The following is a 115,343-nucleotide window of genomic DNA, read 5'->3' on the forward strand; positions in this document are numbered from 1 at the left end:
GCGCAAACCGGTCGGCGCGGATCTGTTCCTGACGACAATCGAACGGCTTTGCGAGGCCCGCCATTGATTCCGGGAGTTTGGGCAATTCACCCGATCTTCCGCGCTTCTTCCAGCTCCCAGATGCTGGACGAATTAATTCTTTCGAGCTAAAGCGCATTAAAGCGGTACGGCTGAAATTTGGCTGTAAGTCGTTATTGCTAAAGTCTTCCGGACGCCTGTTTTTCAAACGTATCCGCACGATTGCCGCTGCATTCCGGAATATGTCCTCGGACATCGAATAAGGGAGAGCGATCCACCATGAATCTAGCGCGTGCGTTCTGGCTCACGCTGGCGCTCTTCGTTGCGTCGCCGGCATGGGCGTATCAAACGAGTGTCGTGACCATTCCGAGCGAAGCAATGCACCGCTCGCTCGACGCAACCGTGGTCGTGCCCGATCAATACGCGCGGGACGCGTCGACCGCGCGTTTTCCGGTGGTGTATCTGCTGCACGGTTCGGGCGGTGACTACACCGACTGGACCGCTAACTCCTCAATCGGCAAACTCGCCGACCGCTACCACGTGATACTCGTAATGCCCGACGGCGGTCATGAGAGCTGGTACATCGACAGCCCGTTCGATCCGCGCAGCCGTTACGAAACCTATGTGGGCAGCGAAGTCGTGTCGTATATCGACGCGCATTTCCGCACCGTGGCGACGCGCGACGCCCGTGCGATTACCGGTTTGAGCATGGGCGGCTTCGGCGCGTTGCATATCGCCCTGGACCGGCCGGACGAATTCGGCGCCGCGGGCAGCATCAGCGGCGCAGTGGACCCGCGCGGCAGCGAGGACGAGCCGGGTATCGCCGATGTATTCGGCGACCCCGCGCGTCATGCCGACTTCTGGAACAACGAGACGATCGTCGCGAATGCACGCACCTTCGGCAGCGCGCATATAGCGCTGACGATCGATTGCGGCGTGAACGACTCGCTCGTCGAGTCGAACCGCACCTTGCACGAGAAACTCGTCGAACTGGGCGTGCCGCACGACTACGCGGAGCGGCCGGGCGGCCACACCTGGACTTACTGGGCTAACGCGGTCCAGTACCAGGTTCTGTTTTTTGCCGGCGCATTCAGGCGCAATGCAGCGGGCTCGGGCAATACGGCGGTGGCTTCGCTGGGATAGCCGGGTTTGACCGCCGCGCCTTCTGTCAGTCAGTCAGTCGGTTAGTCGATCCCGTGAAACACCGCGTCGTCCGGGCCGAGATACACCGGCGGTCGCCATGCTGCATCGCGCATGGAATGCTGAACCAGCTTTTCGACCCCCAGCAGCACCGCGAAAATTGCCATCCGGACGGGAATGCCGTTGTCGGTCTGCCGGAAAATCGCCAGCCGTGAATCGTGATTCAGGTCCACGCTCAGATCGTTCGCGCCCGGCCGGCTGTCGCGCGGCAACGGATGCATGATCAGCGTCTCGGGCCCGCACGCGCTGTCCACCAGCGCCTGATTGATCTGAAAGTCGGGCGTATAGCCCTCGAACGACTCGTCGGTGAAGCGCTCTTTCTGGATGCGCGTGGCGTACACCACGTCGGCGCCGGCAAGACCCGCGGCGAGGTCGTGCGTCTGCTCGATCACGTGAGCGTTGCGCGAAATCTGCTCGATGATGTACGCCGGCATTTCCAGCATGGGCGGCGAGATGAGCGTGAATTTGATGCCGCGGTAAAGCGCCAGCAGTTTGACCAGCGAATGCACGGTGCGCCCGTATTTCAGGTCGCCCACCAGCGCGATATGCGCACCGTCGACAATTTTGCCCAGCCGCGAGAACTCGCGCTGGATCGTATAGAGATCGAGCAATGCCTGACTCGGATGTTCGCCCGGCCCGTCGCCGCCGTTGATCACCGGCACGTTTGTCGCGCGCGCGAACTCGGCCACCGACCCCTGCTCCGGATGACGGATGACCAGCGCATCCACGTAACCGCTCATCACGCGGCTCGTGTCGTAAATCGACTCGCCCTTGGCCATCGACGAAAACGTGAAACCCGTGGTGTCGCACACCGAACCGCCCAGCCGGCAGAACGCCGCCCCAAAGCTCACGCGGGTACGCGTGCTGGCTTCGAAAAACAGATTGCCGAGCACGGCGCCTTCCAGCACGCGGGAGATTTTCCGGCGCCGCGCGATGGGCTGCATGATGTCGGCCACGCGGAACAACGCCTCGACCGAGTCGCGCGAAAACTGATCGACCGATAACAACTGCGGGCGGCCTTCGAACAGCATCTGGCTCGCCAGCGACTGCGAATCTACGCTTTGCGTATATTTCTCGCTCGGCTCGCCATGGACGACGATTTCCGACACGAAGCGCTCGACGATCTCCGGCATGGCGCGCGATTCCTGCGAATCGTCGGGCAGGAGCCACGTGTCCAACGCGCGGCGGGATACGCCGATACGGCTGGCGAAGGTGTCACGGGTCATGTTCAGGCGACGCATCGCATCGCGTAGGAAGGCTTGTTGCGGGACGCTCATGCAGGCACCTGTCGGGAAAGGGTTAGCGCGGTCGAGTACGGTGAATGTACGCGGTGCGTATATTAGTTTCCCGTGGGGAGAAGTCAAGCGATTTTGCAGATGGAGGGGTACGAGACGCGTCAGAGGCAAGCAGAGACGTCGAGCCGGAGCGTAGGAAGCATCAGCGGATTTAGCCCATGCAGGCAAGCGTCTCTCTATTTGAGATGATGCTTCGCGATGCCAGGTGATAATCGGCGCCCTTCGTTATTTCTCACGACCGGCTGCCGCCGGTCGACGCCGTATGCAGTCATTCCTGTTTGCCGATCACACGTCTGTCTTACAGACGCCCCTTGCGCGCCGTGTCCCGTTCGTCGCGCTTCTTCCGAACGCCGGTGCGAAACCCAGTCGGCCCGCGCACGCCGACGCGCGCATCGACCACATGGAGTGTCGCTGATGTCGGCCGGCATTCACCTCGGTACCCGGCTATCTAGCGGTTCGATCGGCTTCGTCGAGCGCCGCACCGCATTGACCGTCGCGTTCGGTGCGGCGAGCGCGGCAGCGTTGCTGGCGCTCGCTGCGGGCGTGTCGATCGGCATGCACTGGAGCTCGAAACACGACGCGACGCCCGCCACCGGTCAGTCCGCCACGGATCGCGTCGAACACGACTATCAGATCGATCAACTCGGCAAGCTGAACGCGTCGGTTGCGCAAATCGAGCCGCGCCTCGCGCGTCTTGCGTCGCAACTCGGCGCGTTGACCGATTTCGACGCGCGTCTGAACGGACCGCGCCCGGCGTCGCGCGCGACTCAGCGGGCTGCTCGTCCTGCTGGAGCGTTGGCGGCATCGTCGGCATTGACTCCGTCCGGCGAACCGTTCGCCGCCGATAGCGAAGGCGAGGGCGGTCCCGCGTTGCCGCCGCGTCGTTGCAACGAACTCATCCCGCCAGCCGAAGGCGCCGGTCGCACCTACGCCGGCCGCACCGATGCCGGCCGCGCCGATGCCGGCCGCACCTACGCCGGTCGCACCGATGCCGGTCGCACCGATGCCGGCCGCGCCGATGCCGGCCGCGCCGAAGCCGGTCGCACCGATCCCCAGCGCACGCAGCGCGAACTGGCGTGCATCGCCGCGACGCTGTCCGCGCTGGAGCACGGGACGGCCGCCCATGCGCTCGCTTACGCCGCGTTTCCCGGTCGTATGCCGGCCGACGGCGCGCGCTTCGGCTCGCCGTTCGGCAACCGTACCGATCCGTTTACACAGCGTCTGAGTTTTCATCCGGGTATCGATCTGGTCGCCCGAACCGGTACCCCGATTCTGGCGGCGGCGGGCGGCCGAGTGATTTTCGCGGGCGAGAAGTCCGGCTATGGGACGGCGGTGGAGATCGATCATGGCAACGGCCTCGTGACCCGTTACGGGCACGCGTCGCGCCTCGAGGTGCATGCAGGCGAAGTCGTGCTGCCGCGGCAACATATCGCCGATGTCGGGTCGACGGGTCGGTCCACGGGACCGCATCTGCATTTCGAAGTGCTGGTGAACGGCTCGCCCGCCGATCCGGCCGCTTACCTGGCGCTATTCGCGCCCGCTTCTCATGGATAGGCGCGCTGTGTCCCGCGAGGGTATCGATCTGACGCGGCGCAGCTACACGTTGCGCGCCGAGCGTCCATTGGCGTTGAAGGTCGCAGGATGGTTCGCCGCGTGTGCGCTGAGCGCCGCGGTGGGCGGATTGGCGGTGTCGGCTGTGATAGCGAAGCACACGCCGCGCGATGGCGCGCAGGCGACTCCCTGTCGGCCCGAACCGGTCGACACCGCCCCTATCGAGCAGGAACTGGCGCGCGCACGACTCGCGTTGGCGCAGGAATCGGCGGCGCGTGCGGCCGTGCAGAAAAGCGCCGACGATGCCAGCGCCGAAGCCGCCCGCCTCAACGCCGAATTGCAATTCCTGCGCGGCCAGAGCCGCACGGCGCCGGCGCGGCGCTGAGGCCCGAGCCACAGCCAGAGCCAGAGCCAGAGCCACAGCCAGAGCCAGAGCCAGAGCCAGAGCCGGAACGATCCACGCGCGGCTCGAACGCGCGTCCAGCTCGCTCTCTTTAATCAAACCTCCGGCGCGTCGCCCGGACAGCATCACGCGACGCTCATGTTCATCACCAGGAAATCACCATGTTCAGCAAGAAAAAATCCACGGGCGTCCGCCAAACCAAACTCGCGACGTTGATCGCTCACGACGTGCGGGTCACCGGCGACCTCCAGTTCAGCGACGGCCTGCGGCTCGATGGCCACGTCGAGGGCAACGTCAGCGGCCGGCCGGGCGGCCAGACCTTACTGGTCCTGAGCGAGCGCGGCTCGATCGAGGGCAACGTGCACGGCTACGACGTGGTCGTCAACGGCACGATCGTCGGCGACGTGACCGCCGAGCATTTCGTCGAACTGCAGAGCAACGCGCACGTGACCGGCAATATCTTTTATCAGCAGTTGCGGATGGATTGCGGCGCGTCGGTGGATGGCAAGCTCACGCGCCGGGAAAGCGCGCAGGCAGCGCCGGTGCTGGTAGCGGTGCCCGACGCCGCCCGCGCGGAGCGGGAAGCACGTGAAGCACGTGAAGCACGCGAAGAGCGCAAAGCAGGCTGAGCAGGATTGCGAAGGCCTGGACGGCGGCCCGCCCTCAGACGGTTTGCTGCAGCGATTCCCGTCGCGGCGTGGGCTCGTCGGCGGCAGGTGCCGCGCTGCCCGCATGCGGATGCGGATGCGGATGCAGATCGCGCAACGCCCGCAGCCGGCGCGACTCGGCTCGGCGCGCAATGGTGCCGCGCTCGATGATGGCGAGCATGTCGCGCTCCACCAGCATCAGTTTGGCGGCGAGCACGATCAAACCGCTCGCCAGGATCAGATCGCCCGCGAACAGCACGGCGAATAGCAGCGAGGTCTTGCGCGGATCGCCGATCAGCAGGGTCGTATTGTCGTGATTCAGCAGCACCAGCACGAGCGGCACGAACGTGTTGAGCGTGGCGATCGCGCTGCCGACCAGCACCATCGTGCGCCCCGCGCCCATCTGCGGACGGCGTCGGCGGAACACTTCGACCAGCGTAGCGACCCGGAACGGCAGGAAGAACGCGACGAACAGCAACGCGCGCACGATGAGCGGCGCTTTCAGCGTCAGCGCGCCGGAGTAGAGCACGCAGAATCCGGCGGTCACGGCGAGACCGCGACCCCATGGCGCGTCGAGCCCGAACAGCTCACGCGTGCCGACCCAGATCAGAATGCGGCTCTGGAGCGCCAGCGTTGCCGTGGCGACCAGCAGCAGCGGGTTGGGCCAGCTCAGATGCAGCGCGAAACATGCCGCCGACGCGGCGAGCAGGTAAAAGCCGATCGCCCAGAAGCGGAACGCCGCGACCTGCGCGAACATCCGCGACAGGGCGGTCGTCACGAGGGCGCAGCACAGGAACGTCATCAGCCAGAACGAGGTGAACGTCGCTACGTCGAATTTCATGGATTCTCCAACCCCTAACTGCCTGTCATTGTCGATTTGTAAAACGGCTGCGTCCTGCCGGACGCTACGCCGGGCACACGTAAACCCTACGCAAACGTTGTCGCGCCAGCACGTCGTCTGTCATGAAAATACCGGCTCAGGCCGCCACCGTCCGATGCTTGAGCAAGTCGCCGAAGTCGTTCGCGCTGAGCGGCTTGCCGAGCAGGAAGCCCTGCATCTCGTCGCACTGCATGCTCTTGAGAATGTCGAGTTGCGACTCGGTTTCCACGCCCTCGGCCACCACGTCCATTTCCAGCGAATGGGCGAGCGCGATGATTGCCGAGACGATCGCGCTGCCTTCTGCGCCGTGCTCGTCCAGACCGTTGGTAAAGAAGCGGTCGATCTTCAGCTGCTTGACGCGAAAACGCTGCAGATACGCGAGGCTCGAATAGCCGGTACCGAAATCGTCGATCGCAATCTCGAATCCGTTGGCCTGGAATTCGCGAATCATCTCGATCGTTTTCGGCGCGTCCTGCATGGCCACCGTCTCCGTAATCTCGAACATGATCTGCTGGCAGGGCACACCTTCGGCCTGCACGATCGCGAGCATCTCGGCGACCAGGTTCGGTTGCAGCAACTGGCGCGGCGACAGATTCACGGCAACCTTCATCGCGGGCAGTCCTTCTGCTATCCAGCGGCGAATCTGCCGGCAGGTTTCGCGCACGACCCAATAACCGATCTGCACGATCTGACCGGAGCGCTCGGCAATCGGAATGAATTCGAGCGGCGGCAGCGTGCCCAGTTTCGAATCGATGAGACGGATCAGCGCCTCGGCGCCGACCAGCGAATCCGTTCCGCCATGAAATTTCGGCTGGAAATGCAGCGTGAAACTGCCCGCGCTCAACGCTTCGTGCAACGCGCTCTGAATTAGCAGCGTGCGCGTGGCGGCTTCGTTCATGCTGCGCTCGAAGAACCGGTACGTGCTGCGACCGGCGCGCTTCGCTTCGTACATGGCGGCGTCGGCATGTTTGAGCAGCGTGTCGACGGTGTCGCCGTCTTGCGGATAGAGCGCAATGCCGATGCTCGGCATGACCTGCAACGGTTGCGAGTCGGACCAGATACCGTGGCGCATCCGTTCGAGCACGCTTTCGGCGAGCACGCCCGCGTCTTCGCGCGAAGCCAGGTGTTCGGCGAGCACCACGAACTCGTCGCCGCCGAGGCGCGCGACGGTGTCGCTCGAGCGCACGCACTGCAACAGGCGCTGCGAAAACGCGGCCAGGACGTCGTCGCCCACCGAGTGGCCGAGCGAGTCGTTGATGGTCTTGAAGCCGTCCAGATCCATGAAGAGGATCGCGAACAGCGAACGCTCGCGGCGCGAGCTTTGAATGGCGCGTTCGACGCGCTCCGTCAGCGTGGCGCGGTTGGGCAGGCCGGTGAGCGAATCGAGCGTGGCAAGCCGGATGATCTGCCCGTTCAGTTTCGACACCGCGCCGACGAGGAAGGTGGTGCGTGCATCGAAACGCGACAGCATCAGCGTGACGATCAGGATGGCCAGCGTGAAGAGCGACACCATTGCGGCGAGCCAGATGGTGTTGACGCCGTTCGCCGCGCCGCACACCGCGCCGAGCGGAAAGTCGGCGGCGGCCATGCCCGCGTAATGCATGCCGCTGATCGCGATGCCCATGACCAGCGCCGCGCCGCTGCGTTTCTGGAAGACGTTGCGCGCGTCGTCGTTGCTGAGTGCGCGCGCCATCCACAAGGCAGCGCTCGACGCGCCAATGGCGATGGCCAGCGAGATCGCGAACCAGCCTGGCTGATAGTGGATGCCGGGCGTCATGTCCATTGCCGCCATGCCGGTGTAATGCATGCCGGCGATGCCGAAGCCCATCAGGATGCCGCCGCTCAGCAGACGCAGCGCCGTGAGCCGCGCGCGAGTGGTCATGACCAGCGCCAGATACGAAGCGCCGATCGCGAGTCCGAGCGAGCAGGCCGTGGTCGCGAAATCGTAGCCGAGCGGAATCGGCAGCGAGAACGCCAGCATCGCAATGAAGTGCATCGACCAGATGCCGACGCCGAGCGCCACGGCGCCGCCCAGGCGCCATGCGTGTCGCAAACGCGCCGACGCCAGCAGGAAGATGCGGCCGGTCAGGTCGAGCGCCGTGTACGACGCAAGCGTCGCCACGGCAAACGAAATCGCCACCAGCCAAAAATTGTATGTGCTCTGCATGTTAAGTCCGACCGCCGGGTAGGGACGCGGTTGAACATGTTATCGGCAGATGACGCGTTTACTTAACGAATTTTCAGTGCTTTAGCGATTGTCCGCAGGGCTCGTAGGGGCATTCGCGGCGGCGTTTGTTTCGGCGCTTGCGGCGGCGGTTATGTCGGCGTTCACGTCGGTCGTGGTGCTCGCGCCGGTCGCGAGTTTAAGACCTTCGTCCAGCCAACCGGTGACACCGCCGATCATCAGTTTGACCGGACGCCCGAGTTGCGCGAGACGGATCGCGCCGCGCGTGGCGCCATTGCAATGCGGGCCCGCGCAATAGGTGACGAAAAGCGTCTGCGGTGGGTAATCGGCGAGCTTCGACGCAACGATCTTGCCGTGCGGCAGATTGATCGCGCCCGGCACATGGCCTTGCGCGTAGAGCGCGGGACTGCGCACATCGAGCAGCACGAAACCGGGCGTGCCGCTCGCGAGCGCGACGGACACGTCCGAGCAATCGGTTTCGAAGCCCAGCGAAGCCTGGAAGTGAGCGAGTGCCGCGGTGCTGTCGGCGGCGGGAGTGGCGGTCACGGCATTGGAAGTCGACATCGGGGGCTCTCTCTTGGGTCGGGTCAGTCAGGATCGGAAGGCGATGCTTGCGCGGGAGTGGCTTGGCATATCGAATCGGACGGACTCATTGTGACGAAGCGACCATCCTGGGTTAAGTGGCGTAATCGTCAAACTCCGGTAACATCGCGCCATGCATGATCATCTCGTCGTCGCGCTGGCTTACGACCGGCTTTGCACTTTCGAATTCGGCTGCGTGACCGAGTTGTTCGCGCTCGAGCGGCCGGAACTCGGTATCGACTGGTATCGCTTCGCGGTCTGCGCCGCCGAACCCGGACCGATTCGCGCGGCAGGCGGTATCACGCTCGCCGTGCCCTACACCCTCAAGCTGCTGGATCGCGCGGATACCGTGGTCGTGCCGGGTTGGCGCGATGCGGCCGAAGTGCCGCCCGAGCCTCTACTGAAAAAGATTCGCGCGGCCTACGAGCGTGGCGCGCGACTGTGTTCGATCTGCTCGGGTGTGTTCGTGCTGGCGGCGGCGGGCGTGCTCGACGGCAAATCGGTCACCACGCACTGGCGCTATGCGGATGCCCTGCAGCAGCGCTATCCGAAACTGCGCGTGCAGGCGGATGCGCTCTATGTCGACGAAGGCCGGATCATCACGTCGGCGGGGTCGGCGGCGGGGCTCGACATGCTGCTGCATCTGGTGCGCCGCGACCATGGCAGCGCGGTGGCGAACCGGGTCGCGCAGCGGCTAGTGGTGCCGCCGCATCGGGAAGGCGGTCAGGCGCAATTCGTACCGCGGCCGATGCCGAAAGACGAAGGCGGGCGTCTCGCCAAACTCATGGAGTGGATGCGCCGTCATCCCGCTTTGCCGCACAGCCTGCAGTCGCTGGCCGAGCGTGCCGCGATGAGTCCGCGTACCTTGCAGCGGCAGTTTCACGACGCGACCGGCATGGCGCCCTACGAATGGCTCGTACGGGAACGCGTGGCGATCGCGCGCGAGTTGCTGGAAGCGCCGGGTCCGGTGTCGATGGCGCGCGTCGCGGCGCTGGCGGGGTTCGGTTCGGAGGAATCGTTGCGGCGGCACTTCCGCCGCATCGCGTTGACAAGTCCCGGCGCGTATCGCCGCGAATTCGGCATGCGCGAAGGACGGCAGACCGAGTAAAGCGGCTACGTTCTTGTTTTTACGAGTCGCTGCGTAGCGACTGTTCGTGCCGCTGTCGAGCTTCCTCGTCGAGTCGGGTGTCTTCGAGTTCCTGGAGCACGGCTTCGAGGTCGATCGGCGTGGTGTCCTGTTCGACTTCGCCCGTGAGTTTGGCGTCCACGTGCAGCGCGCCGGCTTCGTACAGCGCCCAGATTTCCTTGCCGTAGCTCGTTTTCAGCAGGCCCGGCGCGAACTGGCCGAAGTAGGTGGCCAGATTGTCGACGTCGCGCTCCAGCATGGCGGGCGCTTCGAGATTGCCGGCGGCATCCACGGCTTGCGGCAGGTCGATGATCACCGGGCCGTCGGCGGCGAGAAGAATGTTGTATTCCGAAAGATCGCCGTGGATCATGCCGGCGCACAGCATGCGCACCACTTCGCCGACGAGTTGCGCGTGCAGTTCGAGCGCGCGAGCCTCGGTCATGTCCACGTCGTTCAGACGCGGCGCGACGTTGCCGTCCGCGTCGGTGACCAGTTCCATCAGCAGCACGCCGTCGGTGCAGATAAACGGCTGCGGAACCCGCACGCCGGCATTGGCGAGCTGGAACAGCGCGTCGACTTCGGCATTCTGCCAGGCCTGTTCCTGCACTTCGCGCCCGTAGCGGCTGCCTTTTTCCATCGCGCGTTGCTGCCGGCTGTTCTTGACCTTGCGGCCTTCGCGATACGACGCGGCCTGGCGGAAACTGCGCTGTTTGGCGTCCTTGTAAACCTTGGCGCAGCGAATCGAGTCGCCGCTGCGCACCACGTAGACGGTGGCTTCCTTGCCGCTCATCAACTGCGAGATGACTTCGTCGATCAGGCCTTCTTCGACGAGCGGGAGCAGACGTTTTGGTGTTTTCATGCGACCGCCGCGCGATGGATGACGACACGGCGGCGACCGGCGGCCGGTTGCGGGAGTGCGCGGGGCTCGGCAAGCGGGCGTGGCTTGAGCGGCGGGAGCGCCTGAATGGCCTGATGCGGCGGCTGGGGGAGCGAGTTTCGGATCATGCGCGATTATACGGGCTGGCGGCGCGGGATCAGGCGCGCAGGTCAGGCGTGTGGGGATTGACGGGGCTTCATGCCTGAAAGACGGTCTCCATCCGCTGTATTTCCGGCCGCGACAGATCCAGCGCGGCTGCTTCCGCACGCCAGCTTCCCACGGCGTCACGCACTTCGCCGACGATCCGCCGCGCGTCGGCGTGTTCCAGACGATAGAAGCCGGCAGTGTCCAGCACGGTGTCGAGCTCGGGCAGCGCACTCGTGCCGTCGAAGTTCAGCGCATGCTCGCGTTTGGCCGGGTTGGGATTCATGTCGAATGCCGGCGACAGCCGCCAGCCCGACACTTCGCGAATGAAACCGTGATTACGCAGATGATCGTCGCGATTGCCCACGACGACATTGAAGACCACCCGCCGGAAAAGCTGGGCGAGATCCGCGTCGATATGGCCTTGCGCGCCGTTGCTGGCGAGGTATTCGGCAATGTCCAGATAGCTGGCGTCAGGGTCGCCGTCCTGCCGTTCGAGCAGCGTCATCGCGGATGCGTACAGGCGGCGGCTGCTGGCCCGCCGGTCGAAGCGCTCGACGCAGAACGTGCCGTAGCGCGGGCCGACCTGCCTGAGTTCGGAGTGAGGCACGTCGATGCCCGCGTTTTTGGCCAGCCGATGCACCACGAACTCCCACGCGCCGATATCGTAGCGGTCGTCTTTGGCGGGGAATTTCGCGATCCACAATTCCTGACCCAGGCTGGTGAAGTTGGCCTTGGGACGCGCGCCGCCCAGCGAGGTGCCGGGCGCGATCAGCATGGCGAGCCACTGCTCGTACTCCGGCAGCTTCTCGATACCCGCTTCTTCGATACGCAAGCTGACGTGTGCGAGCGTAGCGAGGTCGGTGACGGGCGGCGCGGCATTGGCGCTGTCGTCGAGAAAATGCCCTCGTGCGTGCTGGAAACGCAATGCGCCGACGCGCGTGGTGTCGTGTACGCCGAGCAGGAAATCGATTTCCTGCAAATGGCGCATGGGCCGGTCTTCGCGATCCGCGGCAGCGGCTTCGCGGCGTTCCATTAGCACGCGGCCCCAGCGGTCGGGGGCCGAGTCCATGAAGATGCCGAAGGCCGCGGACCGCGCCGGCGGGTATTGCTCCTCGGTCCAGAGTTCGAGGCGCGGGTCGAGCATGAAAGCGCGGCTGCTCCCCACCCAGTCAGGCGCGTAGGCGAACGACGCGGGCAGGTCGGTGCGCGTGGTCTGGCGGAACAGGGTGCCGACCTGCTGCATGACGCCCAGTTCGGTTGCGTCGAGGTGGACGGGGAAAGCGTCGCGGGTTTTATTGCTGACCATCGGTTGACTTCACGGTTTGTCGAGTGGTTTGCCTCGGGGTTTGTCGGGTTGGCTTCGGGGTTGGCTTCGGGGTTGGCTTCGGGGTTGGCTTTGCGGCTTGCTTCGGGCCTGATCGGCTGGCGGTGCCGCTTCTGCCTCTGCGGTGCCGGGCGCAGCGGATGCCGCCGCGCGAGGCCGGCGCCGGCCGGGCAGTTTTGCGTCCTGCAGCTTGCGGCCGAGTTCGTCGTCGCGCGCGACGGCGTCCATGTCTTTATCGAGCCCCAGCACACGCAGCGCCCGCATGTAGGTGCCGAGTGCGATGCCCGGATCGCCTTTTTCGAGGCGATTGAGCGTGTCGCGCGAAATGCCGAGCCGTTCGGCGAACAGGGCGGTCGACAGTTCACGCCGTAGCCGGGCGAGTTTCAGTCGTTCGCCGAGCGCGCGCATCTGCTTGTCGACCGAAGGAAACGAGCGTTGGAATGTGCGTGGCATGTCCGATAGATTAGGCAAAACCCATCAATTTGTCAAAAGTATCGGACAAAAATGCGGAGGACAAGAATCGCTGCCGGCCGGAGTCAGCCAATTTCAACTGAAGCGACGTGTCCGATATATCAGTCGGAAATAAAGCTTTTGTCCAAAGTATCGGACATATCGTATGAGCGCCCGATGCCTGGCGATGCTGGCGAAGGGGGCTGCCGAGGTAGCCACGCAGAGGCGGCGGAAGAACTGGCGCTGCGGTTTTACGGTATTTATTACTGTTTTTGAGAAGATGTTTCGTAACAATCGGCAATAAAGTTTGCGTTTTCCCTCATTTCATTCTTTCGGCAATCCCTTAAACTCGCCAGTAACAAATTGTTACGGGGTTAGAGATGTTGGCCGTCTTCCTTATTGCATGCCCGATTGGGATCGTCGCGCTGTTCGGTTTCGCAAGACGAGTCGATCCGCTGACCGGACAGTTCAAGCGTTAAACCGGATAGTTACGCATCACCCGCGCCTGGCTCTAGCGGGGCGCTTCTTCATCCGCCAGAAAAAAGCCGACGAAAAAACAGCCGCCTGCCAGCGCGGCGCCGAGCACTGCGACGGTGTAGGCGAGCGCCCTGCCATGCCACAGCGAGTCGAACCATTGGTGAAGTTGCGCCATCAGCACCGCCGCATTGCCGCCGATCCGCTGCAGTTCGATCTGGTAACGCGGATCCGCGACGCTATACGGAGAGGCAGCAGGCGTTGCGGGCGCGGCGGCATACAGAATCGCCGCCGCAATCAAACCGGCCAGCAGTACCCCGACGCCGATCGAATTCCAGCGCTTGCGCACGGAAGTGGCCGGGTTTGAGTCGCCATTCAATTCGTTGTCACCACTCATCGTGTCGATGTCCGCGCTCGATAGGTCAGGCCGGCAGTATCTCAGGCCGCCACCCCCAGCAACGTTCTACTGCTTCGACGTCAGCAACTTGAGTCCCGCAATCCCGAACATGATGGCAAGCGAGCCGTCGAGCCAGCGCCGTATCGCCGTATAGATCCGGCGTGCCGACGCGGTGGAAAACAGGACCGCGTAACTGCTGAACACCGTCACGCCGATCGCCATGCAGCCGAGTACGACCGGCGCGGTATGCGATGCGCCGCTGGTTGGCGACATCGAGAGAGAAACGATGGACAGCCAGACCAGAATGGCTTTCGGATTGGTCAGATGCAGGAGCAGTCCACGCATATAGAGCCGTTTGAGCGACCCGTCCTGGCGGTTGTCCAGCGTCGGCAACGCGCCGCCCCTGAACGCCGAGCGCGCCGACTTGTAGCCGAGCCACAGCAGGTACAGTCCGCCGGCAATCCTGATCGCCACCAGACATTGCGAGTAAGTCGCAAGCACCGCCGACAAACCCAGCGAAGCCAGCAACGCCCAGAAGAACGAACCCGATACGACGCCGGCCGCGAAGGTCAGCGCGGCGCGCCGCCCCGAGCCCATGGCCAGCGACATGATGGCGAGATTGCTGGGCCCGGGACTCGCCGTGCCGACGAAATAGGCGCTGTACGCAATCAGGACATCGGCGGTGATCAGGGAACTGACGCTCATGAGAAGAACCTCGGCGGAGAACTGGCCCGGCGCGATGTCCGCGCGGGCGGCAACGGGGTCGTTGCGCGAGGGACGATTGTGCGGGTCGCCACGTCGACCTCACAGAGACAGTTGTATCTCATGGTGTCGGACAATCGCCAGCACCGGATGCCGCCTTGAATTTTTTCCCGCTTTGCTTTGCACAAATCGATATGAGTGCGGGTTTCTCCCGAGCGCAAAGACACCCGCACTCAACGTAACTTCAACGTGATCTATCTGCACACGAGCCAACGTTTGCGAAGGCCGCAAAAACAGGGAGTTCGATCCGCCTGAACATTACATTTGCCTTCCTGACAATCCTGCCATTTTCACGCCATGCAGGCGTTGGGGCTACCGATCTAGCATAGGCGCCTGATTCACCTATCCCATCCCTCACCTGTATTTTCCCGGGCGCGTTACATGTGGATCGTCAACGTTGCGTTAAAGCGGCCTTACACGTTTATCGTGATGGCCATCCTGATCCTGCTGGCGACGCCGTTCGTGCTGTTCACCACGCCGGTCGACGTGCTGCCGGAGATCAATATTCCGGTGGTCAGCATCATCTGGTCGTACACGGGTCTGTCGGCCGAGGACATGGCCAACCGGATCACGTCCGTCAACGAGCGCAGTCTGACCACGACGGTCAACAACATCGAGCACATCGAATCGCAATCCCTCGCGGGCATCGCGATTCTCAAGGTGTTCCTGCAACCGGACGCGAACATCCAGACCGCGATTGCCCAGACGGTGGCCGTCGAACAGGCTCAGGTCAAGCAGATGCCGCCCGGCGCCACGCCGCCGCTGGTCATCAGCTATTCGGCCTCCAGTATTCCGGTCATCCAGCTCGGTCTGTCGAGCCCGAAGCTCTCCGAGCAGGACCTGAACGATACGGCGCTGAACTTCCTGCGCCCGCAACTGGTGACGATTCCCGGCGCGTCGGTGCCCTATCCGTATGGCGGCAAATCGCGGCTGATCTCGGTCGACCTCGACACCCGCGCGTTGCTCGCCAAGGGCCTGACGCCTAACGACGTGGTCAGCGCGTTCAACGCGCAGAATCTGATCTTGCCGACCGGCACCGCCAAGATCGGCCCGAAGGAATACACGATCAACATGAACGGTTCGCCCACCACCGTGGACGGACTCAACGACATTCCGGTGCGCACGCTGAACGGCGCCACCACCTACCTGCGTGAAGTCGCGCATGTGCGGGTCGGCAATTCGCCGCAGACCAACATCGTGCGGCAGAACGGCCGGCGCGGCGTGCTGCTGTCGGTGCTGAAGAACGGCAACGCGTCCACGCTGTCGATCGTCGACAAGCTGCGCAGTCTGTTGCCCAGCGCCCGCGCGACCTTGCCGCCCGATCTGAATATCACCGCGCTGTTCGACCAGTCGGTGTTCGTGAAGGCGGCGGTGCAGGGCGTGATCCACGAGGCGCTGGTCGCCGCCGTGCTGACCGCCGCGATGATCCTGCTGTTCCTCGGCAACTGGCGCAGCACCTGCATCATCGCCATCTCGATTCCGCTGTCGATCCTGTCTTCGTTGATCGCGCTGCATGCGCTCGGGCAGACCATCAACATCATGACGCTCGGCGGTCTCGCGCTGGCGGTCGGGATTCTGGTCGACGATGCGACGGTGACGATCGAGAACATCGAGCGGCATCTGCACATGGGCACCGACCTGCACGAGGCGATTCTCGAAGGCGCGGGCGAAATCGCGGTGCCGGCGCTCGTCTCGACGCTGTGTATCTGTATCGTGTTCGTGCCGATGTTCTTCCTGACCGGCGTGGCGAAATTCCTGTTCGTGCCGCTCGCCGAAGCGGTGGTGTTCGCAATGCTCGCGTCTTACGTGCTGTCCCGCACGCTCGTGCCGACGCTCGCGATGATGCTGATGGGCCACGCGCACAAGCCGAAGGGCGACGCGAAGCCGAACCTGTTCATGCGTCTTTATCATCGCTTCGATCGCGGATTCGAGCGCATGCGGGCCGCCTACATCATGATTCTCAGCCGCCTGCTGGTGCGCCGCGCGCTGTTCGGCAGCGTGTTCCTCGGGTTCTGCGTGCTGTCGATGGGACTCGCGTTCGTGCTCGGCGAAGATTTTTTCCCGACCGTCGACGCCGGCGATATCCGTCTGCACATGCGTGCGCCCACCGGCACGCGGATCGAGGAAACCGCGCGTCTCGCCGATCAGGTCGAGAAGGTGATCCGCGAAGTCGTGCCGGAAAAAGAACTCGGCACGATTCTCGACAACCTCGGTTTGCCGTACAGCGGTATCAATCTGTCGTATAGCAACTCGGGCACCATCGGCACGCTCGACGGCGAGATCCAGGTCGCGCTGAACGCCGACCACAAGCCCACGCAAGGCTACATGGACAAGCTGCGCGCGATCCTGCCGCAGCGTTTCCCGGGCACGGAGTTCTTCTTCCAGCCCGCCGACATCGTCACGCAGATTCTCAACTTCGGTCTGCCCGCTGCAATGGACGTGCAGATTTCGGGCGCGGATCAGCAAGGCAACTTCGACATCGCCCGCAAGCTGCTGAAGCAGATCCGGCTGATACCGGGCACGGTCGACACGCACATCCAGCAGAAACTGGATGAACCGGTCCTCAACCTGCAGATGGACCGCACGCGTTTGCAACAGCTCAACCTGAGCGCGAGCAACGTGTCGCAGAACGTGCTGATCTCGTTGTCGGGCAGTTCGCAGACTTCGCCGGGTTTCTGGTTCAACCCGAAGAACGGCGTCGAGTACAGCGTCGCGGTGCAAACCCCGCAATACGACATCTCGTCGGTCGACGAGCTTCTGCGCACGCCGGTTTCCGCCTCCGGAAACGGGCCCACGCAACTGCTCGGCAATCTGGTGCGCGTGTCGCCGCAAACGCAATTCGCGCTGGTCACGCACTACAACATCAAGCCGGTGATCGACCTGTATGTCAGCGTCGAGAACCGCGACCTCGGCAGCGTCTCGAGTCAGGTCGACAAGCTGGTCAAACAGGCGCGCGCGTCGCTGCCGCGCGGTAGCCAGATCAACGTGCAGGGCCAGGTGACGACCATGCGCAGCTCGTACTTCGGTCTCGGGCTCGGCGTGGCGATGGCGATCGTGCTGGTGTATCTGCTGATCGTCGTGAACTTCCAGTCGTGGGTCGATCCGCTGATCATCATCAGCGCGTTGCCCGCGGCGCTGGCCGGCATCGTGTGGATGCTGTTTCTCACCGGTACTCACCTGAGCGTGCCGGCGTTGACCGGCGCGATCATGACGATGGGCGTGGCGACCGCCAACAGTATTCTGATGGTCGCGTTCGCGCGCCAGCGGCTCTCGGCCGGCGCGCCGCCGCTCACGGCCGCGCTCGAAGCGGGCGCGAGCCGTATCCGGCCGGTGTTGATGACGGCTTTCGCGATGATCATCGGCATGATTCCGATGGCGCTCGGTCTCGGCGAAGGCGCCGAGCAGAATGCGCCGCTGGGTCGCGCGGTGATCGGCGGCCTGCTGTTCGCGACGGTGTCGACGTTGTTCTTCGTGCCGATGGTGTTCGCGGGCATTCACACGCGACTGGCGCGGCGTCATCGCGACGATCCTGAGGATGGCGAGGACGGTGGTAACAACAGCGGTGGTAACAACAGCGGCAACAAGGACGACGACGGTGACAAACACGCGGGTCACGAAGGTCCGCCGGCGCCGCCCGATCGTGGCGGCGATGGTGAAGCCGGGCCCGATCCCAAACCCGCATGAGCGTCCGCAAGCACAGCGCAAACGAAGCGCAAAACGCAACGCAAGAACGCAACGCAGAAAAAACGACTCGACGACGGCCGGATGCTCTGGCCGAGTGCATTGGCTGACTGAGATGGCTGACTGATATGACCGAAAAAACCCATGCATCGTTAGCGATCCCCACGCGGGAGACCGAAGACGGCCACGCGTTGCCGCCGCGCAGCCGCGAATGGCGGCGCGCAAAAATCGCCGTTCTGATCGTGCTGGTGCTGCTCGCGCTCGGCGCGATTCGCACGGTGGTCTCGCGCATTCTGCTGAACCGCGCGGTGGCGGCCACCACGCAGCAGAACGCCACGCAATACGTGAACGTGGTGCATCCCACCCAGGCCGAAGGCGGCGGCAACACCCTACTGCCGGGCACCTTGCGCGGCTATGTCGAATCGCCGATCTATGCGCGCTCGACCGGTTATCTGCTGCACTGGTACGCCGATATCGGCGCGCGCGTGAAGCAGGGCCAACTGCTTGCCGAACTCGACACGCCGGAAATCGATCAGGAACTCGCGCAAGCGCTGGCCCAGCGTCAGCAAACCAGCGCGAGTCTCGGGCTCGCCAAAACGTCGCTCGCGCGCTGGCAGCAGTTGCGACAACGCGATGCCGTGTCGCAACAGGAACTCGACGAGCGGCAAAGCACCTACACGCAGGACGTCGCCAACCTCGCGGCCGCCGACGCCAACGTGCAGCGCCTGAAACAACTGGAATCGTTCAAGCGCATCGTTGCGCCGTTCGCGGGCGTGGTCACGCAACGCAATGTCGACGTCGGCGACCTGATCGATGCAGGCAGCGGCACGAGCCGCGCGCTGTTTGCACTGGCGCAGTCCGATCCGTTGCGCGTGTTCGTGCAACTGCCGCAGGCCTATGCGCAGAACGTGCATCCCGGCCAGTACGTGGTGGTGACCCAGGCCGAACTGCCGGGCCAGCAATTCCACGGCGTCATCGCCCACGTCTCCGGCGCGATCGACGTGCCGACGCGTTCGTTGCAGGTCGAAGTGTCGCTGCCCAATCCCGACAACAAACTGCGGCCGGGCGCTTACGTGCAGGTTGCGGTGCCCGCCGCCGTGCATGCCCGCATGCTGGTGCCGGGTAACGCGCTGCTGTTCCGCGCGCAGGGTCCGCAACTTGCGGTGGTCAACGCGCAGGGCAATGTCTCGCTGCGCAAGATCGTGATTGCAGAAGACCTCGGGCAGACGCTCGAAATCGAAAGCGGCATCGAGGCGAACGACAACGTCATCATTAACCCGAGCGATTCGATCGCGGACGGCGACCACGTGCAGATTACCCAGCCGAAGCCGGACGGAAAGAACGGACAAGACGGAAAGAACAGCAAGAGCGCAGCAGACCCGCAGAACGAGAAGGAGGCGTCGTGATCGCGAAAGCCGGACACGCCGTCGCACGAACCAGCACGACGCCACCGAGGCGTGCCGCTACGCCGGTGGCCAAGTTGGCCGCAGCGTTGACCGCCGCGTTGCTGAGCGCGTGCACGGTCGGCCCGAACTACGAGCGGCCGCAGACGGACGTGCCCCCGAGCTGGCAGATCGACTCGAACTGGCGCGTCGCCACGCCCTCGCACGCGCCGGTCGCGCCCGACTGGTGGAGTTCGTTCGGCGATCCGCTGCTCGGTACGCTGGAGAATCAGGCGCTCGCGCAGAACCAGACGCTCGCCGTGGCCAGCGCGCACTACGCGCAGGCGCGCGCGACCCTCGCGAATACCAGCGCGCAACGCCTGCCGGAAGTCGATCTGGCGGCGGCGGGCTCGCGCTTCAGGGTGTCGCAGAGCCGTCCGCAGACCAACTACGGCACGCCGACCGTCTCGACCGTGCAGAACAACCTGCAGCTCGGCCCGCAGATCGACTACGACACCGATCTGTTCGGCCGGATACGACGCGAAGTGGAAGGCGCGACGGCGTCTGCGCAACAGTCGGCGGACGACCTCGCGAATGCGCGGCTGGTGCTCACCACCGACCTCGCCAGCAGCTATTTTTCGTTGCGTGAACTCGACGCCGAAATCGACGTGCTGAACCAGTCGGTCAAGCTGCAGCAGAAAGCGCTCGACTACGTGAACAACGAGCACGAGCTAGGCTCGGTGTCCGGCCTCGAAGTGTCGCAGCAGAAGTCGCAACTCGATACGACCCGCGTGCAGGCGCAACTGCTGCTCAATCAGCGCGCGCAATACGAACATGCGATCGCCGCGCTGGTCGGCGTGCCCGCGCCGCAGTTCGCGATTGCGCCGCAGGTGGTGACGATGTCGCCTCCGTCGATTCCGCTCGGCGTGCCGAGCGACGTGTTGCAGCGCCGGCCCGACGTCGCCTCCGCCGAGCGCGCGATGGCGGCGGCCAACGCGCAGATCGGCGTGGCCAAAGCGGCGTTCTTCCCGAGCCTGACGCTTACACCGAGCATCGGTTGGGAAAGCGTGCAGTTCGCGAGCTTGCTGAGCGCGCCGACGCTGATGTGGACGCTCGGCGCGGCCGTCGGCCAGGTGCTGTTCGACGGCGGCCGCCGCGCGGCCAACGTTCAGTACGCGAGCGAAGGCTACAAGGCCACCGAGGCGAATTACCGGCAGACCGTGCTCACCGCGTTCCAGCAGGTGCAGGACGGCATCACCGGTCTCGCGGTGCTCGACGGCGCGGCGCAGCAGTCGCACGAAGCGGTGACGGACGCACAGCATCTGCTGTCGCTTGCAAACGACCGCTATTCGGGCGGCCTCGTCGCCTTCCTCGATGTGATCACCGCGCAGCAGTCGCTGTTGACCAGCGAGCGCCAGGACGTGCAGATTCACGGCCAGCAGATGACGCTGTCGGTGTCGCTGGTGAAGGCCTTGGGCGGCGGTTGGGACGCGAGCGAAACGATGTCCGCGGTGTCTGGGAAGGGCACGAACAGCGCTACGAACAGCGCTACGAATAGCGGCTCCGATCAGGCATCGACACCCACCCCAGCGCAATGACTCGCGTCGAAATCGAAGTAACCAGCGTGCAGGACAAGTGAAGGCGTTTCGTATAATGCTGGCTCTAGGAGACGCTCATGAAGTTGCTGATCGTTGAAGACGAACACAAGGTGGTCGACTACCTGCGTGCCGGTTTAACCGAGCAGGGCTGGGTGGTCGACGTCGCGCTCGACGGCGAGGAGGGCATGCATCTGGCCACCGAGTTCGACTACGACGTGATCGTCCTCGACGTGATGCTGCCCAAACGCGACGGCTTCAGCGTGCTCAAGGCGCTGCGTCTGCGCAAATCCACGCCGGTCATCATGCTGACCGCGCGCGACCAGGTGAACGACCGCGTGCGCGGTCTGCGCGAAGGCGCCGACGACTACCTCACCAAACCGTTTTCGTTTCTCGAACTGGTCGAACGCCTGCATGCGCTCGCGCGCCGCACGCGCGCACAGGAATCGACGCTCATCTCGGTGGGCGACCTGTTCGTCGATCTGATCGGCCGGCGCGCGACCCGCGACGGCGTGCGCCTCGATCTGACCGCCAAGGAGTTCCAGTTGCTGAGCGTACTGGCGCGCCGCCAGGGCGACATTCTGTCGAAAACGGCCATTACCGAAATGGTCTGGGACGTGAATTTCGACAGCCATACCAACGTCGTCGAGACCGCCATCAAGCGTCTGCGTGCGAAGCTCGACGGCCCGTTTGCGTCGAAGCTGCTGCACACGGTGCGCGGCATGGGCTACGTCCTCGAAGTCCGCGACGAGGCGGAGCCGTCATGAGCCGCTCGATTGCCCGCCGCCTCGCGCTGATGTTCGCGCTCGTCGCCTTCTTCGTGTTCACGCTGATCGGCACCGGGCTTTTCATCGTGCTGCGCTCGCAACTCGAGCACCATTTGCGCGAGTCGCTCGACGATCGTACCGAGATTGCCCGCATCATCGTCTATCACGCGGTCACGCAGGAGAAGTGGCGCATCGCCCGCGAAAAGCTCGCCGACATGACACCGCACGACCGCAGCACGGTCTTCGCGGTCAGCAGCGACGTGCCGGCGCTGCAATACGGCACGCTCGTCTCGGGTGCGACCGTGAAGCGCTGGCCGGGCGGCTATGCGCGCATCCGGCCGGCAGCCGGCGGTCAGGACATGCTGACCTACACGGTGACGATTCCCGCCTATGCCGCGCGGCCGCCGGTGCAACTGCAGGTGGCCGTCAGCTATCTGCCGAACGTGCGCACCATGCGCGTATTCGCATCGGCGCTCGCCGCCTTGTCGGCGCTCGGCAGTCTCGCGGTGCTGCTGCTCAGCTATTCGGTCACGCGACTCGGGCTTGCACCGCTCACACGCCTCACGCGCGATGCCTCCGCGGTGAGTCCGAACAATCGCTCGCAACGTCTGAATACCGCGTCGCTGCCGCTCGAACTGAACGACCTCGCGCATTCCTTCAACGGTGCGCTGGAGCGGCTCGACGGCGCGTATGGCCGGCTCGAATCGTTCAATGCGGACGTCGCTCACGAACTGCGCACGCCGGTGACCATCCTGATCGGCCAGACCGAAGTCGCGCTCACGCGTAACCGCTCGGTGGACGATCTGCGTCATACGCTGCAATCGAACCTCGAAGAGTTCGAACGCATGCGCGCGATCATCAACGACATGCTGTTTCTGGCGCGCGCCGATCAGGGCGAACGTGCGACCGGTCTGGTCGAGGTGTCGCTGGCCGCGGAAGTGGCGCATACGCTGGAGTTTCTCGAGATTCCCCTGGAAGAGGCGGGCGTCGCAGCGACGCTGCACGGCGACGCCCACGCGCGCGTGAACCGTTCGCTGTTCGGCCGCGCCTGCACGAATCTGCTGATGAACGCCATCCAGCACTGCGAGCCGGGCGCCACGATCAACGTGACGATTGCGTGCGACGACGACCAGGTGCGCGTCGCGGTAGCCAACCCCGGCGCGCCGATCCAGGCGGACGTGATGGAACATCTGTTCGACCGGTTCTATCGCGCGGAGGCCTCGCGCACCAATAGCCGGGAAAACCACGGACTCGGCCTCGCGATCGTGAAGGCGATTGCCGAGATGCATCGCGGCAGCGTGTCCGCGCAGAGCGAGCACGGCATCAACACCTTCGTGTTTTCGATCGCGCTGTCGCGCCAGGACGCCGAAGTGCCGGCGCCGCGCATGAGCACCGGCGTGATTAGCGAAAGCGGCGCTTACTAGCTCATCAGCTCATTAGCTCTTTAGCTTATTGGCCGCGGGTTTTATTCGTCGCTGTCGAACGGCAGGTCGGCCTGAATCTGGCGGCGCGATAGCCCGGCTTGCGCATTGGCCGGCGTCAACGCGCTCACCCGCACGCCGAGCAAACGCAGCTTGCGATTCAATTCCACGCGCCGCAGACATTCGGTGGCGGCGCGACGGATTTCGATGGCGTCGGCGGTCGGCTCGTCGAGCGTCAGATCGCGCGTGACCGTACGAAAGTCGTCGTAACGCAGCTTGATGCCGACCGTGCGGCCCACGTAGCCTTTGCGCACCAGGTCTTCCGCGACCCGCACGCACAAACCCGTGAACGAACTCGACAGCGCGGGCCGGTCGTGACGCGGATGCAGATCGCGCTCGAAGGTGGTCTCGCGGCTCATCGACTTGGGTTCCGATTCGACCACCACCGGCCGCTCGTCGTGCCCCTGGGCGATCTGCATCAGCCAGGCGGAATAGCTGCGCCCGAAGTGATCCTGCAGCAGGCCGGCGTCCGCCGCGGCCAGATCGCCGACCGTGGCGAGCCCGAGCCCGGTCAACTTTTCCGCCGCCTTCGGGCCGATCCCATTGACCTTGCGCACCGGCAGCGGCCAGACCCGCAGCGGCACGTCGGCGGGCGTGAGAATCGTGAGGCCGTCGGGTTTGTCGAGTTCGGAGCCGATCTTCGCCAGCAGCTTGTTGGGCGCAACGCAGATCGAGCAGGTCAGCCCGGTGGCCCGATGCACCGCCTGCTTGATGCTCGCGGCAATGTCGCGGACCTCGCCGGGCACGTCGGTCAGATCGATATAGATTTCGTCGATGCCGCGGTCTTCGATGCGCCCGGTGAATTCCGCGACCGCGCTCTTGAAGAGCCGCGAGTAATGGCGGTACGAATCGAAGTCGGTGGGCAGCAGGATCGCGTCGGGCGCGAGCATCGCGGCTTTCATCATGCCCATCGCCGAGAACACGCCGAGCGCGCGGGCCTCGTAAGTGGACGTGGTCACGACGCCGCGGCCCGCGTAATCGCGCAGCTTCGCGAAGCGGCGACTGCCGTCTTCGAGAATTTCCGGCACGCCGCTGCGGCCGCCGCCGATCACGACGGCCTGGCCGCGCAGTTCCGGATAACGCAATAGTTCGACGGACGCGTAGAACGCGTCCATGTCCAGATGCGCGATGCGACGGAGGGCAGAACTCATGAGCGATGGGAACGGCGCAAGGCAGTGACGTGAGGGTAGCTGGGCAGGGGTGGGGCGAGAACCGGCAACGCGCACCCAAACCGTAATCTTACCTTGCGCGCTACCCACCCGGATCGGGTGGGTAGCGCGGAAAACGGCCGCAACGCGGCGCGTCGAACCTATACTCGCCGACAAGCGTTTCATCGCGACGAGAGGTGCTGCTGCTGGGGTGACGGGGCGGGTGCCGTTCATCCGCCCGTGCTGTCAGTCGAGCCGCGCATCCGCTTTCGAGTTCTCCTGCTTTGGCCGCCCGTCTGTATGTTCGATTCCGATATTTCCGAGTCTGGGTCTGGGTCTGCGTCTGCTCCTGCTCCTGCGTCTGCCCTTGGGCCTGCCCTCGAGCCCGCGCCGTCGTGTTCTACGCCCGCCGTCCCCGGACCCGTGAGCAGTGCGCGTATCTCGCCGCCCCGTACCGCCCGTCAGTTGATGCCACGGCCTGCGCTGATCGCGCGCCTCGTCGACGCGCGGCATCGGCGCTGTGTGGTCATTCAGGGCCCGGCCGGCAGTGCCAAGACGAGCACGCTGCTCGCCTACCGGCAAGCCTTGCTGACGCTGGACTTCGACGTGGCGTGGCTGTCGCTCGCACCCGAAGACGACGACCTGACGGCGTTCTTCAATGCGCTGCTGGCCTGTCTCGCCAGCGTCGACCCGGCCATCACGCGCGAAGCCGAACTGCTGGTGGGGCGCGACGGCGGCGAGTCCGCGCCGGAGCATTGGGTCATCACGCTGGTGCGCGGCATCGCGCGCCGCAAGCGCGAACTGGTGCTGATGCTCGACGACGTGCACCATCTGCGCAACCCGTGCATTCTCGAGGCGCTGCGCTGGTTGCTCGACTACGCGCCGGCCCGCCTGCACCTGGTGCTGGCGTCGCGGCGACCTTTGCCGCTGTCGCTCGCCAGGCTGCGCGCGCAAGGTCTTGCCGTCGAACTGGAGCGCCATGACCTGGTGTTCTCGGCGGCCGAGTCGGAGCAGTTTCTGCAGTCGCAACTCGGCCATATCGCGCGGCGCGACGCGCAGACCGTTCATGCGTTGACCCATGGCTGGGCGGCCGGCCTGCAACTCTTCGCCATCGACCTGAAGGCGCGCAAAGGCGCGGCGCTGGCCCCGCACTCGGTGCGCGACGCCGAATCGTTCGCCCGGTATTTCGAGCGCGAGGTGCTGGTGCGGCTCGACGGCGACGACCTGCGTCTGTTGATGCTGGCCGCGCTATGCGACCGGTTTTGCGCGTCGCTGTGCGCGAGTCTCGTGGCTCATGCCGAGACCGTCGGCGAGATCGCGGCGCGGCTCGCGCGTCTCGACGCGGACAACCTGTTCATCACTCAGGTCAGCGAGGCAGGCGCCGGCGAGTCGCGCGACATCTGGTACCGGCTGCATCCGCTGTTGCGCGAAGTTCTGCAGGGGCGGCATGCGCAATTGCCTGATGCGCAATCGCGCGCGTCGCATGCGGCGGCGTGGGCGTGGTTCGGCGCGCAGCACTGTATCGACGAAGCGGTGCATCACGCGGTGCTGGCGGGCAATCCCGAGGCGGCCGCAAACCTCGTGGAGCAGCATGCGCACGACATGCTCTCGCGTGGCGAGTTGCGCCAGCTAGCCGGTCTGCTGCGGCGTCTGCCGCCGCAGCAGATATCGGCGCGTTTCGAACTGCATCTGGTGCAGGCCTTTCTGCAGATGTACGCGGGCGACACGGACGCGCTGGTGCAGAGCATCCAGCGCATCGCCGCGCGCAGCGAACGGCCGGGTTCACGGGAACGCTACGGGCTGGCGCTGCTGCGAGGCGGGCTGGCCCTGCAGCGCGACGATACCGACTCGGTGGTGGCGCTGCTGCCGGAACTGCAACGCGCGCCGGCGAACGCCGACGACTTCACGCTGGCCGGGCGCGGCAATATTCTCGGCTGGATGTTCATCCATCGCGGCGAGTACGAGCAGGCGCGCCGGGTGCTCGAAGAGAGCGCGCATTGGCATGGCGCGCCGCGCGGCATGCTGCTGGGCCGGTGCATGAGCGGCATGACGCATGTCGCGCAGGGGCACGTGCTGAAAGCCGAGAGCGTGTTCGGCGACGTGCTGGCCGCAGCGGAGAACGGCGGCCCCGCGTATGTCGGCATCGGCAGCATGGCGGCGGCGCTGCTCGGCGAGGCGCTCTACGAACTCGACGACGTGCCCGCTGCGCTCGCGCTGCTGGAGCCGCGCATCGAAGTGATCGAACGGGTTTCGATTCCGGACACAGTGCTGCGCGCGCTGACCGTGCTCACCTGCGGTCACCGGCTTGTGGGCCGGCGCTCCGAGGCACGCGACGCCCTCGAACGGTTGCAGGCGTATGCGCAACGCCGGCGGCTGGACCGGCTGCTGGCGCACGCGCTCGGCCTGCGTTCGCGCTGGCTGCTGGAGGAGGGCCGGGTCGACGAGGCCGAAGCCGTGCTGCTGCGCTGCGAAGCGCTGGCCTCGCGTTACGGCGGTGCGGTGCGCAGCACCGCTTGGGAAATCAGCGTTTGCGCCGACCTTGCGCGCATTGCGATGTGCCTGCATCTGCACGATTTCGACGGTGCGATGAGCCGGCTTGCTCCGTTGAACGCGCTGTCGGTGGCGGGCGGGCGATGGTGCCGCGTCGCCAGCCTGCGCATGCAGATGTCGCTCGCCGAACATGGCCGGCGCAACGAGCACGCGGCGCGCGAACATCTGCTCGAAGGGCTGCGGCTCGGCCACCGGCTCGGCCTGATGCGCAGCCTGCTGGACGCGCCGGTCGCCCTGCGTGAGCCGCTCGCTGCGCTGTGTGCGGAGCCCGGCTTCGATCCGGTCCTGGCGTTCTACGCACAGCGGCTGATCGACGCATCGCATTCCATTCACGCCGGCGGGGACCTGGTTGGCGCGGGCGCGCCGCCGGCCTCGGGTCCCTGTTCGCTCAGCGAGCGCGAAAGCGAGGTCATGCATCTGCTCGCGCTCGCGCTGCCCAACAAAAAAATCGCACGCGTGATGGACGTGTCGCTCGACACCGTAAAGTGGCATCTGAAGAACATCTACCGGAAACTCGATGTGTCCGGCCGCGACGGAGCGGTTGCGAAAATGCGCGACCTCGAGGCAGGGTAGCGCGACGCTTCCCGCATCCCATCTGTTATCGCCACTCGCCACTCCTTTCGGGTGGGCCTTTTCTCTTCCCCTCCCGACACAATGATTGCATCGAAGCAACGCGCCGCCTCCGGCCTGCGTTGCCTGGGCAACCTACGTGAAGGAGCGAGCTGTGGAAGTCAAACGCAACGTCTATCGCGACGACCATGAAATGCTGCGCGACACCGCCCGGCGTTTTTTCGAGCGTGAATGCCTGCCGCGGCAGGCGCAGTGGGACGCGGCAGGCTGTGTCGACCGCGAAACCTGGCTCAAGGCCGGCCGCGAAGGTTTGCTGTGCGTCACGGTGCCGGAAGCATACGGCGGCGGTGGCGGCGATTTCGGCCATTCGGCCATCGTCGCGGAAGAACTGCATCGCGCGGGCGTGTCCGGGTTCAGCTACTCCGTGCATTCGGACATCACCGCGCCGTACATCGTGCGGCTGGGTACGGAAGAGCAAAAGCGCAACTGGTTACCTTCCATCTGCCGCGGCGAAAAAATTCTCGCCATCGCCATGACGGAGCCCGGCACCGGTTCCGATCTCAAATCCATTCGCACCAGCGCGGTACGCGACGGCGACCATTACGTCATCAACGGCAGCAAGACGTTTATCTCCAACGGTCTGAACTGCGACATGGTGCTGGTCGTGTGCAAGACCGACCCGGCGGCCGGAGCGAAAGGCGTCAGTCTCATCATGGTCGAAACCGATCGCGCCGGTTTCCGTCGTGGCCGCAAGCTGGAAAAAGTCGGCCAGGCCGCAGCGGATACCGCCGAACTGTTCTTCGACAACGTGCGGGTACCCGTCGGCAATCTGGTCGGTCAGGAGAACGGCGGCTTTATCCATTTGATGGAAGAACTCCCACAGGAGCGGCTGATCATCGCCGTGTATTGCGCGGCAAAACTGGAGCGGCAACTCGAACTCACGCTGCAATACGTGAAAGATCGCCGCGCGTTCAACCAGACCGTGTGGGACTTCCAGAACACCAAATTCAAACTCGCCGACGTAAAGGCCCAGGCGGTCGCGGTGCGTACGCTGGTCGACTACTACATCCGGGAGCACATGACGCGCCGCATCAGTCTGCAGGAAGCGGCCATCGCCAAACTGTTCGCCACCGAGGCCATGTGGAAGTGCATCGACGAGATGGTGCAATTGCACGGCGGCTACGGCTACATGCTCGAGTATCCAATCGCGCGCGCTTTCGCCGACATGCGGGTCACGCGCATTTTTGGCGGTACCAGCGAGGTGCTGCGGGACCTGATTTCCCGCCGGCTCTAAGCGTTCGTCCACAGGTTTATCACCCTTCGGGAACACATCATGAGTGAACGAGTACTGGTGGCGGGCGTCGGCATGATCCAGTTCGCCAAGCCCGGCGCAAGCGGCACCTATATCGAAATGGGTGCCGAGGCCACGCGCCGCGCGCTAGCCGACGCGGGAATCGGCTACGACCTCGTGCAGCAGGCTTTCACGGGCTATGTCTACGGCGACTCCACCTGCGGCCAGACAGCGCTTTACGAAGTCGGCATGACGGGTATTCCCATCGTCAACGTCAACAACAATTGCTCGACAGGGTCGACCGCGCTCTATCTCGCCCGCCAGGCCATCGCCAGTGGCACCGCCGATTGCGTGCTTGCGCTCGGTTTCGAGCAGATGCAGGCCGGCCCGTTGAAATCGCATTGGGACGACCGGCCGGTCACACGCGCGCGTTTCGTACCGATCATGCACGGTCTGACCGCCGACCTCGCCCATCTGCCGCAGGCGCTGCGTACGTTCGGCGGTGCCGGGCGTGAACACATGCAACGCTACGGCACCCGCATGGAGACATTTGCGGCGGTGCGCGCCAAGGCAAGCCGCCACGCTGCAAACAATCCGCTGGCACTGTTTCGCAAAACCCTGAGTACCGAAGACGTGATGAACGACACCGCGCTGATTCCGGGTGTCATGACGCGGCTCATGGCGTGTCCGCCCACTTGCGGCGGGGCTGCTGCAATTCTCGTGTCCGAGCGGTTCGCCAAACGTCACGGCTTGCGCGCGGACGTTCAAATTGTCGCCCAGGCGCTGACTACCGATCCGCCCGCCTCGTTCGACCCGCCGTCCATGCTCAATTACGTCGGCACGCACATGACGCGCGCGGCGGCCAACCAGGTGTATGAACAGGCCGGCATCGGACCCGACGACATCGACGTGTGCGAATTGCACGACTGCTTCGCGCACAACGAGGTGATCTGCTACGAGTCGCTCGGTTTCTGTCCGGAGGGTGGCGCCGAGAAGTTTGTTCACGATGCCGACAATACCTATGGCGGGAAGGTGGTGGTCAATCCGTCGGGCGGATTGCTCTCGAAGGGACATCCGCTGGGCGCGACGGGCCTGGCGCAATGCTTCGAACTGACGAACCAGTTACGCGGTACCGCGGGACAGCGCCAGGTGGAGGGCGCAAGACACGCGCTTCAACACAATCTGGGGCTCGGCGGGGCATGCGTGGTGACGCTCTACGGCAAGCATTGAGCGGGCCTTAAGCGGGGACGACGCGGGCACTAAGCAGGCCTTAAGCGGGCATTAAGCGCACATCGGACTGGCGATAACGCAAGAACTCTGGAGCGAGACGTGAACAATCTGCTGGACGCTTTTCGGCTGACGCCGTTGCCTGCTGAAGCCGAATCCTTTCGCGCACAAGTGAAGCAGTTTCTCGGCGAACATCTGCCGGACGCGCCGGCGAATGTGCGCGCGCGTTCGTGGATGGGCTTCGACGCCGGGTTCAGCCGGCGTCTTGCCGCGCGCGGCTGGGTGGGACTCACTTTGCCGACGGAGTATGGCGGAGCGGGCTTCGACGCGTTCCGTCGCTTCGTGCTGGTGGAAGAACTGCTGGCGGCGGGCGCGCCGGTGGCCGCGCACTGGATCGCCGACCGGCAGAGCGGGCCGCTCATACTGCGCTATGGCAGCGCAGCGCAGAAGGACTTTTATCTGCCGCGCATCTGCAACGCCAGCGCGTTTTTCTGTATCGGCATGAGCGAGCCGGACGCGGGCTCCGACCTCGCTAGCGTACGAACCCGTGCGCAGCGCTGCGAGGGCGGCTGGCGTCTGAGCGGCCGGAAAATCTGGACGACCAATGCGCAGCATTGCCAGTACATGATCGCGCTGGTGCGCTCGTCGGGCGGCGTTGAAGATCGCCAGAAAGGCTTGTCGCAGTTCATCGTCGATCTGTCGTTACCGGGCGTGAGTATTCAACCTATCGTCGACCTCGCCGGCGACACCCATTTTTCCGAAGTGACGTTCGACGACGTCCTGCTTGCGGACACGGCGCTGATTGGCGAAGAGGGTGCGGGCTGGCAGCAGGTCACGGCCGAGCTTGCCTTCGAGCGCAGCGGCCCGGAGCGCATTTATTCGAGCGTTGTACTGCTCGACTGTTGGCGTGCCCATCTGGCCCGGCATGGCGCAAGCGCTTCGGAACTGGGCTTGCTCGGAGGTTTCATCACGCAACTGGCGACCCTGCGCAATCTGTCGATTGCCGTTACCGCGCGGCTTGCGCGCGGAGAAAGTCCGGTAGTCGAAGCGGCGCTCGTCAAGGACCTTGGCACGGAGTTCGAGCAGGCCATCCCCGCGTTGCTCGAAGCTGCCATCGCGTCCGATCCGACTGCGGTGCTCACGCAGGAAGCCATGTCGAGTGCGGCCGAATTGCGTCGTACGGTGGCGTATCTCAGCCAGATTTCGCCGACCTTCTCGTTGCGTGGCGGTACGCGCGAAGTGTTGCGTGGCGTGATTGCGCGCGGCCTGGGTCTGCGGTGATTCATGGGCATTCTTCATTCCCCCTCATGTCGATCAGGAAGAGCCTCGCATGTTCATTGAAGCGATCGAAGCCATCTTGCGCGAATGCGCGACGCCGGAAGCGGTGCGGGCTATAGAACAGGGCGGTGCGCCCCCGGCAATCTGGGATGCAGTGGAAGAAGCCGGTTTTCTCGAGTTGCTGAGTCCCGAGAATGCGGGCGGCGCGGGACTGTCGCTCCCGGAAATCGCACCGGTGTTCACGCTGTTGGGTCGCTACGCGGTACCGCTGCCGCTCGCGCAAAGCATCGCGGCGCGGGCGCTGCTGCGCGATACCGGTCTGGCCGCGCCGCCGGGCATGACGACACTCGCGGGCGACTGCCACCGCGATGCGCAGGGCACGGTGTGTGCGCCCAACGTAGCGTTCGGCATGATCTGCCGGCACGTGGTGGCTAATCTCGACGGCGCGCTGCTATTGCTCGATGCGGCGAGCGCGCAACGCCAGTGGTGCGGCGTGCATGGCAGTGCCGGAGCGACGCTCCGTTGGCCGGTCGACGTGTCGACGGTTCCGCTCGGTTCGAACGGTAGCGACGTGTGCCTTTTCAGCGCGGCGCTGCATGCAGCGGCAATGGCGGGCGCAATGAATCGCGTCTTCGACATGACGCTGCAGTATTGCAACGACCGCTCCCAGTTCGGTAAATCGATCGGCAAGTTTCAGGCGGTGCAGCATCAGCTGAGCGTCATGGCCGAACAGGTCGCCGCCGCGGGCATTGCTGCGGAGCTCGCATTCAATGGAGGCGGCATGGCTCCCGCACCCCTTGCGACCGCGATTGCCAAGGCTCGCACCAGCATGGCGGTGCCGTGGGTCGCGGCCACTGCGCACGCCCTGCACGGCGCAATCGGTGTCACGGACGAATACGATCTTCAGCTCTATACGCGCCGGCTTCACGAGTGGCGCATGGCAGACGGCTCGGAGGCTTACTGGAATCGGCTGGTGGGCCGTGCGTCGCTCGATGAATCGCAAGCGGCCGTCTCCACGGTCGTGGATTTCGCGCGGGCCGCAACACAGCACGCATCGGTGTGATCGATCTTCCGGCTTGCACTGTGTGCTGAGTTCAGTTTCCGCCATTTATACGCACGCTCACTCGCACACTTACACGAAAGGCTTCCCCTCCTATGCCAGCATTTCTGAATTACGAACAGAGCGGCCATATCGTCACGCTCACGCTGAACGAGCCAGAGCGACGTAATCCGCTGACCGGCAATACGATGGTGCCGGAACTCCTTGCGGCAATCGCGCGGATCGAAGACGACCGTTCCGTGCGTGCCGTGATCGTGACGGGTGCGGGTACCGCATTTTCGTCGGGCGGCAATATCCGCGACATGGAACCACTGGCGTCGGGCAACGTCGGCGGCATGCAGATTCGTCAGGAATATCGGCGGGGCATCCAGCAACTGCCGCTCGCGCTATTCAATCTGGAAGTCCCGCTGATTGGCGCAGTAAATGGCCCGGCTATCGGCGCCGGCCTGGATTTGACGTGCTTGTGCGATATCCGCATCGCGTCGGAGCGCGCAAGCTTCGCCGAGAGTTTTGTGAAGCTCGGCATTATTCCCGGCGATGGTGGCGCGTGGTTGCTGCCGCGGGTCATCGGCCTGTCGCGTGCGGCCGAACTGACCTTTACCGGCCGCACGATCGATGCCCAGCAGGCGCTCGACTGGCAACTGGTCTCGCGCGTGGTGCCGCACGATACGTTGATCGAGAGCGCCCAGGAGATCGCTCGAGCTATAGCCGCCAATCCGCCGCATGCCGTGCGACTCGCCAAGCGTTTGCTGCGCGAGGGGCTGCATTGCCGGCTCGATACCGTGCTGGAGATGTCGGCCGCGTATCAGGCGCTCGCGCATCAAACGGCACATCACCGCGAGGCGGTGTCCGCGTTTATCGAAAAACGCGCGCCGTCGTTCGAGGCTTAGCGCTGTACAGCGTGTGCGTCATGCCGGTGTCCGCGCGGGCCTTCTGCTGCCGAGCCGTCTGATTCAAGACCGGTCCACCCGAACAGGGTGGCTGAAAACACGCGGCGTTCTGGCTTACTAACAGTCACGCTGAGGGCGATCCGCGATCCGCGATCCGCGATCCGCGATCCGTCGCTGGCGCTGCGCGGCGTGCTCGCACGCTGCCATCAATCTACGAGTCACTCAAAACGAAAAACGGAGGCGCCATGGGCGTGTTGAGCGGTGTACGTGTGCTGGAATTCGAGGCGATCGGGCCGGGGCCGTTTGGCACCATGTTGCTCGCCGACATGGGTGCCGATGTCGTGCGAATAGACCGCCCGCTGCCACCCGAGGACTTGGGCCCTAAAACGAATGGCAGGCGCGCGGACGTCACGGGTCGCGGGCGTCGCTCGGTTACGCTCGATCTCAAACAGCCGCGGTCTGCCGAAGCCGCACTCCATCTGATCGAGCGCGCCGACGTGGTGATAGAAGGCTTCCGGCCCGGCACGATGGAACGTCTGGGCCTGGGTCCGCAGGCTGCGCTGGAACGTAACCCCAAACTCGTCTACGGCCGCATGACCGGCTGGGGGCAGACGGGTCCGCTGGCGCAGTGCGCCGGTCACGATCTCAACTACATCGCGCTGTCCGGCGTGCTGTCGGGCATCGGTCGCGCGGGCGAAGCGCCGGTGCCTCCGCTCAATCTGGTCGGCGATTATGGCGGCGGCGGAATGTTGCTCGCTCTGGGCGTGGTTGCCGCGCTCTTCAATGTGCAGCGCGGCGGCAAGGGGCAGGTCGTGGACGCCGCCATGGTCGAGGGCACGGCGCAACTCGGCTCGGTGATCTGGGGACTGCTCGCGTCGGGTAACTGGCAGGAGGCGCGCGGCAGCAATCTGCTCGATGGTGGAACGCCCTGGTATGACAGCTACCGCACGCGTGACGGCGGCTACATGTCGGTGGGCGCGGTGGAGTCGCGCTTCTACGCCGAACTGCTCGTCAAGCTCGGACTCGCAAATGCGGGTTTGCCCGCGCAGCACGATCGTAGCGGTTGGCCGGTATTGCGCGAGCGCTTTGCAGCGGCATTTCTCACCCGTACGCGGGACGAGTGGTGTGCGCTGTTCGACGGCAGCGATGCGTGCGTGGCGCCGGTACTGAGCTTCTCCGAGGCGCCGGCGCATCCGCAACACCGCGCCCGCGGGAGTTTTGTCGAAGTCGCCGGCGTCGTGCAACCCGCGCCCGCGCCGCGCTTTTCGGCGACGCCGTCCACGATTGCGAGCGCGGCTCCGCAACGCGGCGAGCATGGGCTCGCGGCGCTACAAGACTGGGGTTTCGATGAGTTGGCGCTTGCCGGCCTGCGGGAGCAGGGCTTGGGGTATCGGGGATAAGTCGCGGGGATAAGTCGCGGGGATAGGTCGCGGGGATAACTCGCGCAGGCGTTGCCTCAGTGGCAACGTGGTGTATTTCAGTTACTCCACGGCACACCCAACGGCACACCCAACGGCACACCCAACGGCACACCCAACGGCACACCCAACGGCACACCCAACGGCACACCCAACGGCACACCCAACGGCACACCCAACGGCACACCCAACGGCACACCCAACGGCACACCCAACGGCACACCCAACGGCACACCCAACGGCACACCCAACGGAAAACCCGGCCGCGCGGCCGGGTCCTTTTTGCACTTGCCGATTAACCCCAGCCGATTAACCCCGGCCGATTACCGGAGCCGATTACTGCAGATTGCCCGCTACCGCGATCGTCTGACCGGTGATGTAGTTCGACTCCGGCGAGCAGAACAGATACACGCCGCCCGCCGCCTCTTGCGGCGTGCCGCCGCGGCCAAGCGGGTTGCGCTGCGAGTGCATTCTGAGCGCCTCGGCATTGACGCCCACGCGAATGTCGCGGCCATCGATTTTCACGGTCGAGCCGGCGTCGGCATCGGTCATGGTCATGCGCGTATGAATCAGCCCGAACGCCACGCAATTCACGTTGACGTTGAAACGCCCCCATTCGCGGCTGAGCGCGCGCGTCATACCGATCACGCCCGCTTTGGCCGACGAGTAATTCATCTGCCCGGCATTGCCGTTGAGCGCCGAGGTCGACGAGATATTGACGATCTTGCGATACACCTCGCGGCCGGCCTCCTTATCGGCGGCATGCAACGCTTTTATATGCGGATAGGCGGCGCGCAGAATGCGGAACGGCGCGGTCATATGGCAGTCGATGATGGCGTACCACTGTTCGTCCGTCATTTTCTGAACGACGTCGTCCCACGTGTAGCCCGCGTTGTTGACGATGATGTCGATGCCGCCAAACGTGCCCATCGCCGCGCCGATGAAGCGCTCCGCAAAGTCGGGCGCGCTCACGTTGCCGACGCAGGCAACCGCGTCGCTACCCATCTTTTTCACGGCTTCGACGGTTTCGTATGCCGGTTCTGCGTCGAGGTCGTTGATGACCAGTCGCGCACCCTCGCTCGCCAGTTTTTCCGCGATTGCGCGGCCGATACCGCGGCCCGAACCGGTAACCAGTGCTACCTTGCCTTCAAGTTTTCCCACGTTACTGTCTCCTTCATTGAACCTGATTTAGATGATTGCAATGACTGCATCGCCGACGACACGTGTGTCGCCATACTGATTCCGGGTTTGAATCTCGACTTTCACGCGTGATTCGCCGTGGGTTTCGAACTTGTCGACGACCTGACCGCAGCAGGTAATCTGGTGGCCCAGATGCGTGATACCGACGAAGCGCACGGCGAATTGCCGTAGTTGCCGCGGATCGACCCACTCGGTGAGTAACCTGCCGAGATACGCCATGGAAAGCATGCCGTGTGCAAAGACATCGGGCATGCCGGTGCGGCGCGCGAAGTCGAGATCGATATGCACGGCGTTGTGATCGCCCGATGCCCCGGCGAACAGCGCGAGGGTGGTGCGGTCGATCGGCGGAAGTGCCAGCGGCGGCAGCGTGTCGCCAATCTGGATGGTGTCGAAGCGCAATACGTTCATTCGCAGTCTCCGGTTAGCCGTTGCGCTGCACGAGCACGCTGCGCAAATCGGCGACATGCTCCCCATGCTGGTTGGTCACACGCGTCTCGCGCACCACGAAGTCGAGCGCACCGCCTTTTTTGTCGTAGATGTCGGCGATACGGCACTCGAATCGCAAAACATCGCCTGCATAAGCGAGCCGGTGATAGGTGAACGACTGCTCGCCATGCAGAATGCGGGCAACCTGTATGCCGATTTCGTCACGCCAGCGTTTGTCGGGCTGCTCCAGCTCCAAAGAGAACAGGAAGGTGGGCGGCAAGGGCAGATTCGGGTGCCCGGCGTCGCGTGCGGCTGCTTCGTCGAAGTAGATCGGGTTGGTTTCGCCAATGGCCTTGGCGAAAAAACGCAGGCGCCCCGCCTCGGCTACGGTAGAGAAGCCCGGCAAGATCTTGCCGATATGTTGTTTGTCGATCATCTCAGGCACTCCGTCGAGAAGCGCGCCATCACGCGGCCTTGTAGATGGTCGTTACGCATGCGCCGCCCAGCCCGAGGTTGTGCGCGAGTGCGACCTTTGCGCCCGGGACCTGGCGCTGGTCGGCGCTGCCGCGTAACTGATGGGTCAATTCGTAGCATTGCGCGAGGCCGGTGGCGCCCAGCGGATGGCCTTTGGAAAGCAGGCCGCCCGACGGATTCACGACCCATTTGCCGCCGTACGTGTTGTCGCCGTCGTTCACGAGTTTTTCGGCCTCGCCTTCGCGACACAGACCGAGTCCTTCATAGGTCAGCAACTCGTTCTGCGCGAAACAGTCGTGCAACTCGATCACGTCGATATCTTCGGGGCCGACTCCGGCTTGCTCGTAGGCGAGCTTCGCGCCCGAGCGGGTCATGTCGAAACCGACCACGCGAATCATGTCGCGGCTGTCATACGTGCTGGGCTTGTCGGTCGTGAGCGACTGGCCGGCAATCGACACGTTGGTGCGAAGCCCGCGGCGCCGTGCAAACGACTCGGACACCACGATGGCCGCGGCCGCGCCGCAAGTCGGCGGGCAGGCCATCAAACGGGTGAGCACGCCTTCCCAGATCATCGGCGAAGCCAGCACGTCTTCCGGTGTCACGACATTGCGGAACAGCGCTAGCGGATTGCGCGCCGCGTGTTGACTGGCCTTTGCACGAATCTTCGCGAAGGTCTCGAGTTTGGTGCCGTATTTCTTCATGTGCGCGAGACCCGCGCCGCTGAACTGCCGGATCGCGCTCGGCAGATCCGTCCGGTCCACCAGTTCGTCGACCAGTTTCAGCGCTCGCTCGAGCGCCGGCGCGCGATCGCTCCATTTCGACGACAGCGCGCCTGGCTGCATGAATTCGAAGCCCACCGCCAGCGCGCAATCCACTACGCCGCTCTGCACCGCCTGACGCGCGAGGAACAGCGCGGACGAACCGGTTGCACAGTTGTTGTTGACGTTGATGACCGGCACCCCGGTCATCCCTACGCGGTAGAGCGCTTTCTGTCCGCAGGTGGAGTCGCCGTAGACATAGCCGGCATAGGCCTGCTGGACATCTTCATAGGCGACGCCCGCGTCGGCGAGCGCCTGACGTACGGCACCGGCGCCCATGATGTCGTAGGTATCGCTAGTACCCGGCTTGCTGAACGGAATCATGCCGACACCGGCGACGAAGACTGGACGTGTCATCTATATGCTCCTGCTGGGTTGGAATGGTCGGGTTACAACTTGCGGGCGATCAGCTCGCGCATGACTTCGCTGGTGCCGCCGTAGATGCGCGTGACGCGCGCGTCCGCGAAAGCGCGCGCCACCGGATATTCGAGCATGTAGCCGTACCCGCCGTGCAATTGCACCATGTCGTCGAGCGCGCGCCCGAGCGATTCGGTGGCGAACAGTTTGGCGATGGCGGCTTCTTCGAGCGTGAGGCGCCGGCTCATGTGTTCGGCGAGGTAGTGGTCGACCAGCACGCGCACCGCGGTTGCCTGGGCCTTGATGTCGGCCAGCTTGAATTTGGTGTTCTGGAAGTCCCACACGGTCTGATTGAAGGCGCGCCGGTCCTTCACGTAGTTCAACGTGTGTTCGAGGCAGGCTTCGAGCTTGGCCGCCGCGCCGATCGCGATCGACAGGCGTTCCTGCGGTAACTCGCTCATCAGATAAGCGAAACCCTGACCTTCTTCGCCTAGACGGTTGGCGACGGGCACGCGGACGTTGTCGAAGAAAAGTTCGGCGGTGTCCTGGCCGTGCATGCCGACTTTCTCCAGCTTGCGACCGCGCCGGAAGCCTTCGCGCGTGGCTTCCACCACGATCAGGCTGACACCTTTGGCGCCCGCGGCGGGGTCGGTCTTGCACACGACGATGATCAGGTCGGCGTTCAGGCCGTTGCTGATAAACGTCTTGCTCCCGTTGATCACGTAGTCGTCGCCGTCCCGTACCGCGGTGGTGCGCACCGATTTCAGGTCGCTGCCGGTGCCGGGTTCGGTCATCCCGATAGCGAGGATGGTTTCGCCGGTGCAGATGCGTGGCAGCCAGCGCTGTTTCTGTTCCTCGCTGCCGGTGCGCGCGATGTACGGCGCGATGATGTCCGAATGCAGGCTGAAGCCCGGGCCGCTCAGGTTAGCGCGGTTCATCTCCTCGTTGATTACCGCGGCGTGGCCGAAGTCGCCACCCCCGCCGCCGTATTCGGTGGGCAGCGTGACGCACAGCAGGCCCTCGCGGCCGGCCTTGAGCCAGGTTTCCCGATCGACGCGGCCGGCGCGGTCCCACTCGGCCTGCTTCGGCAGACATTCACGGTCGAGAAAGCGGCGCACCGTGGTGCGCAACATTTCGTGGTCGTCGCGAAAAACGGTTCGATTGATTTGCATGACTGAATTCCAAAGATGGATGGACCCGGCCGATGGCCGAGGCAGGTCCCGACGCAGCACTTCGCGCGGGACTTCGCATACGCGTTAGCGCAGACGGGCGATATGCGCGGCCGGTTCGGCGTGATAGAGCAGGTCGATGAGCGGTGCGCGGCGTGCGCGGCTCACTGCCTGGTTTACGTAACCCTTTTCGGCGATTTCGTTGGCGTCGATGGATGGCGGTTCGGCCATCAACAGCACACGCTCGATGGTCATGCTCGCGCCGCCGCCGACCTGCGTGGCAAGCCGGTCGCGCAACGCTGCGACGACGAGCGGATGCTCGACCAGCGCCGCGGCATCCAGTTGCTCCAGTTCGGGCGCGAGCCGCCGGCACGCAGCCACGTTCGGCCACGCGAGCGCGGCGAGGTAATCGTGGTCGTGGCCGCAGATGACGGCGTCCGCAATAAGCGGCGCGCAAGTGTCGAGCAAGCCGATGCGCACCGCGCCGGTCCGGACCCACGTGCCGTTGCCGAGCTTGAAGTCTTCGACCAGCCGCCCGGCGAACAGCAGGCCCTGGCCGGGGTCCGTCGGGTCGACGAGGCGCACGGCGTCGCCGAGCCGGAAAAAACCTTCCTCGTCGAAGGCGGCGGCGTTCAGACTAGGGTTGCCCAGATAACCGCCGAAGACGTTCGCGCCGCGCATACGGATTTCGTAGCGGCCGTCGTCCCCCGCGAGCGGCAGCAGTTTGATTTCCGAGCCAGGCACCGGACCGCCGAGGTTGCCGAGTTCGCTCGAAGGACGGCCGCAGTACGTGCCCATACCACTGGTCTCGGTGCACGCAAGGCCGGTGGAGAAAACGATGCGTTGGCCGATGGTTTGCACGGCAACCCGCTGGATGCGATGCCATACCGCCGCGGGCAGGCTCGCGCCGCCGTAGCCGAAATACTGCACGTCGGCGAACAGACTGCGGGCGAGCGCCGGATCGCGTTCCAGTTCACCCGCCAGCACGGCCCATGCGGACGGCACGCTGGTGAACACGGTAGGCGACACATCGCGCAGATTGCGCACGGTCCGCTCGATCAGGCCCGGCAGCGGCCGGCCGTCGTCGATATGATGCGCGGCGCCGAACTGGATGGAGCGCCCGAGGTTCAGCACACCGCCGAGGCCGTGGTGCCACGGCAGCCAGTCGAGAAAGACCGGTTGCGAATCGAGCAGCCACGCCAGGTTGTCGGCGTAATAGCAGGCGACCGCCTTGAAGTTGCTGTACGTAAGCGGCACCCCTTTGGGCACACCGGTCGAGCCCGACGTGAACAGCACGCGTACGGTGTCGCGCTGGCCGATGGCGGCGTGTGCGTTGGCGACGGCGGCGCTTCGCGCGGCCGTCAGTTCCGTGTCTCGCAACGTGGCCCACGCGTGCAGCGGGTGACCTGCAATCGTGGCGCCGGTGGCGTGCTGTACGGTGATGACCGGCGCGCTCGCGTGGCCGCTGGCCGCGATGGCCGACAGCGCACGTTCGAACTGGCCCGCGTCCTGAACGAACAGCGCCGCCGGCGGCACCAGGTCGAGCACGCCTTTGAGCCGCGCGAAATCCTTGCTGAGGAGCGCATACGCAGGCGACACGGGTGCAGTGGGAATCCCCACGTATTCGGCTGCCAGCAGCAGCACCGCCTGTTCGATCGAGTTGCCGGACAGCAGCATGAGCGGACGGCTCTGGCCGAGTCCCATTTCCAGCAGCGCCGCCGCGACGCTTTGCACTTGCCGCCACAGCTCGCACCAGGTGATAGAGCGCCATTCGCCGTTCACGTCGCGTTCGCGAAACGCCGTTCTCGCGCCGCGCGCTTCCGCCCAGCCGGGGATGAAGTCGGCGAAGCTTTGCTCGGCCACGTTGGGCGGCGAACTGGCCGAACGCAGAATTAACGTGCCGTCTGGACGGCGCTCCACGACAGGGCGACGCTCGGGAAAGCGGGCCGGACGGTACGGCGCTTCCGGGCGCTTTGGGCTGCCGTTCTCCTTGCATTGATCACTACACTCGCCAGTGTTAAGCGGGGTCATTGACGCGTGTCTCCTTTGCTTCGCTGCACGCCGACGCGCGCAGCAGCATTCTGGTTGTGCGGAATGTGCCGCCCGAAAGCGGGGGCGGCGACTTCTCGATTCGTAGGATAGGGTGGTACGCGCTCGGAGAAACCACCCGAGTCGGGTAGCGAATGCGGGAAAGCGCTGAAATGGCGCGGCCATAAAGGGCCATTGATGCTCAGGCGATAAGCGCCGCCATGCCGACACCGGGTTCGGTGCCGAGCTCGAGATCGCGAACCCGCGCGACGGCTTCGTCGCGGGTCGCCACGCCGAGCTTGCCGTAGATATTTTTCAGATGCCACTTGACGGTCTCGGGCGAGATGCCGAGCGTGCGGGCGATTTTCTTGTTCGGCAGCGCCTGGGCCAGCAGGCGGATGACGCGCGCTTCGCGCTCGCTGAGCGGCTCCGCGCCGAGCGTCGCCAGATGACGCAAGCCGCCCGCGCTCGAGTAAGGTGGCAGCAGCTCGCTACCCACGCTTGCGCCCGCGCTCGCACGGCGCGCCGGTTGCGTCGCCTCGGCGGCTCGCGCGGCGTGTAATCGTTCGACATGAAATGCCAGCACCGGATCGTGCGGCGCGTGCTGAACCGCCTCGACGATTAGCGGCAGCGTGTCGCTGTCGGCGTCGAGCAGGCTACGCACCAGGCCCAACCGCTGTGCGCGACGCAGCGCCGCGAGCACGATGCGGTGCGCCGCGTCGGTGTGACCGTGGCAGGCCTCGATACGCGCGGCGACCAGTTGCAGGCGCACGACCTCTCGCTGCCAGCCGTGGGCCTCGCAAAATGGGATCAGCGCATGCAAGCGTTGCAGCGCGCCGGCGAAATCGTTGCGCGCCATGCTCGCGTCGAGCAGCGCGCGCCCGGCGACAGCGTGAATCTCGGCACCGTTGCCCGGTGCCGCACTCGCAAACCGCGCCGCCAGATCGCGCAGACGCGCGAGGCCGGTCTCGGCCAGCTCGAATTGACCGGTCTGAAGACGGTAGCGAATCTGCTCCGCGAGGCTGTGCGCGGCCAGACGCGGCAAGCCGTGCCGCGCCGCGTGCCCGTCGAGCCGATCGAGACAGGCGAAGGCCTGCGACGGGTCGCCGGCTAACCAATGCGCACCGGCGAGCACGACGAACACCCGCAGGACCGAATCGGGAATCGAGACTCTTTCGAGCAGATCGACCTGCTCCTCCAGCAGCACACGCGCACCTTCCGGGTCGCCGGTTTCGTACAACACTTCGCCGAGCAACGCGGTCGCGAAACACATGGCCTCCGACGCGGCCCGGCCGAAGCGCGTGGCGTCGAACAGGACGTCGCGGCCAATCCGTTCGGCGGCGATGAAGTTGCCTTCCAGCGCATGGCCGAAGCCGGTCATGCAGCGGCCATTGAGCAAGCCCGACGAAGTGCCCATGAGCGGCGCGCCGTCGGCGAGACGCTGCGGCGCGTCGCTCTGAACCTGCCGTGCTGTTTCGTACTCCCCGATACGCATGTGGATCCACGACATCAGGTTGTTGCGGCCGCCCACCACGAGCGGATCGGCGTGCGTGGGAATTCGTTGCAATAACGGCAGCAGCGCGACCGCTGCTTCGCAATCGTCGCGCTGCACGGCAAGGGCGGCTCGCAACAGGATCAGACGGTGGTGCGCGTGCGAGTCGGCACTCGGCAGGTCGGTGTCGAGGCGCGCGAGTTCCGCGGCGCAGGCGTCGAAATCGCGTGCATACAGTTGCAGATGGATACGCCACAGCCGCAGGTCGATTCGCGCATCGACTTCGGCGACAGGCAGCAGACGAATTAGCGCAATCAACTTGCGCACGTCGCCGCCGAGTTGCAAGGTGCGCGCGACGCGTTGCACGAGTTCGGCGGCGGCTCCCGGCTCACCGGCGAGCAGCGCGTGACGGACTGCTTCGTCGGCCTGATCGTGATCGCGCCACCAGCGCCATGCGGCGAGATGCACGGCGCGCTGCTGCCACTCGCCGCGCGCGCGAAAGCGTACCAGCAGCGTCTCGCGGAGCAGCGGATTGAGCCGGTACCAGCGCGGCTCGGCGGACTTGTCGAGCGGCATCAGAAACAGGTTGTCGCGCTCCAGTCGTGTTAACAGCGCGTGAACGTCGGCCGATGTGTGGCTCGCGGATTTCAGGGCTATGCACAAGGAGGCGCAGAGCCGCGTGCAACTGGCCATGCGGATCAGCAGTTCGAGTTCGGCCGGGGTGAGACGCGACAACACCGCGTGCTCGAAGAAGTCAGCGAAGTCGCAGGCGTCTTGCGCGCCGTATAGAAGGGCCGAGGCGAGCGCCTGAGCGGAAGCGGGCCGGTCGTGCGTGACTTTGCGTTTTTTGAGCTGTGCGGCAAGCCTTTGCAGGCCGGTCACCCAGCCGTCGGCTCGTTCATGAAGTCGGCGCGCGTCGCGCCGGTCGACGTCGCCAAGTTGCGCGCGGAGCAGGGACTCCGACTCGGCGGCGCTAAAACGCAGGTCGCGCGCGCCGAGTTCGAGCAGCAACCCCTGGTCGCGCGGGCGGCCCAGCGAGAGCGGCAAGGTGGAGCGCGACACCAGCACCAGGTGCAGATTGGGCGGCGCGAAATCGAGCAGCCATTGCAGGCTCGCGTGCTGACCCGGGTGGCCTACATGGTGAAGGTCGTCGAGCACGAGCACGACGTCGTTCGGATGCCTGCCTATTCCTCTTGTCAGCGCGATGAGGTTGCGTTGGATGGCTGCTTCATCGGCGTCGTCCTGATGGGCCAGGCGGGCTTGCTGGCACACCGCCGGTCCGAGCGGCGCAAGGCTCGCCGTCAGGTCGGCGAGAAACCGTGTGGGGTCGTCGTCTTCTGCGGCGAGGCTGAGCCACGCCACGTCGAAGCCGAGCGCAAGCAGCGCTTCGCGCCAGGCGATGGCGAGGTTGGTTTTGCCGCAACCGGCGGGCCCCTGAATGACGATGCAACGTTTGCGCCGCGCGTCGAGCAGTTGTGCAAGCAGACGTTCGCGCGGCACGGCCCGCGTATTGCCGCGCGGGGCGACACAACGCGGGTTAGGCCCGGCTTCCGGGGCGGCGGGAGTCTGGCTTTGATGGGGCCTGGCGAGGCAAACGTTCTGCGACATGGTGACTGCGCTTTGCGTCCCGCGACACACTGCGCCGATGGCAGAAGCACCGCTGACAGAAGCTTCGGGACGAAATGATAACCGGCCAATTGTAGCCTGGCGGCTGTCGCGGATTTCCATCCAGATGGGTGCGACACCTGTTTATCGATGTCCGATTTGTTTCGTCATCCCGATAAAAAGCGATCCATGTAGATCATCGACTCGGGGTATTCCCGGTCCCACCCGGTTCGGGTAGGTCATCGTGCCCGAGCGGGTTGCAATATGGCTCGCGAAGCACAACACAAAGAGAGGAGACATGCATGCGTTTGATGAGTCAGAGTATGTGCGGCGCGACGTTGATGTTCGCCGCGGGCGCCGCGCTAGCGCAATCGAGTGTGACGTTGTACGGGGTGGCGGACGTGTTCGTCCAGTATCTCGACAACGGCGGCAAACATTCCTGGTCGGAGCGCAGCGGCGGTTCGACCGGGTCGCTGTTCGGCCTCAAAGGCAATGAGGACCTGGGCGGCGGACTGAAAGCGGTGTTCGACGTCGAGACCGGCTTCAACATCAACAACGGTGCGTATTTCGCCGATACGTCAAGTCTGTTCTACCGGCAATCCTGGGTCGGGCTCAAGCACGACACGTATGGCTCGCTCACGTTCGGGCGGCAGTATCAGCCGAGTTTCTGGGCGGTGTATTTCACCGACCCGTTTCGCGGCAACGAAGTCATGTCGCCGCTCGCCGCCGCCGACCTCGCCGGCGCGACCGACCGGGCCACGCTGGCGACCCAATACGTGTCGGGACGCACCAGCAATTCGATCGTCTACCAGTCGCCCGATATGCGCGGCGTCAAGGTGTTCGCGATGTACGGCATGCCCGCGACGTCGACTCAACCGGTGCAGGTGTCTTCCGGCTCGATGATCGACCTGGCCGCCAACTATTCCGGTTATGGTTTCTACGCGGGCGCGGGCTACCAGTATCAGCACGGTGGGCGCGAGACGGCTGGGCTGGTGGCCGCCGCCCCGAGCATGCTGACGAGCTTCGACCTGATGGCCACCGAGCATTTCAGCGCCGCGCTCGCTTACCGGATCGGTATCGTCAATCTGCAGGCCAACTATTCCTACAACCGTTCCAAAGATCCGGCGCCCGGTGCGGTCGTGACGGTCACGCCGACAGTCGCGCTGCCACTTGCGTCGCTGGTGCACTCGTACAGCATCGTCGAAGTGGGGGCGACCATCCAGGCGAGCCCGGTCGATGTGATCGAGATTGCCGGCATCCAGCGCAACGTTCGTGGCGTGCACGACAACACGTCCGGTATCGAACTCGGGCTCGATCACAACCTGTCGAAACGGACGAGTCTCTACCTGCGCGCGGGTTATCTGAAGAACAACGGCAGCGCGAATATGAGCTGGCCCGGCGTTACCGGTGTAACGGGCGGCTCGAAGCAGATTCTCGGGGTGGCAGGCATGTCACACCGCTTCTGACAATGGGAGAAAACTCATGAAAACGACCCATGCAATTGGAATTGCCGGGTTCCTCACGCTGTTGCTGCTGGCAGGCAGGGACGCGATGGCCCAGGAAAGCAGCGCGGCTGAGGCATCGGAGCCTGCTACGTCCGATTCGAAAGCCAGCATCGCACCCGGCAGGACCGCCGACCGCGCGTTGCAGAAAAACGTACTCCGTGCGCTGAGCCGCACGAAAGGCTTGCGCGTCGCGACGATTACCGTACGCGCGCGCGACGGCGCCGTGATACTCGAGGGAACCGTGCCGGAAGAATCGCAGGTCGGTCTGGCGACTCAGTCCGCGGAGAAAGTGCAGGGCGTGAGGTCGGTGACGAATGCGCTCACCTTGTCGACGTTCTGAGGGGAAGGGTGTCGAGGGCTTCTCTGCCCTCGACTTTTCCTGGCGCGCGGTGGCGGTGAGTACCTGCGGTGTGTACCTCCGGTGTGTACCTCCGGTGTGTACCTTCGGTGTGTACCTCTTACACCGTAATCGACTTGCACTCCAGATACTCAGCCAATCCTTCGGCCCCAAACTCCCGGCCGTTGCCGGAAGTTTTATATCCGCCAAAGGGCGCGGTGATGTCGAGCATTGCACCGTTCACGCGTACCGAGCCCACCCGCAAGCGCGCCGCGACGCGCCGCGCGCGCTCGACATTGCTCGTGGCAATGTAGCCCGCAAGACCGAAGTCGCTGTCGTTGGCGATGGCGATGGCCTGTTCTTCGTCGTCGTACGGAATCATCACCAGCACGGGGCCGAAAATTTCTTCGCGAGCAATGCGCATTGCGTTATGCACATCGGCAAAGACAGTGGGCCGCGCATAAAAGCCGCGCTCGAGTTTGTCCGGCCGCCCAAGCCCGCCGGCGACGAGCCGCGCGCCTTCTTCGACGCCCACGCGAATCATGCGCTGCACCTTGTCGAACTGCGCGCGGCTGGCCAGTGGGCCGATTTGCGTGGCCGGCTGGGTCGGGTCGCCCACGTTCAGCCCGTCGGCGACCGCGGCGGCGATGGCCGTCGCTTCCTCGTAGTGTTGCCGCGGCACCAGCATGCGCGTGGGCGCCACGCAGGTTTGCCCGGAGTTCACCATGCACTGCGCGACGCCGCTCGTCACGGCACTGCGCAGATCGGCGTCGTCGAGAATCAGTAACGGGGATTTGCCGCCTAGCTCCTGCGTCACCCGCTTGACCGTCGGCGCGGCGCTCATGGCCACTTCCACACCGGCACGCGTCGAACCGGTGATCGACACCATCGCCACATCCGGATGAGACGATAGCCGTGCACCGACCACCGCGCCTTCGCCGTCGATCAGGTTGAACACGCCGGGCGGCGTGCCCGCGTCGTGCAGGATTTCGGCGAAGATCCGCGCGTCCAGCGGCGCCAGTTCCGACGGTTTCAGGACGATGGTGCATCCGGCCGCCAGCGCCGGCGCCACCTTCGCGGTGATCTGGTTGAGCGGCCAGTTCCACGGCGTGATGAGCGCGACGACACCAATGGCTTCACGACGCACGTAACTGTTGGCGTGCTGGGTCTCGAAGCGGAAGCTGCGCAAGGTTTCCAAAGCCGCCTGCAGTTGCGCGAGGCCGATGCTCGCCTGCAGGTTCTTGCAAAGGGTAATCGGCGCGCCTATCTCCGCGCGGACGGCCTCGGCGATATCGTCGAGACGCGCGCGATAGCGCTCGATGATCCGTTCGAGTAGCGCGATGCGCACCTCCCGGCTGCTTTCGGACCAGTCCGGGAACGCGGCGTGGGCGGCGGCGACCGCGCGGTCGACGTCTGCGACGTTGCCCAGGGCGAGGCGTCCGGTGATGGCTTCGGTGGCGGGGTCGACCGTCTCCATCCAGCGCGCGTCGCCAGCGGGTTCGACCCATTTGCCGCCGATGTAGAACGTGTCCAGCGTCTTCATGTCGTGTCTCTCAGGTTGGGAAAAGTGCGTCTGACATGCGGGTGGACGATCAAAGCCCGACCGGCCGGTCGCCGACGATCGTCGCGCGCAACATGTGGCGCGGCGCCGGGAAATAGTCCTGTACCGCGTAGTGCTGGCAGGCGCGGTTGTCCCAGAAGGCGATGGTGTTGGGGCGCCACTTCAGGCGTACCTGATATTCGGGCGCGTGGGCCTGACGGAACAGGTAGTGCAGCAAGTCCATTTCCGCGAGTTTGTAGTCGAAGCCGAACCGGTACGACTGCGCGGTCACCCGGCCGTAGTTCGACAGATGGGTCGTGAAGGCTTCGTTGACGAACAGGATCTTCTCGCCGGTTTCAGGATGAACGCGCACCACCGGATGCGTGACCGGCGGAAACTGCTTGCGGGTCGCCGCGTGCTGTTCTTCGGGAATGGCGATGCCGAACAGCGGCAGGATGTCGTGCACCGCGTCGAGCCTCGCGATGCTTGCCTTGACGTCCGCCGGCAGATTGTCGTAAGCCGCCGCCATGTTGATCCACAAGGTGTCGCCGCCGACCTCGGGACATTGCACGCAGCGCAGCATGGAACCCATCGACGGAATTTCGCGCCACGACACGTCCGAGTGGTACAGGTTTTCGCGGCCGCGTTTCGACTCGTTGCGGCCGAGCACCACCAGTTCCGGATGGTCAGGATGATGCGGAAAGGCCGGATGCACTTCCAGTTCGCCGAAGCGGCGCGCCAATGCGACCTGTTGAGCGGCGCTGATGTCCTGATCGCGGAAGAACAGCACCTTGAATTGCAGCAGCGCGCGACGTAGTTCGGCACAGGTCGCGTCGTCCAGCGTCTCGCGCAGATCGATGTCGCGAATCTCTGCGCCGATGCCCGGCGTGACGCGTTCCACCGCGAATGGCCAGCTCGATTTATCTGCGCTGGGTCCGGTCTGCAGGGGGAGGGTTTGGGGGGCGTTCATTGCTGCTTGCATGTCTTGTCTCCATTTGACTTAGCGTCCACTTCCGTCCGTTTGCACGCGGCCGGCGGGATCGATGAGGGTGCGCCAGTGTCGCGTCAAGCCGTGGCGCGTGTGCCGATGCGCTCCAGCGTGGTCTGCGAGCGTGCCGGGTGCAGCCAGCGCAGAGCGGCGAGCGCGGCAGCGACGAGCAGGACGGCGTTGATCGCATAGCCGAGTTCATAGGCGTGGCTGCTGGTGCTGCCGTAGGCCTGCACGATCCGGCCCATCACCATGGGCGCGAGCGCCGCGCCGAGACTGGCGATGGCCGTGTGAATCGCGACCAGCGCGCCGCGCTGGACGTCGGGCACGATCTCGGCGAGCAGAGCGGGCGCCAGCGCGAAGATCAGCGTGGGCAGCGCGCAGGCGAGCGCCAGCAGCGCCACCTTGGAGAGCGGCGCGAGATCGACCAGCATGGGCACCAGGTAGATTGACGCGGCGACGACGGCGCTCAGACAGATGGGATGGACGCGTGCCCGGCGCGTGGACGCGCCGCGTCCCAACATGCGCTGCGAAAGCCAGCTCAACCCGAGGTTGACCGGGGTGGCCGATGCCACCACGATCGCGAAGCCGCGGCCCGCTTCCACCCCGTTGTAGCCGAGGCCTTTTTCCAGGTAAGTGGGCAGCCATGAGAGGCTGAGGCCAAGCGTCCAGTAAGCCGAAAAGCCGAGTGCGAACACGCAGAGCACAGACGGGTCGCCGAGAATCTTCCGGTACGGTAACCGCGCCGCCGCCCCTGCCGCTGCACTTGCCGCCGCACTTGCCGGCACGCGTCGCTCGCCGTTCGATCCGGTTGCGGCTGTCTTCGCATTCTCTTCGACGGTCGGACCTTCGCGGCCGAACACCAGCCACAGCACGCTCCACGCCGCGCCCACCGCGCCGAGCAGCAGGAAGTTGGTGCGCCAGCCCCAGTGGCGCGACACCAGTGGAATGAGCAGTCCGGCCAGTAGAAGCCCGACGGCCGCGCCCTGATTGATGATGGCGACCGGCAGGTTGCGCTTGCGGTCGGGGAACCACTTGTACAGCGCGTGCACCGAGACCGGAAACGACGGGCCCTCGGCCGCGCCGAGCAGCACGCGGCACACCAGCAGTCCGAGCGCGCTCGTGGCGATGGCCTGCGGAATTTGCAGCAGCGCCCAGCTGATGCCCATGGCGAGCAGCAGCCAGCGCGTCGGCACGCGATTGGAGACGAAGCCCACCAGCACCGTCGACGTGGAGAACAGCCAGAAGAAGCTGCCCGCAATCAGGCCGAATTTTTCCGGCGACAGTTGCAGTTCGGCGCTCAACGGGACGGCCACCAGCCCGAGGACGATTTTGTCGACGAAGTTGATGAGCGCGAGCACGGTGAGCAGCCAGGTGACCGTCCACGCGGACCGGGGCCGGGGCCATGATTCAGAAAATGCGGGCATGTCGACTCTCAGGTACGTGGAAAAGGTTTGCGCGAGCTAGGGGCAGCCGGGGAACGCCCCTGGATCACCCATCGATCCGGATCACGCTGCTAGCGCCACGGTAATGCGCGGGGTAGGGGTGGGAACCCACCCGGAACAGGTAGGCCAGGGAAAACCTTGGGCGCCTGGCCGCCATGTCGCGTGTGGGTCGGCCGGACGAAAAAAAAGCCTGCAACCGGGAAGGCTGCAGGCTCTGAACGCCCATCGGGGAGGGCGTCGAAGATGAAGGACTAAAAAATCTCAGAAGCGGTAGCTCACGCCCACCTGCACGACCGGATAAGCCTTGAAGCGCTGCACCTTGTCGTTGATGTACTGCTCCTGCTGATCGATGTTCGCCTGGGTGGTGAACATCGAATAGATCGCGGGAATGCTGTAGGCCGTGTGCGGGCGGCCGAATGCGACGCCGAGGTCGAAGGTCATGCCGAAGCCTTTCGAGACCGGCTTGTGTCCATAACCGATGCCGATGTAAGGCATCACCCGCGGCAGGGTCGCGGTGGCGGACGGCGCGTCGCCGACCGCCGGCACGTAGTCGTCGCCGATCTTGTAGTTGCCCTGGCTGTTCGGCACGGCGTGGGCGGTCAAGGTGTCGTCGTTGATCAGCGCGCCCGCCGTCAGGCGAAAACCGCTCGCCCTGAACGGAAACACGTCCAGATACAACCCGCCTTGCAGCAGCTTGAGGTGGCCGTCGTACTGGTTCTCGTTGACGTCGAACGAATGCGACAGGCCGAAGCCCTCGAATTCCGCATGCACGCCCGCCCACGAGTTCAGCGAGTACGCCGCGCCAATGCCGGCGCCGAGCGTGCCGCCGTGCACATACACTTCCTGCGCCTGAACGGTGCCCGCCGTCACCGTCGATAGTGCCAATGCAAGGGCCGCCGCCCTCGCCGTCCTGTGAATTACCTTGTTCACCACGCCATCCCCTGACTTGAAAACGTTTGCATGCCGGCGACTTTAAAGTGCGACGAAATGGTTCAAATCCAGGAGAAGCGGGGGTTTTGGGCGGGTTATCTCGCTCAAGTTTTACGTTTCGCGGCATTCGGAACAATTGACTTGCCGTCTTCAGGCAATCGGACCCCGGATTTTCTTTTGTCTGAAGGATTAGCGGCTTTTTAAGCGCCTGTTCGAGCGATTGGCCGAAGTCAGTCGCTTCGATAATGACCGTCGGGATCGACCCGTCCTGTCCGTTTGAGAGGCGGCGGGCGAGCGGGATATTTCCCTTCAAACATAAAAAGGCGCCTCGAGCGCCGCGTATTTCGCGAATGTCGCCCGCGTAGGCGCGACGGCAGTCTGAAAATCGGGGATTTCAATGTCTGGGTCATATAAGTCACGCCCGTCCAGCGTCGCGGCAATCGCCGCCATCATCGCCGCGAGCTGCCTCGCGAGCGCGTGCGGCGGCGGTGGATCGAGCAGCACGATAACCGTGAGCAACAGCGTCAGCGTGCTGAAGCTGTCTTCGGCGGTGCAGAGCGAGCATGTTGCGGAGTATGCGGGCGGGTTCGCGGTGGTGTCGGGACCCGGTATCGCGGCGATTTACACGGCGGCCGTGCAGCCGCTGTTACGCGGAGTCGGGAGTGGCACTAGCAGCACGGGCGGCACGAGCAGTACAGGCGGCACGAGCAGTACAGGCGGCACCGCAACAGCGTGCCCGGCGGGTGGCACGCTTTCCATCGCCGTGCAGAACCCCGGCGTAAGCAACCTGGCGGACGGTTCGACCGGCGCGCTGCAAACCGGCGAAAGCGTGACGATCGGCTTTGCGCAGTGTGCCGGCAAGCTGAAGGCGCCCGGCATCGCCGATGACGCTCCGATCAACGGCTCGGTGAACGTGCAGGTTCGGAGCACGACGGGTCTGGTGGGCAGCACGACGAGCGACTGGTCGTATAGCGCGGTCGAAACGGCGCAGGCGTTGACGTTGACGTCCCCCGGCGGCACCACCGTAATCGACGGAACCGTGGGCTACACGACGACATACGAAGCCAGCACCGGCGTGACCACAACCACGGCGAGCACCGCGAGCACGACCACGACCGGCGCCGCCTCGGCGATCAGCTTGCATCGTACGCAGACGGCGGCTTCAGGCGTGCTGAGCGGCGATATCGCGATCGCTTCGTTCGAATACACGCGCGTGCGCGGCGGCACGCCGCTCACGGATACCTTGACGGCCAGCGGCTCGATCAGCGTGAGTACGGCGGATGCGGTGCTCGACTTCAGCATGACGACACCGACGCCCGTGACGATCAGCAAAGGCGACCTGCAGGGCGGTGTGCTTCAGTTGACGACCGGCGATACGGTCGAAACGGTCACGTTGTCGGGCGAGTCGACCTTCGACATCTCGGTGAGCGCGAACGGTCAGACGGGCAGCTACACGGAGGACTCGGGCGATTTCCGCTCGCTGATCGGGGGATAGAAATAAAGCGGGGAAAAACGAGGCGGCGGCCCGCGCCGTGAACGACAGCAAAGCCGCCCGAAAAGCGCAGGCCGCAGCGCGGCATGCGCGTTCCCAACTTACTGCTTGATGCCTTCGGCCTGAATATGCAGCGTGGTCTTCATCTTGAAGCCATACGTCTTGCCGAAGTCGACACCGAAATCGTCGCGATTGAAGGTGCCGGTCGATTCCGTGCCGCACACTTCACGCTTGAGCATCGGGTTCGTGAAGCACTTGAACGACTCGATCTTCAGGTTGAGCGGCTTGGTGACGCCATGCAGCGTCAGTTCGCCGATCACTTCCACCGGCTTGTCGCCCTTGAAGCGGATTTGCGTGCCCTTGTAGGTCGCGGTCGGGTACTTGGTTGCATCGAAGAACTTGTCCGTGACGAGTTCGGCGTCGAGCTTGTCGTTGCCGATATCCACCGAGCTCATGTCGATCGTTACGTCCACCGTGCCGGTCTTCGCCGCACGATCCAGCACGACGGTGCCGCTGCTCTTCTTGAACTTGCCGCGCCAGATCGACACGCCGCCGAAGTGATCGGTCTCGAAGCTCGGGTACGTGTGGGTCGGATCGAGTTGATACGTGTCGGCGGCCATGGCGTTGACCGACAGAGCCGTAGCGAGCACGCCGGCGGCAAACAGGAATTGCTTTTTCAAGGTGATTCTCCAGATTTCAGAAAGAGAGGGAACGCGGTTGCGTGTCGGGAGTTGCGAATCGGAATCGGCGTTCGGGATTACTTCGACGAGACGAGGTGAAACTTGATGACGACTTCGTCGGCGACGACCGACGTGTCTTTCCATTCACCCGTACCGACATCGAATTGCGAACGCTTGATCGGCAGAGTGCCGTCGAACGTTTGCGTGGCGCCCTGGCTTGCAATCGTCACCGGCACGACGACGACCTGCGATTTGCCCTTGATGGTCAGCTTGCCGGTGATCTTGTACTGGTTGCCGCCGGCGGGCGCGATGCCGCTCGACACGAAGGTGGCGCTCGGATAGGTCGCGCTGTCGAACCATTCCTTGCCTTGCGCCTGCTTGTTGTAGTCGGCGGCGCCGAGGTCGTAGCTGCCGGTGTCGATCGACACGTTGGCGCTGCCGGCCGTCGGTTTGGCCGGATCGAACGTGAGTTGCGCCGAGAACTTCCTGAACTTGCCGTCGACCGGCACGTTCATCTGTTTCGTGGTGGCGACGACGGTGCTTTTCGCCATGTCGATACCGGCGTGCGCGAGGTTGGCGCCGAACAGCGTCAGGGCGGCAACGCCGGCGAGAACGGAGTGATGGAAGTTTTTCATGGTGGTACGCATCCTATCGAACCGGCGTGCACCGATTGCACGCCGTCTGGAATTTGATTGCCAACCGCAGGTAGCCAATCGCTTTTTTATCTGAATCGAGCTGTCACTTCGGGAACGGCAACATCCGGCCGAGCAGTCCGTCCCGGTCGATGAACTGGTGCTTGAGCGCGGCGAGCACGTGCAGGATCACCAGCACCAGCAGCGTGTAGTTCAGCCAGATATGCACGCTGCGCAGAACGACCTTGAGCGCATCGTCCGGGCCGATCAGCGTGGGCAGCGGCACGATGCCCAGATACACCACCTGGATGCCGGCCGCCGAACTGTACAGATATCCCGTGACAGGAATCGCCAGCATCAGCAGATACAGCAGGCCGTGCACTGCATGCGCCGCGCCCTTCTGCCACAAGGGCGTACCGTTCGCGAGCGGCGGCGCGCGATGCCCGGCGCGCCACAGCACCCGCAGCACGGCCAGCGCGAACACGGTGACGCCAATCCATTTGTGCCACGAGAAATACTTCAGCTTGGTCGGCGTGAAGCCGGGGATATCGGTCATGATCCAGCCGATATAGAAGCCGCAGACGATCAGCACGGCAATCAGCCAGTGCAGCGCGATGGCGGGTCCGCTGTAGCTGTCGGGAGCGGCAGGGCGATAGGTCATGCGTTCGTACTCTCGGGTCGTCGCGCTTGGTGGGGCTCAAGCTGCATGTGATTGCGGATGGTAGGGACGTCGATGAAAACTGACTAGGCGGGCACGGGAGAACAGATCGTTGTCGCCGTGACGCTAATGGGGTGCAAATATAGCGCAAACGGCTGACCGTCCGGTTACGGCGTCTGCGGATCGGGGTCGGGGCGCGCAACTTGCTGGGAGCTGCCGGCGCCGGTTGCACGCGCCGTTGCACACGCCGTTGCACGCGCCGTTGCACACGCCGTTGCACACGCGGGTTGCCCGCCTTCCGTTTTTCATCAGGTATGCTGCGCACCGACGCCGCTTACTCGCCATTCAATTTCCGGAGCAACTCGCCTTTGAATCCGATCTATCTTGCCTGGGGTATCGCCGCGCTCGCGACGGCTGGCGTCATCACGCGGCCGTTCAAGTGGCCGGAGGCCATCTGGGCCGTGGCAGGCGCGCTGCTGCTGGTCGTACTCGGCCTGTTGCCGCTGCCGCTCGCGTTCGAAGCGATCGGCAAAGGCACCGACGTCTATCTGTTCCTGTCCGGCATGATGCTGCTCTCCGAGGTCGGGCGCCGCGAAGGTCTGTTCGACTGGGTCGCCGTGCTGGCTGTCAATCATGCGAAAGGCTCACCGCGCAAGCTGTTCCTGCTGGTGTATCTGGTCGGCGTGGTCATCACGGCCTTTCTGTCCAACGACGCCGCCGCGGTCGTGCTCACGCCGGCCGTCTTCGCCGCCGCCAAAAAAGCCCGCACGCCGGCCTTGCCGCTGCTGTTCGTCTGCGCGTTCATCGCCAACGCGGCGAGCTTCGTACTGCCCATTTCGAATCCCGCCAACATCGTCCTGTACGGCAATCACACGCCCGCGCTCGGCGCGTGGCTGATGCGCTTCACGCTGCCCTCGCTGCTGTCGATCGTCGCCACCTACGCGGCGCTGCGCTGGACCCAGCGCGATGCGCTCGCCGGCACCTGCGAAGCCAACCTCGAGCCGCTGACCCTGTCCGCGAGCGGCCGTGTCGCGCTGGCCGGCATCGCGGTGACGGCCGTGGTGCTGCTGACCGTGTCCGCGTTCGACATCGAACTCGGCTTGCCTACCGCGATACTCGGCGCCGCGACCGCGCTGGTCGTGCTCGTCAAGGAACGCAAGTCGCCGCTGCCGATGATCCGCGAAATTTCGTGGAGCGTGCTGCCGCTGGTGGCGGCGCTGTTCGTGCTGGTGGAGATGCTCGATCACACCGGCGTCATCAAGGCGCTCGCCGCTCTCGTGCAGCGCGCCGCGCAACACGACGAGATGGGAGCGGCCGCGTGGGCCGGCGGCATCATCGGCTTCGGCAGCAATCTGATGAACAATCTGCCGGCGGGTCTGATCGCCAGTTCGACGGTGATGCAGGCGCACAGTCCCGAGCGCGTGATCGACGCACTGCTGATCGGCGTCGATCTTGGTCCGAACCTGTCGATCACCGGCTCGCTCGCGACTATCCTTTGGCTCAACGCGATTCGCCGCGAAGGCGAAGACGTGAGTTTCATGAAGTTTCTCAAGGTGGGCGTGGTGGTGATGGTGCCCGCGCTGGTGCTGGCACTGGCGGCGCGCATCCTGACCGGCTAAGCGTTTGCCGGACCGAAGCAGCGTCGCCGCTTCGTGTTGAACTGATCGAGGAGTTGCCGCGAGATGGATCGCCCTGCCCGAATCATCGTGCTCGACGATGAAGCCGAATTGCGCAACATGCTGCAGCGTTTCCTGCGCGGGCACGGTTTCGACGTGCGTATCGCCGAGGACGGCAGACGGCTCGACCGTTATCTGGAGCGCGAGCCGTTCGACCTGCTGGTGCTCGACCTGATGATCGGCGACGAGGACGGTCTCGCCATCTGTGCGCGGCTGCGTGCACAAGGACAAACCCTGCCCATCCTGATGCTGACCGCGAAGGGCGATCCGCTCGACCGGGTGGTCGGCCTCGAAACCGGCGCCGACGATTACCTCGCCAAGCCTTTTCTACCGCGCGAACTGGTGGCGCGAATCAACGCGCTGCTGCGGCGTCAACGCATGGCGTCGGGCGAACCCGGCAGCACCGCGCAGAAGGTGCAGAACGTGCGCTTCGGCGCGTTTACACTCGACCTCACGAAGCAGCAACTCGCCCGCGCGGGCGAGTTGCTGGAGGTGCACTCCGCGCAGATGCTGCTGCTGGTGGCGCTCGCCGCATCGCCGAACCGGCCGGTCAGCCGTGACAATCTGCTGGCGCGCGCGCGAGGCCGCGAGCACGACGCGCTCGATCGCAGCATCGACGTGCAGGTGCTGAGGCTGCGGCAGATGATCGAGGACGATCCGTCGAAACCGCGCTTCATCAAGACCGTGTGGGGTGTCGGCTATATGCTGGTCGCCGACATCGACGCATGAACGCATGAACGCATGAACGCACTCAACCGACGCCCGCTGCTGCGACGCTGGCTGCCGCGCACGCTGCTCGCGCGCAACATCGTCCTGCTCATCGCACTCGTGATGCTGAGCCAGGTGTGCGTGCTGGGTGTGCTGGTGCATTACGTGCAGCGGCCGCGAGTCGATCGTGCGGCGGCGGTGTTCACCACTTACGTGACGACGCTCGACGAGGTGCTCGCCGCTACGCCGCCTGCGGCTCGCGACGCGTTGACCGCGCGCCTCGACGCGCACTCGCAAGTGCCGGCGCTGGCCTTCCAGTCGCCGCCCACGGGTTGGCTGCGCGCGTATCGCACGTTGCAGCGCAACCTGTTTCTCGACCGTCTGCGTGCGCATCTGCCGGCCGATATGCCGGTGCAATGGCAGACGGTCGGCGGCCCGCTTCTGTGGATTCGCCTGCATGCACCGGCCGATGCGCCGCACGCGCCGTGCTGGATCGCCTTGCCGATTCCCGAAGACGCGCAAAACAACGGGCTCGACGCCGCCATTCTCGTGTCGCTCGGGTTGGGTGCGCTGGCGGCGCTGACCGGCTATATCCTGCAACGCCATCTGAACCGTCCGCTGCAAGACCTGACACGGGCCGCGCGCCGCGTCAGCGCGGGCGAACGGCCGGCGCCGCTGCCGACCGACGGTCCGACCGAAATCGCCGAGGTGAGCGGCGCCTTCAACCAGATGACGCAAGCGCTCCAGCAAGCCGACGCGACCCGCGCGCTAATGCTGGCCGGCATCTCGCACGACATCCGCACGCCGCTCACGAAGCTGCGTCTGGCCATGGCCATGGCGATCCCCGAAAGCAGCGACAGCAGCTTCGCGGCGGCCTCCGAGTCTTACCTCGATCAGATCGACACGATCCTGCAGCAGTTCATGGATTACGCGGGCAGCGGCGAACGCGAGGCGGTCGTGCGCGGCGATCTGAATGCGCTGATCGAACGGCTCGCCGGCGATTTTGCGGGCCTCGGGCATGAGTTCACGCTGTCGCTCGCGCGTCTGCCCTTGTTCCCATACCGGCCGATCGGCATGATGCGGCTGCTGATGAACCTCATGCAGAACGCGGTCGTGTACAGCGGCACGGGACTGTCGGTGCGCACGTGGATCGACGGCGTCGGCGCTGGCTCAGCGGTCGTTGTGGCGGTGGGCGATCGGGGGCTCAAGCTGTCGGCGCGGGAACTCGAGCGGCTGAAGGCGCCGTTTCAGCGTGGCCACAATGCTCGCTCGCAGAGCGGTGGGACGGGGCTGGGTCTGGCGATCGTCGAGCGGATCGCCCGTCTGCATGGCGGCGGCCTGCAATTCCACGAACGGGAGGGCGGCGGGCTGGAAGTGCGGGTCGTGCTGCCGCTTTTGGGTTGATGGTGGATTGAACGTAGGTTCAGGGTCGATCGAGCCACGCATCCAGTCCGACGCGAAAGGCCACGCCGGCAATCACCGGCACGGTCATCATCAGGATGATGCCGAAGTTCGGAATCTGGTCGCCATAGGTGAGCGGTCCATACAGCACGATGACCGACACGATGGCGAACACGACGACACCGACGGCGACCATCAACAGATTGCGCGCCGGCACCGGCAGCTTCTTGCGGCGTAGCGGAGCGGGCGGAGTGTCGTCGTGTTGAACGGGCATGCTGGGTCTCGTGGCTTTGGACAATGTGCGGCGCAACGGTTGGCGCAGGCAGTTGGAACGGGTGCGGGCGCGCTTATCGCAAACAGATCGCGGCGCGTGATTCGCATCATACCCGGGCGCACACGACGTCCGCACTTTGTGTGGGAGCCCGTGCGCGGCCCCGGCTCGAACGGGCAGCCGTCTGCTTACACATCGTAAGGCGCGCTTCGTGCTCGGGTTGCAGGAGTTGGCCGTGCCAACCGGCGGCGGCTAAGTCCCGCAGCACGCCGGATCCGAACACCTTTACCTCGTGAAGCTCAAGATGCCGAAGAAGAACACCGCCCGCAGCAAGCTGCCCAAGCCCGATGCCCGTCAATCTCTGCTGATCTCGCGCCGTAACGCGAGGATGGCGCGTTCGGCGCATGCGTACGTGCGCGGCAATACTAGCAAGTTCTACGAATGGCTCGACCAGATGGATAGCCACGCGCTGCCCGAGGGACCGGCCATCTGGATTTGCGGCGACTGCCACACCGGTAATCTGGGCCCCGTCGCCGATGCGCAAGGACGTGTCGAAATCCAGATACGCGATCTCGATCAGACGGTGATCGGTAATCCGGCCCACGACCTGGTGCGGCTGGGTCTCTCACTGGCGACTGCCGCGCGCGGTTCCGATCTGCCGGGCGTGATGACCGTGCGGATGATGGAAGCGCTCGCGGAGGGTTACGAACGGGCCTTCGACGCGAGTGCAGACCCAGGTGCAAAAAACTCAGATATCAGAGACGCGGACGCGAAAGCACCCTCGAACGGCTCCGCCGATCTCGTCGAGACGCCCAATGGCAAACCCGAAGCCGTCCGCGTCGTGATGAAGGAAGCGGTGCGCCGGTCGTGGCGGCATCTCGCCGAAGAACGTATCGAAGATATCGAGCCGAGCATTCCGCTCGGCGCACGCTTCTGGCCGCTCGCGAAAAGCGAGCGTCGCGAGATCGACACGCTGTTCGAGAAGCAGTCGCTCGCGCGGCTCGCCACCGTGCTGCGCGGCCGGGGCGATGCCGCTCAGGTCGAAGTGCTGGACGCCGCGTACTGGGTGAAGGGGTGCAGTTCGCTCGGTCGTCTGCGTTATGCGGTGCTGCTCGACATCGACGGCGCGGCAGTGGAGGGCGACGATCTCTGTCTGATCGACATCAAGGAAGCGGCGCAGGCTGCGGCGCCGCGTTATGCCGGCGTGCGCATGCCGCGCGATAACGCCGAACGGGTGGTCGAAGGAGCGCGGCATCTGTCGCCGTTGCTCGGCGAGCGGATGCGCGCGGCGCGTCTGTCGGACCGCGCGGTGGTGATCCGCGAACTGTTGCCGCAGGACATGAAGCTGACCATCGAGCAGTTGACCCGCGACGAAGCCATGAAGGCCGCGCGTTTTCTGGCGCGGGTCGTAGGCCAGGCGCATGCCCGTCAGATGGACGCCGGGCAGCGTCGGGCGTGGCTGACCGAGTTACGCCGCAACCGTTCGAAGACGCTCGACGCGCCGGGCTGGCTCTGGAAAAGCATTCTGGAACTGGTGAGCAGCCATTCGGTGGGCTATCTCGAACATTGCCGTCGCTACGCGATGGAGCGGGACGGCAAGCGCTAGGCGTTCGTCTGCCCGAGGCGCGGACGGAAAAACCGCGGCCTCGGGCAATGCAGTTGGAACTGCCGCTCAGTTCGACAGCGACAGATACGGCGAAACCAGCGGCGTCGGCGGGAACGGCTGCACGCCCGTCTGCTTGCTGAAGCTATACCGCAGATACACCGCCGCGAGCCATTCACGGTACTCATAAGCGTTGCCGAGCGAAGCGGTCGCGCCGAACGCCAACTGCGGCGCCAACTGATATTCGCCGACTGCACTGAGCGAGTACGACACGCCGGTCTTGCTCTGACCCGGGTACACAGCCGTCGTACCGGTGCCGACGAACGCCGCGTTGGCAGCCGCCGCGGCCTGGCGGCCGGAGCCGTCGTTCAGCGGGAAGTAGTTCGACGCGTCCTGACGATAATGCTGCACGCCGATGGAGCCCTTCACGTCATAGGTGAACGGTCCGTTGCGGCCGCTCCACTCGACCGGCAGGTTCAGGATCACATATTGTTGCGGGCTGAAATAACCGCCCTGACCGTAGGTGAAGTACGACAGGTTCTTGTCGTAGGTCATTAGCGTGGTGTTCACGCCGACCGTCAGCGTCTGGTCGGCGTCTTTCAGCAGACGGGTATAGATGCCGCCGCCGCCCTTCACCGCACTGTTGCTCACGACGTTGGTACCCTGGTAGAACTGGTACGAGCCGTTCACGTACAGACCGTTGGTGCCGTCGTCCCAGGCGAGGCTGGCGAGGCCGCCGTTCGACGTTACGCCGCCCCATTCGAGACCGGATGCCTGGTCGTGCGCGCCTGCATACGACAGCAGACTGTCGGTGACCGCGCGTCGCGCGACGGCCAGCGAGTACGACACCTTGTCGGTGACTGCGCCGTTGAATTGCGCGCCGCCCACGATGTTGGTCTCGCGGAAGCCGATCGGCGTGACGCCGACGTCCGCGCTGATATTGCGGCCTTCGTAACCGACCGACAGGCCCACGCCGCTGGCGGTCTGGCTGCCGTAATTGTTGGTGCCGGCGATGGCCGCGGTTTCCGAATTCGTGCTCGATAGTCCGGCGCCGAAGCGCGCGAGTGTCGCCACGTTGCCCGACGCGGTGCCGGCATCGAGCGTGACCGGCGTGGCCGTCACGACGACGTGGCCGTTGCCTGCGGCGATGCGGCCTTGCACGGGCGCTTCGATGTCGGTGACCGACGACAGACCGTCCTCGCCGGAACGATTGCGGAAAACGATCCCGCCCGACACCGTGCTCGACTGCTCGCGGTTGATCTGCGCGAGTTCTTCGGCGACGCCGAGCGTCTGCGTGTTGGCCGTGGACGGCGGCGTGGGCGCATAGCTGCCGCCCGCGGCAGCGGGCTGCGCGTAGTAGGGCTGTGGCGGCTGTGGAATGTACGGCTGCTGCTGCGCGTACTGCTGCGGATACGGTTGATACTGCAGTGCGTAGCCCTGCTGTTGCTGCGGATAGGCCTGCTGCGCGTAGTACGGCTGCTGTGGCTGCGCGTAGCGTTGCTGCGTCTGACGCGGATAGCTCGGGGCGCGCGCGGTCGTCGTGCTATGGGTGGTCGTCTTCGGTGCGGTTTTCGTGACGGCGCGTTGTGTCGTCCTGCGCTGGACCGGATACGGTTGCGGTTGCATCGCACCGGTCTGCGCTTCGCGGGCAGCCGGGGACATCGGCCACGGAGTCGCTGCATAGCCGTCCGGGGCGCCGTATTGTTGCTGCGGGTAGCCTTGTTGATAGCCCTGCTGCTGATACGTCTGCTGCGGATACTGCTGATACTGGGCTTGCTGCTGATACTGCGGCTGTTGCTGATACTGCGCCTGATAGTTCTGCTGCGGATACGCCTGCTGTTGAGCGTAGCCTTGCGGCTGCGGATAACCCTGCTGCTGCTGATACTGAGCCGGCTGCTGATACTGGCCCTGCTGTGCATACCCCGGGTTGTACTGAGCCGGGTTGTACTGCGGCTGTGACTGAGCCTGCGACTGCACCTGCGCCGCGCCCTGTCCCGGATACGGTTGCAGCGGCGCACCCGACTGGCTCGACCCGGTGTTCTCCTGGCCGTAGCCGCTCGAGTCGCCATACGCATCGTCGCCCGGAACAGTTGCGCTGCCATAAGGCATCCCGCCCGGTGCGGCATTCGGCGAATAAGGCTGGCCCGGAGCCCGCGACGGGGTACCGTAAGGCGCAACATAAGGCGCCACATAAGGCGCGGGCTGCGAAGGCGGCGGATAGTTCGGCACGGTCTGTGTCGGCAAGGAAGACTGCGAATACGGAAGCGTCGCCCGCGCGGCATTGAAGCCGCCGGCGGACGCGGAGTTGTCAGCACTGGCCGACGCGGGTACGGCGGTTTTGCCTTCGAAAGGATTAGTGCCCGGCAGCGGCGTCGCGCCGATCCGGCGCATCGCCACTTCCCAGCCACGCGGCACGTTGCCCGCGCTCGCGGTGCGGGGCGAATTCGGCATCAACGGCGTGTTCGCGGCGATCAGCGAGCGTTGCAGATACGTCGCGGCCAGCGACAGCTTGCCCTGGGCGCGATACATGCGGCCGACGGTCGCCAGCACGCTCGGGTCGCCCGGCGCGGCGGCGAGCGCCTGTTTGGCGAGCGTCTCCGCATAGTTGAACTGCTTCGCGCCGACTGCGGCAGGAATGGTCGCCTGCAACAGGCTCAGGTCGTCGGGACGGCGTTGCAGCGCGGCGCGATAACTCGCGAGCGCGTTGTTATCGTCGCCGGCGCTCGTGTACAGACGTCCGAGCGCGGCCTGCAGATCGGGGTTGTCGGGCATCGAGGCGAGCCACGGCGCGATCACTTCATAAGCGCTAGCCAGATCGCCGCTAAGCCGCACCGTATCGCATTGCTTGATGACGATGCCGACATTCAGATTGCCGAAGTCGGTGCGTTGCTGCGGCGTGAGCGGCATGGCGGCGAGGCGGCGCATCACCGGGCCGAGTTCGGCGTCCTGCTGGGCCGCCGACAGGATGCCCGCGTATTGCAGCAGCAGATCGGTATTGCCCGGCGCCGCGCTCATCGCGCTGCGCACGAGGCCGAGCGCGCGGGTCGGGTCTCCCGCCTGCTGGTAAGCACCGGCGATCACGCCGACCAGTTCGGGACTGTTGCCGGCCACCGGTTCGGCGGCGCGCAGGGTGGCGAGCGCCTGCTGGTTCTGACCGTTCTTCGCCATCCGCGTGGCGAGGTCGGCCTGTTGATGCACCCACAGCCGATGCTGCAGCACGGTCATCGCGTCGGTACGCTGGGCGGCCGGAATCCGGTCGAGTTGCGCGAGACCCGTCGACCAGTCCTGTGTTTCGGCGGACAACAACGCGCTTGCATACAGCGCGTCGGTCATGTCCGGATGCGCGGCGAGCAGGCCGTCCATCATGCTGCGGGCGTTGGCGACCGCCCCCTGACGCACGTAGATGCGCGCGAGGTCGAGACGCAGCCACGGATCGTCGGGCGTATTCAGCAGCGCGTCTTCGAACAGACTGCGCGCGCTGCCCAGATCGCCGCGTGCTTCGGCAGCACGCGCCTGAGCGGCCTGTGCTTCGCCACGCAGACGGTTGATGCCGCCGGCCTTCGACTGCTGTTCGGTGTTCAACTGATTGGCGAACTGCAGCGCTTCGTCGCCGCGGCCTTGCGCGGCGAGCGAGCCGACCAGTCCGCGGATCGCATCGGGATTGTCGGCCTGACGGCGCAATGCCATCCGGTACGCCTGTTCGGCGCCGGCCGGATCGTGATTCGCGAGCAGCATCTCGCCGAGCAGCACCTGCGCGGTGACGTCGGACGGATTCGCCGCGATCGCCCGTTCGAACAGCGACTTGGCCTGCGCGAACTGACCGTTGCTGCGCGCGCCGATCGCGTCGCTGGTGTAGCTCCAGTAGGTCGCGCTGTCGAGCGCGGTTTTCCAGCGCGCCGGATTGCCGCTGCGCGACGCACGTTCCAGATAGTTGCGCGCCTCGGTGAAATGCTCCTGTTTCAGTTCGACGATACCCATGCCGCCGAGCGCGTCGGTGTCGTTCGGGCTGTTCGCCAGCACCGCAGCAAACTTGCTGCGCGCGGTAGCGACGTCGTTGCGATCGAGCGCGGCGAAACCGTCGCCGACCGTGCGGCCGCGCACGTCGACACTCGCGCCCGCACCAGCGCCGGCCTGCGCGCTGTCGCGCGCGGATTTGTCCTGCTGCACCATCGAATCGAAGCGCGCCTTGACGGCGGCGTCATCGGGCGCGGCTTGCAGATAGGCCTGATACAGCGCGGAGTCCGACGGCCGCGCGTCGAGCCACAACAAGGCCTGGCGCCAGCTTTTTTTCGCCGGTGCGCCCACGCTGCTGTCGGCGCTCAGTTTTTGCAGCCGCGCGATACCGTCGCGACGCGTCACGTCGCGATAAGTGAGGTGCTGCGCGTAGGCGAGGCCGAAGCGCGGATCGTTCGGGTTGTCGCGCGCGAGCTGTTCGAGGCCGCGGCGCGCCTGATCCCAGCCCTGCGGTGTCGCCGAGAGGGCCTGGTAATACTCGAGTTGCAGTTCGGGCGTGGCCGGCTTGCCGTCCAGCGCGCGCTGATATTCCTGCACGGCGCTGGCGCTCTGGCCGGCTTGCGCGAGGCGCCGCGCGTCGTTCACGGTCTGATCGCGCTCGCTCGATTCACCGAGCCGGCGGCCCAGTTCGTCGATGCTCGGATAAGTCGGCGCAACCGCCTTCAGACGCGCGAGATATTGCTGGGCGCCCGCACCGTCCTTGCGGTCGGCCATCACCATGCCCATCCCGAACAGCGCGTCGGGCTGCTTCGGATCGATCCGCAGCACTTTGAGCCAGGCCTGTTCGGCAAGGTCGCCGCGCTGATGCGACTGCCAGTACTTGCCCTGATCGATCAGCACACTCAGCGGATCTTTGGTGGCCTGCGCGAGCGCGTCGGGCGAGGCCATCGCCACGCAGCACACGGCGGTAACGCTCAGCGCCACCTGTAATGTACGCAACGGGCGCAACGACATCGCGAGGGTGGTCAGGCGCATCCATTTCTCCAGGCAGGCACGAGGCGGCCGGCTTCGTCGAAGCGATAGCGGCCGTCGATGAAACCCGTGCCGAACAAGCCCAGCACACGATCGTAGTAAACCGGTTCACGGCCCGGCACCGACACGTCCAGCGCGCTCAGATGCGTGCGCGCGAGGCCGAGGCCGTGCTCGTCGCCGAGCGATCTGAAGTACGGCGCAAGCGCGCCCCAGTAGCTGAGCGGCCCTTCGCCGCTCGCCGCGCCGCTGGTGGACGACACCTTCTCCGGCGGATAGCCGTTCTGCGCGACGCGCGCGCGCATGCCGCCGAGCGCCGCGAGCCAGGGCTTCGCGAGACGGTCGGCGGGCGAGGTGAGGCCGGCCCACAGATACGTGCGGATGGCGTCGTAGCTGCCGACGTCGCCGTTCTTCGGGTCGACCACGAACTGGCCGTTCTGCCAGGCCGCCCAGTCGGGCGCGAAGCCTTGCGGCGAAGTCGTCTTGACGAGCTTGTAGGCGCTGTCGGCGAGCCGGTTCCACGGGCCGCCGGGCTGTGCCTGAGCGAGCGCGCGCAGCACCGGCAAGGGCAGATAGCTCGGGTTCATCCGCGTGACGCCGTTTTCGACGAAGCCTTGCGGTCCGGGCAGCAGCATCGGGCCGACACCCGACAGGCTGGTGGTTTCCTGGCGCGCGATCTGTGCGGCGAGCGCCATGCCCAACTGCGTATAGCTCGCGTCCTGCCATAAACGGCCGGCTTGCAGCAGGTCGTAGGCAATCCACAGGTCCGAGTCGGCGGCGGAGTTCGGGTCGAGCACGCCGAAGCTGCCGTCCGGTTTTCTGCCCCATTGCCAGGCCGGCAGCCGCACGTTCTGGCCGTCGAACTGATTGCCCGCGAGATTGCTGCGGGTCCAGCCGAGCAGCCGGTCGAAGGTCGCGCGGTCGTTCGCGACCAGCGCGAAGAACATCGCGTACGACTGGCCTTCCGAGGTGGTCTGCTGGGTCGGCGTCGAGTAGTCGACCACGCGGCCGTCGGCCTGCACGAAGCGTTCGACGAACAGCCGGTAGCCGGTCCAGTCGCCGCAGGCGCCGGGCGCGGGGGCCGGCGCGCTCTGCGATACCTTCATGATGCTGGCCAAACAAGTAGACGCCGCCAGTCCTAGTCCTAGTCCTACGCCCAGGCCTAGCGTCAGCGCCACGCCGATCTTTCTGTTGAGTCGAACCTGCATAACTGTCCTGTTAATCCCTCAGGCGGCGCGCGGCGATGCCACGCAGCGTCCGGTAGAACACGCCGGCGATGACCAGCGCGGCCAGCACGCCGCCCAGCATCAGCAGCAGCGGATGCGACGACAGCGCCCAGCGCAGATACTCCTGCGGCGACAGATGGCCGATGTAGTACACCTCGCCATTCGACGTGATGGTCACCGTGCGGCCGTGGATCACGGCCATCGCGCCTTGAATCTCCGGCAGCACGTCGGAGTCGAGCAGGGCGGCCGAGAGATCCGCGTCGGACTGGCCGGCCGCGCTCACCAGCGCGACCGCGCTGCGGTCCTTCTGCAACGGCGACTCGAAACCGGTCAGGAGCGCCGCGCCGTTCGAACTCACGAGCGTCAGGTCCGCACGGGCCGGCGCGCGTTCGACACCGCGCTCGCCATGCCACCAGTCTTCCAGTTTGAAGACCACGTCGGACAGCTGGAACGTGCGCGAATCGCCGTCGCTCGAGAACGGCATCGACTTGGCCCAGCGTTGCAGCAGCGGCTGCTTGCCCGGTGCGCCGAAAATCAGCAGGTCCTTGTTGGCGAGGCGGTCGACGTCGTCGGCGCCGGCCACGGTGACGCCGGTGACCGGATAGCCGGTCGACGCGCCCATGCGGCCCATCGTCAGCAGATACAGGCTGTAATCGCTCGAATCGGCGTCGTTCGGCAGGATGACCGCGGTTTGCGACAGGTCGGCCATCCGCGTGAACGGAAAGCCGCTATTGGCGAACGCGGCCAGATCGGGCAGCGCCATGTAGTGCGGAAACGACGACAGGTCGATGGTCGAATTCGGGTCGATTGCGCCGACCACATTGTCGAGCAGACGGCCATGACATTCGCCGGTGTTCGGGATGTCGTAGTAGAAGTGCAGGCGCAATTGCGTGCGCGGCGTCAGCAGCAGCGGCGGAATATGCAGCATGCGGCGCGCTTCGGCGGTGCCGTCGGGCAGGATGTTCGCGAAGTAATGGCTCAGTTCGAACACCGACGCGGATTCGGCGGGAATCGGCAAGGACTGCACGAAGCCGTTGTTGACGCTGACGTTCAGCGACGAGCGGTCGCGCTGCGGGCGCACGGTGTAGCGGTAGCGCAGGTCGATCGGCGCGCCGTCGGTGTGCCACATGAACAGGTCGGGCGGTACGCGCAGGTTCACGTGCACGGCGTCGGCGTCGTAGCCCGACACGCTCAGGTCGCGCGCGTCGGCCAGTTCGCCGAAACGCACCGCGCGGTTGGTGGGCAGCCAGTTCGGCGCGTCGTACGGCTCGCGCGGCAGCAGGTCGTTCAGACGCGTGATGGTCGCGCTCGGGCCCGACAGCGTGTTCTGACCGATACCGAGCGTGCTCGCGGCGGTCTTCAGTTCCGCTTCCGTGCGCCCGAGCACCAGCAGCAGCTTGCCGCGCGCCGGCGCTTCGCGATCCACCACGGCGATGGTCGGACCGGAGATCGCGGGAATCGCGATGCCGGACGGGCGGTTGTCGTCGGTGGCGAACACGACGGCGTTACCCGACAGCGGCGCGTTGTCGAGTTGCGACGGGAATACCGCGCCGCGATAGCCGGCCAGTGCGCCGAACCACGACGCGACGATGCCGCCCGCTTCGAGCGTGCCGGGACCCGGATGCTGCGGGAACACGAACGGCAGTTCCAGACGCCGCACGTCGCGTCGATCGAAGAACGGTTGCGGCAACGCGGCCAGATCCGGTTTGGTCGCGAGCGACGCGTAGGTCAGGTCGAGCGAACTCGCATTGCTGACGGTCGCCCACAGCGCGGAGTTCGCCGGGTCTTCGCAACTGGTCGTGTAATGACCGATCAGTTGCACGTTCAGGTGGTTGAATTCGGTGATGAAGCGCGGATCGATCGACACGTCGCGCGCCACCAGCATGCCGGCCTGGTCGTGCGGAACCGGCAGCGTCGCGGCCGTTTCGCCGTTCACCAGCACTTTCAGCTGGGAGATATTGGTGAGCAGCGCGGGCGAGTAGCTATAGACCAGATGCAGGATCGCGCCGGTCACCACTTCGTCGTTGCGCACCGAAAACGCCACGCCGTTCTGGCCGTCGACGCCGCGCAGTTGCAGCGGGTCGAGCGCGCCGAGATCGGCGAACGTGAGGGTTTGACGGCGGCCGCCCGGCACTTGCGTGCCCGGTTCGGCGGTGGTCGGGGTCCGGATGCCGAGCGCTTTGACCGACGAGGCGGCGAGCGCGGGCGTCGGCGTGGCCAGTTGCGGCTGAGCGATCGCGTTCGGGTCGTAAGTAACGGCGGGGCTCGGCGCGGGGACGCTGCCCATGCCGGTCGCGACGGAAGTGGCGCCGGCCGATCCGCCGACCGGGCCACCCGGCAGCGGCGCGGCAAGCGTCGCACCGGCTGCCGGTGCGGCGGTGCGGGCGTTGCCCGAGTTGCCCGTGCTGGACGAGTTACCGGCGCCGCCCGTGGTCGCGGCCACCGTTTCCGCGGCGCTCGCCAGCGGCACGGCCAGCGCGCTCAGCGCCGTCTGCAGCGCGAGCCAGCAAGCTACGCCGCGCATGAACCGTGGCGAAGCGGGGCGGCCGAACAGGCCAGTCGAGGACCCCGACGACGCGCCCGCTTCATTGCGCTCGTGAGCCGAGCGTTCGATGTTGTTCTTCGCCATCCTGTTGCGCATAGATCAGTCTTTGGTCTTTAACTTTTTGACGTCCACCGGACGGCTTTTCATCGAAGTCTTGATGTCGGCATACAGATGCTCGAACAGCCCGCCGATGCCGCGCGCGCCCACCGTCAGCACGTGCGACAGACCCCGTAGCGGGGTGTCCTGCTGCCGGCCTTCGGCCCAGCCGGTCCAGGCATCGGCGCGGGCGAACGTGGTCTTGACGAATTCGTATTCCTGCTCGCGGGTGAGCGCCGAGAAGCGCAGACCCACGCGCCCCGGTGCCGTGAAACCGACGGTCGCGGGGAACGCGTATTCCTCGTCGCCGCGAAACAGCGAGACCGTGACGTGCTCGTGCATCGGCACTTCGATCTTGCCCGGCAGGGCCACGCCCACGCCGCCTTCGGAGTAGTCGATGGTTTCGCACGCGAGCGTGCGGCCGGTCGAGAAGCGCAGCATCACCGGCATCTTCATGGCGACGCGGTGCACCGCGCGAATCTGCCGGCGCTCGCTCGCGGCGGCGACGCTCGCGCCGAGAATCAGCATGTTGTAGGTGGTCCAGCCGAGATTCAGCACGGTGGTTTCCACCACGCTGCGCTGATGCCAGTTGAAATAGATATGGAACAGCCCGAACACGAAGCCGATCAGGTTCAGCAGCAGCAGGAACAGGTACGGCCGCGAGATCGCCCAGTCGAAGTAGTTCTTCTCGATCTGGCCGCCCTTGGCCGTCACGTTGAACTTGCCGAGCTTCGGGTTGATCAGCGCGAGCAGGGTCGGCGCGGTGATGTAGGACGCCAGCACCGACTCGTAAACTTCGGCCCAGAACGAATGCCGGAACGAGCGCTGCATGCGCGAATTGGTGATGCTCGCGTGCATCATGTGCGGCAGCGCGTAGATGGCGATGGTGCCGGCGGCAGCCTGAATCACGTGCGCGTCGAAGAACAGGTACGACAGCGGCGCGGTCAGGAACACCAGACGCGGAATGCCGTAGAAGAAGTGCATCATCGCGTTCAGATAGCACAGGCGCTGTCCGAGTTTCAGCCCCTTACCGGCGAGCGGATTGTCGATCCGGAAAATCTGCGTCATGCCGCGCGCCCAGCGAATCCGCTGACCGATGTGGCCGGACAGACTCTCGGTGGCGAGGCCGGCCGCCTGCGGAATCGACAGATACGCGGTGGTGTAGCCGAGACGGTGCAGCTTCAACGCGGTGTGCGCGTCTTCCGTCACGGTTTCGACCGCGATGCCGCCGATCTCTTCGACCATGGTCCGGCGCAACAACGCGCACGAGCCGCAGAAGAAGGTCGCGTTCCACAGGTCGTTGCCGTCCTGCACGAGTCCGTAGAACAATTCACCTTCGTTCGGCACCTTGCGGAAGGTGCCGAGATTGCGTTCGAACGGATCGGCCGAGAAGAAGTGGTGCGGCGTTTGCAGCATCGACAGCAGCTTGTCGCGCAGGAACCAGCCGAGGCCGATTTGCAGAAACGAGCGGGTCGGAATGTGATCGCAGTCGAAAATCGCGAGATATTCGCCACTGGTGATTTTCAGCGCTTCGTTGATGTTGCCGGCTTTCGCATGGCGGTTGTGCGTGCGGATCGTCCAGTTGACACCGACTTCCTCGCAGAACGCCTTGAACTCGGGACGACGGCCGTCGTCGAGCACGTGAATCGAAATCTTCTCGGGCGGATAGTCGAGCGCGAGCGCGGCGAAGATGGTCGGCTTCACCACCGAGAGCGGCTCGTTATACGTCGGGATGAACACGTCGACGCTCGGCCATGCGTCGCGCGAAGCGGGCAGCGGCATCGGCGCGCGCTTGAGCGGCCACGCGGTCTGGAAGTAGCCGAGCAGCAGCACCACGGTCGAATACACTTCGGCGAACACCAGCAGCAAACCCCATGCGGCGTCGAGCGGATGTTCCCAGTAGGTGGTGTAGGTCAGCCGCCAGTACATGTAGCGGCCCGAGGTGACGATGGACAGCATGATCATCACCATGGTCGCGTAGCGGCCCTGCAGCCGCCGGAACCACAGCGCGGTCGCGAAGCAGCAGCTCGCGAACAGCAACTGCTGGGTGAACACGAGCGGCACGGTGAACACGAAGTACAGCATCACCAGCGCGAACAGCGTGACCAGACCCGTAAAGATGCGGCTGTTCCAGACGCGCGCGTCGACAAAACGTTCGAGCCGCGAATGTTCGGCGACTTCGACCTGGGGCGCGGATCCCGCGCCGGTGCTGGGGCTACTCATGCGACGTTCCTCGGCGAGACGGCGATCGCATCGACCGCCGCCATCAGCCAGTTGCCGCAGGAACGGAAATCGGCGGCGGCCTGGCTGAGTGGATCGTAATGAATCAGCGTGGTGTCGCAGGCGAGCGCCTCGCTCACCCCTTCATCCAGATGGATCACGCCGGGGAAGGGCTTGTCGCCGAGCATCTGGCGCAGCACCTTGAGCACGTCCTTGGTCAACTGGCGCGACTGGTCGATCTGGTTGATCACGTAGCCCACGCCGCCGAACTCGGGGCGCGGCGCGGCGTAGGTTTCGATCAGCCGCTCCATTTGCGGAATGGCCGCGTACGAGGCCGCGTCGGCGAGCACCACGTTCACCGCGAAGGTGGCCGCGCACAGGGCGGTGCGCACGTACGTGGACGAACCCGGCGGCGTGTCGACGATGACGATGTCCGACGCGTCGAGCCGCAGCGTTTGCAGCGACTGCGCGAGCCACAGCGGGTTGTGATCGACATGCGCTTCGAAGCGCCGGCGGTCGTCTTCGAGCACGGCGCCATAGGGCAACACTGTCACGCCGTCGACGCCGTCGAACATCACCGACTGCCACGGCTCGCCGCTCAGCGTGGCGCGCGAAATACCGTCGATGCTGTCGAGCGGCACGCCGAAATGCAGACGCAGCGCGTTCTGCGGATCGAGGTCGAGCGCGATCACGCGACGGCCGCTGGCGGCCAGCACGGAGGCGAGATTCGCGGAGAGCGTGGTCTTGCCGACTCCGCCCTTGGCGGACACTACCGTGATGACTTTCATGAGCGACGCGGGCCGTTGTTCAGCCACGAGGGGGAAGTGGCGGGCGCAGCTTCGGGGGCGGCCGCCGGTTGGGTGGGCTCGCCACGCAGGCGGGCGAAGATCGACTGCAGCGGCGCCGGTTCCGCTGCCGGCGCGGCGGGCGAAGCCGCTTGCGGGGCGGGAGCGAACAGCTTGCCGAGGATCGAGGTGGACGGTTGCGGGGCCGCAGAGACCGACGAGGCCACGGGGGCTATCGCTGCGACAGGCGGCACCGGTGGGATCGCGGCAGCCGGCGCGACTGCCAAGGGTGGCACCGGCGCAATAGCGGTAACCGGCGCGACTGCCAGAGGTGGCACCGGCGCATTAGCGGCAACCGGCGCAACTGCCAGAGGTGGCACCGGCGCAATAGCGGCAGCCGGCGCAACTGCCAGAGGCGGCACTGGCGCAATAGCAGCAACCGGCTGCAACGGCACGGCTTGCGTCACCTGCGCCAGTTGGGCGGCTTGCGCTGCTGCGGCGCTCGCCCGCTGTTCCGACTGCGCGGCTTCACGCGCCACCGCTTCGTTGGTCGCTTCGCGATCGCCGAAGCGCGACGCGCCGGTCGGCGCATTGGGTTGGGCGGACTTCACCACGACTTCGGGAATGTCCCGGCGATGCGAGCGCGTGAACAGCGGTGCCTTCGCGCGCGTCACCGAGGCCACGTCTTTCGGCGTGCCGTCGTCGGGTTCGAGGGCAAGACGCCGGCTGGCGGCCGGCGTGGGCGGCCGCTCCTGGCTCTGCTGCCCGATGGCGGGGATGGTCGGTTGAGTGAGGTCCAGCGTCACCAGCAGCGGCCAACGGGTGCGCGCGGTGCGCGCTTCGTTCTCGCGGCCGATCTCCTGGTACGCGTTGGCGTCGCCGCCAAAATGATCGAATAATTTTTCGATGTCGCTCGATGAACTCATAGTGCCGCCGTCTTTTTCATGACTTTCCTGCCCCGATTCTTACCATTGCTCGCGGCGCTCGATGCTGACTGCCCCTTGTTGCTGCCTGCTTCCTGCCGGGTGCTGCTTGTGCCCAACTGCTTCCTCTGGTGCTTATGGTGCTTCATGTGCTTCAGGTGCTTCTGGTCAATCCACCACCACCGCGATCCGCGCACCGGTCCGGCGCGTTCCGCATAACTACCCGATCGCTCAGGCCGTATGCCTGCCCAAGCGGAACTCGAGCGCCGCATCCGGCCCGTAGTCGCTGGTCTGCGCGACGGACAGGCCTTGCGCGCCGAGCGCACTCAACCAGCTTTGATACACACCCTCGAGAAACGCTGGCGTCCAGGCGAGCGCGCCGCCGCCGAAGGCCTGCAAGGGGGCGCAATAGTGCACGATACGCAGCGACTCTGCTTCATCGCTCAATTCCACGTAGCCCCAATCCATCTGCTGCCAGTACGCGTTCACGGCCTGCGCGAGATCGACCGTCGAGGCCACCTCGGGTAGCGGATGCGCCGCTGCGAACCGGCTGCCCACCCGATACATGAGCTGACGCAGTTCATCGTGGCCAATCTGTGCTTCGAACTCGGCCGCGAGTGCGCTCAGCATGCCGCGCCACTGTGACGAAATCTGGCGTTCCAACAGGTAATCGAGAATTGGGACCATGTTTTCCGCAAAAAGGCCGTCGTTCGATTCCGTAGCGAATACGGACGCCGACGGCCGGGTGCCATTGAATTGTTCTGGAACAGCCGCGCATTGCACGCGCCCTGGGCGCGTTTTACCGGATTTGTCCGTCCGGTAAACCACACTTCGGAGGAGTCTACTTGCGACATTAACTTTTGGCCACTTTACATTCATCAGCTTTATACGCGTAAACGATTGCACTGGATGCGCATATTTTGTTTAAATCCCGTGGCCGAACGTCCTGATTGCAGAGCGCTCCGGGATTCGTGCGATTTGATTTCCGGTATATCGGCCAAAAGCGTTTCCTGCTTGAGTCCGAAGCTTTCGTGTTAAATGCAACGCTCGAGTTGGCCGAGAATGCCGCAATAACGCCGGAACGATTGCCGGACGGAAGTCTTGCGGAATCTTGCATGTCGATGACATCGCCATTTGCGTATCGTCCGCTTTCTGGAAAGTAATGTTCAATCCACTCAGTATTTTGCTGGTCACGATTCTGTCGAGCGGGATGGCTCTCGCCGTGCTCGGCTCGCTGCGTCGCGCGGCGATTCCCGGCGTGAGCTACTGGATCGGCGCGAACGCGGCGGCCGTGCTCGGCCTGCTGTGCGCCGCGTTGCAAGGCCACGCGTCGCAATGGATCGTGATCGTCGTGGCCAACGGGCTGGTCGCGCTGGCGCTGCTCTGGCTGGTGGCTGGGTGCTACCGCTTCTTCGGGCGCGCCGGGCACTTGTGGCCGGCCTACGCCGGCGTGCTGGCGATGTCGCTCGGTCTGTTCTACTGGACCTATGTCGCGCCGGATTTCAACGCACGCGTGGCGCTCGCTTCGGCGCTGCACGCAAGCCTCTATGGGCTGCTGTTCGTCACGGTGCTGCGCCTGCGTCCCGCGGACCGGCCGCGCTACGCCTATTACTTCGTCGCGACGGCGGCGCTGCTGCTCGGCGCCGGACATACGACGCGCGGCATCATGTACGGCTTTCATCTGGTGGCGCAAAACACGCTGCTGCAGGTCACGCCCGCCAACGTGATGTTTCTGGCCATCGCGATCCTCGTGCAGCCGTTCCTGTCGATCGGCGTGGTGATGCTGGCGCAGGACCGCCTTGCCGAGCGCCTCGAGCGGCTCGCCAATATCGACGACCTGACCGGCGCGCTCGCGCGGCGCGCTTTCCTTGCGCGCGGTGTCGCGCTGCTCGCAGCGTCGCAGCACGACGGTGCGCCGCTGGCGATGGCGATCCTCGACATCGATTCGTTCAAGGCGGTCAACGACAACTACGGGCACGCCGCCGGCGATCAGGTGCTGGCGCACTTCTCGGCGTTCGTGACGCGTCATCTGCGAACCGGCGATGTGTTCGGTCGGCTCGGCGGCGAGGAATTCGGCGTGCTGTGTCCGGCGACCAGTACGGCCGAAGCCGTGATCCTGCTGGACCGCCTGCGGGCGTTGCTCGGCACGGCACGCTCCACGGACTTGCCGCGCGGACTGCGCTACACCTTCAGCGTGGGCGTGGATGAGCGGCGCCGCGACGAGTCGCTGGCCCAGTTGATGGCGCGCGCCGACGGCGCGTTATACGCGGCCAAGGCGTCCGGCCGCGATCGCGTGATGGCGGCGGCCTGATGGCGAACAACCTGCTCTCCCGGTTCGCCCCGCAAACCTCCGACCCGGGCTTGCGCGAGCGTTTTCATCGCCGCTCGCTGGAGCATCAGCGCCCACTGTCCACGGTGACGATGGCGTTTTCGGTCGTCGCGTTCGTTTTCTTCGTGATCGCGCGCAACCTGGTGGCGGGGCCGACCGCGCCGCTCGCCGCGCGGCTCGGCTGCGCCCTCGCGCTCGCGCTGCTGGCGCTGACGATTCCGTACACGCGCTCGACGCGCAGCTTCGGCGCCGTCGGCGTCGCGTACACGCTGGTGATGATCGCGGGTCTCACGCTCAACGTCGCCGGGGTCGAAGCGCCGCTGCTGTGGACGCTGCCCGCGCTGGTGGTGTTTCCGATCTGCGCCGCGCCGCTGTGGCTCACGCCGACGCATTTCGGCGTGGGCAGCGTGCTGTTCTATGCGTCGGCTTACGCGGTGCTGGCGCGCGAGCCGCTCGCGCACGACGCCAAAGTCGTCGCCTGGATGTGGGTCGTGGCGATCGGTCTGCCGTTGTCCGCGGTGTTCCATATCGGCTTCTACCGGTTCCGGCGGCATCACTTTCTGCTCGAAAGCCAGCTGGCGCAGCTCGCCGCGACCGATCCGCTGACCGGTTTGCAGAACCGCCGCGAGTTCGTCAAGCAGGCCGGACGCCGGCTCGATGCGATGGCGCCCGAGGCCCGGGTGAGCGCGATCTTTCTCGACATCGACAACTTCAAATCGCTGAACGACCGCTTCGGGCACGCGGTCGGCGATCGCGCGCTGTTCCAGGTGGCGCAGGTGCTGATGGCGCAAGTGCGGCCCGGGGACAGCGTGAGCCGGATCGGCGGCGAAGAGTTCGCGGTGCTGCTCGACGACGGTCTGGACGGCGCCTTGCGCGTCGCCGAACGGCTGCGCAGCGCGCTGACGACCATCGCGCGGCCCGACGGCCACCTCAGCGCGAGCTTCGGTGTGGCCCAGCACCGGCGCGGCGAAAACATCATGGTGCTGCTCGATCGCGCCGACGAAGCGCTGTTGCGGGCGAAGTACAGCGGGCGCAACCGGGTCTGCGCCGAGCGTCCGCCGACCGCCGATGCCCAGTCGGATGAGCTGGCCGATGAGCAGGCCGTTGCGGCCAATGCCGGGCGCGCCATCGCGATGGGCACCGTGCAGCGCTGGGATCGCTACGAACTGACTTCGCACTTCCAGCCGCTTTACAGTCTGTCGCATCAGAAGCAGGTGGGTTTCGAGGCCTTGTTGCGCGGCCGGCTGGACGACGGCACGCTGGTGCCGCCCGCCGTGCTGTTCGCGCCGAAACCGGCCAGCGACGAGATCGCGCTCGACCGCCTGAGCCACGCGGTCCATCTGGCCCACGCGCGCACCGCGTTGCCCGACGACGCGTGGCTGTTCCTCAATATCCTGCCGGCCACCTTCGTCACGGCGGGCTATGCCGACCGTCTCGCCGCACTGGTGAACTCGGCGGGACTCGCGCCGGCCCGGGTGATTCTGGAGATTCTCGAATCGCACGGCAGCAGTGTCGACGAGATGTCGCGCGTGGCAGCGCTGTATCGCGAGCACGGTTTCCTGATCGCCGTGGACGATTTCGGCGCGGGGCAGTCGAACCTCGACCGGCTGTTCCGGATCCGCCCGGACCTCGTCAAGCTGGACGGCGAGCTGATTCGCGCGACCGGCCACGGCACCGCGCAGCCGATCCTGCCGCAACTGGTCTCGCTGCTGCATCGCGCCGGCATGCTGGTGGTGGTCGAAGGCGTCGAGACAGCCGAAGAACTGGTGCTGGCCGTGAGGTCGAACGTGGATTTTGCGCAGGGGTATCTGCTCGGCCGGCCAGCGGGCGAGATCGTCGCCCCGGAGCCGATGCATCGGCAGATCGACGCCGCGTTCGATGCGATCGCTCATGGGCGCGCGCATCAGCACACGTTGTTCGAGACGGAGGTCGAGCCTTACCGGGCGGCGTTGCAGAAGGCCGTCGCCGCCATGCACGACGGCCATGCCGAGGCCGACGCGTTCGCCGAACTGGCCCGCTCGCCGCGTTGTATCAGCTGCTTCCATCTCGACGACTCGGGCCGGCAGATCGGCCAGGAGATTCCCGGGCCCGCGTGGCGGCGCGAACCGGGCTCGCTGCATGTCGCGTCGCAGCCGCGCGGTGGACGCTGGGATCACCGGCCGTATTTCCGCAACGCCGTGCTGCGGCCGGGCGTGGCGGTCGCGAGTCACCCGTATCTGTCGCTGACCGCCGGGCGCACCTGTGTCGCGGTGACGATGGCTGTGCGCTTCGCGGGCGAGCGGCGAGTGCTCGGCGCGGTGCTCGACTGGTCGACGCTGGGGTTGCCCTGGCCGGCGGGGGAGTGACGCGGCGAGAGTTTAAGTTCTCCCGGTTCTCGGTCAATAGCCGCCTTTGACCGGCGCCGCTGCGCCCGCCGCTGCGCCCGCCGCTGTCTGCCTGTACGAAGCGGCGAGATCCGCCGCCGCGCGGCTCAGCAGTCCGGTGTCCGTCCCTACCGCGACGAAGCTCGCGCCCGCCGCGAGATACTCGGCGGCAAACTCGCGATCCGGCGCCAGCACACCCGCCGCCTTGCCTGCGTCGCGCACGGTCGCGATGCCGTTGCGGATCGTCTCGCGCACGCGCGGATCGCCCGGCTTGCCGAGCAATCCCATCGACGCACTCAGATCGGACGGCCCGAAGAACACGCCGTCCACGCCGTCGACCGCGGCAATCGCCGCGAGGTTCGCGACGGCTTCGCGCGTTTCCACCTGAACCAGCACGCACAACTCGTCCGCAGCGTGCTGCAGATAGTCGGTCACCTTGTTCCAGCGCGACGCGCGCGCGAGGCCGCTCCCCACGCCGCGAATGCCCTGCGGCGGGTAACGCGTCGCGGCCACCGCATCGGCGGCCTGTTCAGCGGTATCGATCATCGGCAACAGCAGCGTCTGCGCGCCGATATCGAGTAACTGCTTGATCAGCGCGCTATCGCTGCGGACCGGCCGCACTACCGGATGCGACGCATAAGCGGCGATCGACTGCAATTGCGCCAGCGTGCTGCGGACGTCGTTGGGCGCGTGTTCGTTGTCGATGAGCAGCCAGTCGAAGCCGGCGGTGGCCAGCAGTTCGCTGACGTACGGATCGGCGAGCGCGGCCCACAGGCCGAATTGCGGCCGGCCTTCGGCGAGCGCGCGTTTAAACGGGTTGTGCGGTAGTTGCATGGTGTTCAGGCGGATAAAAGTCGGACGAGGTTTAGCTGAAGGTCGAACGAGGTTTGACTCGAGGTCAAACGAAGTTCAGCGCGATGCCGCCGAGAGGACCGTAGTCGACATGGAAAGTGTCACCGGCGCGTGCGGCGATCGGCGCGGTAAACGAGCCGCTCAGGATCACGTCGTTCGCGTTCAGACTTTCGTCGTACGGCGCGATCTTGTTGGCGAGCCATGCGACGCCGGTGGCCGGATGATTCAGTACCGCGGCGGCAAGCCCGCTTTCCTCGACGGCGCCGTTCTTGTAGAGCAGCGCGCCGACCCAGCGCAGGTCCACCTCGAGTGGACGCACCGGCCGGCCGCCCAGCACGATGCCGGCATTCGCCGCGAAGTCCGAGATGGTGTCGTAGACCTTGCGCGGCGCTTTGGTCTCGCGGTCGAACTGTTCGATGCGCGCGTCGATGATCTCCACGGCAGGGCTCACGTACGCGGTCGCATCCAGCACGTCGAACAGCGTCACACCCGGTCCCTTCAACGGCTTGCCGAGGACGAACGCGAGTTCCACTTCCACGCGCGGCGCGATGAAGCGATCGGCGCGAATGTCCTGGCCGGCCTCGATGAACATGCTGTCGAGCAGCGGCGCGTAGTCGGGTTCGTCGATCTGCGACGAGCGCTGCATCGCGCGCGACGTGAGACCGATCTTGCGGCCCTTGATGACATGGCCTTCGGCCAGTTTGAGCTTGACCCATTCGCGCTGGATCGCGTAACCGTCCTGCACGGTCATCTGCGGATACGCGGCGGAGAAGTGGCGTAACTGGGTGCGGGTTTTCTCGGCGTGATCGAGTTGAGCCGCCAGTTCGCGGATAGTCTGTTCGTCTAGCATGATGAGGATCCGGTGAAGCGTGCGAGGGCGGGCGTTCTACTTCTTGAAGCGCGCGTGCAGGTTGTTGTGCTTCCACGAACCGGCTTCGCTGAATTCGTTGATCTCCAGCGAGAGAGCCAGACCGTGCTGTTCGAATTGCGTAGCGAAGTGCTGCTTGATGCGCTCGAACAACGCGTCGCCGGTCGCTTTCTTTATGGCTTCGGAGCGGCCCGCGCCGATCTTCAGGTTGGCGTGCAGGAACGCGGCGTCGGGCTGGCCGTCGGCGATACTGTAGTGCTCGCAGCACAGCGCGCGCACGCGGATGCCGCCGAGCGGATAGACGCGCGGGTGGCCTTCCTGCCCGGAGTCCACGCATTGCGCGAGACACTGCGCGAGGCTCGCGCAGAGTTGGCCGATGCTGTCGGCGTTGGGGTTGGCATTGGCGTTGGCATTGGCCTCGCCTGCGGCGAGATTCGCGCTGTATTCCAGAGTCAGATGCGGCATGTCGGATTCCTCGTCGTTCGTGCTGGCCGTTCCTGCTGGCCGTTCAGGCGGGCAGCGGCGTGACCGGAAAGATCGCGTTGATCTGACCGGTGCCCGAACTGCCGAAATACGGCGTGACCACTTCCACACGCCCCTCGTAACGATCCCAACCGAGTGCGCCGAGCAGCATCGCGGTATCGTGCATGCCGCCTTCGCCCCAGCATTTCTCGTTATAGAGCGGCAGCATCTCGCAGAAGGTTTTCCACTCGCCGGCTTCCCACAGATCGACCACCTTGCGGTCCATCTGTTCGAGAAACGGGCTCCAGACTTTGTGCATGAACTGTTCGGCCGTGCCGTTGTTCGCGAAGTGGTGGCTCAACGAACCGCTCGCCAGAATCGCAACGGTGCCGTCGTAACGTTCTTCGATTGCGCGCCGCACCGCGAGGCCGAAGCGCGCGCTGGTGTCGAGGTCGTGCCACATGCACCAGCCCGCGACCGAGACCGTTTTGAAGTGCTGGTCGCTATTCATGTAGCGCATCGGCACGAGCGTGCCGTATTCGAGTTCGAGCGTGGTCTGGCTGTGCGCGCGGCTTTTCACGCCCATTTCATTGGCGACTTCCGCGATCAGATCGCCGAGACCCACGTTGCCGGGGTACGCGTACGGCATGTTCTTGATGAAATGCGGCAGTTCGTTGCTCGTGTAGACGCCTTCGAATTGCGGTGCGCAATTAATGTGGTATTCGCTGTTCACGAGCCAGTGCACGTCGAATACGACGATCGTATCCACGCCCAGTTCGCGGCAACGCCGGCCGATTTCATGGTGACCGTCGATAGCCGGCTGACGGCAGCCTTTATGCGGACCGTCGAGTTCGGACAGATACAGCGACGGCACGTGCGTCACTTTGGCGGCGAGTGCGAGCTTGCCCATCACACCCCCCAGCGCGGAATGTGATGCGAGCCGAGCGACACGCAGATGTTTTTCGGTTCGAGGAACACTTCGTAGCTCCACGTGCCGCCTTCACGGCCGACCCCGGATGCTTTGGTGCCGCCGAACGGTTGCCGCAGATCGCGCACGTTCTGACTGTTGACGAAACACATGCCCGCTTCGACCGCGGCGGCGACGCGATGCGCGCGGCCGGTGTTCTCGGTCCAGATGTAGCTCGACAAGCCGTACGAGATGTCGTTGGCCAGCCGGATGGCATCGGCTTCGTCGTCGAACGGAATCAGGCAGGCGACCGGACCGAAGATTTCTTCCTGCGCGATGCGCATGCGATTGTCGACATCGACGAACACCGTGGGCGCGACGAAGTTGCCTTTGCGCATCGCGTCGGGCAAGGCCGGCAGATCGAGGCCGCCGCATGCGAGCGTCGCGCCTTCCTTCGGACCGAGCTCGATATAGCTGCGCACTTTGGCCAGATGCGCCTGGCTGATCATCGGCCCGACGATCGTGCTGTCGGCGAGCGGATCGCCCACGCTGATCCGCTTCGCGCGCTCGATGAAGCGCTCGGCAAAACGCGTGTAAATGGAGCGCTGCACGAGGATGCGCGAGCCTGCCGTGCAGCGCTCGCCGTTGTTCGAGAAGATCATGAAGACGGCGGCGTCGAGCGCGCGTTCGAAGTCGGCGTCGTCGAAAATCACGAACGGCGATTTGCCGCCGAGTTCCATCGAAAACTTTTTCAGGCCCGCGCTTTGTACGATGCGGTTGCCGGTGGCCGTGGAGCCGGTGAACGACACCGCGTGCACATCGGGATGCGCGACCAGCGGTTCGCCGGTGTCCTTGCCGTAGCCGTGCACCACGTTCAGCACGCCGGCCGGAATGCCGGCTTCCAGCGCAAGCTGGCCGAGCATCGAAGCGGTGAGCGGCGACAGTTCGCTCATCTTCAACACGGCGGTGTTGCCGAACGCGAGGCAGGGTGCGACCTTCCACGTCGCGGTCATGAACGGCACGTTCCACGGCGAGATCAGCGCGCACACGCCGACCGGATGGAAGAGCGTGTAGTTCAGATGCGTGTCGGTGGGGTAGGTGTGACCATCGACGCGCGTGCACATCTCCGCGAAATAGCTGAAGTTGTCGGCGGCGCGCGGCACGAGTTGCTTGCGCGTTTGCGAGATCGTCTGGCCGGTGTCCTTAGTCTCGGTTTCCGAAATCTCGGGGACGTTCTTCGCGATCAGTTCGCCGAGCTTGCGGACCCGCTTCGCACGTTCGGCGGCCGGTTGGGCGGCCCATGCGGGGAACGCCGCTTTGGCCGCCTGCACGGCGGCGTCCACTTCCTGCGTGCCGCCTCGCGCGACTTCGGCGAGCACTTCCTGTGTCGCCGGGTTCACGGTTTCAAAATAATCCTTGCCGGCTACCGCCTGGCCGTCGATCAGATGGTCGATACGCATACTTGTCTCCTTCTTTTATTCATGGGGCCAACGTGAGCGGATTTGAGCGGACTTGAGCGCCCATGCCCGCTCACGCGCGGCCGAAATCCGCATCCGAACCGATGGTGTTGACGAGACGTCCGAGGCCGTCGATTTCGCACACCACTTCGTCGCCGCTATTCACGTTGACGATGCCTTCCGGCGTGCCGGTCAGGATCACGTCGCCCGGGGCGAGCGTCATGAAGCCGCTCAGGTATTCGATCAACGCGGGAATGTCCGTCACCAGGTCGCGCGTATTGCCGTGCTGTTGCCGCGTACCATTGACGAACGTGCGCAGTTCCAGTTGCGTGACGTCGGCGATGTCCGCGGCGTCGACGAACCAGGGGCCGAGCACCGTGCCGCCGTCGCGATTCTTCACGCGCAGGTTGGGGCGGTAGTAGTTTTCCAGGTAATCGCGAATCGCATAGTCGTTCGCGATCATGTAGCCGGCCACGTACTGCAACGCGTTTTCGCGCCTGACATTCTGTGCGGTCCGGCCGATCACCACAGCCAGTTCGCACTCGTAGTGCATGAACGCGACGCCCTCAGGACGGCGCGTCACGCCGCGATGACCGAGCACGGTTCCCGGTCCCTTAAGAAACACCAGCGGCTCTTCCTGCTGGTTGAACTGCAACTCCTTCGCGTGCTCGGCATAGTTCAGGCCGAGCGCGAAGATCGTACCGACTTCGATGGGCGCGAGCCATACGACTTCGTCTTCGCGACGGACGCGGCCGTCCGCGAGAAGCACGCCCTGGGCGTGCGGGTAGGCTTCGTGAATGGCGCCTGCATAGGCGACGCGGCCGCGCATCATCGTGATTCTCCTTGCGGCTTCGTTGCGGTGCCGACGAACCCGATAACAAGCGGCGGCCATGATCCGATCGACAGCGTGGCCGTGTCGCCGGCATGGGCAACCGGCGACGCGTGCGGTACGCCGAGCGTGATGACGTCGCCCGCGCTGAGCGTCATGAAGTCGGTCACATCGGCGAGAAGTTGCGCGACGTGGCGCACCGACGTGGCGGTGCTCGCCGTGAAGGCGTCCCGTCCTTGAAGTTGCACGCGAATGGGCAGATCGTCCGGTGTCGCGACATGATGCGCCGCCACGACAGCCGGCCCGATCACACAGAAACCGTCGCGCGCGCGAAAGCGCACCGATGGCCGGTACACGCTTGCATGCGGCACGCTCAGGTCGGCCACCAGCGTGTACCCGGCGATATGGTCGACAGCCCGAGCGGCGCTCACGCGGGTGGCAGTGCGGCCGATCACGATGCCAAGCGATGCGCCGACCTGCACGCCCGCGCTGTCGTCCGGAACGACCACTTGCGCGCGATGCCCCGCCAGCGTATTGCGCGGCTTCACATACAGCACCGGCGCCTGCGGCGGCGCTTTGTACGGCGCAGCGTGCACGGCGTCGCCGAGTGCCGCGAGCGCCGCCCGGTCGTTCAGCAAAGTGCCGTACACGGTGCCGGTGACCGGCGCGCGGCAGGCCGTGCCGCTTGCGAGCAGTGCAATGGCGCCGGCCGCATCCACGTCGCGAGGCAGCGCCTCGCCTTCCGGGTGCAATAGATAATCCGCAACTGCAAACATAAACTGGCTGTCTCCGGGGGAAACCACTAACATGTTAGTAGTATTGCGCTTGATATGATCCAGCGTCAATGGTCTCCAGGCCGTTCGCGGGTTTTCCCTAAAGCTCCGCCGGCCGCTCTTAACCGATCCTGCCTACATGTCCGCATCTGCTCTCAAGTCCGCCGCCAAGCCGGCCTCCATTCGCGTGTTGCACCGCAACCTGCCGATGCTGTTGCTACGTGCCCGCGAAAAAATGATGGAGCGCTTCCGTCCGCTGATTACCGCGCATGGTCTCACCGAACAGCAGTGGCGGGTAATCCGCGCGCTCAATGAACACGGTCCGATGGAGCCGCGGCAAATCTCCGACCTCTGCACGATTTCGAGTCCGAGCATGGCCGGCGTCCTCGCGCGCATGGAGAGCATGGATCTCGTAACGAAGGAGCGTTTCGCGGAAGACCAGCGTCGCGTGCTGGTGTCGCTCACGAAGACCAGTGTGGCGCTGGTGCGGGTCATTTCGAAAGAACTCGAGGCGCACTATCGCGAACTGGAAAACAAGGTGGGAACCGAGATCGTCGAGCGCGTCTATCGTGCGGTGGACGATCTGCTGGCAGGGTTGGAGGACGAGGAGCCGGCAGACGAGTAGAAGCCGGCGCGCGAGGGGTGGCGTGTCACCAGCCGTGAAAGCGTCGCCACACCGCCGTTTCGCCATCCGGCGATACCGCGTGATACTCGGGAAACTGCGCGCCGGTCGCGCACGCATGATTGGGCAGAATGCGCAGTTTCATGCCGATCGGAAAGCGTTGCGCGATGTCTTCGTCCGGTGCGTTGTCGCGCGTCGACGAGAGAATCCCATGCTCCTGATTCGCGCCGCTCACGAGATAGCCGGAGAGCGGTGTGCCGTTCAGCAGACACGGTTGCCCATAACCGAAATCGTGAGCCTGTTTCGACGTGCCGCGGTCGCGGCTCATCGCCATCCAGCCCGCGTCGAGAATCGCCCAGCCTTTTTCCGCCTGATGGCCGATCACGGTGGTGAGCACGCTGAGCGCGATGTCGTCGAGCGCGCACACGCCGACGTTGTGCATCACGAGATCGAAGAACACATACACGCCCGCGCGCAGTTCGGTGACGCCTTCGAGTTGCGCCGCGGCTAAAGCGGTGGGCGTGGAGCCGACGCTGACCGCCGGGCACGCAATGCCGGCCGCGCGCAGACGCTCCGCCGCACGCACGCAACCGGCACGCTCCTGCGCGGCCAGCGCCGTAAGCGCTGCGGCATCGCGCAACTCGTAGCTGGAGCCCGCGTGGGTCATCACGCCGCCGACCATCACGCCGTTCTCATGCAGAATGCGTCCGACTTCGAGCAGCGTGTCCTGCTCCGGCGTGATGCCCGAGCGGTGGCCGTCGGTGTCCACTTCGATCCATACCTCGAAGATTTCGCCGTGCTGCTCGCCAAAGGCGGCAATTGCCGCGGCCGCCGTGGGATTGTCGACGACGAGTTTTAGCGCGCAGCCCTGGCGGCGCAGTGCGAGCGCGCGCGGCAACTTCGCGGGCGCGATGCCGACGGCGTACAGGATGTCTTCCACGCCCGCGGCAAAGAACGCTTCCGCTTCTTTCAGCGTCGACACGGTGATGCCGTGCGCCCCCGCTACCAGTTGCGCGCGCACGACGTCGAGGCATTTGCTGGTCTTCACATGCGGTCGGAAAGCGACGCCCAGCATGTTGGCCTGTGCCTGCATGCGCGCGATGTTCTTCTGCATTCTGGCCATGTCGATAACGGCTGCGGGGGTGTCGAGATGCTCAGGTTTCATGCGTTCACCGGTAGAAGGGGAGAGTGGCGAAGTCGTGCGCGCGTGTTTGCCGGCTAGCCGGCATGACCCGCTAAACTGTGCGCCTGAGCCGGATGGCAGGGTGCCGTGCCGGCCATTCTATCGATTCGTCGAAGCTTGTACTGGAAGAGATGTCCGATGACGCAGCCTCCTGATTCGCCGCACGGCCTGGCCGATACCGCCGGTCGATCCGCACAAACGCCGGCCGATATCCCGCACGACGCACCAGGCTCGGCGCGAGAAAGTGCCCTGAAACAAGGCATATTCCTGCATACCGGCTGGCGTAGCGCGGGCACCTGGGTGTGGTCGCGGCTGCGCGCACTCGACGCCGTGACGGCCTTTTACGAGCCGCTCAGCAACGTGCTCGCCGATCTCGGTCCCGACGATGTCGCCGCCAGCCGACCTACGCTGACCTCGGGACATCCGCCGCTAGGCAAGCCCTATTTCGACGAATACCGGCCGTTCCTGCAAACAGGCACGCGCGGTGTCGCCGGTTATGCGAGGCGTTTCGGCACCGACCGTTTCGGCAGCGCGCCGGATGCGACGTTCCCCGCGCTGCATGCATATCTGGACAATCTGTGCGAGCGCACGCGCGAGCGGGGCAGCCTGCCGGTCTTCAAGTTCTGTCGCTCGTCGGGACGGTTGCCGTGGTTCAGGCAGGCTTTTCCCGCCATCCTGCATGCGGGTGTGTTGCGCAATCCGGCCTCGCAATTCGCGTCGGGCTGGCTGCTCAATCAGCAGTGGAATAATCCGTTCTTCGTGGCCGCGCCGTTCCGTGTGCTGGGGCTGAACGTGTCGGAGCCGCTGGTGCGGCAAGCTGTCGACGCCTGTGGCGTGAGCCTGCCGCCGCCGGCACCGGGTTCCGAGGATGCCTACGCCCTGGCCTGCGAACACTACGCGCGCACAGCCGAAGTCAATAACGCGTATCGCGCGTTCGTCGCGTTGTGGATACTCGCGGCGTTGCGCATTGCGCAGGGCGTCGATCTGCTGATCGATATGGACCGGCTCGGGCAGTCGCGCGACTACGCCGCGGGGTTGCGCGGCGAATTCGAAACGCTCTGCGGCGTGTCGCCCGATTTCGGCAGCGCGCGCGATCTGGTCGAGGAGACGCGGCGCAGTGCCGCGCGCATGGTCGGAATCGATGGGCGGGCGATGCGCGCGGTTCACTCCGCGGCATTGAAGTTTCTCAAGGCGCAGCCGGGCGTGGACCCGGCGCTCGTCGAACGGGTGCGCGAGAAAATGGTGCTGGCCAACGAACTGACCGAGCTTTGGCGCTGAACCGCCTGCTTGCAAATTAAACGGGAAGGCGGTGACGAGGATGACCCCGTCACCGCTTCGCCGTTTTACTTCTTCGTCAAACCACCCACCAGTCCGCCGACCGCGCCGGTGACCGGCGCCAGCAAGCCGCCGGCGGTGCCCGAAAGGCCCGTCGTCGTCGTCGAAATGCCCGCGCTCGCGGTGACGCTGGCGGACGTCGTCGTGCTGCTGGAGGTCTGACCCGTCGCAGCCGACGTGACGCCGGCAAGCGTGCCCGTCACCGTGGAGACGACGCCTGTCAGCGGCGCAGTCAGCGCGTTGGAGCCCCCGGCGGTGCCGCTGAGTGCGCCCGTCACGCCGGAGGTCAGCGCGGCGACCGGGTTGGTCGCGGCCGTGCCGCCGGTCGCGCCGCTCAATCCGCCGGTGATGCTCGCGAGCGGATTGGCCGCGTTGCCGCCAGTCAGCAGCGCGCCAGTGGACGCCACGGTCTTGCCGGTATCGGAAACCAGCCCGCCGATGCTGCTCGTGACCGGATTCCCGCCGCTCGTTGCGATCAGGCCGCCGGTCTTGCCGAGGCCGCCGCCGACGGTCGTCAGCACGCCGTTCACCGGTGCACCGAGGCCCGTGGCCGTGCCGACCGTTTGCGTGGTCGACACCAGCGTGGATTCGATCGGCGTGATGGACGCGCTCGCCTGGCTGGTGATCTGCTGCACGGGACCCGTGCTGAGTGCGGTGCCGAGCGTCGTGCCGCCGTTCGTCAGGGCCTCTCCGAGCGCGTCGACCGCGCCGCCGACCGGCGTGGTGATAGTCGCGAGCGGCGCAAGCGGGCCGCTGCCGAGGCTGCCGACCAGCGTGCCCGTGCCGCTCACGGCTTTGCCGACATCGGCGACGACGCCGCCGGTGCTCGACACGGTCGTGCCGACGCCGTCGCTACCCGTGCCCAGTTGTCCGACACCCGAGGTCACGCCGGTGCCGAGCGTGGCGACGGCGGCGCCGACGTCCTGGACGATGCCGCCGGCCGCCTGCGTGGTCTGCGAATCGACGCCCGGTACCGTCTGCGAGCCGACGAGCGCGCCGACCGTGGACACGGTGTTGCCGGTGTCCGTCACCACGTTGCCGGTTTGTCCCACGGTCTGGCTGAGGGCGTTCGGCGTGGCGGTGCTGGTGGGCGTGCCGCCGCCGTCGGAGGTGGTCGTGGTTGGGGTGCCGCCGGAACTGCCCGAGCCGCCCGCGCTCGCGGTCGAACCGCTCGCGCCGCCGGAGGTGGCGAGCGTCCCGCCGCTGCTGCCGCTGCCGGTTCCGGTTTTGGTTCCTGAGCTCAGCGAGCCGGAGCCGCCACAGGCGCTCAGGGAAAGCATCGCGGCCACGGCAGCCGCGATCATGCCGGTACGAAACGTACCTTGCGTCGTTTGGATCTTCATGTTGCCCTCGGCTCTCATGTGTCGTTATAAAAGCGCTGATTTTTTCAGCACCTGAGCGGGTCAACGGCACGTGTAAGGGAAAATTAAGCCGGGTTTTCCCGTGGTTTTCTACTAATAAAGGTGGTGCCGGATCACGGCATGTTGCTTCGGAAAAGAATGCCGATCGCCGGAGATGACGGCATTTGTTCAATCACACGTATGATTGGTTGGGCTGCTCGCCGAGTCGGATTCGAGCGGTCCGCGGCCGTCGCGTGTAAGGAATTGGCCAGCACAGTTGCCGCAGGAAAAACAGGACAGCGCGGCGCGGTTTTGAGAAGCTGTATCGGGAAACCACGCCTGGCCGTCGCTACAGTGGCCAGGTCCCGCCGGCGCCGGGCCATGGGTGCCGCTCTCCGTCATGAACCCCGAGGTGTGAAAAATGAATGCTGTGAACGAGCAAGCTAAGCTGTCCGTGCCGCAATTAGGGCACTTCATCGACGGCCAACGGGTGGCGCCCGCCAGCGGCCGTTTCAAGGACGTGTTCAATCCGGCGACCGGTCGGGTGGGCGCTTCGGTTGCACTGGCATCGGTCGAAGAAGTCGATGCTGCGGTTCAGGCCGCCAACGCCGCCTTCGCCTCCTGGAGCGAAACCGCGCCGCTCAAGCGCGCACGCATCCTGTTCAAATTCAAGGAACTGCTGAACCAGCATCACGATGAACTCGCGCTGCTCATCACGCGCGAACACGGCAAGGTGTTCACCGACGCGCAAGGCGAAGTGGTGCGCGGCATCGAAGTCGTCGAGTTCGCGTGTGGCATTCCCAATCTGCTCAAAACCGATTTCACCGACCAGATCGGCGGCGGCATCGACAACTGGAATCTGCGCCAGCCGCTCGGCGTGGTGGCCGGCATCACGCCGTTCAATTTCCCGGTGATGGTGCCCATGTGGATGTTCCCGGTCGCGCTCGCGTGTGGCAACACGTTCGTGCTGAAGCCGTCGGAGCGCGACCCGTCCGCGTCGTTGCGCATTGCAGAGTTGCTCAAGGAAGCGGGCTTGCCCGACGGCGTGTTCAACGTCGTGAACGGCGACAAGGTCGCAGTGGATGCGCTGATCGATCATCCGGACGTGGCGGCGCTGTCGTTCGTCGGCTCCACGCCGATCGCCGAATACATTCATACCGAAGCGTCGCGGCGCGGCAAGCGCGTGCAGGCGCTCGGCGGCGCGAAGAATCATCTCGTGGTGATGCCGGACGCCGATCTCGACCAGGCGGTCGATGCGCTGATCGGCGCCGCATACGGTTCGGCCGGCGAGCGCTGCATGGCGATCTCGGTGGCGGTAGCCGTGGGCGATGTCGCCGATACGCTGATCGAACGGCTCGTGCCGCGCGTGAAATCGCTGATCATCAAGAACGGCGAGCAGCTCGACGCGGAAATGGGACCACTCGTGACCGCCGAGCATAAGGCCAAAGTGGCGGGCTACATCGCTTCCGGTGTCGAGGAGGGCGCCAAGCTGGTGGTCGATGGCCGCGAGCATCCGGTGGCGCAGGCTGACGGCTTTTTCATCGGCGGCACGCTGTTCGACCAGGTCGGCGCCGACATGAAAATCTACCGCGAAGAAATTTTCGGGCCGGTGCTGGCGGTGGTGCGGGTGCCGGATTTCGCGAGCGCGGTCGCATTGATCAACGCTCACGAGTTCGGCAACGGCGTCTCGCTGTTCACCTCCGACGGCGGCGTGGCGCGCGCGTTCGGGCGGCAGATCAAGGTGGGCATGGTCGGTATCAACGTCCCGATTCCGGTGCCGATGGCATGGCACTCGTTCGGCGGCTGGAAGCGCTCGCTATTCGGCGATCACCATGCGTACGGCGAAGAGGGCATCCGTTTCTATACGCGTTACAAGAGCATCATGCAGCGCTGGCCGGACAGCATCGCGAAGGGCGCCGAATTCACGATGCCGGTCGCAAAGTAGGTCTTCAGTCTCAGACGCCTGCCGAAGAATCTTCTTCGGCTTCGTTCAGCGCCGCTGCCTGAATTGCCGCGGCGGGGCTGACGTAAGGCGGCGCCTGACGCGGGTCGTCCATGCTGTAGCGCGGACGGCCCCGCTCCATATAAAAGCGTAATTGCCGGTGCCTGAACAGATAACGCAGGCCGACCAGCGCCGCGGCGACGCCCGCCGCCGCGCCTACGCCGAGTGCCCAGCGCGGACCGAAACGATCCGCAACCCAGCCCACCACCGGCGCGCCGAGCGGCGTGCCGCCCAGCGAAATCGCCAGCAGGATGGCGATGACGCGGCCGCGCATGGCGGGTTCGGTGGTGAGTTGCACGAGGCTGTTCGTCGACGTGGTGAAGGTTTGCGTCGAGATGCCGATGGCCACCAGCACGATGCCGAACAGCACGTAGTTCGGCATCAGCGCCGCCAGCGTGCAACCCAGACCGAAGCACAGCGCGGCGCCTAGCAGCAGCACCATGCGCGGTTTCGCGCGGCGCGCGGCCAGCAGCGCGCCGGTCACGGAGCCGATCGCCATGGTCGAACTCAGTACGCCGTATTGACCGGCGCCCGCGTGAAACGCGGTGACGGACATGGTCGAAATGAAGATCGGAAAATTCAGGCCGAAGGTGCCGATCAGGAACAGCATCGACAACGCGGCCTTCAGATCGGGCCGACGCCAGACGTATTTGAAGCCTTCCACGAAGCTGCCACGGGCGCGGACCGCGCGCGGTTTCAGGTGCAGTTCGCTCAGACGCAGCATGCGCAGCGAGCCGAGCACTGCGACGAAGGACAGTGCGTTGATGAGAAACACCCAGCCGGTGCCGACCGATGCGATCAACAGACCCGCGACGGCGGGGCCGATCATTCGTGCCGCGTTGAACGACGTGGAGTTCAATCCGACCGCATTCGACAGATCGGCTTCGCCGACCAGATCCGAGACGAAAGTCTGCCGCGCCGGCGAGTCGAATGCGGTCACGCAACCGAGCAGTCCCGCGAACAGATACACGTGCCACAGTCGCACGAGCCCGGTGACCGTGAGCAGACCCAGGCCGAGCGCAAGCGCGCCCATGGCCGCCTGCGTGACGAACAGCAGGCGGCGCCGGTCGAAGTGATCGGCCGCATAGCCGGTGAGCGGCAGCAATACCATCTGCGGACCGAATTGCAGCGACATGACGATACCGACCGCGGTGGCGTTGTGATGCGTCAACTCGGTGAGCACGAGCCAGTCCTGCGCCGTGCGCTGCATCCACGTACCGACGTTCGAGACGATCGCGCCGCTGGCCCAGACCCGGTAGTTGAAATTGCGCAGCGAACGGAACGTGCCGCCTTTCATTGAAGGTTTCCTGGTTGAGGGCGTGGCTGCAGACGCGAGGGCAGGCGCGATGGCATCCGCGGTTCGAGAAATCGCACGGCGGCGTGAAGGCGCGTCACTCGTCGACGAGGCGTTGCAGCAATTCGACGCCGACGGAAAGTTGCTGCTGTTCGCGCGCGGAAAAGCGCGTCTGCATGGCATGGAACAGCCAGTCTTCGCGTGCCGTCCGGTTTGCCTTGATTTTCTTGCGAAAGGCTGGGGTGACCGACAGCACGGTTTGCCGGCCGTCGTGCGGGTCGGGTGCACCGCTGACGAGCCCCGCTGCTTTCAGCACCGACAGCGTTTCGCCCATCGACTGCGGACGCATGCCCTGGACGCGCGCCAACGCGCTGACCGTGGCAGGTCCTTCGCGTTCCAGCAGAAGCAGCACCTGAACCTGCGATGGCGTGAAATCGCCAAGATGCGCTTCTTCGCGCAGCCTTCGACGCAGTTTGCCAAGCAGCACGCGCAGGTTTTCCGCCGTGGTGTGCAGCGCGGCGGGATCGACGGTGGAATGGGACTCTTTGGCGCGGGCCATGCGGTGGGATGACTGTCTCCGGAATCTGTGAAGGTTACCTTCATAGCTGGTCCCGGTCAAATCAGGCGGCGCGCCCATGAAAAACGCGGTGGGGGCGACCGGTTATGTTTCCGGTCACCCCCACCGCGCGATGCTGCCAGTTTCTGTAGCGCGCTTATTCGGCCGTTTCCAGCGTCGGGTAATCGACGTAACCGGTTTCGCCGCGAGCGTAGAACGTCGACGGATTCGGCTTGTTCAACGGTGCGCCGGTGGCGAAGCGCCGGACCAGATCGGGATTCGCGATGAACAGTTGACCCCATGCGACCGCATCCGCTTCGCCTGCGTCGAGCACCTGTTGCGCGGTCTCGAGCGTGAACTTCTCGTTGGCGATATACGGGCCGCCGAATGCCTGCTTCAGTTGCGGGCCGAGACGGTCGTCGCCGAGCGACTCGCGTGCGGCGATAAACGCAATCTTGCGCTTGCCGAGTTCGCGCGCCACATAGCCGAAGGTGGCGGCCGGATCGGAGTCGCCCATGGTGTGCGCATCGCGGCGCGGCGCCAGATGCACGCCGACGCGGTTCGCACCCCACACGTCGATACACGCGTCGGTGATCTCGAGCAGCAGGCGCGCGCGATTTTCGATCGGGCCGCCGTATGCGTCGGTGCGATGGTTGGTGCTGTCCTGCAGGAACTGGTCGAGCAGATAGCCGTTCGCGCCGTGAATTTCCACGCCGTCGAAACCGGCGGCCTTGGCGTTCACCGCGCCCTGGCGGAACGCGTCCACCACGCCGGCGATTTCATCGAGTTCGAGTGCGCGGGGCGTGACATAAGCCCGTTCCGGACGCACCAGGCTCACATGGCCTTGCGCGGGGATCGCGCTGGGCGCGACCGGCAATTCGCCGTTCAGGAACAGCGGGTCTGAAATGCGGCCCACGTGCCACAGTTGCAGGAAGATCTTGCCGCCTGCGTCGTGCACGGCTTTCGTCACGAGCTTCCAGCCTTCCACCTGTTCCTGCGACCAGATGCCGGGCGTTTCGGCGTAACCCACCCCTTGCGGCGTGACGGAGGTGGCTTCGCTGATGATGAGTCCGGCGCTCGCGCGTTCGGCGTAGTACTTCGCCATCAGCGCATTCGGTACGCGGATTTCTTCGGCGCGCTGGCGCGTGAGCGGCGCCATGATGATGCGGTTCGACAACGTGATATCGCCAATTTGCAGCGGATCGAAAAGCGTTGGCATGAGAGTTCACCTTTGGCGGGGCAGCGGGCCCGAGCCTCAATAAAATGCGGGATGAAAAAAGCGCAGCGATACGGAAGTGGCGCTCAAAGCCGGTTGTTCACATGCTCGAGAAACGCCTGAATGACCGGTTCGTTACGCTTGAAAAAGACCCATTGGCCCACGCGTTTCGAACTCACCAGGCCGGCCCGTTGCAAGGCCGCCAGATGCGCGGAAACGGTGGACTGCGACAGTCCGCAGAGTGCGTCGATCTTGCCTGCGCACACGCCGTGATCGAGCGGCAGTTCCTGATCGGCGAAATGCGCGGACGGCTCGCGCAGCCAGCCGAGAATTTCCCGGCGAACCGGGTTGGCCAGCGCTTTGTGAATGGCGTCGACGTCGAGCGTCGTGGGTTCGCGTTTCAAGTCGGTCACTTCAGGGTATCGGCGAGGAACAACCCCAGGCGGGTTCGCGCGCGGGTTCCATATCGCAACACGGCGAATCTTATATCGGATTTTGACGATATGTGAAAAGGCACTACTGGGGATGGGGCGATGGTCGAAAGCAGGCTTTGCCGAACCATCGCCACGCCCCGCATCCGGGAAATCCCCAGTCAGTTAATTCTTGTCTCACCGCATCCGCTCGGTTACGTTACGAAAATAGACATAGTTTCTATTATTCGGAGCGGACTAGCCGATCCGCGGAAACAGGAGGAGACAGGGATGAGCTTGAGATACCAGTTGCTGGGCCTGACATGGCTCCTGCAGTTCGTGAACTATCTCGACCGGGTGAGCATTTCCGTTGCCGGTCCGACGATGATGAAAGCGCTCCATTTCGACGCCGCGCAGTTCGGCGTCCTGCTTGCCGCGTTCGCGCTCGGCTATGCACTGATGCAACTGCCCGGCGGTTTTCTCGCGGACCGGTTCGGCACCAAGGCATTGCTGGTGATCGCGCCGGTGCTGTTCTCGGTGTTCACCGGCTTGACCGGCCTCGCCACGTCGATGGTCGTGCTGGTCGCAGTGCGCTTCTGCTTCGGTCTCGCGGAAGGCTCGTGCAATGCCGCGGTGTACAAGGCGGTGTCGGATAACTTCAGCGCCCGGGATGCCGCGAAAGCGCACTCGGTCTGGCTGTCCGCGCTCGCTATCGGCCCGGCGGTGGTGGCGCCCGTGGTCGCGGCTCTGCTGCTGCACAGCGACTGGCGCACGGTGTTTTACGTGTTCACGTTGCCGGGTGTGATCGTCGCGTTGCTCATTTACGTGACGATTCCCGGCCAGGCTATCGAAAGCAAGGAGCGCCGTCCGGACGCGGCGAGCCGTACCGAACAGTGGCGCCAGTTCGCGCGCCGCAAAAGCACCTGGCTGCTGTTCTTCGGCTACATGACTTTCAGCATCGGCTATTGGGGTTTTCTGGGCTGGATCCCGTCGTACCTCGCCAACCAGCGGCATATCGATTTGAAATCGCTGGGCGTGGCCGCTTCGGTGCCGTATGTGTTCGGCTTTCTCGGGATCGTGGTGTTCGGCTGGCTCGGCAGCGGAATGCTGCATCGCCGGCGGCCGGTGCTGGTCGCGGCCGGCTATATCGGCACGAGCGTTGCGCTTTATCTCGCGTATAGCGCGAGCGACATCGTTGCGTGTGTGATCGGTCTGTCGGCGGCGGCTTTTCTGCTGTATGGCTGTCTGTCGCCGTATGCGGGACTCGTTTCGCAACTGGCGCCTGCCGGCGCGCGTGGCGTATTCGCCGGGGTGATCAATACCGGTGGGCAGATCGGCGGCTTCGTCGCGCCGCTCGGCGTGGGCTTTCTCGTCAAGGCGAGCGGCTCGTATAACGACGGCTTTCTCTTCATGATCGCCGCGCTGGTAATCGGCGCGGGTTGTTTCGCCGCACTGCAGTTCCGCGTGAATCGTCCCGAAGTCGAAGCAGGCGACGCACCGGCCGTTCTGCAACAGAACGTTTGATGAGAGACGGCCGGTCAGGTGCGGCCGGTCAGGTGCGGCCGGCGGCGCGGCCGGCAAGGCGCGCGGCTTACACCCCGTCGAACGCCGCAAACGGCGGTTCGAACGGCGCGGTATCGCCGCCTAATGCCTTGGTGAGCGCCGCACCTGCTTCCATCACCTTCGGCAAATATTTGTCGAAGGCTTTGCGATCGAACCGGAAGCGCGGAATGCCGAGCGAAATCGCGCACACGAGATCCTGTCCATTACGAAACACCGGACATGCAATCGCCGCGCTCTCCGCGTCCAGTTCACCGAGCGAAACGCAATAGCCATGCTCGCGCACGCGGCTCAGATGCCCTTTCTTCGGCGTGCCGGAAAACGCGCGTAGCACGTGGCCGGCGGCGCCGTGTTCGAGCGTCAGCCGCTCGCCTTCACGCACGTGCGTGCGCACCGACCGCTGCCATTCGACGCGATACAGGCACACCCGCTCGTCTTCTTCGCGGACGTAGACCGCGGCGGTTTCGCCGGTTTCCTTGACGAGCGTGCGTAACACCGGCAACGCGTAGTCGCGCAGGCGGAACGAACTTTGATAAATCATGCCGAGGTGAAACAGCATCGGCCCGAGCATGTAGCGGCCGTCTTCGAGGCGCTTGAGATGACCGAAATGTTCGAGCGATTCGCACAGCCGCAGGACGGTGCTGTGATAAAGGCCGGTCGCATTCGTGAGATCGGTCAGCGTCATGCCGTCGATGCTGTCTTCGAACGCTTTGAGTATCGAGAGCGCGCGGTTGACCGCGGCTACGCCGGGTTCTTCAGTTGCCATTGATGTTTCCGGTTGTCGGCCCAGCGGCGGGGCGGGCGTGGCCCGCAAGGATGAACGATTTCACAGGCTCGCGCAACCGGCTCCGACGAATCGCTTCCGGTTGAAATAGACATCGTTTCTATTTTTCGCGATAATGGTTTCGAGCCAGCAGGAAGAGCACATGCCGGGCACCCGGAAACATGCGCAAGAGTAGTAAAGCAGCACCTAAGCCGCACCTGGGCCGCACGCAAAAGAGGATGGAGACATGCATCGCAAAAACTTCGACGCATCGCACACTGGACCGCTGCGCGGCGTGAAGGTCGTCGATCTCTCCAGGCTCGTCGCGGGCAACATGCTGACGCTGCAACTGGCGGATTTCGGCGCGGAGGTTATCAAGGTCGAGCCGCTCAAGGGCGACACGTTGCGAGCTTTTCGCACCGAGGGCGCCGAGGTGTTCTGGAAGGCCTACGCGCGCAACAAGAAAAGCGTGTGCCTCGACTTCCGTCACGAAACGGCCGCGAGCGTCATTGCGAGCCTCGCGCGCGATGCCGACGTGCTGGTCGAAAGCTTCAAGCCCGGCACGCTCGAAAAAATGGGCCTCGCGCCCGACTTGCTGCTCGCGGCTAATCCGAAGCTCGTCATCGTGCGCGTATCGGGTTGGGGACAAACCGGCCCGTACCGCTCGAAGCCCGGCTTCGGCACGCTGGTCGAAGGCTATTCGGGATTCGCGGCGATGAACGGCTTCGAAGACCGCGAGCCGGTGCTGCCGCCCATGTTTCTCGGCGACATGACGGCGGGGCTCTACGGCGCTCACGCGGCCATGGTTGCGCTGTGGGAAACGCGCATGAACGGCGGCAACGGTCAGGTCGTGGACCTCTCGCTGTTCGATCCGATGATTTCTTTACTCGGTCCGCAAGTGGCCAATTATCAACTTACCGGCCGCGTGAAGGCGCGCACCGGTAGCCGCTCCAGCACCACCGCGCCGCGCAACAGCTATCGCACCGCGGACGGGAAGTGGCTGTGCGTGTCGACCTCGACGCAGAGCATGGCCGAGCGACTGTTCGCCGCGATCGGCCGCGCCGGGATGAATACCGACCCGCGCTACGAAACCAACACGGCCCGCCTGCAACACGTCGATGAAGTGGACGGCATCGTCGGCGCGTTCATTGCGGCACGCACGCTCGCGGAGAACCTCGCATTCTTCGAGCATGCCCAGGTAACGGCCGGGCCCGTCTACGACGCCAGCGATCTGGTCGACGACCCGTACGTGAGCGAGCGCGAAAGCCTCGTCGAAATCGAGGACGAGGAACTCGGGCATGTCGCCGTGCATAACGTGGTCGCCCGTTTATCGGGGACGCCTGGCGGCTTCATTCGACCCGCGCCGAAGAAAGGCGAACATTCCCGCGAAATTCTTGCGCCGCTGCTGGGCGAGCGCATGTACGAAGAACTGCTCGGCTGCGGCGCCGTCGTCGATGCACGCAGCGCCTGAGGCGCCTACCTGAACCTCAACTCGCAAGGAGTTTTGCAATGAACCGCGTTGGACAACCCATCGACTCCCCCGCAGTATGGAAGGGCCCCGAGGTCGACTGGATGCGCGAAGGCCTGCACGTTCTCAGCGCGGCGGAAATCGCCGAGATCGACGCCGCGCTCGCGCATCTGCTTTCGCTGGGCGAGATCGATTTTCCGGACATCAGCCCGGAGACGTTTCCGCTCGATACGATGGGCCGGTTCATGCGCGAACTGCCGGCGTTCCTGCGCAATGGCCGCGGTTTCATGATGCTGCGCGGACTGCCGCGCGAGCGTTATTCCGACGACGACATGACGCGCATCTACTTCGGTCTGGGCTCGTATGTCAGCAAGCCGGTGACGCAGTCCTATCTCGGCGATGTGCTCGGCCACGTGGTCAACGTGAGCGATTACGAGCCGAAGTCGCGCGGCTATCGCAAAGGCGGCGGTCAGCTGATGCACACGGATTCGTGCGACATCATCGGGCTGATGTGTTTGCGCACCGCGATTTCGGGTGGCGAAAGCCGCATTTCCAGCGCGCTCGCCGTGCATAACGAAATGCTGCGCACGCGGCCCGATCTGCTCGAAGCGCTGCTCGAAGGGCTGTTCCTGAAACGTACCGACGAAGACGGCCGTCGCGCGACGCGCACGTTCAGCGAGCACAAGGTGCCGTTTTTCACGGACACGGCCGGCGAAGTGATCTGCTATCTGCCGACCGGTTATGCGCGGCTCGCCGAGAAGAGCGGACAGTGTCCGTTCAGCGAACGCGAATCCGAAGCGTTGTATACGGCGCGCAAGATCGCCGCGTCGCCGGAGTTCTATCTCGACATGGGCTTTCGCGACGGCGATATCCAGTTCCTCAATAACCGCGTGCTGGTGCATGGCCGCACCGACTACCAGGACGCCGAGCCGCTCGCCGAACGCCGTCATTTGTTGCGGCTCTGGCTCACGGTATCGGACTGGCCCGCGATGCCGGACTCGCAGGTGTTCCACAAGCCGGAAGACTTGCGGATGTGGGCGCAGTATCGCCGTCCGTTTGCGGAACTGCCGTCTACGCACGACCGCTTGCTGCTCGAATCGGGCGAAGTCGCGAAGATGGTGGATTGACACAGGCTGCTTCACGGAGACGCGCATGCTCACGCCCACGCCCACGCTTCGAAAAACGCTGGCTCAGAAGCTGATCGCGCAGGCGTGCGCGCGCACCGATGTCGCGGTGGGCGAGATCGTCACCTGTGACGTCGATCTCGCGATGTTCCACGATTCCAGCGGCCCACGGCGCTTGAAGCCGATGCTCGAACAGCTTCGCGCGCCGCTCTGGGATACGTCGAAAATCGTCCTCGTAATCGATCACTACGTGCCGGAGGCCGACGACGAATCGCGCCGGATCGTGCGCATCGCGCGTGACTGGGCGAAAGAACAGAGTCTGCCCAACGTGTACGACAGTGTTGGCATTTGCCACGTGGTGCTGCCCGAGCACGGCCATCTGCGTCCGGGCATGTTTTGCGTCGGCGGCGATTCGCATTCGCCGACCGGCGGCGCGTTCGGCGCCTATATGTTCGGTATCGGCAGCACGGAGATGCTGGGCGTCGCGGTGTCGGGCCAAATCTGGATCAAGGTGCCCGAGACGCTGCGCATGGAGTGGCGCGGGCGACTGGCCGCGGGTGTCACCGCGAAGGACATGATGCTGCACATGATCGGCCGCTTCGGCATGAATGGCGGCCGCTATCAGGCCGTCGAGTTTTGCGGCGAAGCGGTCGCGGCGCTGTCGATGCAGGAGCGCATGACGCTCTCGAACATGAGCGCGGAAATGGGCGCGCAGGCCGGTCTCATCGCGCCCGATAGCGTGACGCTCGATTACCTGCGCGAGGTAGGCGTGAGCGATGAAATCGATCTGGCGCGCTGGCAAGGCGACGCCGATGCGCCGGCGGAAACGCATCGCTTCGACGCCGCCACGCTCGCTCCGCAAATCGCCGCGCCGCACAGTCCTGCGAACACCCGCGACGTCGACGCGTTCGAGGATATCGCGGTGCAGGTCGCGTACATCGGTGCGTGCACGGGCGCGAAACTCGACGATCTCCGCGCGGCTGCCGCGGTGCTGAGAAACCGGCGCGTCGCGGCGGGCGTGCAACTCGTCGTCGCACCGGCTAGCGTGCGGGACCGCGAGGCCGCGCGAAGCGAAGGCGTGATGGCGATTCTCGAAGACGCCGGCGCCGAGTTTCTCGCGACGTCGTGCGGTGCGTGTTCGGGGTACGGCGGTCAGATACCGGAAAACAGCACGGTGATCTCCAGCACCGCGCGCAATTTCAAAGGACGAATGGGCGCGGAGACGGCGAAGGTTTATCTGGGCTCGCCGTATACGGTGGCGGCGTCCGCGCTGCGCGGGCGCATTACCGATCCCCGCAAGGTGCTGTCATGAGCACGAGCATGGCCGATCAGCCGGATTCGCAAACCCATCGCGCGTGGCGGGTCGGCGCGGACATCGACACCGACGCCCTGGCGCCGGGCGCGTGGATGAAATTCGGCATCGACGAGATCGCGCGGCATTGTCTGCAACGCCAGCGTCCGGAGTTCGCGGCGAACGTACAAGCCGGCGACGTCGTCGTGGCAGGGCCGAATTTCGGCATCGGTTCGTCGCGCGAACAGGCGCCGGCCGCGCTCGTGCATCTGGGTGTGCGGGTCGTCATCGCGCCGGCGTTCAGTGGTCTGTTCTTTCGCAACGCCTTCAATGTCGGCCTCGTGTTGCTGACGTGCGCCGAAGCGGCAACGATCGAAGAGGGCGAGCGCGTGGCGATCGACCCGTTGCAAGGGCGCATCGTGCGCGCCGGCGGCGAGGTGCTCGCCTGCGACCCGTTGCCCGCTTTTCTGTTGGAGATGGCCGCCGCGGGCGGTCTTTTCAATCAGCTCAAACAACGTTATGGAGTGACCGACACATGACTCAGCCAGCCAGACGACTCGGTTCAATGCTCGCCGAAGGCCCGGTGCTCGCGCCAGGCGTGTTCGATGCCTTCTCGGCGCTGCTCGCGGAGCAGGCCGGCTTCGATGCGCTGTATCTGTCCGGCGCGTCGATTGCGTACACGCGGCTCGGCCGTTCCGATGTCGGCCTCACCACGTTCACCGAGGTTACCGAAACGCTCGCGCGTATCACCGAGCGTGTCGCGCTGCCGGTGATCGTGGATGGCGACACGGGCTTCGGCAATGCGCTGAACGTGCAGCGCACCGTGCGCGGTTTCGAGCGGGCCGGCGCGGCGATGATCCAGCTCGAAGACCAGACCTTCCCCAAACGCTGCGGGCATCTCGACGGCAAGAGCGTCGTGCCGGTCGCCGAAATGTGCGGCAAATTGCGCGCCGCGCTCGATGCGCGGGTCGACCGCGACACGCTGATTCTCGCGCGCACGGACGCGCTAGCCGTCGAAGGACTGGACGCCGCGCTGGATCGCGCCGAGCAGTATCTGGAGGCGGGCGTCGACGCGCTGTTCGTCGAAGCGCTGCGTTCGCCCGAGCAGATGGACGCCGCCTGCGCGCGTTTCGGCTCGCGCGTGCCTTTGCTTGCGAACATGGTGGAGGGCGGCAAGACGCCCGTGCAGAGCGCCCAGGCGCTGGCGGCGCGCGGCTTTCGCATCGTGATCTTTCCGGGCGGCGCGGCGCGGGCGGTGGCGCGCGCTTTGGGCGGCTTCTATGGCAGTCTGCACGAACACGGCACGACCGCGCCGTGGCAGGACCGTATGGCGAGTTTCGATGAACTCAACGAGATAATCGGCACGCCGGAATTGATGAACGCGGCGCAGCGCTACGAGTAAGGCGGCAGTTTCCGTACGGCCCGCTACCTTTGGTGACACATGGCGACATGAATTCTTACACGCGTTGAAGCCGCGCTTAGGCAGACTCTCGAACTCTCAACAGGAGAGTTCGATGAAACGCCTTAGCCTTTTGTTCGCCGCCTTGCTGCTCGCCGCGCCGGTCTTCGCGCAAAGCACCATGCAGCAGAAACTGGAAGCGCGCTTTGCCGCCGCCGACGCCGATCACGACGGCAAGCTGACGCCGGCCGAGGCGCAAACCGGCATGCCGCGTCTTTACGCTCATTTCGACGAAATCGATACGGCTCACAAGGGGTACGTGACGCTCGCCGAGATCGAGCAATACCTCGTTCAGCACCAGCAATAACCGCGGCGCATCGCGATCATGTCGCACGTCGCCGCCGCATCCGCCGAAGCCCGCGCGGGCCGCATTATCGTGCTGGACGACGAGACCGAGATGCGCAACATGCTGCAACGCTTTCTGATCGCGCAGGGCTTCGAGGTGCGCGTGGCGAAAGACGGTTTGCAACTCGACGCCTGTCTCGAACGCCAGCCGTACGATCTGCTCGTACTCGACCTGATGATGCCCGGCGAAGACGGCCTCTCGGTCTGCCGGCGTTTGCGTGCCGCCGGCCGCACTCTGCCGATCCTGATGCTGACCGCGCGCGGCGATCCGGTAGACCGCGTGGTCGGACTCGAGATGGGCGCCGACGATTACATGGCCAAGCCATTTCTGCCGAGCGAACTGGTCGCGCGCATCCGCGCGATGTTGCGCCGGCAACAGGTCTTCGGCCGCCATCCGCCGATGTTTTCCGATCACGGGCAGGATGCCGGTTTGCAGGTGGCATTCGGCGCGTACCGGCTGCATGTGCGCCGCCAGGAACTGTTCCGGGAGGACCGGCCAGTCGATCTTGGCTCGGCCGAAATGCGCTTGCTGTGTGCGCTCGCCACCACGCCGAACCGTCCGGTGAGCCGGGCGAATCTGCTCGAACGCGCGCGTGGCCGCGACTATGAAGCGAATGTGCGCAGCGTGGACGTGCAGGTGCTGCGCCTGCGGCAGGCGCTCGAACTCGACGCGTCGTCGCCGCGTTTCATCCGCACGGTGTGGGGGCTCGGCTACATGCTCGTCGCGGAGATCGAAGGATGAGGCTCGCGCGGCCGCGTTCGCTGTTGTGGCGCAACGTCCTGCTGCTCATCGTATTGACGCTCGCCAGTCAGACGGCGGTCATCGCCGTCTATCTCACGTTTATCCAGAAGCCGAGAATCGACGACGCCGCGGCGCTCGTCGCGTCGCAGATCATCGCGGTGAACCGCCTGCTCGCCGCACTGCCCGAGCCCGCGCGGGACAGCGAACTGCTCGAAATCAACGGTGCGCCGCAAGATGCGCTCGCGCTTCCGCCGGCCGGCGATCTGGACCGGCTGACCATCCGCTTCATGATGCAGACCTTCCTCGAAAGTCTGGCCTCGCAACTGCCGTCCGGCGCGCAGGTGCGCTGGGACCGCAGCGGCGAACATCGCGTCTGGGTGCGGCTCGACGTGGCCGGCAAGCACTATTGGGTGAAGTTGCATGCGGCGTCGGCGGTCGGCCACATCCTGCCGTGGAGTGTGATTTTCATCCTGCTCACGATTGCGACTTTTCCGGTGCTCGGCGGGTATCTGATCCAGCGTCCCGTCGAAGGTGCGCTACGGCGGCTGGCGCGCGCCGCCTCGACGATCGAGCGTGGCCAATGGCCGCAGGCGGTGCCGGTGACCGGATCGCGCGAACTCGCCACGGTCGCCGAAGCGTTCAACCGGATGGTCGCCGTGCTCGCCGATCTCGACGCGACGCGAACCGAAATGCTCGCCGGTATTTCCCACGATATCCGCACGCCGCTCACCAAGCTGCGCATGGCGATCGCCGCGCCGGAAGCATTCGATGCGCCGCTCGCGAGCGCCGAGCGATTCATCGGCGAGATCGATGTGGTGGTGCAGCAGTTCATCGACTTCGCGCGCGGCTGGGAAAGCGAGCCGAGCGTGCCGGGCGATCTGAACGATCTGATCGAGCAACTGGCCGGTGGTTATGCTGCGTTGGGTCATCCGTTCGAACTGGTTTTGCAGCCGTTGCCGCGCGTGTCGTTTCGCCGCGTCAGCGTGCAGCGGATGATGATGAACCTGATGCAGAACGCCGTGGTCTACGGCGGCGAAGGCCTCGTCGTGCGGACGACGAGCGGCTCGGGTTTCGTCGCGTTGACGGTCGAGGACCGTGGGCCCGGCGTACCGGACGCCACGCTCCCGTTGATCACGCAACCGTTCCGGCGCGGCGCGCAGGCGGAGGCGAAGAGCGGCACCGGTCTGGGCCTCGCGATTGCCGAGCGGATCGCGCGGCAGCATGGCGGCTATCTGCAACTTGCGCATAACCAGCCGCGTGGACTGTCCGTCACCGTGCGTTTGCGTTGCGAATGATCGGGAAGACCGGCGCCTCCCGACATGGCGGATCGCCAGTCCACACTCAATACGGTACGTAGTAGTACGGGGCCGGTGCGTAGATCACCGCTGGCGCTTGCATCATCACGGGCATCGGCGGCGGCGCGATGGTATCGCCATGCGCGGTCATGCACTGGGCGTACGCATTGTCGAATTGCTGTTGCAGCGAGCCTTCGGTCTGGTTCTGGCGGTTGAGGCCGGCGGCGCTGCCGAGCAACAGGCCCGCACCGGCGCCGATCTCCGCGCCCATTGCCGCATTGCCGGCGCCCGCGCCGATCAGTGCGCCCGCCGCCGCGCCGCCGAGTGTGCCCAGCACGGGGGCGGCTGCCGCGCCATTCGCGCCTGGCTTCGATTGAACCATCGGATCGACGATGCCGGACGCGTACGTGCGGCAACCGTAGTCGTCCTGCTGGAATTCATTCAGGCTCTTTCCTTTGGCGGGAAGGGCCATCAAGGTAGGCGCGCTCGGCGGCGTGAGCGCGCAACCCGCCAATACCGCGGTGAACGCGGTGACCGAGGTGAGGGCCGTGGCGGCGAGTATGCGTTGGGTCCTGACGAGATTCATAGCGTGTGCAATCCAGAAACGTCCACAAAAAAACGGGGGAAATCAACGAACGACGACGACCCCCCGCGCGCCGCCCCAATAGCCGGCTCGCACCGACACGCCGATAGCGGGCGGAGCAACGTAGACGGGCGCGGCCACGACCGGCGCGGCCACGATGACGGGTGCTGCAACCACGGCGGGCGCGGCGACGACGACCGGTGCGGGCGCCACGTACACCGGGACGGCAGGCGCGGCGATGACGGGCGGCGGCAGACTGATGCCGATGGCGACGCTTCCCGCGAAAGCGGCCGGCGTCACGACGGCGAACAGCAAACCGCTTGCAACGGTGAGAAGAGATCGAAGAGATCGGGATGTCATGACTTGTCCTTTGACGGGTTGACTGACGATGCCGGCATGGTCGCGTAACACGGCCATCGCGCGATGGATGGGTTCAGGACCAGTGAGCGGCGACCCACACGTTGCCCGAGCGATGCGCGGGAACCCACACGCGTCGCGGTGCGACGACGACTGCAGGCGCGACGCGCACGACTGCAGCGGGCGCGGCGACGACCACGCGCGGGGTGGCGACCACGGCTACCGGAGCGACTGCGACCACCGGCGCCGGCGCGACCGCGACAACCGGTGCGGGGGCAACGACGACGGCAGGTGCCGCAGCGACCACCACCGGCGGCCGCGCGACTACACCCACCGTCGCGACCGGCGCGCGGCCCGCGACCACCACGCCGCCGCTCGACACGCTGTGGCCATACGGGCCGCTCGTCGTGCCGCTGGTCACCACGGTGTGCGGTCCGACGCGCGTCGCGGTGCTGCTGCGCTGCACGGTATTGCCCTGCGGCCCGGTGACGCTGCCGCTATGCGAGCACGTCCCCGCGTCGCAACTCGTGTTGCCGCTGTGCGTATAGGTGCGGCCGTTGGGACCGGTCGCGGTGCCGGAATTGGAGAACTGTCCGGTTCCCGTTCGGGTGACGGTGCCGGTGTTCGTCGCGACGCCGCCGTAACGACCGACCGCCGCGCCGCCGTGCGAGCACGAGCCTCCCCCGCAGGACGACCAGGCCAATGCCGGCAAACTGGCCGTCAGGAGGAAGGCGACCGAGGTCGTTGCAATCAAAGCCTTTTTCATGGGGACTCGCGTTGGTGAAGTGAAGGTGAGTAGGTGACCACCCGAAGCGGATCGAGCGCCGTGCAGCGCGGCTTATCGTGCCCGCAGGTGCGCTTCGCCATTCGGCACGAAGATGTAGCCGCATCCACGGACGGTTTGAATGAAGCGCGGCACGGTGGGGTCGGTTTCGACGAGGCGCCGCAGCCGGTAGATCCGCACGTCGATGCCGCGGTCGCTGACCTCGGACTCGGCGCCGTGCAGCGAGGTAAGCAGACGCTCGCGGCTCAGCGTGCGCATCGGCGCATTGACGAACACCTTGAGCAGCGCGAACTCGCCGTGCGAGAGCGGGAAGCTCGCATCGTCGCGGTTCAGCGTTCGCGCCTTCAGATCCAGCGTGAAGTGACCGAAGCGGTAAACCGGTTGATGCTCCGCGCCCCCCGTCGCGGGATTGCGTTGCCGCCGCAGCACCGCGTGAATCCTTGCGAGCAGTTCGCGGGGATTGAAGGGCTTGGGGAGATAGTCGTCGGCGCCGAGTTGCAGACCGAGAATGCAGTCCGTCGCATCCGCACGCGCCGTGAGGATGAGCACCGGAATATCGTGGTCCGTCGCGCGCAGTCGACGCAGCGTCTCGATGCCGGTCATGCCCGGCATCATCAGATCGAGCACGATCAGATCGGGACGCTGGCGCGTCACCTTGCGCATCAGCGAGCGGCCGTCTTCGAACACGCAGACGTCGTAGCCATGCGTGCTGAGATAACGGCGCAACATCTCGCGAATATCTTCGTCGTCGTCCACGACGTAAAGCTGAGTAGACATTGAATCGGGCTGGGTACGAAGGGTGAATGAGCGGCGAACGTGCGAGCGCCGCGAGTGACGACAAATCTAAGCGAGATGTCGCGCGGCAGGTGTTATCGAATGATGTCAGGCGATGTCGCGCCGGCCTGGGGACAGGCGGGCGGAGAGAGGACGCGTCGAGCGAGGTCGACGCGTTGAAGGGAACGACTACGAAGCGGGCTGGCTAACGACGCTGGAAGGTTGCGACGGAGTGATGCGCGTCACCTTCGCGCGTTGACTTGGTCCGTCAAACCAGCGCCGCGATGCGTGCGCCGAGCCAGTCGCGCAGGTCGGCGACCTCTTCGCCGCACACCGAATGCGCCATCGGATAAGCGTGCCATTCGACCCGGCTGCCGTGCGAGACGGTAAAGTCGCGCGCGGCTTCGCCGAGCGGCAGCGGCAGAATCGGATCGTGGTCGCCATGCGCGGCGAAAATCGGCGTGTTGCGATTGGCTTGCGTCGACTGACGCCCGATCAGCGATGTCGAAGGAATGTAGCCCGACATGACGATCAGTCCGGCCAGCGCTTCCGGATGCGTGAGTCCCGCCGAATACGTCATCGCCGCGCCCTGCGAAAATCCCGCGAGAAAAATCTTCGAAGTCGGAATGCCACGCGCGTTTTGCGCGGCGATCAGTTCGCGCACGGTCGCGCACGATTCTTCGATGCCGGCTTCGTCGATCCGCTGATCGATCGATTCGAACGAGCGGATGTCGTACCACGCGCGCATCACGTAACCATTGTTGCCGGTGACCGCGCGATGCGGCGCGTTCGGGAAGATGAAACGCACGGGTGCGCCGGCAAGGCCCAACTCGGGGACGAGCGGCACGAAGTCGTTGGCGTCGGCCCCGAGACCGTGCATGAGGATGACGGCGATCCGTGGATCGGGCGCGGTGTCGATTTCGACGGGCGGTGACGTGTCGTTCATGGGGTGCGGGTCCTGGCGGGAATTCGTCGGTGGAGTCGGGGCGTTGCCGTTGGCGTTGACGTTGTCGGAGCGCTCAGATGATCGGGATCAGGATGAGCACGATACCGGCCATGGAAATGAGCCAGACGAGCGAGCGCAAATAGGGCACCCCGGCGGCGTACAGCGGCACGTACACGACGCGCGCGACCAGATAGAGCCACGCGCCCCACACCGTCAGCGCGTTGTCGCGGCCGGCCACGTGCGCGATCAGGACCGCGGCGGCGAACACCGGCAGTGTTTCGAAGAGGTTGCTTTGCGCGCGGCGCATCCGGCCGGTCAGTTTGCCGACCGGCGGGCCGGCTTCGTCACGCGGCCCGGCGTTGTAGCCCATACCGGTCTCGCGATTGCGAAGCAGCGCCGGCAGCATGACCTGGATGAGCGCGAGGACGAGCGTCCAGGCGAGAAGTGTCAGTTCGATGGTCAAGATGTCTCCGAAGACGTAGATCGGGCCTGGTGCGCGGCATCTGCGCGGCGCGCGGGTTGGCCGACGATTCTATCGCAATGGATTCGTCGCGCCGATGGGTTAAACGGGATTGCGCGCCGTCAGGCCAATGATTCCGACGTGATACGCGAAGCGAAAAAGTTACCCACAGAAAATGTTCATATCCATGTGGACAACTCCTGGCCAACCGTCCCAACTCCTTGAGCGCAAGGCGATTTGTTGTCGGGAGCAGCGAACGCGCTCCAAGGTCGATTCACGACCGGTTCATGCGCCGGGCAATCAAAGCCGCCGCTCACTCCACCGACGAAACCAGCAGCGACACCGGCATCCCGTCACAGGTGACTTTACCTAGCACCGTCGCGCCGAAGCCGCCGCCCGCCTGCCCCTGCATTCCGCGAAGATCGCCCAGCGTCGCGTCCCGATCGACGCGCAGGATGTTCACGGGCCACGACGCCCTCGAAAGCCGCTCGTGCACGAACGCACCGACCCACAGCGGGTTGGCCGTCGGCCCGTCCTGCACCGTGTAGCCGCTTGGCCAGAAGCGCACGACATCGCGCTCGCCGCGCGAGTCGCCGGGACGCATGAACACCAGCGCCGACGGCACGCCGTCGTTGAGTTTGGGTAATACCGGCAGCGACACCGCCGCGACATTCGGCGAGGCGAGCGACAGCAGGCTATGCGCGGACAGATCCGTGCCTTCGATCCAGCCGCGCGCGCGCAATTGCCGGCGGATCGAATCGGCGCCCGATGCCCATTGCAGCGCCAGCGGCTCCTTGCGATCGCCGTCCATGTCCGAGCGGTAGCAGGGCATGCGTTGCCACGCGGATGCGGTCCACTGCGCCTGCGTGACCAGCATCGGCGTCGGTCGCGCGGCGTTGGCCGGAGTCGATGCCGATGCCGATGCCGATGCCGATCTCGAAGCCAATCGCGATGCCGATGTCGATGCCGAAACAGCCGCCGACGAAGCGCCGCCAAGCTGCCCGCCCACGCACACCAGCATGATCGCCAGCACCAACGCCGGCATGAAGCGGCGGATCGGCGGCCGCTCGGGATGGCGCACGATCGCCGTCATCGCGACGATCGATACCCACGCATAAGCGAGCGCCGCACCGCCGATCGCGTCCGATACCCAGTAGCGCCCGAAGTACAGCCCCGACAGCGCGATGACGATCACCACGATCAGACTCGACGTCGCCACCGCCAGCCCTTCCAGCACGCCCACCCGCCGCGCCAGCAAAAACGCGAGAAAGCCATAGACGATCACGGCGGCAGCCACGTGATTGCTGGGGAACGCGTACGCGGTCATCGCCGGGTCGGGCGCGGCGCGCTGCATCGCGAACTGCAATCCGTAGATCAGCAACTGCGAAAACACGACGGCCGCGAGCCAGTAGCCGATGGTGTACCAGCGGCGCTCCCACAGCATCCACAAAACGACGGTGACGATCAGCGCCGACAGCGTCGTCAGACTGCCCAGCGTCGCGATACCGCTGAACACCGCATCGCCCCACGGCGTGCGCACCGATTGCAGAAAGTGATAGACAGACAGATCGACCCGCGTCAACGGATCGCCGCTCACGACGTCGTCGAGCACGCCGAAAAACAGCGCGCCCGCAATCAGCACGATGAGCGAGGCCAGCAGGATGCTGCTGGCATCCGGTTGTTCGGGATCGAGCATGGCGCGCGCGAAACGGCCGACCGGTCCGGGATGCCGGCAAGCCCACGTGCCCAGCCGCCGACTCGCGGAGCCGGACCATGCATTGGCATGCCCGATGAGGAATCGCGCCACGCGAAAACTCAGCCACCCGACGCTCACCAGCAACGCAATGATGACGACGAGCCGGAACGATACGGCGCCGGCCAGCAGCACCGACGCGCCGAACACCACACCCGGCAGGATATGCGCGGGCGCCCACAGGAGCGCCGACAGCACGTTCATCGCGTAGAAGCGGGTGGGCGTCATGCCGAGCATCCCGGCGACGACCGGCACGATGGCGCGCAACGGTCCGATGAAACGGGCGAGCACGACGCTCTTGGCGCCATGCTTGCGGAAGAAACGATTGCCGGCTTCGAGCACTTCCGGATGCCGGCAGAACGGCCACAACTGGACGATGCTGTCCTTGTAGCGGCTGCCGAGCCAGAAGCTCATACCATCGCCCGCAATCGCGCCGGCAATCGCCCACAGAAAAATCCAGCCGAGACTCAGCGAACCGGTGCCGGCCAGCGCGCCGGCGAGGAACATGGCGGTACTACCGGGGATGAAGGTGCCGATGACGGCAATCGCCTCGAGAAAGGCGGCAAGAAATACGACCGTGAGCGTCCACGCCGGATGCCCGGCCAGCAGATGCAGAAGGTGGATATACGCGTGCTCCATCGTGTGCGGTTCTGCCGGGTAGAGGCCGTTCAGGCGTAGCGGACGATCATAACGCGCATCGTCGGGTTCGCGCTCGTCCAAAGGCTTGCTTTTGCCCTTGCGGACGCATTATGCGCAGCGCCGGTTTTATAATCCCGCACGCCGGATCGGGCATAACGTTTAACAAACGGGAGAGCGGGACATGGCTTACGGCGAACACAAGTACACGGTGTCGGTGCAATGGACAGGCAACCGCGGCAGCGGTACATCGGGTTATCGCGACTACGGCCGCGACCATCTGATCACGGCGGGCGACAAGCCGCCGATTCCCGGTTCCTCCGACGCGGCCTTTCTCGGCGACGCAAAGCGCTGGAATCCGGAAGACCTGCTAGTCGCGGCGGCGTGCGCCTGTCACAAGTTGTGGTACCTGCATCTTTGTGCGGACGCCGGCATCGTGGTGCTGGATTATCGCGACGATGCAGAAGGCACGATGCTGGACAGCCCGTCGCAAGGCCGCTTTACGCAAATCGTCCTGCGCCCGCGCGTGGTAATCGCGGCAGGCGGCGACGCGGCGCTGGCCGAACGCTAGCATCACATGGCGCACGAGATGTGCTACATCGCCAGTTCGGTCGCCTTTCCCATTCTGTGCGAGCCGGTCACCGACATAGCTGAAACCTGAACCTGTGCGTAAGCGTGGTTGGACTGCTTCAGCGATTGCCGTCGAGCAGATCGCCCAGCATGTCGTCGAACGCGGCTTGCGCGTCTTCGAGTTCCTGCAACGCGGCGTCGAAGGTTTGCAACGCAAAGGGCGAAGGTTGACCGTTGCCTGCGGGCGGAAACTGCGACTGCAACGAGGCGAATGCGCTTTGAACGCGCTTCGTGGCAGTCATCACGCGTTCCATCGCGGCGGTTTCTTCGGCTCGCGCCTTGTCCTGATCCATGAATACTCCGGGCGGGTGGTGCGGCAAACGCCGCTTCGAAGGCAAGACTATGCCACGACCCTGTGACGCCCGGCGTGGCTACTTGCGCAGCTTGCGCTCACGCCGGGGCCGGTCCTCGATGATCTTGCGGCGCTCCTTGTCCTTCATCTTCTTCCAGGTCTTGCATTCGTCGCGCGTGCGCATGCAGCCGACGCACAAACCGGTTTTGCTGTCGAACTTGCAGATGTCGATGCAGGGTGACGCGGTGCTCATGAGATCGTACCGTTGGCGTTGAAGGAAACTTCTCTGCCGACTCTCGCATGCGTCATGCCCGCTTCGCCAAGTGATTATGTTAATAAAACCGATAGGCTTGCATTTTAGATGCCGCGTTGTACCTGTCGCGTGCTACCAATCGATTCCACCGATGAAAACTTTCCTGCTGTATGCCGTGACCGCGTTCGCCGAAATACTCGGCTGCTATCTGCCGTGGCGCTGGCTCAAGGACGACGGGCCGATCTGGCTGCTGGTGCCCGGTGCGCTCAGTCTCGCGCTGTTCGCGTGGTTGCTGACCTTGCACGGCGCCGCCGCCGGCCGCGTGTATGCGGCTTACGGCGGTGTGTACGTTGCGGTAGCCATTCTCTGGCTGTGGTGTGTCGACAGGATACGGCCCACGCTTTGGGATGCCGCGGGCGTCGCGCTCACGCTCGGCGGCATGGCGGTCATCGCCTTCCAGCCGCGTTGAAACGTACAGTGGGCACGTTCTGTCGATTCAGCGCTTACGCGCCTTACGCCCCGCCGAGATAATCGAGCTTGCCGAGTTCGACGCCGTTGTGACGCAGAATGTCGTACGCCGTCGTCACATGAAAATAAAAATTCGGCAACACGAAACCAAGCAGATACGACTCGCCCGTGAACTCGATCGGACCCGTGCGCATTTTCAGCGTGATGGTGCGCGCTTCGGAGCCGTCGATCTGCGACGCATTGAATTCCTTCAGATAATCGATGGTCTTTTGCAGGCGATTTTGCAACTCTTCGAAAGTCTGCTCGACGTCGTCGTATTTCGGTGCTTCGACATTTGCCAGACGCGCGGCGCAGCCCTTCGCGGTATCGCTCGCGATATAGATCTGGCGCGTGAGCGGCAGCATGTCCGGCGCGAGCCGGGCGTGGGTAAACACCGACTGCTCGATCTGCTTGCCAGCCGCGTGCGCCTCGGCTTTGCCGAGAATCGCCTTAAGGTTCGTGAGGCCGCGAATCAGGACGGGCAGGGAGGCTTGGTACATCGAAATTGACATGGGGTTCCTCTGATTCTTCGATCGTGCGCGCACCGGCGCGCGAGGCAATGTGACGGCTGGATTGCCGCTGCAGCATCATAGCAAGCGCGGCCTGCTATGCGCATTGACTGGTAGCAGCGTTAGCCATTCGGACAACTGCCGCGCGCGTCGGAACTGTGTTCGAATGCATGGGTCGGAAGCTTTGACCAGACGCTCGCGAAACAGCTGAACGGCGACGCGCGGGCGAAACGAACTGGCGTCAACAGGAGGGGCGACACCATGACGAACAAGCATTCGCTGCCGGGCAGCGAACGTATCGAAGAGCACGACGCGAAAGTCGTCGGTCAGTGTGATCCGGCAGAACGTATCGAAGTATTCGTCATGCTGCGCCGTCGTCAGCAGGCGCAGTTCGACGCCTTGATGAGCCGCATCGAGGCCGGCGACCCGAGCGTCACCCCGCTCTCGCGCGACGCGCTTGCGCAGGACTATGGCGCCGCCCCGGACGATATCGAAAAGGTCAAACGTTTCGCGAGCGAACACGGCTTGTCGGTGGCGCGCGAAGATGCGGCGGCGCGCTCGGTGGTGCTGGCCGGCACGATCGCGCAATTCCAGACTGCATTCGGCGTTCAGTTGCAGCACTACGCGCCCCATGCCGCCGGGCAGGCGCAGTTTCGCGGACGCTCCGGCGCCATCACGTTGCCCGAAGACCTGGGCGGCGTGGTGCAGGCGGTGCTCGGACTCGACAACCGGCCGCAGGCGCGCCCGCACTTTCGCATCCGTCCGCCGTTCCATCCGGCCAAAGGACATCAGGTGTCGTTCACGCCGCTGCAACTCGCGACGCTCTATCAGTTCCCGCAAGGCGACGGCAGCGGTCAGTGCGTCGGCATCATCGAACTGGGCGGCGGCTATGAGACCAGCGACCTCAGCGCGTACTTCGGCGGCCTCGGGGTTAGCTCGCCGACCGTGAAATCGATCGGCGTCGATCAGGGCAGCAATCAGCCGAGCGGCGACCCGAACGGACCGGACGGCGAGGTCACGCTCGACATCGAGATTGTCGGCGCCATTGCACCGGGCGCGACCATCGCGGTGTACTTCACGACCAATAGCGACGCCGGCTTTATCGACGCAGTCAGCCGCGCGGTGCACGACACCACGAATAAACCGTCGGTCATCTCCATCAGTTGGGGCGGGCCGGAGTCCAACTGGACCAGCCAGTCCATGCAGGCGTTCAACAGCGTGCTGCAAACCGCCGCGGCACTCGGTGTGACGGTGTGCGTGGCGTCGGGCGACAGCGGTTCGAGCGACGGCTCGGGCAGCGGCGACCAGGTCGACTTTCCTGCGTCGAGCCCTTATGTGCTGGCTTGCGGCGGCACGAATCTCACTGCAACGGGTACCTCGATTTCGCACGAAGTGGTGTGGAACGACGGCGAACAGGGTGGCGCGGGCGGCGGCGGTGTCAGCCATACGTTTGCCGTGCCGGTCTGGCAGAAAGGCCTCGCGGCCACGTCGTCGCAAGGCAGCAAAACGCCGCTCGCCGGACGCGGCGTGCCCGACGTGGCGGGCGACGCTTCGCCGGTCACCGGCTACAGCGTGCTGATCGACGGCACGCAGACGGTGGTGGGCGGCACCAGCGCGGTTGCGCCGCTCTGGGCCGCGCTGATCGCGCGGATCAATGCGGCCAAAGGCCAGCCCGCCGGGTTCATCAACCCCAAGCTGTACAAGGCGCCGGGCGCGTGCAACGACATTACGCAAGGCAATAACGGCAGTTTCGCGGCGTCTGCAGGTTGGGACGCCTGCACCGGACTCGGCAGCCCCAATGGCCAGAAGGTGGCCGCCGCGGTTTAGGCGGCGGCATGCCGCCGCCTGTCTACATAAGACTTGAACGAATCCAAGGAGCGATCATGACGAATACCCAGCCGGCTTCCGATAGTCCGCAGTCGTCGCACGATTCCGGGAGCAAGGCGGCGGCCGTGCCGCACAAAGCCGGCGACCAGCCGTTCTTCGATCCCGTGGCGTACGGCAATGGGCCGGACGATTCCGTCACCGAGACGACGGAAACCGCGGCCGTGACGCATCACTCGACTACCATCGGCGGACACAGGATTGCGTATACGGCGACGGCGGGTCATCTGGTGATCGTCGACCCGAGCAGTTCGCAGCCCGAAGCGCGGATGTTCTACGTGGCCTTCACGCAGGACAGGCAGAAAGAGGAAACCCGCCCGGTCACGTTCTTTTATAACGGCGGTCCGGGCTCGTCGTCCGTGTTCGTGCTGCTGGGGTCGTTTGCGCCACGCCGCATCAAGACGTCGATGCCGGGCTTCACGCCGCCCGCACCGTACTCGATGGAAGACAACCCGGACAGCCTGCTGGACAACAGCGACCTGGTGTTCGTCAATCCGGTCGGCACTGGGTATTCGGCGGCTATTGCGCCGAAGAAAAATCGCGACTTCTGGGGCGTCGACCAGGACGCCGATTCGCTCAAGCAGTTCATCAAGCGCTTTCTCACCAAAAACAACCGCTGGAATTCGCCCAAGTATCTGTATGGCGAGTCGTACGGCACCGCGCGCAGTTGCGTGCTGGCTTACCGTCTGCATGAAGACGGCGTCGATCTGAACGGCATCACCTTGCAGTCGTCGATCCTCGATTACACGCAATCGGGCAATCCGGTTGGCACCCTGCCCACGGCTGCCGCCGACGCGTGGTATCACCAGAAGCTGGGCGTGACGCCCCGACCCGCCGATCTCGGCGCGTTCTCCGAAGAAGTCGCGCAATTCGCGCGAACGGATTATCTCGCGGCATTGCGCAAGACTCCGCCTACGGATTCGCCGACCGTCGACAAACTCAGCGAATACACGGGTATCGACAAAGCGACGCTGCTGGCATGGGGCCTCGACATCGCGGCGTACGACAGCCGCGGCAATTCGCTGTTCCTCACCACGCTGCTGAAGTCGAAGGGGCTCGCGCTCGGCGAGTACGACGGCCGGGTGACCGCCATCGAAACCGGCATTGCCGGCAAGATCGATCCGAACTCCGGCGGCAACGACCCGACCATGACGGCGGTCACCGGCGTGTACACGACGATGTGGAACGTGTACCTGAACGAGCAGTTGAAATACACGTCGAATTCGTCGTTCACCGATCTGAACGATCAGGCGTTCCAGTA

General features: G+C 65.0%; 100 protein-coding genes and 1 pseudogene (2 of these 101 only partly in view). 43 read left to right on the plus strand and 58 right to left on the minus strand.

The window, feature by feature from the left end; all coding sequences use genetic code 11:
* Both FQ746_RS29815 and FQ746_RS29820 read left to right on the plus strand, forming a co-directional pair.
* Positions 1-67, plus strand: the final stretch of a protein-coding gene (locus FQ746_RS29815) for a response regulator (protein ID WP_260854211.1). It extends 275 nt beyond the left edge of the window; the window shows 67 of its 342 coding nt (coding positions 276-342); the start codon falls outside the window, past its left edge; it ends in the stop codon at positions 65-67.
* Between the two features lie 230 nt (positions 68-297).
* Positions 298-1,161, plus strand: coding sequence for an alpha/beta hydrolase (locus FQ746_RS29820; protein WP_144113377.1), 864 nt, complete (start codon positions 298-300; stop codon positions 1,159-1,161).
* A gap of 41 nt (positions 1,162-1,202) precedes the next feature.
* Here the strand turns inward: FQ746_RS29820 and FQ746_RS29825 are convergent, their stop codons facing one another.
* A complete protein-coding gene (locus tag FQ746_RS29825; RefSeq protein WP_144113378.1) occupies positions 1,203-2,495 on the minus strand; it encodes an aspartate carbamoyltransferase in 1,293 nt (430 codons plus the stop codon).
* A gap of 432 nt (positions 2,496-2,927) precedes the next feature.
* On the opposite strand from FQ746_RS29825, the gene FQ746_RS29830 reads away from it, so the two are divergent.
* From FQ746_RS29830 to FQ746_RS29840, 3 genes are all read left to right on the plus strand, one after another.
* The gene (locus FQ746_RS29830; protein ID WP_144113379.1) at positions 2,928-4,067 is read left to right on the plus strand and encodes a M23 family metallopeptidase; all 1,140 of its coding nucleotides are present in this window, start codon (positions 2,928-2,930) and stop codon (positions 4,065-4,067) included.
* 7 nt (positions 4,068-4,074) lie between these two features.
* The gene (locus tag FQ746_RS29835; protein WP_260854212.1) at positions 4,075-4,449 is read left to right on the plus strand and encodes a hypothetical protein; all 375 of its coding nucleotides are present in this window, start codon (positions 4,075-4,077) and stop codon (positions 4,447-4,449) included.
* Between the two features lie 179 nt (positions 4,450-4,628).
* Positions 4,629-5,096, plus strand: coding sequence for a polymer-forming cytoskeletal protein (locus FQ746_RS29840; RefSeq protein ID WP_144113381.1), 468 nt, complete (start codon positions 4,629-4,631; stop codon positions 5,094-5,096).
* A 34-nt stretch (positions 5,097-5,130) separates the two neighbouring features.
* Here FQ746_RS29840 and FQ746_RS29845 read toward each other — a convergent pair whose 3' ends face one another.
* From FQ746_RS29845 to FQ746_RS29855, 3 genes are all read right to left on the minus strand, one after another.
* Positions 5,131-5,955, minus strand: a complete 825-nt coding sequence (locus FQ746_RS29845; protein ID WP_144113382.1) for a hypothetical protein — start codon at positions 5,953-5,955, stop codon at positions 5,131-5,133.
* Positions 5,956-6,091: 136 nt separating this feature from the next.
* Positions 6,092-8,161 carry a putative bifunctional diguanylate cyclase/phosphodiesterase gene (locus FQ746_RS29850; RefSeq protein ID WP_144113383.1) on the minus strand — a complete coding sequence of 690 codons (2,070 nt, stop codon included), beginning with the start codon at positions 8,159-8,161 and terminating at the stop codon, positions 6,092-6,094.
* Positions 8,162-8,242: 81 nt separating this feature from the next.
* Positions 8,243-8,743: a rhodanese-like domain-containing protein gene (locus tag FQ746_RS29855; protein ID WP_144113384.1), complete on the minus strand. Its 501-nt coding sequence runs from the start codon at positions 8,741-8,743 to the stop codon at positions 8,243-8,245.
* Positions 8,744-8,894: 151 nt separating this feature from the next.
* On the opposite strand from FQ746_RS29855, the gene ftrA reads away from it, so the two are divergent.
* Entirely contained in the window at positions 8,895-9,869 is a 975-nt protein-coding gene (ftrA, locus tag FQ746_RS29860) for a transcriptional regulator FtrA (protein WP_144113385.1), read from the plus strand.
* Positions 9,870-9,888: 19 nt separating this feature from the next.
* Here ftrA and FQ746_RS29865 read toward each other — a convergent pair whose 3' ends face one another.
* The 5 genes from FQ746_RS29865 to FQ746_RS29885 form a co-directional block, all read right to left on the minus strand.
* Positions 9,889-10,746 (minus strand): PA4780 family RIO1-like protein kinase, encoded by an 858-nt coding sequence (locus FQ746_RS29865; RefSeq protein ID WP_144113386.1) that lies wholly within the window; start codon positions 10,744-10,746, stop codon positions 9,889-9,891.
* Between the two features lie 214 nt (positions 10,747-10,960).
* Complete coding sequence (locus FQ746_RS29870; protein WP_144113387.1) at positions 10,961-12,217, minus strand: type II toxin-antitoxin system HipA family toxin; 1,257 nt, start codon at positions 12,215-12,217, stop codon at positions 10,961-10,963.
* Positions 12,218-12,226: 9 nt separating this feature from the next.
* Complete coding sequence (locus FQ746_RS29875; RefSeq protein WP_144113388.1) at positions 12,227-12,688, minus strand: helix-turn-helix transcriptional regulator; 462 nt, start codon at positions 12,686-12,688, stop codon at positions 12,227-12,229.
* A gap of 508 nt (positions 12,689-13,196) precedes the next feature.
* Positions 13,197-13,556 (minus strand): hypothetical protein, encoded by a 360-nt coding sequence (locus FQ746_RS29880; protein ID WP_144113389.1) that lies wholly within the window; start codon positions 13,554-13,556, stop codon positions 13,197-13,199.
* Between the two features lie 66 nt (positions 13,557-13,622).
* Entirely contained in the window at positions 13,623-14,261 is a 639-nt protein-coding gene (locus tag FQ746_RS29885) for a LysE family translocator (protein ID WP_144113390.1), read from the minus strand.
* Positions 14,262-14,699: 438 nt separating this feature from the next.
* Between FQ746_RS29885 and FQ746_RS29890 the strand changes: the two genes are divergently transcribed.
* The 5 genes from FQ746_RS29890 (at position 14,700) to FQ746_RS29910 (ending at position 23,167) form a co-directional block, all read left to right on the plus strand.
* Positions 14,700-18,002: an efflux RND transporter permease subunit gene (locus tag FQ746_RS29890; protein WP_144113391.1), complete on the plus strand. Its 3,303-nt coding sequence runs from the start codon at positions 14,700-14,702 to the stop codon at positions 18,000-18,002.
* Between the two features lie 125 nt (positions 18,003-18,127).
* On the plus strand, positions 18,128-19,405 hold the full coding sequence (locus tag FQ746_RS29895) for an efflux RND transporter periplasmic adaptor subunit (protein ID WP_144113392.1): 1,278 nt from the start codon (positions 18,128-18,130) through the stop codon (positions 19,403-19,405).
* A 65-nt stretch (positions 19,406-19,470) separates the two neighbouring features.
* Entirely contained in the window at positions 19,471-20,979 is a 1,509-nt protein-coding gene (locus tag FQ746_RS29900) for an efflux transporter outer membrane subunit (RefSeq protein WP_144113503.1), read from the plus strand.
* Between the two features lie 77 nt (positions 20,980-21,056).
* Positions 21,057-21,743 carry a heavy metal response regulator transcription factor gene (locus FQ746_RS29905; protein WP_144113393.1) on the plus strand — a complete coding sequence of 229 codons (687 nt, stop codon included), beginning with the start codon at positions 21,057-21,059 and terminating at the stop codon, positions 21,741-21,743.
* Positions 21,740-23,167 carry a heavy metal sensor histidine kinase gene (locus FQ746_RS29910; protein ID WP_144113394.1) on the plus strand — a complete coding sequence of 476 codons (1,428 nt, stop codon included), beginning with the start codon at positions 21,740-21,742 and terminating at the stop codon, positions 23,165-23,167. Before FQ746_RS29905 ends, FQ746_RS29910 begins: the two co-directional genes overlap by 4 nt.
* Positions 23,168-23,208: 41 nt before the next feature.
* Here the strand turns inward: FQ746_RS29910 and dinB are convergent, their stop codons facing one another.
* Positions 23,209-24,375 carry a DNA polymerase IV gene (gene dinB / locus FQ746_RS29915; RefSeq protein WP_144113395.1) on the minus strand — a complete coding sequence of 389 codons (1,167 nt, stop codon included), beginning with the start codon at positions 24,373-24,375 and terminating at the stop codon, positions 23,209-23,211.
* A 465-nt stretch (positions 24,376-24,840) separates the two neighbouring features.
* On the opposite strand from dinB, the gene FQ746_RS29920 reads away from it, so the two are divergent.
* The 7 genes from FQ746_RS29920 (at position 24,841) to FQ746_RS29950 (ending at position 34,638) form a co-directional block, all read left to right on the plus strand.
* Positions 24,841-27,495: a LuxR C-terminal-related transcriptional regulator gene (locus tag FQ746_RS29920; protein ID WP_144113505.1), complete on the plus strand. Its 2,655-nt coding sequence runs from the start codon at positions 24,841-24,843 to the stop codon at positions 27,493-27,495.
* A 151-nt stretch (positions 27,496-27,646) separates the two neighbouring features.
* Positions 27,647-28,786: an acyl-CoA dehydrogenase family protein gene (locus FQ746_RS29925; protein ID WP_144113396.1), complete on the plus strand. Its 1,140-nt coding sequence runs from the start codon at positions 27,647-27,649 to the stop codon at positions 28,784-28,786.
* A gap of 39 nt (positions 28,787-28,825) precedes the next feature.
* Positions 28,826-30,013 (plus strand): lipid-transfer protein, encoded by a 1,188-nt coding sequence (locus FQ746_RS29930; protein WP_144113397.1) that lies wholly within the window; start codon positions 28,826-28,828, stop codon positions 30,011-30,013.
* A 99-nt stretch (positions 30,014-30,112) separates the two neighbouring features.
* A complete protein-coding gene (locus tag FQ746_RS29935; RefSeq protein ID WP_144113398.1) occupies positions 30,113-31,291 on the plus strand; it encodes an acyl-CoA dehydrogenase family protein in 1,179 nt (392 codons plus the stop codon).
* 49 nt (positions 31,292-31,340) lie between these two features.
* A complete protein-coding gene (locus tag FQ746_RS29940) occupies positions 31,341-32,351 on the plus strand; it encodes an acyl-CoA dehydrogenase family protein (RefSeq protein ID WP_144113399.1) in 1,011 nt (336 codons plus the stop codon).
* 92 nt (positions 32,352-32,443) lie between these two features.
* On the plus strand, positions 32,444-33,238 hold the full coding sequence (locus FQ746_RS29945) for a crotonase/enoyl-CoA hydratase family protein (protein WP_144113400.1): 795 nt from the start codon (positions 32,444-32,446) through the stop codon (positions 33,236-33,238).
* A 245-nt stretch (positions 33,239-33,483) separates the two neighbouring features.
* Positions 33,484-34,638 carry a CaiB/BaiF CoA transferase family protein gene (locus FQ746_RS29950; RefSeq protein WP_144113401.1) on the plus strand — a complete coding sequence of 385 codons (1,155 nt, stop codon included), beginning with the start codon at positions 33,484-33,486 and terminating at the stop codon, positions 34,636-34,638.
* Between the two features lie 77 nt (positions 34,639-34,715).
* Here FQ746_RS29950 and FQ746_RS34950 read toward each other — a convergent pair whose 3' ends face one another.
* The 8 genes from FQ746_RS34950 to FQ746_RS29990 form a co-directional block, all read right to left on the minus strand.
* A complete protein-coding gene (locus FQ746_RS34950) occupies positions 34,716-34,907 on the minus strand; it encodes a hypothetical protein (protein ID WP_186310874.1) in 192 nt (63 codons plus the stop codon).
* 85 nt (positions 34,908-34,992) lie between these two features.
* Positions 34,993-35,817 (minus strand): SDR family NAD(P)-dependent oxidoreductase, encoded by an 825-nt coding sequence (locus tag FQ746_RS29960; RefSeq protein ID WP_144113402.1) that lies wholly within the window; start codon positions 35,815-35,817, stop codon positions 34,993-34,995.
* A 27-nt stretch (positions 35,818-35,844) separates the two neighbouring features.
* On the minus strand, positions 35,845-36,264 hold the full coding sequence (locus FQ746_RS29965; RefSeq protein WP_144113403.1) for a MaoC family dehydratase: 420 nt from the start codon (positions 36,262-36,264) through the stop codon (positions 35,845-35,847).
* Between the two features lie 13 nt (positions 36,265-36,277).
* Positions 36,278-36,718: a MaoC family dehydratase N-terminal domain-containing protein gene (locus tag FQ746_RS29970; RefSeq protein WP_144113404.1), complete on the minus strand. Its 441-nt coding sequence runs from the start codon at positions 36,716-36,718 to the stop codon at positions 36,278-36,280.
* A gap of 28 nt (positions 36,719-36,746) precedes the next feature.
* Positions 36,747-37,931 carry a lipid-transfer protein gene (locus FQ746_RS29975; RefSeq protein WP_144113405.1) on the minus strand — a complete coding sequence of 395 codons (1,185 nt, stop codon included), beginning with the start codon at positions 37,929-37,931 and terminating at the stop codon, positions 36,747-36,749.
* 32 nt (positions 37,932-37,963) lie between these two features.
* Positions 37,964-39,103, minus strand: coding sequence for an acyl-CoA dehydrogenase family protein (locus FQ746_RS29980; protein WP_144113406.1), 1,140 nt, complete (start codon positions 39,101-39,103; stop codon positions 37,964-37,966).
* An 84-nt stretch (positions 39,104-39,187) separates the two neighbouring features.
* A complete protein-coding gene (locus FQ746_RS29985; RefSeq protein ID WP_144113407.1) occupies positions 39,188-41,131 on the minus strand; it encodes a feruloyl-CoA synthase in 1,944 nt (647 codons plus the stop codon).
* Positions 41,132-41,330: 199 nt separating this feature from the next.
* Positions 41,331-44,228, minus strand: a complete 2,898-nt coding sequence (locus FQ746_RS29990; protein ID WP_144113408.1) for a LuxR C-terminal-related transcriptional regulator — start codon at positions 44,226-44,228, stop codon at positions 41,331-41,333.
* Between the two features lie 299 nt (positions 44,229-44,527).
* Between FQ746_RS29990 and FQ746_RS29995 the strand changes: the two genes are divergently transcribed.
* Entirely contained in the window at positions 44,528-45,691 is a 1,164-nt protein-coding gene (locus FQ746_RS29995) for a porin (RefSeq protein ID WP_144113409.1), read from the plus strand.
* A 16-nt stretch (positions 45,692-45,707) separates the two neighbouring features.
* Positions 45,708-46,070 carry a BON domain-containing protein gene (locus tag FQ746_RS30000; protein ID WP_144113410.1) on the plus strand — a complete coding sequence of 121 codons (363 nt, stop codon included), beginning with the start codon at positions 45,708-45,710 and terminating at the stop codon, positions 46,068-46,070.
* A 118-nt stretch (positions 46,071-46,188) separates the two neighbouring features.
* Here FQ746_RS30000 and FQ746_RS30005 read toward each other — a convergent pair whose 3' ends face one another.
* From FQ746_RS30005 to FQ746_RS35380, 5 genes are all read right to left on the minus strand, one after another.
* Complete coding sequence (locus FQ746_RS30005) at positions 46,189-47,610, minus strand: aldehyde dehydrogenase family protein (RefSeq protein ID WP_144113411.1); 1,422 nt, start codon at positions 47,608-47,610, stop codon at positions 46,189-46,191.
* 49 nt (positions 47,611-47,659) lie between these two features.
* Positions 47,660-48,589 carry a TauD/TfdA dioxygenase family protein gene (locus tag FQ746_RS30010; RefSeq protein WP_409932448.1) on the minus strand — a complete coding sequence of 310 codons (930 nt, stop codon included), beginning with the start codon at positions 48,587-48,589 and terminating at the stop codon, positions 47,660-47,662.
* Positions 48,590-48,672: 83 nt separating this feature from the next.
* Positions 48,673-50,022, minus strand: a complete 1,350-nt coding sequence (locus FQ746_RS30015) for an MFS transporter (protein WP_144113413.1) — start codon at positions 50,020-50,022, stop codon at positions 48,673-48,675.
* Between the two features lie 279 nt (positions 50,023-50,301).
* On the minus strand, positions 50,302-50,925 hold the full coding sequence (locus FQ746_RS30020) for a hypothetical protein (protein ID WP_260854213.1): 624 nt from the start codon (positions 50,923-50,925) through the stop codon (positions 50,302-50,304).
* Between the two features lie 354 nt (positions 50,926-51,279).
* Entirely contained in the window at positions 51,280-51,489 is a 210-nt protein-coding gene (locus FQ746_RS35380) for a hypothetical protein (RefSeq protein WP_260854214.1), read from the minus strand.
* On the opposite strand from FQ746_RS35380, the gene FQ746_RS30025 reads away from it, so the two are divergent.
* Positions 51,482-52,465 carry a hypothetical protein gene (locus FQ746_RS30025; protein WP_260854215.1) on the plus strand — a complete coding sequence of 328 codons (984 nt, stop codon included), beginning with the start codon at positions 51,482-51,484 and terminating at the stop codon, positions 52,463-52,465. The genes FQ746_RS35380 and FQ746_RS30025 overlap by 8 nt on opposite strands.
* Before the next feature lie 98 nt (positions 52,466-52,563).
* On the opposite strand, the gene FQ746_RS30030 is transcribed toward FQ746_RS30025, so the two are convergent.
* The 3 genes from FQ746_RS30030 to FQ746_RS30040 form a co-directional block, all read right to left on the minus strand.
* Entirely contained in the window at positions 52,564-53,142 is a 579-nt protein-coding gene (locus FQ746_RS30030) for a YceI family protein (protein WP_144113416.1), read from the minus strand.
* A gap of 77 nt (positions 53,143-53,219) precedes the next feature.
* Complete coding sequence (locus FQ746_RS30035) at positions 53,220-53,789, minus strand: YceI family protein (RefSeq protein WP_144113417.1); 570 nt, start codon at positions 53,787-53,789, stop codon at positions 53,220-53,222.
* Between the two features lie 91 nt (positions 53,790-53,880).
* Positions 53,881-54,435 carry a cytochrome b gene (locus FQ746_RS30040; protein WP_144113418.1) on the minus strand — a complete coding sequence of 185 codons (555 nt, stop codon included), beginning with the start codon at positions 54,433-54,435 and terminating at the stop codon, positions 53,881-53,883.
* Positions 54,436-54,800: 365 nt separating this feature from the next.
* Here FQ746_RS30040 and FQ746_RS30045 point away from each other — a divergent pair, with 365 nt between their 5' ends.
* The 3 genes from FQ746_RS30045 (at position 54,801) to FQ746_RS30055 (ending at position 58,220) form a co-directional block, all read left to right on the plus strand.
* The gene (locus FQ746_RS30045) at positions 54,801-56,051 is read left to right on the plus strand and encodes an arsenic transporter (protein ID WP_144113419.1); all 1,251 of its coding nucleotides are present in this window, start codon (positions 54,801-54,803) and stop codon (positions 56,049-56,051) included.
* A 63-nt stretch (positions 56,052-56,114) separates the two neighbouring features.
* Positions 56,115-56,837 carry a response regulator gene (locus tag FQ746_RS30050; RefSeq protein WP_144113420.1) on the plus strand — a complete coding sequence of 241 codons (723 nt, stop codon included), beginning with the start codon at positions 56,115-56,117 and terminating at the stop codon, positions 56,835-56,837.
* A gap of 12 nt (positions 56,838-56,849) precedes the next feature.
* Positions 56,850-58,220 carry an ATP-binding protein gene (locus tag FQ746_RS30055; RefSeq protein WP_144113421.1) on the plus strand — a complete coding sequence of 457 codons (1,371 nt, stop codon included), beginning with the start codon at positions 56,850-56,852 and terminating at the stop codon, positions 58,218-58,220.
* 19 nt (positions 58,221-58,239) lie between these two features.
* On the opposite strand, the gene FQ746_RS30060 is transcribed toward FQ746_RS30055, so the two are convergent.
* A complete protein-coding gene (locus FQ746_RS30060) occupies positions 58,240-58,491 on the minus strand; it encodes a hypothetical protein (RefSeq protein WP_144113422.1) in 252 nt (83 codons plus the stop codon).
* 301 nt (positions 58,492-58,792) lie between these two features.
* Between FQ746_RS30060 and FQ746_RS30065 the strand changes: the two genes are divergently transcribed.
* Entirely contained in the window at positions 58,793-60,094 is a 1,302-nt protein-coding gene (locus tag FQ746_RS30065) for a DUF2252 domain-containing protein (protein WP_144113423.1), read from the plus strand.
* Between the two features lie 66 nt (positions 60,095-60,160).
* Here the strand turns inward: FQ746_RS30065 and FQ746_RS30070 are convergent, their stop codons facing one another.
* From FQ746_RS30070 to bcsD, 7 genes are all read right to left on the minus strand, one after another.
* Positions 60,161-65,080 (minus strand): cellulose synthase subunit BcsC-related outer membrane protein, encoded by a 4,920-nt coding sequence (locus FQ746_RS30070; RefSeq protein ID WP_144113424.1) that lies wholly within the window; start codon positions 65,078-65,080, stop codon positions 60,161-60,163.
* Positions 65,071-66,282, minus strand: a complete 1,212-nt coding sequence (gene bcsZ, locus FQ746_RS30075) for a cellulose synthase complex periplasmic endoglucanase BcsZ (RefSeq protein WP_144113425.1) — start codon at positions 66,280-66,282, stop codon at positions 65,071-65,073. The genes FQ746_RS30070 and bcsZ overlap by 10 nt, the downstream gene beginning before the upstream one ends.
* Before the next feature lie 10 nt (positions 66,283-66,292).
* Positions 66,293-68,941: a cellulose biosynthesis cyclic di-GMP-binding regulatory protein BcsB gene (gene bcsB / locus FQ746_RS30080; RefSeq protein ID WP_144113426.1), complete on the minus strand. Its 2,649-nt coding sequence runs from the start codon at positions 68,939-68,941 to the stop codon at positions 66,293-66,295.
* Positions 68,942-68,944: 3 nt separating this feature from the next.
* The gene (gene bcsA, locus FQ746_RS30085) at positions 68,945-71,164 is read right to left on the minus strand and encodes a UDP-forming cellulose synthase catalytic subunit (protein WP_144113427.1); all 2,220 of its coding nucleotides are present in this window, start codon (positions 71,162-71,164) and stop codon (positions 68,945-68,947) included.
* Positions 71,161-71,949 carry a cellulose biosynthesis protein BcsQ gene (gene bcsQ, locus FQ746_RS30090; RefSeq protein WP_144113428.1) on the minus strand — a complete coding sequence of 263 codons (789 nt, stop codon included), beginning with the start codon at positions 71,947-71,949 and terminating at the stop codon, positions 71,161-71,163. The genes bcsA and bcsQ overlap by 4 nt, the downstream gene beginning before the upstream one ends.
* On the minus strand, positions 71,946-72,872 hold the full coding sequence (bcsP, locus tag FQ746_RS30095) for a cellulose biosynthesis protein BcsP (protein WP_144113429.1): 927 nt from the start codon (positions 72,870-72,872) through the stop codon (positions 71,946-71,948). The genes bcsQ and bcsP overlap by 4 nt, the downstream gene beginning before the upstream one ends.
* Before the next feature lie 228 nt (positions 72,873-73,100).
* Entirely contained in the window at positions 73,101-73,556 is a 456-nt protein-coding gene (gene bcsD, locus FQ746_RS30100) for a cellulose biosynthesis protein BcsD (protein WP_144113430.1), read from the minus strand.
* A gap of 475 nt (positions 73,557-74,031) precedes the next feature.
* Between bcsD and FQ746_RS30105 the strand changes: the two genes are divergently transcribed.
* Together FQ746_RS30105 and FQ746_RS30110 are read left to right on the plus strand one after the other, a co-directional pair.
* Positions 74,032-75,180 (plus strand): GGDEF domain-containing protein, encoded by a 1,149-nt coding sequence (locus tag FQ746_RS30105; protein ID WP_144113431.1) that lies wholly within the window; start codon positions 74,032-74,034, stop codon positions 75,178-75,180.
* Positions 75,180-77,543 (plus strand): bifunctional diguanylate cyclase/phosphodiesterase, encoded by a 2,364-nt coding sequence (locus FQ746_RS30110; RefSeq protein WP_144113432.1) that lies wholly within the window; start codon positions 75,180-75,182, stop codon positions 77,541-77,543. The genes FQ746_RS30105 and FQ746_RS30110 overlap by 1 nt, the downstream gene beginning before the upstream one ends.
* A 33-nt stretch (positions 77,544-77,576) precedes the next feature.
* Here FQ746_RS30110 and hpaI read toward each other — a convergent pair whose 3' ends face one another.
* From hpaI to FQ746_RS30145, 7 genes are all read right to left on the minus strand, one after another.
* Complete coding sequence (gene hpaI, locus FQ746_RS30115) at positions 77,577-78,395, minus strand: 4-hydroxy-2-oxoheptanedioate aldolase (protein ID WP_144113433.1); 819 nt, start codon at positions 78,393-78,395, stop codon at positions 77,577-77,579.
* A 64-nt stretch (positions 78,396-78,459) separates the two neighbouring features.
* Complete coding sequence (hpaH, locus tag FQ746_RS30120; RefSeq protein WP_144113434.1) at positions 78,460-79,263, minus strand: 2-oxo-hept-4-ene-1,7-dioate hydratase; 804 nt, start codon at positions 79,261-79,263, stop codon at positions 78,460-78,462.
* Positions 79,264-79,299: 36 nt separating this feature from the next.
* Positions 79,300-79,746: a 5-carboxymethyl-2-hydroxymuconate Delta-isomerase gene (locus FQ746_RS30125; protein WP_144113435.1), complete on the minus strand. Its 447-nt coding sequence runs from the start codon at positions 79,744-79,746 to the stop codon at positions 79,300-79,302.
* A 43-nt stretch (positions 79,747-79,789) separates the two neighbouring features.
* On the minus strand, positions 79,790-80,653 hold the full coding sequence (gene hpaD, locus FQ746_RS30130) for a 3,4-dihydroxyphenylacetate 2,3-dioxygenase (protein WP_144113436.1): 864 nt from the start codon (positions 80,651-80,653) through the stop codon (positions 79,790-79,792).
* Entirely contained in the window at positions 80,653-82,110 is a 1,458-nt protein-coding gene (gene hpaE / locus FQ746_RS30135) for a 5-carboxymethyl-2-hydroxymuconate semialdehyde dehydrogenase (RefSeq protein WP_144113437.1), read from the minus strand. The genes hpaD and hpaE overlap by 1 nt, the downstream gene beginning before the upstream one ends.
* Before the next feature lie 70 nt (positions 82,111-82,180).
* Positions 82,181-82,939, minus strand: a complete 759-nt coding sequence (locus FQ746_RS30140; RefSeq protein ID WP_144113438.1) for a fumarylacetoacetate hydrolase family protein — start codon at positions 82,937-82,939, stop codon at positions 82,181-82,183.
* Complete coding sequence (locus FQ746_RS30145) at positions 82,936-83,712, minus strand: fumarylacetoacetate hydrolase family protein (protein ID WP_144113439.1); 777 nt, start codon at positions 83,710-83,712, stop codon at positions 82,936-82,938. The genes FQ746_RS30140 and FQ746_RS30145 overlap by 4 nt, the downstream gene beginning before the upstream one ends.
* 205 nt (positions 83,713-83,917) lie before the next feature.
* On the opposite strand from FQ746_RS30145, the gene hpaR reads away from it, so the two are divergent.
* On the plus strand, positions 83,918-84,334 hold the full coding sequence (gene hpaR / locus FQ746_RS30150; RefSeq protein WP_144113506.1) for a homoprotocatechuate degradation operon regulator HpaR: 417 nt from the start codon (positions 83,918-83,920) through the stop codon (positions 84,332-84,334).
* Between the two features lie 25 nt (positions 84,335-84,359).
* Here the strand turns inward: hpaR and FQ746_RS30155 are convergent, their stop codons facing one another.
* Positions 84,360-85,496 carry a DSD1 family PLP-dependent enzyme gene (locus tag FQ746_RS30155; protein ID WP_144113440.1) on the minus strand — a complete coding sequence of 379 codons (1,137 nt, stop codon included), beginning with the start codon at positions 85,494-85,496 and terminating at the stop codon, positions 84,360-84,362.
* A 156-nt stretch (positions 85,497-85,652) separates the two neighbouring features.
* On the opposite strand from FQ746_RS30155, the gene FQ746_RS30160 reads away from it, so the two are divergent.
* On the plus strand, positions 85,653-86,792 hold the full coding sequence (locus FQ746_RS30160) for a hypothetical protein (protein ID WP_260854216.1): 1,140 nt from the start codon (positions 85,653-85,655) through the stop codon (positions 86,790-86,792).
* 65 nt (positions 86,793-86,857) lie between these two features.
* Here FQ746_RS30160 and FQ746_RS30165 read toward each other — a convergent pair whose 3' ends face one another.
* On the minus strand, positions 86,858-88,192 hold the full coding sequence (locus FQ746_RS30165) for a collagen-like triple helix repeat-containing protein (protein ID WP_144113441.1): 1,335 nt from the start codon (positions 88,190-88,192) through the stop codon (positions 86,858-86,860).
* 418 nt (positions 88,193-88,610) lie between these two features.
* Here FQ746_RS30165 and FQ746_RS30170 point away from each other — a divergent pair, with 418 nt between their 5' ends.
* Positions 88,611-90,134: a CoA-acylating methylmalonate-semialdehyde dehydrogenase gene (locus FQ746_RS30170; protein ID WP_144113442.1), complete on the plus strand. Its 1,524-nt coding sequence runs from the start codon at positions 88,611-88,613 to the stop codon at positions 90,132-90,134.
* 10 nt (positions 90,135-90,144) lie between these two features.
* Here FQ746_RS30170 and FQ746_RS30175 read toward each other — a convergent pair whose 3' ends face one another.
* The 4 genes from FQ746_RS30175 to FQ746_RS30190 form a co-directional block, all read right to left on the minus strand.
* The gene (locus tag FQ746_RS30175; RefSeq protein WP_144113443.1) at positions 90,145-91,488 is read right to left on the minus strand and encodes an MFS transporter; all 1,344 of its coding nucleotides are present in this window, start codon (positions 91,486-91,488) and stop codon (positions 90,145-90,147) included.
* 94 nt (positions 91,489-91,582) lie between these two features.
* Positions 91,583-92,044, minus strand: coding sequence for a MarR family winged helix-turn-helix transcriptional regulator (locus FQ746_RS30180; protein WP_144113509.1), 462 nt, complete (start codon positions 92,042-92,044; stop codon positions 91,583-91,585).
* 154 nt (positions 92,045-92,198) lie between these two features.
* Positions 92,199-93,260 (minus strand): alkene reductase, encoded by a 1,062-nt coding sequence (locus tag FQ746_RS30185; RefSeq protein WP_144113444.1) that lies wholly within the window; start codon positions 93,258-93,260, stop codon positions 92,199-92,201.
* Positions 93,261-93,343: 83 nt separating this feature from the next.
* Positions 93,344-93,661: an ArsR/SmtB family transcription factor gene (locus FQ746_RS30190; RefSeq protein WP_144113445.1), complete on the minus strand. Its 318-nt coding sequence runs from the start codon at positions 93,659-93,661 to the stop codon at positions 93,344-93,346.
* 297 nt (positions 93,662-93,958) lie between these two features.
* On the opposite strand from FQ746_RS30190, the gene FQ746_RS30195 reads away from it, so the two are divergent.
* Complete coding sequence (locus FQ746_RS30195) at positions 93,959-95,191, plus strand: MFS transporter (protein WP_186310875.1); 1,233 nt, start codon at positions 93,959-93,961, stop codon at positions 95,189-95,191.
* A gap of 67 nt (positions 95,192-95,258) precedes the next feature.
* On the opposite strand, the gene FQ746_RS30200 is transcribed toward FQ746_RS30195, so the two are convergent.
* Positions 95,259-95,993, minus strand: coding sequence for an IclR family transcriptional regulator (locus FQ746_RS30200; RefSeq protein ID WP_144113447.1), 735 nt, complete (start codon positions 95,991-95,993; stop codon positions 95,259-95,261).
* A gap of 244 nt (positions 95,994-96,237) precedes the next feature.
* On the opposite strand from FQ746_RS30200, the gene FQ746_RS30205 reads away from it, so the two are divergent.
* The 8 genes from FQ746_RS30205 (at position 96,238) to FQ746_RS30240 (ending at position 103,714) form a co-directional block, all read left to right on the plus strand.
* On the plus strand, positions 96,238-97,461 hold the full coding sequence (locus FQ746_RS30205) for a CoA transferase (RefSeq protein WP_144113448.1): 1,224 nt from the start codon (positions 96,238-96,240) through the stop codon (positions 97,459-97,461).
* Between the two features lie 38 nt (positions 97,462-97,499).
* Positions 97,500-98,585, plus strand: a complete 1,086-nt coding sequence (locus FQ746_RS30210) for a TauD/TfdA family dioxygenase (protein ID WP_144113449.1) — start codon at positions 97,500-97,502, stop codon at positions 98,583-98,585.
* Between the two features lie 25 nt (positions 98,586-98,610).
* A complete protein-coding gene (locus FQ746_RS30215; RefSeq protein WP_144113450.1) occupies positions 98,611-99,894 on the plus strand; it encodes a 3-isopropylmalate dehydratase large subunit in 1,284 nt (427 codons plus the stop codon).
* Complete coding sequence (locus FQ746_RS30220) at positions 99,891-100,412, plus strand: 3-isopropylmalate dehydratase (protein ID WP_260854217.1); 522 nt, start codon at positions 99,891-99,893, stop codon at positions 100,410-100,412. Before FQ746_RS30215 ends, FQ746_RS30220 begins: the two co-directional genes overlap by 4 nt.
* A complete protein-coding gene (locus tag FQ746_RS30225) occupies positions 100,409-101,275 on the plus strand; it encodes an oxaloacetate decarboxylase (protein ID WP_186310876.1) in 867 nt (288 codons plus the stop codon). Before FQ746_RS30220 ends, FQ746_RS30225 begins: the two co-directional genes overlap by 4 nt.
* A 112-nt stretch (positions 101,276-101,387) precedes the next feature.
* The gene (locus FQ746_RS30230; protein ID WP_144113451.1) at positions 101,388-101,639 is read left to right on the plus strand and encodes an EF-hand domain-containing protein; all 252 of its coding nucleotides are present in this window, start codon (positions 101,388-101,390) and stop codon (positions 101,637-101,639) included.
* Positions 101,640-101,657: 18 nt separating this feature from the next.
* Positions 101,658-102,419: a response regulator gene (locus tag FQ746_RS30235; RefSeq protein WP_144113452.1), complete on the plus strand. Its 762-nt coding sequence runs from the start codon at positions 101,658-101,660 to the stop codon at positions 102,417-102,419.
* Entirely contained in the window at positions 102,416-103,714 is a 1,299-nt protein-coding gene (locus FQ746_RS30240) for an ATP-binding protein (RefSeq protein WP_144113453.1), read from the plus strand. Before FQ746_RS30235 ends, FQ746_RS30240 begins: the two co-directional genes overlap by 4 nt.
* A 46-nt stretch (positions 103,715-103,760) precedes the next feature.
* On the opposite strand, the gene FQ746_RS30245 is transcribed toward FQ746_RS30240, so the two are convergent.
* The 7 genes from FQ746_RS30245 to FQ746_RS30275 form a co-directional block, all read right to left on the minus strand.
* Positions 103,761-104,300 (minus strand): glycine zipper family protein, encoded by a 540-nt coding sequence (locus FQ746_RS30245; RefSeq protein ID WP_260854218.1) that lies wholly within the window; start codon positions 104,298-104,300, stop codon positions 103,761-103,763.
* A 42-nt stretch (positions 104,301-104,342) separates the two neighbouring features.
* A complete protein-coding gene (locus tag FQ746_RS30250; protein WP_144113454.1) occupies positions 104,343-104,657 on the minus strand; it encodes a hypothetical protein in 315 nt (104 codons plus the stop codon).
* Between the two features lie 73 nt (positions 104,658-104,730).
* Positions 104,731-105,420, minus strand: coding sequence for a hypothetical protein (locus FQ746_RS30255; RefSeq protein ID WP_144113455.1), 690 nt, complete (start codon positions 105,418-105,420; stop codon positions 104,731-104,733).
* Between the two features lie 72 nt (positions 105,421-105,492).
* Entirely contained in the window at positions 105,493-106,215 is a 723-nt protein-coding gene (locus FQ746_RS30260; protein WP_144113456.1) for a response regulator, read from the minus strand.
* Between the two features lie 265 nt (positions 106,216-106,480).
* Positions 106,481-107,158 (minus strand): alpha/beta hydrolase, encoded by a 678-nt coding sequence (locus tag FQ746_RS30265; RefSeq protein WP_144113457.1) that lies wholly within the window; start codon positions 107,156-107,158, stop codon positions 106,481-106,483.
* A 73-nt stretch (positions 107,159-107,231) separates the two neighbouring features.
* Positions 107,232-107,621 carry an MAPEG family protein gene (locus tag FQ746_RS30270; protein WP_144113458.1) on the minus strand — a complete coding sequence of 130 codons (390 nt, stop codon included), beginning with the start codon at positions 107,619-107,621 and terminating at the stop codon, positions 107,232-107,234.
* A gap of 310 nt (positions 107,622-107,931) precedes the next feature.
* A complete protein-coding gene (locus tag FQ746_RS30275; RefSeq protein WP_144113515.1) occupies positions 107,932-110,010 on the minus strand; it encodes a bifunctional DedA family/phosphatase PAP2 family protein in 2,079 nt (692 codons plus the stop codon).
* A 181-nt stretch (positions 110,011-110,191) separates the two neighbouring features.
* Between FQ746_RS30275 and FQ746_RS30280 the strand changes: the two are divergent.
* Positions 110,192-110,668: pseudogene (locus tag FQ746_RS30280) on the plus strand (OsmC family protein).
* Positions 110,669-110,696: 28 nt separating this feature from the next.
* Here the strand turns inward: FQ746_RS30280 and FQ746_RS30285 are convergent.
* A complete protein-coding gene (locus tag FQ746_RS30285) occupies positions 110,697-110,930 on the minus strand; it encodes a hypothetical protein (protein ID WP_144113459.1) in 234 nt (77 codons plus the stop codon).
* A 78-nt stretch (positions 110,931-111,008) separates the two neighbouring features.
* Entirely contained in the window at positions 111,009-111,182 is a 174-nt protein-coding gene (locus FQ746_RS30290) for a DUF1289 domain-containing protein (protein WP_144113460.1), read from the minus strand.
* 151 nt (positions 111,183-111,333) lie between these two features.
* Between FQ746_RS30290 and FQ746_RS30295 the strand changes: the two genes are divergently transcribed.
* Positions 111,334-111,651, plus strand: a complete 318-nt coding sequence (locus FQ746_RS30295; protein ID WP_144113461.1) for a YnfA family protein — start codon at positions 111,334-111,336, stop codon at positions 111,649-111,651.
* Between the two features lie 43 nt (positions 111,652-111,694).
* Here FQ746_RS30295 and FQ746_RS30300 read toward each other — a convergent pair whose 3' ends face one another.
* Complete coding sequence (locus FQ746_RS30300; protein WP_144113462.1) at positions 111,695-112,201, minus strand: DUF1993 family protein; 507 nt, start codon at positions 112,199-112,201, stop codon at positions 111,695-111,697.
* 258 nt (positions 112,202-112,459) lie between these two features.
* Between FQ746_RS30300 and FQ746_RS30305 the strand changes: the two genes are divergently transcribed.
* Both FQ746_RS30305 and FQ746_RS30310 read left to right on the plus strand, forming a co-directional pair.
* Complete coding sequence (locus FQ746_RS30305; protein WP_144113463.1) at positions 112,460-114,025, plus strand: protease pro-enzyme activation domain-containing protein; 1,566 nt, start codon at positions 112,460-112,462, stop codon at positions 114,023-114,025.
* A 56-nt stretch (positions 114,026-114,081) separates the two neighbouring features.
* Positions 114,082-115,343, plus strand: the 5' portion of a protein-coding gene (locus FQ746_RS30310; RefSeq protein ID WP_144113464.1) for a S10 family peptidase. The gene runs 382 nt beyond the window's last position; the window shows 1,262 of its 1,644 coding nt (coding positions 1-1,262); the start codon lies at positions 114,082-114,084; the stop codon falls past the right edge of the window.

It is taken from the genome of Paraburkholderia sp. BCC1886 (assembly GCF_900996245.1).
In the GTDB taxonomy this organism is placed as follows: domain Bacteria; phylum Pseudomonadota; class Gammaproteobacteria; order Burkholderiales; family Burkholderiaceae; genus Paraburkholderia.

Coding starts and splice junctions, on each gene's coding strand:
- FQ746_RS29820 (WP_144113377.1), top strand. CDS start 298: ATGAATCTAGCGCGTGCGTTCTGGCTCACGCTGGCGCTCTTCGTTGCG.
- FQ746_RS29825 (WP_144113378.1), bottom strand. CDS start 2,495: ATGAGCGTCCCGCAACAAGCCTTCCTACGCGATGCGATGCGTCGCCTG.
- FQ746_RS29830 (WP_144113379.1), top strand. CDS start 2,928: ATGTCGGCCGGCATTCACCTCGGTACCCGGCTATCTAGCGGTTCGATC.
- FQ746_RS29840 (WP_144113381.1), top strand. CDS start 4,629: ATGTTCAGCAAGAAAAAATCCACGGGCGTCCGCCAAACCAAACTCGCG.
- FQ746_RS29845 (WP_144113382.1), bottom strand. CDS start 5,955: ATGAAATTCGACGTAGCGACGTTCACCTCGTTCTGGCTGATGACGTTC.
- FQ746_RS29850 (WP_144113383.1), bottom strand. CDS start 8,161: ATGCAGAGCACATACAATTTTTGGCTGGTGGCGATTTCGTTTGCCGTG.
- FQ746_RS29855 (WP_144113384.1), bottom strand. CDS start 8,743: ATGTCGACTTCCAATGCCGTGACCGCCACTCCCGCCGCCGACAGCACC.
- ftrA (WP_144113385.1), top strand. CDS start 8,895: ATGCATGATCATCTCGTCGTCGCGCTGGCTTACGACCGGCTTTGCACT.
- FQ746_RS29865 (WP_144113386.1), bottom strand. CDS start 10,746: ATGAAAACACCAAAACGTCTGCTCCCGCTCGTCGAAGAAGGCCTGATC.
- FQ746_RS29870 (WP_144113387.1), bottom strand. CDS start 12,217: ATGGTCAGCAATAAAACCCGCGACGCTTTCCCCGTCCACCTCGACGCA.
- FQ746_RS29875 (WP_144113388.1), bottom strand. CDS start 12,688: ATGCCACGCACATTCCAACGCTCGTTTCCTTCGGTCGACAAGCAGATG.
- FQ746_RS29880 (WP_144113389.1), bottom strand. CDS start 13,556: ATGAGTGGTGACAACGAATTGAATGGCGACTCAAACCCGGCCACTTCC.
- FQ746_RS29885 (WP_144113390.1), bottom strand. CDS start 14,261: ATGAGCGTCAGTTCCCTGATCACCGCCGATGTCCTGATTGCGTACAGC.
- FQ746_RS29890 (WP_144113391.1), top strand. CDS start 14,700: ATGTGGATCGTCAACGTTGCGTTAAAGCGGCCTTACACGTTTATCGTG.
- FQ746_RS29895 (WP_144113392.1), top strand. CDS start 18,128: ATGACCGAAAAAACCCATGCATCGTTAGCGATCCCCACGCGGGAGACC.
- FQ746_RS29905 (WP_144113393.1), top strand. CDS start 21,057: ATGAAGTTGCTGATCGTTGAAGACGAACACAAGGTGGTCGACTACCTG.
- FQ746_RS29910 (WP_144113394.1), top strand. CDS start 21,740: ATGAGCCGCTCGATTGCCCGCCGCCTCGCGCTGATGTTCGCGCTCGTC.
- dinB (WP_144113395.1), bottom strand. CDS start 24,375: ATGAGTTCTGCCCTCCGTCGCATCGCGCATCTGGACATGGACGCGTTC.
- FQ746_RS29920 (WP_144113505.1), top strand. CDS start 24,841: ATGCCACGGCCTGCGCTGATCGCGCGCCTCGTCGACGCGCGGCATCGG.
- FQ746_RS29930 (WP_144113397.1), top strand. CDS start 28,826: ATGAGTGAACGAGTACTGGTGGCGGGCGTCGGCATGATCCAGTTCGCC.
- FQ746_RS29940 (WP_144113399.1), top strand. CDS start 31,341: ATGTTCATTGAAGCGATCGAAGCCATCTTGCGCGAATGCGCGACGCCG.
- FQ746_RS29945 (WP_144113400.1), top strand. CDS start 32,444: ATGCCAGCATTTCTGAATTACGAACAGAGCGGCCATATCGTCACGCTC.
- FQ746_RS29950 (WP_144113401.1), top strand. CDS start 33,484: ATGGGCGTGTTGAGCGGTGTACGTGTGCTGGAATTCGAGGCGATCGGG.
- FQ746_RS29965 (WP_144113403.1), bottom strand. CDS start 36,264: ATGAACGTATTGCGCTTCGACACCATCCAGATTGGCGACACGCTGCCG.
- FQ746_RS29970 (WP_144113404.1), bottom strand. CDS start 36,718: ATGATCGACAAACAACATATCGGCAAGATCTTGCCGGGCTTCTCTACC.
- FQ746_RS29975 (WP_144113405.1), bottom strand. CDS start 37,931: ATGACACGTCCAGTCTTCGTCGCCGGTGTCGGCATGATTCCGTTCAGC.
- FQ746_RS29980 (WP_144113406.1), bottom strand. CDS start 39,103: ATGCAAATCAATCGAACCGTTTTTCGCGACGACCACGAAATGTTGCGC.
- FQ746_RS29985 (WP_144113407.1), bottom strand. CDS start 41,131: ATGACCCCGCTTAACACTGGCGAGTGTAGTGATCAATGCAAGGAGAAC.
- FQ746_RS29990 (WP_144113408.1), bottom strand. CDS start 44,228: ATGTCGCAGAACGTTTGCCTCGCCAGGCCCCATCAAAGCCAGACTCCC.
- FQ746_RS29995 (WP_144113409.1), top strand. CDS start 44,528: ATGCGTTTGATGAGTCAGAGTATGTGCGGCGCGACGTTGATGTTCGCC.
- FQ746_RS30000 (WP_144113410.1), top strand. CDS start 45,708: ATGAAAACGACCCATGCAATTGGAATTGCCGGGTTCCTCACGCTGTTG.
- FQ746_RS30005 (WP_144113411.1), bottom strand. CDS start 47,610: ATGAAGACGCTGGACACGTTCTACATCGGCGGCAAATGGGTCGAACCC.
- FQ746_RS30010 (WP_409932448.1), bottom strand. CDS start 48,589: ATGCAAGCAGCAATGAACGCCCCCCAAACCCTCCCCCTGCAGACCGGA.
- FQ746_RS30015 (WP_144113413.1), bottom strand. CDS start 50,022: ATGCCCGCATTTTCTGAATCATGGCCCCGGCCCCGGTCCGCGTGGACG.
- FQ746_RS30035 (WP_144113417.1), bottom strand. CDS start 53,789: ATGCGTACCACCATGAAAAACTTCCATCACTCCGTTCTCGCCGGCGTT.
- FQ746_RS30040 (WP_144113418.1), bottom strand. CDS start 54,435: ATGACCTATCGCCCTGCCGCTCCCGACAGCTACAGCGGACCCGCCATC.
- FQ746_RS30050 (WP_144113420.1), top strand. CDS start 56,115: ATGGATCGCCCTGCCCGAATCATCGTGCTCGACGATGAAGCCGAATTG.
- FQ746_RS30055 (WP_144113421.1), top strand. CDS start 56,850: ATGAACGCACTCAACCGACGCCCGCTGCTGCGACGCTGGCTGCCGCGC.
- FQ746_RS30060 (WP_144113422.1), bottom strand. CDS start 58,491: ATGCCCGTTCAACACGACGACACTCCGCCCGCTCCGCTACGCCGCAAG.
- FQ746_RS30065 (WP_144113423.1), top strand. CDS start 58,793: ATGCCGAAGAAGAACACCGCCCGCAGCAAGCTGCCCAAGCCCGATGCC.
- FQ746_RS30070 (WP_144113424.1), bottom strand. CDS start 65,080: ATGCGCCTGACCACCCTCGCGATGTCGTTGCGCCCGTTGCGTACATTA.
- bcsZ (WP_144113425.1), bottom strand. CDS start 66,282: ATGCAGGTTCGACTCAACAGAAAGATCGGCGTGGCGCTGACGCTAGGC.
- bcsB (WP_144113426.1), bottom strand. CDS start 68,941: ATGCGCAACAGGATGGCGAAGAACAACATCGAACGCTCGGCTCACGAG.
- bcsA (WP_144113427.1), bottom strand. CDS start 71,164: ATGAGTAGCCCCAGCACCGGCGCGGGATCCGCGCCCCAGGTCGAAGTC.
- bcsQ (WP_144113428.1), bottom strand. CDS start 71,949: ATGAAAGTCATCACGGTAGTGTCCGCCAAGGGCGGAGTCGGCAAGACC.
- bcsP (WP_144113429.1), bottom strand. CDS start 72,872: ATGAGTTCATCGAGCGACATCGAAAAATTATTCGATCATTTTGGCGGC.
- bcsD (WP_144113430.1), bottom strand. CDS start 73,556: ATGGTCCCAATTCTCGATTACCTGTTGGAACGCCAGATTTCGTCACAG.
- FQ746_RS30105 (WP_144113431.1), top strand. CDS start 74,032: ATGTTCAATCCACTCAGTATTTTGCTGGTCACGATTCTGTCGAGCGGG.
- FQ746_RS30110 (WP_144113432.1), top strand. CDS start 75,180: ATGGCGAACAACCTGCTCTCCCGGTTCGCCCCGCAAACCTCCGACCCG.
- hpaI (WP_144113433.1), bottom strand. CDS start 78,395: ATGCAACTACCGCACAACCCGTTTAAACGCGCGCTCGCCGAAGGCCGG.
- hpaH (WP_144113434.1), bottom strand. CDS start 79,263: ATGCTAGACGAACAGACTATCCGCGAACTGGCGGCTCAACTCGATCAC.
- FQ746_RS30125 (WP_144113435.1), bottom strand. CDS start 79,746: ATGCCGCATCTGACTCTGGAATACAGCGCGAATCTCGCCGCAGGCGAG.
- hpaD (WP_144113436.1), bottom strand. CDS start 80,653: ATGGGCAAGCTCGCACTCGCCGCCAAAGTGACGCACGTGCCGTCGCTG.
- hpaE (WP_144113437.1), bottom strand. CDS start 82,110: ATGCGTATCGACCATCTGATCGACGGCCAGGCGGTAGCCGGCAAGGAT.
- FQ746_RS30140 (WP_144113438.1), bottom strand. CDS start 82,939: ATGATGCGCGGCCGCGTCGCCTATGCAGGCGCCATTCACGAAGCCTAC.
- FQ746_RS30145 (WP_144113439.1), bottom strand. CDS start 83,712: ATGTTTGCAGTTGCGGATTATCTATTGCACCCGGAAGGCGAGGCGCTG.
- hpaR (WP_144113506.1), top strand. CDS start 83,918: ATGCTGTTGCTACGTGCCCGCGAAAAAATGATGGAGCGCTTCCGTCCG.
- FQ746_RS30155 (WP_144113440.1), bottom strand. CDS start 85,496: ATGAAACCTGAGCATCTCGACACCCCCGCAGCCGTTATCGACATGGCC.
- FQ746_RS30160 (WP_260854216.1), top strand. CDS start 85,653: ATGACGCAGCCTCCTGATTCGCCGCACGGCCTGGCCGATACCGCCGGT.
- FQ746_RS30165 (WP_144113441.1), bottom strand. CDS start 88,192: ATGAAGATCCAAACGACGCAAGGTACGTTTCGTACCGGCATGATCGCG.
- FQ746_RS30170 (WP_144113442.1), top strand. CDS start 88,611: ATGAATGCTGTGAACGAGCAAGCTAAGCTGTCCGTGCCGCAATTAGGG.
- FQ746_RS30175 (WP_144113443.1), bottom strand. CDS start 91,488: ATGAAAGGCGGCACGTTCCGTTCGCTGCGCAATTTCAACTACCGGGTC.
- FQ746_RS30180 (WP_144113509.1), bottom strand. CDS start 92,044: ATGGCCCGCGCCAAAGAGTCCCATTCCACCGTCGATCCCGCCGCGCTG.
- FQ746_RS30185 (WP_144113444.1), bottom strand. CDS start 93,260: ATGCCAACGCTTTTCGATCCGCTGCAAATTGGCGATATCACGTTGTCG.
- FQ746_RS30195 (WP_186310875.1), top strand. CDS start 93,959: ATGAGCTTGAGATACCAGTTGCTGGGCCTGACATGGCTCCTGCAGTTC.
- FQ746_RS30200 (WP_144113447.1), bottom strand. CDS start 95,993: ATGGCAACTGAAGAACCCGGCGTAGCCGCGGTCAACCGCGCGCTCTCG.
- FQ746_RS30205 (WP_144113448.1), top strand. CDS start 96,238: ATGCATCGCAAAAACTTCGACGCATCGCACACTGGACCGCTGCGCGGC.
- FQ746_RS30210 (WP_144113449.1), top strand. CDS start 97,500: ATGAACCGCGTTGGACAACCCATCGACTCCCCCGCAGTATGGAAGGGC.
- FQ746_RS30215 (WP_144113450.1), top strand. CDS start 98,611: ATGCTCACGCCCACGCCCACGCTTCGAAAAACGCTGGCTCAGAAGCTG.
- FQ746_RS30220 (WP_260854217.1), top strand. CDS start 99,891: ATGAGCACGAGCATGGCCGATCAGCCGGATTCGCAAACCCATCGCGCG.
- FQ746_RS30225 (WP_186310876.1), top strand. CDS start 100,409: ATGACTCAGCCAGCCAGACGACTCGGTTCAATGCTCGCCGAAGGCCCG.
- FQ746_RS30230 (WP_144113451.1), top strand. CDS start 101,388: ATGAAACGCCTTAGCCTTTTGTTCGCCGCCTTGCTGCTCGCCGCGCCG.
- FQ746_RS30235 (WP_144113452.1), top strand. CDS start 101,658: ATGTCGCACGTCGCCGCCGCATCCGCCGAAGCCCGCGCGGGCCGCATT.
- FQ746_RS30240 (WP_144113453.1), top strand. CDS start 102,416: ATGAGGCTCGCGCGGCCGCGTTCGCTGTTGTGGCGCAACGTCCTGCTG.
- FQ746_RS30245 (WP_260854218.1), bottom strand. CDS start 104,300: ATGAATCTCGTCAGGACCCAACGCATACTCGCCGCCACGGCCCTCACC.
- FQ746_RS30250 (WP_144113454.1), bottom strand. CDS start 104,657: ATGACATCCCGATCTCTTCGATCTCTTCTCACCGTTGCAAGCGGTTTG.
- FQ746_RS30255 (WP_144113455.1), bottom strand. CDS start 105,420: ATGAAAAAGGCTTTGATTGCAACGACCTCGGTCGCCTTCCTCCTGACG.
- FQ746_RS30260 (WP_144113456.1), bottom strand. CDS start 106,215: ATGTCTACTCAGCTTTACGTCGTGGACGACGACGAAGATATTCGCGAG.
- FQ746_RS30265 (WP_144113457.1), bottom strand. CDS start 107,158: ATGAACGACACGTCACCGCCCGTCGAAATCGACACCGCGCCCGATCCA.
- FQ746_RS30275 (WP_144113515.1), bottom strand. CDS start 110,010: ATGGAGCACGCGTATATCCACCTTCTGCATCTGCTGGCCGGGCATCCG.
- FQ746_RS30285 (WP_144113459.1), bottom strand. CDS start 110,930: ATGGATCAGGACAAGGCGCGAGCCGAAGAAACCGCCGCGATGGAACGC.
- FQ746_RS30290 (WP_144113460.1), bottom strand. CDS start 111,182: ATGAGCACCGCGTCACCCTGCATCGACATCTGCAAGTTCGACAGCAAA.
- FQ746_RS30295 (WP_144113461.1), top strand. CDS start 111,334: ATGAAAACTTTCCTGCTGTATGCCGTGACCGCGTTCGCCGAAATACTC.
- FQ746_RS30300 (WP_144113462.1), bottom strand. CDS start 112,201: ATGTCAATTTCGATGTACCAAGCCTCCCTGCCCGTCCTGATTCGCGGC.
- FQ746_RS30305 (WP_144113463.1), top strand. CDS start 112,460: ATGACGAACAAGCATTCGCTGCCGGGCAGCGAACGTATCGAAGAGCAC.